Source organism: Microvirga medicaginis, from assembly GCF_052658925.1.
Genome location: NZ_JBQWEL010000011.1, coordinates 1 through 108,368, shown reverse-complemented (window position 1 = coordinate 108,368; position 108,368 = coordinate 1). Strand labels below are relative to the sequence as shown.

General features: G+C 61.7%; 123 protein-coding genes, 5 tRNA genes and 1 pseudogene (1 of these 129 running past the window's edge). 35 read left to right on the top strand and 94 right to left on the bottom strand.

The genetic code is table 11. The annotated features are described in order from the left end of the window. Together ACUXUR_RS15430 and ACUXUR_RS15425 are read left to right on the top strand one after the other, a co-directional pair. Positions 1-339, top strand: partial view of a ribonuclease activity regulator RraA gene (locus tag ACUXUR_RS15430; RefSeq protein WP_445503227.1) — the final stretch only. The gene continues 363 nt to the left of window position 1, outside the view; 339 of the gene's 702 nt are visible here — the last part of the coding sequence; its start codon lies beyond the left edge, outside the window; its stop codon occupies positions 337-339. Between the two features lie 25 nt (positions 340-364). Then, on the top strand, positions 365-1,198 hold the full coding sequence (locus ACUXUR_RS15425; RefSeq protein WP_445503226.1) for a YdcF family protein: 834 nt from the start codon (positions 365-367) through the stop codon (positions 1,196-1,198). On the opposite strand, the gene ACUXUR_RS15420 is transcribed toward ACUXUR_RS15425, so the two are convergent. Together ACUXUR_RS15420 and ACUXUR_RS15415 are read right to left on the bottom strand one after the other, a co-directional pair. Further along, positions 1,159-1,440, bottom strand: coding sequence for a DUF3253 domain-containing protein (locus ACUXUR_RS15420; protein WP_445503225.1), 282 nt, complete (start codon positions 1,438-1,440; stop codon positions 1,159-1,161). The two genes, ACUXUR_RS15425 and ACUXUR_RS15420, sit on opposite strands and share 40 nt — an antisense overlap. Continuing rightward, positions 1,433-2,125 carry a DUF599 domain-containing protein gene (locus ACUXUR_RS15415; protein ID WP_445503224.1) on the bottom strand — a complete coding sequence of 231 codons (693 nt, stop codon included), beginning with the start codon at positions 2,123-2,125 and terminating at the stop codon, positions 1,433-1,435. The genes ACUXUR_RS15420 and ACUXUR_RS15415 overlap by 8 nt, the downstream gene beginning before the upstream one ends. 69 nt (positions 2,126-2,194) lie before the next feature. Here ACUXUR_RS15415 and ACUXUR_RS15410 point away from each other — a divergent pair, with 69 nt between their 5' ends. Continuing rightward, on the top strand, positions 2,195-2,602 hold the full coding sequence (locus ACUXUR_RS15410; RefSeq protein ID WP_445503223.1) for a rhodanese-like domain-containing protein: 408 nt from the start codon (positions 2,195-2,197) through the stop codon (positions 2,600-2,602). Here the strand turns inward: ACUXUR_RS15410 and ACUXUR_RS15405 are convergent. The 5 genes and pseudogenes from ACUXUR_RS15405 to ACUXUR_RS15385 form a co-directional block, all read right to left on the bottom strand. Next, complete coding sequence (locus tag ACUXUR_RS15405) at positions 2,599-2,892, bottom strand: acylphosphatase (protein WP_445503222.1); 294 nt, start codon at positions 2,890-2,892, stop codon at positions 2,599-2,601. The two genes, ACUXUR_RS15410 and ACUXUR_RS15405, sit on opposite strands and share 4 nt — an antisense overlap. A 6-nt stretch (positions 2,893-2,898) precedes the next feature. Continuing rightward, the gene (locus ACUXUR_RS15400) at positions 2,899-3,309 is read right to left on the bottom strand and encodes a DUF6766 family protein (RefSeq protein ID WP_445503221.1); all 411 of its coding nucleotides are present in this window, start codon (positions 3,307-3,309) and stop codon (positions 2,899-2,901) included. Positions 3,310-3,493: 184 nt separating this feature from the next. Then, positions 3,494-3,907: pseudogene (locus ACUXUR_RS15395) on the bottom strand (gamma-glutamylcyclotransferase family protein); the annotation flags it as partial. Positions 3,908-3,936: 29 nt separating this feature from the next. Next, positions 3,937-5,937, bottom strand: coding sequence for an acetyl-CoA carboxylase biotin carboxylase subunit (locus ACUXUR_RS15390; protein ID WP_445503220.1), 2,001 nt, complete (start codon positions 5,935-5,937; stop codon positions 3,937-3,939). 111 nt (positions 5,938-6,048) lie between these two features. Further along, entirely contained in the window at positions 6,049-6,462 is a 414-nt protein-coding gene (locus ACUXUR_RS15385; RefSeq protein ID WP_445503219.1) for a hypothetical protein, read from the bottom strand. Between the two features lie 316 nt (positions 6,463-6,778). Between ACUXUR_RS15385 and ACUXUR_RS15380 the strand changes: the two genes are divergently transcribed. Then, positions 6,779-7,708, top strand: coding sequence for a ring-cleaving dioxygenase (locus tag ACUXUR_RS15380; protein WP_445503218.1), 930 nt, complete (start codon positions 6,779-6,781; stop codon positions 7,706-7,708). A gap of 51 nt (positions 7,709-7,759) precedes the next feature. Continuing rightward, positions 7,760-8,377: an alpha/beta hydrolase gene (locus ACUXUR_RS15375; protein WP_445503217.1), complete on the top strand. Its 618-nt coding sequence runs from the start codon at positions 7,760-7,762 to the stop codon at positions 8,375-8,377. Between the two features lie 135 nt (positions 8,378-8,512). On the opposite strand, the gene ACUXUR_RS15370 is transcribed toward ACUXUR_RS15375, so the two are convergent. The 4 genes from ACUXUR_RS15370 to ACUXUR_RS15355 all read right to left on the bottom strand — a co-directional run bounded on the left by ACUXUR_RS15370 (position 8,513) and on the right by ACUXUR_RS15355 (position 13,428). Further along, on the bottom strand, positions 8,513-9,601 hold the full coding sequence (locus ACUXUR_RS15370; protein WP_445503216.1) for a PLP-dependent cysteine synthase family protein: 1,089 nt from the start codon (positions 9,599-9,601) through the stop codon (positions 8,513-8,515). Positions 9,602-9,737: 136 nt separating this feature from the next. Continuing rightward, the gene (locus ACUXUR_RS15365; protein WP_445503215.1) at positions 9,738-10,583 is read right to left on the bottom strand and encodes an SGNH/GDSL hydrolase family protein; all 846 of its coding nucleotides are present in this window, start codon (positions 10,581-10,583) and stop codon (positions 9,738-9,740) included. Next, entirely contained in the window at positions 10,493-11,659 is a 1,167-nt protein-coding gene (locus tag ACUXUR_RS15360; RefSeq protein ID WP_445503214.1) for an OpgC family protein, read from the bottom strand. The genes ACUXUR_RS15365 and ACUXUR_RS15360 overlap by 91 nt, the downstream gene beginning before the upstream one ends. Before the next feature lie 236 nt (positions 11,660-11,895). Further along, positions 11,896-13,428 (bottom strand): acyl-CoA carboxylase subunit beta, encoded by a 1,533-nt coding sequence (locus ACUXUR_RS15355; protein ID WP_445503213.1) that lies wholly within the window; start codon positions 13,426-13,428, stop codon positions 11,896-11,898. 157 nt (positions 13,429-13,585) lie between these two features. On the opposite strand from ACUXUR_RS15355, the gene ACUXUR_RS15350 reads away from it, so the two are divergent. Continuing rightward, positions 13,586-13,774, top strand: coding sequence for a hypothetical protein (locus ACUXUR_RS15350; protein ID WP_445503212.1), 189 nt, complete (start codon positions 13,586-13,588; stop codon positions 13,772-13,774). A 53-nt stretch (positions 13,775-13,827) separates the two neighbouring features. Here the strand turns inward: ACUXUR_RS15350 and ACUXUR_RS15345 are convergent, their stop codons facing one another. From ACUXUR_RS15345 to ACUXUR_RS15335, 3 genes are read right to left on the bottom strand one after another with little or no spacing between them, the layout of a single operon-like run. Further along, on the bottom strand, positions 13,828-14,610 hold the full coding sequence (locus ACUXUR_RS15345; protein ID WP_445503211.1) for an ATP12 family chaperone protein: 783 nt from the start codon (positions 14,608-14,610) through the stop codon (positions 13,828-13,830). 18 nt (positions 14,611-14,628) lie between these two features. Further along, the gene (locus tag ACUXUR_RS15340; protein ID WP_445503210.1) at positions 14,629-15,306 is read right to left on the bottom strand and encodes an HAD-IA family hydrolase; all 678 of its coding nucleotides are present in this window, start codon (positions 15,304-15,306) and stop codon (positions 14,629-14,631) included. A gap of 19 nt (positions 15,307-15,325) precedes the next feature. Continuing rightward, positions 15,326-15,451, bottom strand: a complete 126-nt coding sequence (locus ACUXUR_RS15335; protein ID WP_256369855.1) for a hypothetical protein — start codon at positions 15,449-15,451, stop codon at positions 15,326-15,328. A 208-nt stretch (positions 15,452-15,659) separates the two neighbouring features. Between ACUXUR_RS15335 and ACUXUR_RS15330 the strand changes: the two genes are divergently transcribed. After that, positions 15,660-17,261: a sensor histidine kinase gene (locus ACUXUR_RS15330; protein WP_445503209.1), complete on the top strand. Its 1,602-nt coding sequence runs from the start codon at positions 15,660-15,662 to the stop codon at positions 17,259-17,261. A gap of 8 nt (positions 17,262-17,269) precedes the next feature. On the opposite strand, the gene ftsH is transcribed toward ACUXUR_RS15330, so the two are convergent. Both ftsH and ACUXUR_RS15320 read right to left on the bottom strand, forming a co-directional pair. After that, a complete protein-coding gene (gene ftsH, locus ACUXUR_RS15325) occupies positions 17,270-19,045 on the bottom strand; it encodes an ATP-dependent zinc metalloprotease FtsH (protein ID WP_445503208.1) in 1,776 nt (591 codons plus the stop codon). 113 nt (positions 19,046-19,158) lie between these two features. Next, complete coding sequence (locus tag ACUXUR_RS15320) at positions 19,159-19,434, bottom strand: GNAT family N-acetyltransferase (protein ID WP_445503207.1); 276 nt, start codon at positions 19,432-19,434, stop codon at positions 19,159-19,161. A 123-nt stretch (positions 19,435-19,557) separates the two neighbouring features. Here ACUXUR_RS15320 and ACUXUR_RS15315 point away from each other — a divergent pair, with 123 nt between their 5' ends. Continuing rightward, complete coding sequence (locus ACUXUR_RS15315) at positions 19,558-20,034, top strand: 5' nucleotidase, NT5C type (RefSeq protein WP_445503206.1); 477 nt, start codon at positions 19,558-19,560, stop codon at positions 20,032-20,034. A gap of 250 nt (positions 20,035-20,284) precedes the next feature. On the opposite strand, the gene ACUXUR_RS15310 is transcribed toward ACUXUR_RS15315, so the two are convergent. The 12 genes from ACUXUR_RS15310 to rpsM all read right to left on the bottom strand — a co-directional run bounded on the left by ACUXUR_RS15310 (position 20,285) and on the right by rpsM (position 29,802). Next, on the bottom strand, positions 20,285-20,872 hold the full coding sequence (locus tag ACUXUR_RS15310; protein WP_445503205.1) for a GNAT family N-acetyltransferase: 588 nt from the start codon (positions 20,870-20,872) through the stop codon (positions 20,285-20,287). Between the two features lie 132 nt (positions 20,873-21,004). Beyond that, entirely contained in the window at positions 21,005-21,466 is a 462-nt protein-coding gene (locus tag ACUXUR_RS15305) for a hypothetical protein (RefSeq protein WP_445503204.1), read from the bottom strand. Between the two features lie 116 nt (positions 21,467-21,582). After that, complete coding sequence (locus ACUXUR_RS15300) at positions 21,583-22,863, bottom strand: RluA family pseudouridine synthase (protein ID WP_445503203.1); 1,281 nt, start codon at positions 22,861-22,863, stop codon at positions 21,583-21,585. A gap of 60 nt (positions 22,864-22,923) precedes the next feature. Further along, positions 22,924-23,454, bottom strand: a complete 531-nt coding sequence (locus ACUXUR_RS15295) for an alpha/beta fold hydrolase (RefSeq protein ID WP_445503202.1) — start codon at positions 23,452-23,454, stop codon at positions 22,924-22,926. A 9-nt stretch (positions 23,455-23,463) separates the two neighbouring features. Continuing rightward, positions 23,464-23,850, bottom strand: a complete 387-nt coding sequence (gene crcB, locus ACUXUR_RS15290) for a fluoride efflux transporter CrcB (protein WP_445503201.1) — start codon at positions 23,848-23,850, stop codon at positions 23,464-23,466. A 3-nt stretch (positions 23,851-23,853) separates the two neighbouring features. Further along, on the bottom strand, positions 23,854-25,176 hold the full coding sequence (locus tag ACUXUR_RS15285; protein WP_445503200.1) for a replication-associated recombination protein A: 1,323 nt from the start codon (positions 25,174-25,176) through the stop codon (positions 23,854-23,856). Continuing rightward, positions 25,173-25,619, bottom strand: coding sequence for a GNAT family N-acetyltransferase (locus ACUXUR_RS15280; protein ID WP_445503199.1), 447 nt, complete (start codon positions 25,617-25,619; stop codon positions 25,173-25,175). The genes ACUXUR_RS15285 and ACUXUR_RS15280 overlap by 4 nt, the downstream gene beginning before the upstream one ends. Continuing rightward, entirely contained in the window at positions 25,616-27,022 is a 1,407-nt protein-coding gene (locus ACUXUR_RS15275; RefSeq protein ID WP_445503198.1) for a Do family serine endopeptidase, read from the bottom strand. The genes ACUXUR_RS15280 and ACUXUR_RS15275 overlap by 4 nt, the downstream gene beginning before the upstream one ends. A gap of 285 nt (positions 27,023-27,307) precedes the next feature. After that, positions 27,308-27,730, bottom strand: a complete 423-nt coding sequence (gene rplQ / locus ACUXUR_RS15270; protein WP_116529238.1) for a 50S ribosomal protein L17 — start codon at positions 27,728-27,730, stop codon at positions 27,308-27,310. A gap of 121 nt (positions 27,731-27,851) precedes the next feature. Beyond that, positions 27,852-28,874: a DNA-directed RNA polymerase subunit alpha gene (locus ACUXUR_RS15265; RefSeq protein ID WP_445503197.1), complete on the bottom strand. Its 1,023-nt coding sequence runs from the start codon at positions 28,872-28,874 to the stop codon at positions 27,852-27,854. Between the two features lie 91 nt (positions 28,875-28,965). Next, positions 28,966-29,355 carry a 30S ribosomal protein S11 gene (gene rpsK, locus ACUXUR_RS15260; RefSeq protein ID WP_047186967.1) on the bottom strand — a complete coding sequence of 130 codons (390 nt, stop codon included), beginning with the start codon at positions 29,353-29,355 and terminating at the stop codon, positions 28,966-28,968. A 78-nt stretch (positions 29,356-29,433) separates the two neighbouring features. Beyond that, positions 29,434-29,802 (bottom strand): 30S ribosomal protein S13, encoded by a 369-nt coding sequence (gene rpsM, locus ACUXUR_RS15255; RefSeq protein WP_047186968.1) that lies wholly within the window; start codon positions 29,800-29,802, stop codon positions 29,434-29,436. A 762-nt stretch (positions 29,803-30,564) separates the two neighbouring features. On the opposite strand from rpsM, the gene ACUXUR_RS15250 reads away from it, so the two are divergent. Beyond that, a complete protein-coding gene (locus ACUXUR_RS15250; RefSeq protein ID WP_445503196.1) occupies positions 30,565-30,903 on the top strand; it encodes a DUF6968 family protein in 339 nt (112 codons plus the stop codon). A gap of 88 nt (positions 30,904-30,991) precedes the next feature. Here the strand turns inward: ACUXUR_RS15250 and ACUXUR_RS15245 are convergent, their stop codons facing one another. The 39 genes from ACUXUR_RS15245 to ACUXUR_RS15055 all read right to left on the bottom strand — a co-directional run bounded on the left by ACUXUR_RS15245 (position 30,992) and on the right by ACUXUR_RS15055 (position 61,789). After that, complete coding sequence (locus tag ACUXUR_RS15245) at positions 30,992-31,573, bottom strand: adenylate kinase (protein WP_445503195.1); 582 nt, start codon at positions 31,571-31,573, stop codon at positions 30,992-30,994. 57 nt (positions 31,574-31,630) lie between these two features. Beyond that, positions 31,631-32,965, bottom strand: coding sequence for a preprotein translocase subunit SecY (gene secY / locus ACUXUR_RS15240; protein WP_445503194.1), 1,335 nt, complete (start codon positions 32,963-32,965; stop codon positions 31,631-31,633). A gap of 205 nt (positions 32,966-33,170) precedes the next feature. Then, a complete protein-coding gene (rplO, locus tag ACUXUR_RS15235; protein ID WP_445503193.1) occupies positions 33,171-33,644 on the bottom strand; it encodes a 50S ribosomal protein L15 in 474 nt (157 codons plus the stop codon). Between the two features lie 11 nt (positions 33,645-33,655). Then, a complete protein-coding gene (gene rpmD / locus ACUXUR_RS15230) occupies positions 33,656-33,859 on the bottom strand; it encodes a 50S ribosomal protein L30 (protein WP_445503192.1) in 204 nt (67 codons plus the stop codon). A gap of 14 nt (positions 33,860-33,873) precedes the next feature. Further along, complete coding sequence (rpsE, locus tag ACUXUR_RS15225; RefSeq protein WP_160882516.1) at positions 33,874-34,443, bottom strand: 30S ribosomal protein S5; 570 nt, start codon at positions 34,441-34,443, stop codon at positions 33,874-33,876. Positions 34,444-34,567: 124 nt separating this feature from the next. Then, positions 34,568-34,930, bottom strand: coding sequence for a 50S ribosomal protein L18 (gene rplR, locus ACUXUR_RS15220; protein ID WP_445503191.1), 363 nt, complete (start codon positions 34,928-34,930; stop codon positions 34,568-34,570). Between the two features lie 12 nt (positions 34,931-34,942). Beyond that, positions 34,943-35,476: a 50S ribosomal protein L6 gene (gene rplF, locus ACUXUR_RS15215; protein ID WP_445503190.1), complete on the bottom strand. Its 534-nt coding sequence runs from the start codon at positions 35,474-35,476 to the stop codon at positions 34,943-34,945. 37 nt (positions 35,477-35,513) lie between these two features. After that, a complete protein-coding gene (gene rpsH / locus ACUXUR_RS15210; protein ID WP_116529228.1) occupies positions 35,514-35,909 on the bottom strand; it encodes a 30S ribosomal protein S8 in 396 nt (131 codons plus the stop codon). Between the two features lie 15 nt (positions 35,910-35,924). Beyond that, positions 35,925-36,230 (bottom strand): 30S ribosomal protein S14, encoded by a 306-nt coding sequence (gene rpsN, locus ACUXUR_RS15205; RefSeq protein WP_445503189.1) that lies wholly within the window; start codon positions 36,228-36,230, stop codon positions 35,925-35,927. A gap of 39 nt (positions 36,231-36,269) precedes the next feature. After that, complete coding sequence (gene rplE / locus ACUXUR_RS15200) at positions 36,270-36,836, bottom strand: 50S ribosomal protein L5 (RefSeq protein WP_445503188.1); 567 nt, start codon at positions 36,834-36,836, stop codon at positions 36,270-36,272. Next, entirely contained in the window at positions 36,829-37,146 is a 318-nt protein-coding gene (gene rplX / locus ACUXUR_RS15195; RefSeq protein ID WP_047186981.1) for a 50S ribosomal protein L24, read from the bottom strand. The genes rplE and rplX overlap by 8 nt, the downstream gene beginning before the upstream one ends. After that, the gene (rplN, locus tag ACUXUR_RS15190) at positions 37,146-37,514 is read right to left on the bottom strand and encodes a 50S ribosomal protein L14 (RefSeq protein ID WP_009764309.1); all 369 of its coding nucleotides are present in this window, start codon (positions 37,512-37,514) and stop codon (positions 37,146-37,148) included. The genes rplX and rplN overlap by 1 nt, the downstream gene beginning before the upstream one ends. 164 nt (positions 37,515-37,678) lie before the next feature. Continuing rightward, on the bottom strand, positions 37,679-37,918 hold the full coding sequence (gene rpsQ, locus ACUXUR_RS15185; RefSeq protein WP_116529224.1) for a 30S ribosomal protein S17: 240 nt from the start codon (positions 37,916-37,918) through the stop codon (positions 37,679-37,681). Positions 37,919-37,930: 12 nt separating this feature from the next. Continuing rightward, on the bottom strand, positions 37,931-38,143 hold the full coding sequence (gene rpmC / locus ACUXUR_RS15180) for a 50S ribosomal protein L29 (protein WP_047186983.1): 213 nt from the start codon (positions 38,141-38,143) through the stop codon (positions 37,931-37,933). 12 nt (positions 38,144-38,155) lie between these two features. Continuing rightward, entirely contained in the window at positions 38,156-38,569 is a 414-nt protein-coding gene (gene rplP / locus ACUXUR_RS15175) for a 50S ribosomal protein L16 (protein WP_047186984.1), read from the bottom strand. Positions 38,570-38,593: 24 nt separating this feature from the next. Further along, entirely contained in the window at positions 38,594-39,298 is a 705-nt protein-coding gene (rpsC, locus tag ACUXUR_RS15170) for a 30S ribosomal protein S3 (protein ID WP_445503187.1), read from the bottom strand. Positions 39,299-39,309: 11 nt separating this feature from the next. Beyond that, the gene (gene rplV / locus ACUXUR_RS15165) at positions 39,310-39,690 is read right to left on the bottom strand and encodes a 50S ribosomal protein L22 (RefSeq protein WP_047186986.1); all 381 of its coding nucleotides are present in this window, start codon (positions 39,688-39,690) and stop codon (positions 39,310-39,312) included. A gap of 1 nt (position 39,691) precedes the next feature. Beyond that, entirely contained in the window at positions 39,692-39,970 is a 279-nt protein-coding gene (gene rpsS / locus ACUXUR_RS15160; protein WP_047186987.1) for a 30S ribosomal protein S19, read from the bottom strand. 15 nt (positions 39,971-39,985) lie between these two features. Continuing rightward, on the bottom strand, positions 39,986-40,822 hold the full coding sequence (gene rplB / locus ACUXUR_RS15155; protein ID WP_445503186.1) for a 50S ribosomal protein L2: 837 nt from the start codon (positions 40,820-40,822) through the stop codon (positions 39,986-39,988). A 20-nt stretch (positions 40,823-40,842) separates the two neighbouring features. Then, positions 40,843-41,139 carry a 50S ribosomal protein L23 gene (locus ACUXUR_RS15150; RefSeq protein ID WP_047186989.1) on the bottom strand — a complete coding sequence of 99 codons (297 nt, stop codon included), beginning with the start codon at positions 41,137-41,139 and terminating at the stop codon, positions 40,843-40,845. Beyond that, a complete protein-coding gene (gene rplD, locus ACUXUR_RS15145; RefSeq protein ID WP_116529219.1) occupies positions 41,136-41,756 on the bottom strand; it encodes a 50S ribosomal protein L4 in 621 nt (206 codons plus the stop codon). Before rplD ends, ACUXUR_RS15150 begins: the two co-directional genes overlap by 4 nt. Then, the gene (gene rplC / locus ACUXUR_RS15140; protein WP_445503185.1) at positions 41,756-42,484 is read right to left on the bottom strand and encodes a 50S ribosomal protein L3; all 729 of its coding nucleotides are present in this window, start codon (positions 42,482-42,484) and stop codon (positions 41,756-41,758) included. The genes rplD and rplC overlap by 1 nt, the downstream gene beginning before the upstream one ends. Before the next feature lie 47 nt (positions 42,485-42,531). Next, positions 42,532-42,840: a 30S ribosomal protein S10 gene (gene rpsJ / locus ACUXUR_RS15135; protein WP_009764298.1), complete on the bottom strand. Its 309-nt coding sequence runs from the start codon at positions 42,838-42,840 to the stop codon at positions 42,532-42,534. A 66-nt stretch (positions 42,841-42,906) separates the two neighbouring features. Beyond that, a complete protein-coding gene (gene tuf, locus ACUXUR_RS15130; protein WP_445503177.1) occupies positions 42,907-44,097 on the bottom strand; it encodes an elongation factor Tu in 1,191 nt (396 codons plus the stop codon). Positions 44,098-44,142: 45 nt separating this feature from the next. Then, complete coding sequence (gene fusA / locus ACUXUR_RS15125) at positions 44,143-46,218, bottom strand: elongation factor G (protein WP_445503184.1); 2,076 nt, start codon at positions 46,216-46,218, stop codon at positions 44,143-44,145. 18 nt (positions 46,219-46,236) lie between these two features. Beyond that, entirely contained in the window at positions 46,237-46,707 is a 471-nt protein-coding gene (gene rpsG, locus ACUXUR_RS15120; protein ID WP_445503183.1) for a 30S ribosomal protein S7, read from the bottom strand. A 32-nt stretch (positions 46,708-46,739) separates the two neighbouring features. Beyond that, on the bottom strand, positions 46,740-47,111 hold the full coding sequence (rpsL, locus tag ACUXUR_RS15115; protein WP_019400023.1) for a 30S ribosomal protein S12: 372 nt from the start codon (positions 47,109-47,111) through the stop codon (positions 46,740-46,742). Between the two features lie 568 nt (positions 47,112-47,679). Next, entirely contained in the window at positions 47,680-51,855 is a 4,176-nt protein-coding gene (gene rpoC, locus ACUXUR_RS15110) for a DNA-directed RNA polymerase subunit beta' (RefSeq protein ID WP_445503182.1), read from the bottom strand. A gap of 112 nt (positions 51,856-51,967) precedes the next feature. Then, entirely contained in the window at positions 51,968-56,128 is a 4,161-nt protein-coding gene (gene rpoB / locus ACUXUR_RS15105) for a DNA-directed RNA polymerase subunit beta (protein WP_445503181.1), read from the bottom strand. Positions 56,129-56,370: 242 nt separating this feature from the next. Then, a complete protein-coding gene (gene rplL, locus ACUXUR_RS15100) occupies positions 56,371-56,745 on the bottom strand; it encodes a 50S ribosomal protein L7/L12 (protein ID WP_047192271.1) in 375 nt (124 codons plus the stop codon). Between the two features lie 51 nt (positions 56,746-56,796). Next, on the bottom strand, positions 56,797-57,315 hold the full coding sequence (gene rplJ / locus ACUXUR_RS15095) for a 50S ribosomal protein L10 (protein WP_445503180.1): 519 nt from the start codon (positions 57,313-57,315) through the stop codon (positions 56,797-56,799). 547 nt (positions 57,316-57,862) lie between these two features. Continuing rightward, the gene (gene rplA / locus ACUXUR_RS15090; RefSeq protein WP_445503179.1) at positions 57,863-58,561 is read right to left on the bottom strand and encodes a 50S ribosomal protein L1; all 699 of its coding nucleotides are present in this window, start codon (positions 58,559-58,561) and stop codon (positions 57,863-57,865) included. Positions 58,562-58,571: 10 nt separating this feature from the next. Continuing rightward, the gene (gene rplK, locus ACUXUR_RS15085) at positions 58,572-59,000 is read right to left on the bottom strand and encodes a 50S ribosomal protein L11 (RefSeq protein ID WP_047192274.1); all 429 of its coding nucleotides are present in this window, start codon (positions 58,998-59,000) and stop codon (positions 58,572-58,574) included. A gap of 168 nt (positions 59,001-59,168) precedes the next feature. Beyond that, on the bottom strand, positions 59,169-59,702 hold the full coding sequence (nusG, locus tag ACUXUR_RS15080; RefSeq protein WP_445503178.1) for a transcription termination/antitermination protein NusG: 534 nt from the start codon (positions 59,700-59,702) through the stop codon (positions 59,169-59,171). A 12-nt stretch (positions 59,703-59,714) separates the two neighbouring features. After that, positions 59,715-59,915, bottom strand: a complete 201-nt coding sequence (gene secE / locus ACUXUR_RS15075; protein ID WP_047192276.1) for a preprotein translocase subunit SecE — start codon at positions 59,913-59,915, stop codon at positions 59,715-59,717. 159 nt (positions 59,916-60,074) lie between these two features. Beyond that, a tRNA-Trp gene (locus ACUXUR_RS15070) sits at positions 60,075-60,151 on the bottom strand. Positions 60,152-60,197: 46 nt separating this feature from the next. Then, positions 60,198-61,388 carry an elongation factor Tu gene (tuf, locus tag ACUXUR_RS15065; RefSeq protein WP_445503177.1) on the bottom strand — a complete coding sequence of 397 codons (1,191 nt, stop codon included), beginning with the start codon at positions 61,386-61,388 and terminating at the stop codon, positions 60,198-60,200. A 225-nt stretch (positions 61,389-61,613) separates the two neighbouring features. Beyond that, a tRNA-Gly gene (locus ACUXUR_RS15060) sits at positions 61,614-61,687 on the bottom strand. A gap of 17 nt (positions 61,688-61,704) precedes the next feature. Then, positions 61,705-61,789, bottom strand: a tRNA-Tyr gene (locus ACUXUR_RS15055). Positions 61,790-61,979: 190 nt separating this feature from the next. Between ACUXUR_RS15055 and ACUXUR_RS15050 the strand changes: the two genes are divergently transcribed. Both ACUXUR_RS15050 and ACUXUR_RS15045 read left to right on the top strand, forming a co-directional pair. Continuing rightward, on the top strand, positions 61,980-62,801 hold the full coding sequence (locus ACUXUR_RS15050; protein WP_445503293.1) for a TrmH family RNA methyltransferase: 822 nt from the start codon (positions 61,980-61,982) through the stop codon (positions 62,799-62,801). 238 nt (positions 62,802-63,039) lie between these two features. Next, on the top strand, positions 63,040-64,749 hold the full coding sequence (locus ACUXUR_RS15045) for an MFS transporter (protein ID WP_445503176.1): 1,710 nt from the start codon (positions 63,040-63,042) through the stop codon (positions 64,747-64,749). A gap of 78 nt (positions 64,750-64,827) precedes the next feature. Here the strand turns inward: ACUXUR_RS15045 and ACUXUR_RS15040 are convergent, their stop codons facing one another. Beyond that, a complete protein-coding gene (locus ACUXUR_RS15040; RefSeq protein ID WP_445503175.1) occupies positions 64,828-65,145 on the bottom strand; it encodes a hypothetical protein in 318 nt (105 codons plus the stop codon). 140 nt (positions 65,146-65,285) lie between these two features. On the opposite strand from ACUXUR_RS15040, the gene ACUXUR_RS15035 reads away from it, so the two are divergent. Further along, positions 65,286-65,360, top strand: a tRNA-Thr gene (locus tag ACUXUR_RS15035). 70 nt (positions 65,361-65,430) lie between these two features. On the opposite strand, the gene ACUXUR_RS15030 is transcribed toward ACUXUR_RS15035, so the two are convergent. The 3 genes from ACUXUR_RS15030 to ACUXUR_RS15020 form a co-directional block, all read right to left on the bottom strand. After that, positions 65,431-66,153: a protein tyrosine phosphatase family protein gene (locus ACUXUR_RS15030; protein WP_445503174.1), complete on the bottom strand. Its 723-nt coding sequence runs from the start codon at positions 66,151-66,153 to the stop codon at positions 65,431-65,433. Between the two features lie 27 nt (positions 66,154-66,180). After that, on the bottom strand, positions 66,181-66,939 hold the full coding sequence (locus tag ACUXUR_RS15025) for a glycosyltransferase family 2 protein (protein ID WP_445503173.1): 759 nt from the start codon (positions 66,937-66,939) through the stop codon (positions 66,181-66,183). A 395-nt stretch (positions 66,940-67,334) separates the two neighbouring features. After that, positions 67,335-67,511 carry a hypothetical protein gene (locus ACUXUR_RS15020; protein ID WP_445503172.1) on the bottom strand — a complete coding sequence of 59 codons (177 nt, stop codon included), beginning with the start codon at positions 67,509-67,511 and terminating at the stop codon, positions 67,335-67,337. 209 nt (positions 67,512-67,720) lie between these two features. On the opposite strand from ACUXUR_RS15020, the gene ACUXUR_RS15015 reads away from it, so the two are divergent. Both ACUXUR_RS15015 and ACUXUR_RS15010 read left to right on the top strand, forming a co-directional pair. Next, on the top strand, positions 67,721-68,521 hold the full coding sequence (locus tag ACUXUR_RS15015) for a TrmH family RNA methyltransferase (RefSeq protein WP_445503171.1): 801 nt from the start codon (positions 67,721-67,723) through the stop codon (positions 68,519-68,521). 95 nt (positions 68,522-68,616) lie between these two features. Next, positions 68,617-69,609, top strand: a complete 993-nt coding sequence (locus ACUXUR_RS15010) for an MBL fold metallo-hydrolase (RefSeq protein WP_445503170.1) — start codon at positions 68,617-68,619, stop codon at positions 69,607-69,609. 3 nt (positions 69,610-69,612) lie between these two features. Here the strand turns inward: ACUXUR_RS15010 and cutA are convergent, their stop codons facing one another. Next, positions 69,613-69,936 carry a divalent-cation tolerance protein CutA gene (gene cutA, locus ACUXUR_RS15005; RefSeq protein WP_445503169.1) on the bottom strand — a complete coding sequence of 108 codons (324 nt, stop codon included), beginning with the start codon at positions 69,934-69,936 and terminating at the stop codon, positions 69,613-69,615. 51 nt (positions 69,937-69,987) lie between these two features. On the opposite strand from cutA, the gene ACUXUR_RS15000 reads away from it, so the two are divergent. From ACUXUR_RS15000 to ACUXUR_RS14990, 3 genes are read left to right on the top strand one after another with little or no spacing between them, the layout of a single operon-like run. After that, a complete protein-coding gene (locus ACUXUR_RS15000; protein ID WP_445503168.1) occupies positions 69,988-70,761 on the top strand; it encodes an NAD kinase in 774 nt (257 codons plus the stop codon). 53 nt (positions 70,762-70,814) lie between these two features. Further along, positions 70,815-71,294: a MaoC family dehydratase gene (locus tag ACUXUR_RS14995; protein WP_445503167.1), complete on the top strand. Its 480-nt coding sequence runs from the start codon at positions 70,815-70,817 to the stop codon at positions 71,292-71,294. Further along, the gene (locus ACUXUR_RS14990; protein WP_445503292.1) at positions 71,294-72,160 is read left to right on the top strand and encodes an HpcH/HpaI aldolase/citrate lyase family protein; all 867 of its coding nucleotides are present in this window, start codon (positions 71,294-71,296) and stop codon (positions 72,158-72,160) included. Before ACUXUR_RS14995 ends, ACUXUR_RS14990 begins: the two co-directional genes overlap by 1 nt. Before the next feature lies 1 nt (position 72,161). Here the strand turns inward: ACUXUR_RS14990 and ACUXUR_RS14985 are convergent, their stop codons facing one another. Together ACUXUR_RS14985 and ACUXUR_RS14980 are read right to left on the bottom strand one after the other, a co-directional pair. Then, a complete protein-coding gene (locus ACUXUR_RS14985) occupies positions 72,162-72,770 on the bottom strand; it encodes a flavin reductase family protein (RefSeq protein ID WP_445503166.1) in 609 nt (202 codons plus the stop codon). Between the two features lie 60 nt (positions 72,771-72,830). Next, positions 72,831-73,394, bottom strand: a complete 564-nt coding sequence (locus ACUXUR_RS14980) for a nitroreductase family protein (RefSeq protein WP_445503165.1) — start codon at positions 73,392-73,394, stop codon at positions 72,831-72,833. Between the two features lie 305 nt (positions 73,395-73,699). Between ACUXUR_RS14980 and ACUXUR_RS14975 the strand changes: the two genes are divergently transcribed. The 3 genes from ACUXUR_RS14975 (at position 73,700) to ACUXUR_RS14965 (ending at position 78,607) form a co-directional block, all read left to right on the top strand. Then, a complete protein-coding gene (locus tag ACUXUR_RS14975) occupies positions 73,700-76,111 on the top strand; it encodes a YfhO family protein (protein ID WP_445503164.1) in 2,412 nt (803 codons plus the stop codon). Positions 76,112-76,135: 24 nt separating this feature from the next. Further along, entirely contained in the window at positions 76,136-77,074 is a 939-nt protein-coding gene (locus ACUXUR_RS14970) for a hypothetical protein (RefSeq protein ID WP_445503291.1), read from the top strand. A 159-nt stretch (positions 77,075-77,233) separates the two neighbouring features. Then, complete coding sequence (locus tag ACUXUR_RS14965) at positions 77,234-78,607, top strand: CBS domain-containing protein (protein ID WP_445503163.1); 1,374 nt, start codon at positions 77,234-77,236, stop codon at positions 78,605-78,607. A 64-nt stretch (positions 78,608-78,671) separates the two neighbouring features. On the opposite strand, the gene thrS is transcribed toward ACUXUR_RS14965, so the two are convergent. Then, a complete protein-coding gene (thrS, locus tag ACUXUR_RS14960; protein WP_445503162.1) occupies positions 78,672-80,684 on the bottom strand; it encodes a threonine--tRNA ligase in 2,013 nt (670 codons plus the stop codon). A gap of 74 nt (positions 80,685-80,758) precedes the next feature. Then, positions 80,759-81,106, bottom strand: a complete 348-nt coding sequence (gene yidD, locus ACUXUR_RS14955; protein WP_445503161.1) for a membrane protein insertion efficiency factor YidD — start codon at positions 81,104-81,106, stop codon at positions 80,759-80,761. Between the two features lie 155 nt (positions 81,107-81,261). Here yidD and ACUXUR_RS14950 point away from each other — a divergent pair, with 155 nt between their 5' ends. After that, entirely contained in the window at positions 81,262-82,296 is a 1,035-nt protein-coding gene (locus ACUXUR_RS14950; protein ID WP_445503160.1) for a radical SAM protein, read from the top strand. Positions 82,297-82,426: 130 nt separating this feature from the next. Here the strand turns inward: ACUXUR_RS14950 and ACUXUR_RS14945 are convergent, their stop codons facing one another. Beyond that, positions 82,427-82,873 (bottom strand): iron-sulfur cluster assembly scaffold protein, encoded by a 447-nt coding sequence (locus tag ACUXUR_RS14945; protein WP_445503159.1) that lies wholly within the window; start codon positions 82,871-82,873, stop codon positions 82,427-82,429. Positions 82,874-83,037: 164 nt separating this feature from the next. Between ACUXUR_RS14945 and folE the strand changes: the two genes are divergently transcribed. The 4 genes from folE (at position 83,038) to ACUXUR_RS14925 (ending at position 86,630) form a co-directional block, all read left to right on the top strand. After that, on the top strand, positions 83,038-83,670 hold the full coding sequence (folE, locus tag ACUXUR_RS14940) for a GTP cyclohydrolase I FolE (protein WP_445503158.1): 633 nt from the start codon (positions 83,038-83,040) through the stop codon (positions 83,668-83,670). Between the two features lie 193 nt (positions 83,671-83,863). Further along, entirely contained in the window at positions 83,864-84,280 is a 417-nt protein-coding gene (gene hisI, locus ACUXUR_RS14935; RefSeq protein ID WP_445503157.1) for a phosphoribosyl-AMP cyclohydrolase, read from the top strand. Positions 84,281-84,361: 81 nt separating this feature from the next. Beyond that, positions 84,362-85,537 carry an MFS transporter gene (locus tag ACUXUR_RS14930; protein WP_445503156.1) on the top strand — a complete coding sequence of 392 codons (1,176 nt, stop codon included), beginning with the start codon at positions 84,362-84,364 and terminating at the stop codon, positions 85,535-85,537. Positions 85,538-85,610: 73 nt separating this feature from the next. Next, complete coding sequence (locus ACUXUR_RS14925; protein WP_445503155.1) at positions 85,611-86,630, top strand: patatin-like phospholipase family protein; 1,020 nt, start codon at positions 85,611-85,613, stop codon at positions 86,628-86,630. Here ACUXUR_RS14925 and ACUXUR_RS14920 read toward each other — a convergent pair whose 3' ends face one another. Continuing rightward, positions 86,631-87,062, bottom strand: a complete 432-nt coding sequence (locus tag ACUXUR_RS14920; RefSeq protein ID WP_445503154.1) for a CBS domain-containing protein — start codon at positions 87,060-87,062, stop codon at positions 86,631-86,633. A 131-nt stretch (positions 87,063-87,193) separates the two neighbouring features. After that, on the bottom strand, positions 87,194-88,027 hold the full coding sequence (locus ACUXUR_RS14915; RefSeq protein ID WP_445503153.1) for a rhomboid family intramembrane serine protease: 834 nt from the start codon (positions 88,025-88,027) through the stop codon (positions 87,194-87,196). A gap of 280 nt (positions 88,028-88,307) precedes the next feature. On the opposite strand from ACUXUR_RS14915, the gene ACUXUR_RS14910 reads away from it, so the two are divergent. After that, positions 88,308-88,991 carry a transglutaminase-like cysteine peptidase gene (locus tag ACUXUR_RS14910; protein WP_445503152.1) on the top strand — a complete coding sequence of 228 codons (684 nt, stop codon included), beginning with the start codon at positions 88,308-88,310 and terminating at the stop codon, positions 88,989-88,991. Positions 88,992-89,058: 67 nt separating this feature from the next. On the opposite strand, the gene ACUXUR_RS14905 is transcribed toward ACUXUR_RS14910, so the two are convergent. From ACUXUR_RS14905 to cysE, 3 genes are all read right to left on the bottom strand, one after another. Further along, entirely contained in the window at positions 89,059-89,589 is a 531-nt protein-coding gene (locus tag ACUXUR_RS14905; protein ID WP_445503151.1) for a gamma carbonic anhydrase family protein, read from the bottom strand. A 60-nt stretch (positions 89,590-89,649) separates the two neighbouring features. Continuing rightward, positions 89,650-89,862 (bottom strand): DUF3126 family protein, encoded by a 213-nt coding sequence (locus ACUXUR_RS14900; RefSeq protein ID WP_047188392.1) that lies wholly within the window; start codon positions 89,860-89,862, stop codon positions 89,650-89,652. Positions 89,863-89,946: 84 nt separating this feature from the next. Next, positions 89,947-90,783, bottom strand: a complete 837-nt coding sequence (gene cysE, locus ACUXUR_RS14895; RefSeq protein ID WP_445503150.1) for a serine O-acetyltransferase — start codon at positions 90,781-90,783, stop codon at positions 89,947-89,949. Positions 90,784-90,964: 181 nt separating this feature from the next. Here cysE and ACUXUR_RS14890 point away from each other — a divergent pair, with 181 nt between their 5' ends. Then, positions 90,965-91,765: an enoyl-CoA hydratase gene (locus ACUXUR_RS14890; protein ID WP_445503149.1), complete on the top strand. Its 801-nt coding sequence runs from the start codon at positions 90,965-90,967 to the stop codon at positions 91,763-91,765. Between the two features lie 269 nt (positions 91,766-92,034). Here the strand turns inward: ACUXUR_RS14890 and ACUXUR_RS14885 are convergent, their stop codons facing one another. The 5 genes from ACUXUR_RS14885 to ACUXUR_RS14865 all read right to left on the bottom strand — a co-directional run bounded on the left by ACUXUR_RS14885 (position 92,035) and on the right by ACUXUR_RS14865 (position 95,710). Continuing rightward, complete coding sequence (locus ACUXUR_RS14885; protein WP_445503148.1) at positions 92,035-92,520, bottom strand: class I SAM-dependent methyltransferase; 486 nt, start codon at positions 92,518-92,520, stop codon at positions 92,035-92,037. Positions 92,521-92,576: 56 nt separating this feature from the next. Further along, positions 92,577-93,341, bottom strand: a complete 765-nt coding sequence (locus ACUXUR_RS14880; protein ID WP_445503290.1) for an alpha/beta fold hydrolase — start codon at positions 93,339-93,341, stop codon at positions 92,577-92,579. Positions 93,342-93,569: 228 nt separating this feature from the next. After that, the gene (locus ACUXUR_RS14875; protein ID WP_445503289.1) at positions 93,570-93,857 is read right to left on the bottom strand and encodes a GIY-YIG nuclease family protein; all 288 of its coding nucleotides are present in this window, start codon (positions 93,855-93,857) and stop codon (positions 93,570-93,572) included. Between the two features lie 181 nt (positions 93,858-94,038). Beyond that, positions 94,039-94,371 (bottom strand): hypothetical protein, encoded by a 333-nt coding sequence (locus ACUXUR_RS14870; RefSeq protein WP_445503147.1) that lies wholly within the window; start codon positions 94,369-94,371, stop codon positions 94,039-94,041. A gap of 748 nt (positions 94,372-95,119) precedes the next feature. Then, complete coding sequence (locus ACUXUR_RS14865; RefSeq protein ID WP_445503146.1) at positions 95,120-95,710, bottom strand: DUF6680 family protein; 591 nt, start codon at positions 95,708-95,710, stop codon at positions 95,120-95,122. 241 nt (positions 95,711-95,951) lie between these two features. On the opposite strand from ACUXUR_RS14865, the gene ACUXUR_RS14860 reads away from it, so the two are divergent. From ACUXUR_RS14860 to ACUXUR_RS14840, 5 genes are all read left to right on the top strand, one after another. Beyond that, positions 95,952-96,539, top strand: coding sequence for a hypothetical protein (locus tag ACUXUR_RS14860; protein ID WP_445503145.1), 588 nt, complete (start codon positions 95,952-95,954; stop codon positions 96,537-96,539). Between the two features lie 523 nt (positions 96,540-97,062). Then, the gene (locus ACUXUR_RS14855) at positions 97,063-97,323 is read left to right on the top strand and encodes a hypothetical protein (RefSeq protein WP_445503144.1); all 261 of its coding nucleotides are present in this window, start codon (positions 97,063-97,065) and stop codon (positions 97,321-97,323) included. Positions 97,324-97,497: 174 nt separating this feature from the next. Continuing rightward, the gene (locus tag ACUXUR_RS14850; RefSeq protein WP_445503143.1) at positions 97,498-97,761 is read left to right on the top strand and encodes a zinc-finger domain-containing protein; all 264 of its coding nucleotides are present in this window, start codon (positions 97,498-97,500) and stop codon (positions 97,759-97,761) included. Position 97,762: 1 nt separating this feature from the next. Next, the gene (locus ACUXUR_RS14845) at positions 97,763-98,950 is read left to right on the top strand and encodes an FAD-dependent oxidoreductase (RefSeq protein WP_445503142.1); all 1,188 of its coding nucleotides are present in this window, start codon (positions 97,763-97,765) and stop codon (positions 98,948-98,950) included. 62 nt (positions 98,951-99,012) lie between these two features. Continuing rightward, positions 99,013-99,098, top strand: a tRNA-Leu gene (locus ACUXUR_RS14840). 240 nt (positions 99,099-99,338) lie between these two features. Here ACUXUR_RS14840 and ACUXUR_RS14835 read toward each other — a convergent pair. The 5 genes from ACUXUR_RS14835 to ACUXUR_RS14815 all read right to left on the bottom strand — a co-directional run bounded on the left by ACUXUR_RS14835 (position 99,339) and on the right by ACUXUR_RS14815 (position 105,134). Continuing rightward, positions 99,339-99,704: a hypothetical protein gene (locus ACUXUR_RS14835; protein ID WP_445503141.1), complete on the bottom strand. Its 366-nt coding sequence runs from the start codon at positions 99,702-99,704 to the stop codon at positions 99,339-99,341. A gap of 756 nt (positions 99,705-100,460) precedes the next feature. Then, complete coding sequence (locus ACUXUR_RS14830; protein WP_445503140.1) at positions 100,461-100,709, bottom strand: DUF6894 family protein; 249 nt, start codon at positions 100,707-100,709, stop codon at positions 100,461-100,463. Positions 100,710-102,896: 2,187 nt separating this feature from the next. Next, complete coding sequence (locus tag ACUXUR_RS14825) at positions 102,897-103,898, bottom strand: sensor histidine kinase (RefSeq protein WP_445503139.1); 1,002 nt, start codon at positions 103,896-103,898, stop codon at positions 102,897-102,899. Positions 103,899-104,233: 335 nt separating this feature from the next. Continuing rightward, positions 104,234-104,818, bottom strand: coding sequence for a hypothetical protein (locus ACUXUR_RS14820; protein ID WP_445503138.1), 585 nt, complete (start codon positions 104,816-104,818; stop codon positions 104,234-104,236). A 148-nt stretch (positions 104,819-104,966) separates the two neighbouring features. Then, the gene (locus tag ACUXUR_RS14815) at positions 104,967-105,134 is read right to left on the bottom strand and encodes a hypothetical protein (RefSeq protein ID WP_445503137.1); all 168 of its coding nucleotides are present in this window, start codon (positions 105,132-105,134) and stop codon (positions 104,967-104,969) included. A 259-nt stretch (positions 105,135-105,393) separates the two neighbouring features. Here ACUXUR_RS14815 and ACUXUR_RS14810 point away from each other — a divergent pair, with 259 nt between their 5' ends. Next, complete coding sequence (locus ACUXUR_RS14810; RefSeq protein ID WP_445503136.1) at positions 105,394-105,636, top strand: NepR family anti-sigma factor; 243 nt, start codon at positions 105,394-105,396, stop codon at positions 105,634-105,636. Positions 105,637-105,921: 285 nt separating this feature from the next. Then, entirely contained in the window at positions 105,922-106,131 is a 210-nt protein-coding gene (locus ACUXUR_RS14805; protein WP_445503135.1) for a hypothetical protein, read from the top strand. 54 nt (positions 106,132-106,185) lie between these two features. Here ACUXUR_RS14805 and ACUXUR_RS14800 read toward each other — a convergent pair whose 3' ends face one another. Next, positions 106,186-106,581 carry a response regulator gene (locus tag ACUXUR_RS14800; RefSeq protein ID WP_445503134.1) on the bottom strand — a complete coding sequence of 132 codons (396 nt, stop codon included), beginning with the start codon at positions 106,579-106,581 and terminating at the stop codon, positions 106,186-106,188. A gap of 355 nt (positions 106,582-106,936) precedes the next feature. Here ACUXUR_RS14800 and ACUXUR_RS14795 point away from each other — a divergent pair, with 355 nt between their 5' ends. Next, positions 106,937-107,176: a hypothetical protein gene (locus ACUXUR_RS14795; protein ID WP_445503133.1), complete on the top strand. Its 240-nt coding sequence runs from the start codon at positions 106,937-106,939 to the stop codon at positions 107,174-107,176. 656 nt (positions 107,177-107,832) lie between these two features. Here ACUXUR_RS14795 and ACUXUR_RS14790 read toward each other — a convergent pair. Then, the gene (locus ACUXUR_RS14790) at positions 107,833-108,111 is read right to left on the bottom strand and encodes a hypothetical protein (RefSeq protein WP_445503132.1); all 279 of its coding nucleotides are present in this window, start codon (positions 108,109-108,111) and stop codon (positions 107,833-107,835) included. Between the last annotated feature and the right edge of the window lie 257 nt (positions 108,112-108,368).

The following is a 108,368-nucleotide window of genomic DNA, read 5'->3' as shown; positions in this document are numbered from 1 at the left end:
GTGCGTGATGCGGTCGGCGTCGAGGGAACGAACCTGCCGGTCTGGTGCGCAGGCGTTGCCGCTCCTCCGTCGGTCGCTGGCCTCACCTTCGTCGGCTGGCAGGAGCCCATCGGCTGCGGCGGCGTGGCAATTTTCCCGGATGACGTGCTCGTCGCTGACCGTGACGGCGTGGTCGTTATTCCGGCCGCTCTGGTCGATGATGTCGCGAGGGCCGCGGTGGAGCAGGAGCGCTATGAGCTGTGGGTGATGCGCGAGGTGGAGAAGGGCGTGCCCCTCCCCGGCCTTTACCCACCGAATGCCGAGACGAAGGCCCGCTACGAGGCCGAGTCGAAGGCTTAAATCATCCAAAGCAGAAGGATGGCTGGTGTTTTACTACGTCTCGAAAGTCGCCTGGTTCTTCGCCACGCCATCCAACCTGCTTCTGAGCCTCATTCTCTTAGGCTTTGTGCTTACCCTCTTCCGCCGGCTGCGGACATTCGGCATCGGCTTCGCCTTCGCGATGACCGTGGTGACGATCGGATTGGGCCTTCTGCCCATTGCCACCTATCTCATGGTGCCGCTGGAAGAGCGCTTTCCACCGTTCCAAGACGACGGCAAGCCGGTGGACGGGATTGTTCTGCTCGGCGGCTCAGTGGAGGCCTCGGACTCGATTTCGCAGGGCCAACTGATTGTCAATGAATCAGCTGAGCGACTACTCGAGACGATTCAACTGGCGCATCGCTATCCGAAGGCTCGGATTCTGATCTCCGGCGGCGGCGGCACCGTGTTCGGCGATGGGGCGCGAGAGGCTCCGATCATCGCTGATTACTTCAGAAGCATCGGCATAGATCCCGCCCGCATCATCGTGGAAGACCGCTCTCGGACCACATCGGAGAACGCGACTTATTCACGAGACTTGGTGCAGCCGCGCGAGGGCGAACGCTGGCTTCTCGTGACATCGGCCTGGCACATGCCCCGCGCGATCGGCGTCTTCGAGAAGGTGGGCTTTGCCGTCACGGCCTATCCGGTGGATTTCCGCACGGGCGGCGGATCGAACAACTATCACCCCTTTGCCTTCGTCTCCGATGGGCTGCGGCGGCTCGATGTCGGCACGAAGGAATGGGCCGGTCTCATCGGCTATTACCTGACAGGCCGCACGAACGAGCTTTTTCCTTCGCCTCACTCTTCGTCGGCTGCCGTGGGAAGCGCGAGCCGATAGGTGCCACGAAAGTCGTCGGGATCGACCGGCCTGCCCTTCCGCAAAATTGCGATCCGCCCCTCCTTCATCAGGCGAACGGCAACCTTTCGCACCGGCTGCATGAGAGGCCCCCAGCCGTCCGGCTGATTGCCGCCGATGGCCTGAGCCACATCCGCAGGCCCGATGGTCCTGCCAGGGCCGCGCTCGTTGAGCAGCGCGAGCATGACACTTTCAATCTCTTCGGGATTGGCGTTCCTAGGCATCGTCGCGCCCCAGCGCAGCGTCACGCGCATCCGACAGGAATTGCCGGCGCCACATGACGAACAGAATGCCTGCCGTCGCCGCAATGAAGAGATAAGAGCTGATGAACCAGCCGAGATAGGCGAGCGAGAAGAAGAAGGCTCGCTGGCCGCGATTGAAATGCTTGCCAGCCACCACGTTCATCGCGGCAGCTTGGCGGGCGACGACCAACGCTTCCTCGCGACTGCCCTCCTTCAGCACAGGAACGGAGCCGACGATGATCGCCATGTAATTGAAGAGGCGGTACGACCAGGCGAACTTGAAGAAGGCATAGACGAAGATGATCGCAAGACCGATCACCTTCACCTCCCAGGCAAGCCGCGTCGGAGGCAGGCCGAAGGGCAGCTCGGTAAAGATCGGCAGAACCTCTTCCGTCGAGCGCAGAAGGGCCAGCACACCGCCGATGGCGATGAGCGAGGTGGAGGCAAAGAAGGCCGTGCCATTCATCAGGGAAGCCATAATGGTGGTATCCACGATCCGGTTTTCGCGTACCACCAGCTGCTCCATCCAGCGGAAGCGGTACTGGTTCATCACCTTATTGAGGCTTCTCTGCCCCGGAGCGGTGAACTCAAGCGCGGCATGATAGCCGAACCACGCCAGAAGGAAGAAAGCCAGCGCCGCATAATCGAGAAAGGTGAACCCGAGCAACCTTCGCCTCCGTTGACTCTGCCGCTATCATGCCCAGTTTGGAGAAAGCCTCAACGGAGCGACTTAAGCATGCCTCAGACCATCACACGCGGCTACAAGACATTGCTCGATGAGGCCAGCGCAAAGATCCGGACCTTGCCCATACAAGAGGCGATAGCGCTGCACGGACACGAGGATGTGGTGTTCGTGGACCTGCGCGATCCGCGCGAGCTGGAGCGGGAGGGCCGCATCCCTGGTGCCGTGCATTGCCCGCGCGGCATGCTGGAATTCTGGATCGATCCGGAAAGTCCTTATCACAAGCCGGTTTTCGCCCAGGACAAGACCTTCGTGTTCTTCTGCGCCGCCGGCTGGCGGTCGGCCCTCTCGGCCGCGACCGCCCAGGATATGGGGCTGAAGCCCGTCGCCCATGTCGAAGGCGGCTTCACCGCGTGGAGGAAGGCCGGCGGGCCCGTCGAGCAGCTGGAGCCCAAAACCTAAACTGTTCTGCGAACCTCGAATCCACCTGCCTCATTGAGCTCGTGATCCGCCCCCTCCACGGGCTCGACAAGTTGTACCAAGGAGCTCGCAGGCCCCTGATGGCAAGCCTTGAGCATGACCTCGACCATCTCGCCGGGACCTGAGAACACTGCCTCGACACGGCCGTCATACCGGTTCCGCACCCAACCTTTCAGTCCGTGCAGCTCCGCCTGATGGTGGACCCAGGCACGGAAGCCTACGCCCTGGACACGTCCGTGGATCAGCACATGAGCAATTCGGTTCGTGGTCATCGTCCCTCAAGTGTGAGCATGACGGGCGTCCGTGTGGCGTCCCGAATAATCCTCATCGAGAGTCTGGATGATACGCTCCCCATTCTGCGGGTCTACCTTGCGCAGGATCTCGTCGATCTTCGCCTCCATCCGATCATCCCCCTCCTTCGACTGGGGAGAGCCCACATAGAGGAGGATGGCCAGGCCGCCGACCTGCCAGAGAAGCTGCAGGAACTCGGACTGCCAGTTCTCCAGGGTGTCTCGCATCATCACGATGAGATAATCGGACGTCACGACAGGTTGGGCATGAGCCTGCTGCTCGCTGACATAGGCAAACCAGCCGAAGAGCCAGTGGCCAACAATGGAGATCAGGAAGAATCCCAAGGTCACCCAGGCATAGCCGTAAGCCTTCCAGATCGAGTGTGTTTTCGTGTCCATCTTAAACTCCATACGCGCCGTGCGGACTCAACGCGCGCCTATGGCAAAGGTTCTGATGAAAGGGGAAAACGACGCTCGCTCTTACTTGTCGATCCTACTTGCGGATCGTGCTGGAAGGCGCAGCGAAGAGTGGGCGAACCTTGGGCTGCTGCGGAGCCGGGGCCGTGGAACTTTGCGTCTTCGGTAGCCAGACGCCGAGGCTTTGGATGTAATCCTCGGGCAAGCCGGCATGGGCAGCCGCTTCGATGACGCCTTCCATATAGCCGGGCTTTGGCGTGCCGGGCTTCGCGCTGCGTCCGATATAGACGATTGCGCGGCGAGGCCCTTTATCCGTCACGACCGGCTGAACCACCTTGGTATAGAGCCCGGTCGAAAGGCTCTCATAGCGGTCGAGCGCCGGAATGTCTGCAAGGGCCAGTTCCCACACCATGCCCCAGACCACGCGCTGGGGATCGCGCACCACGGACGCATAGCCTCCATCGAAGATGATGAAGCGATGGCGCATGAGCCGCGCGATGCCCATCGGCTTCGAGGCCGGGCAGCGCTGGAGCATGGCGGCTTGGTCCATGTTGGACCCATAGGCGAAATAGAGGGGCATGAGACCTGTTTAAAAGCGGCCGGTCACTTTCAAGCGAACTCGAGAATGATGGCATCGACGGCGAGGCTGTCGCCCTCTTTGGCATGGATTTTGGCGATTGTGCCGTCACGCTCGGCGCGCAGCACGTTTTCCATCTTCATCGCCTCGACGATGCAGAGCGGCTCGCCCGCCTTCACCTCCTGCCCCTGAACCACGCTGATCGCCTTCACCAGCCCCGGCATCGGGCACAGAAGCTGCTTACCCGTATCGGCCTCCAGTCGCTCCGGCATCAGGGCCGCCAGTTCCGCCTCGCGCCTGGTATAGACGCGCACCTCGGCCGCGGCGCCCGCATGCGAGAGAGCGACACCGTTGAGGATAGGCCGCACCTGCACCGCGACGGTCGCGCCACCCACCGAGCCGGTCCAGACCGGCTCGCCCGGCACCCAAGCGGATTCAATCGGCCAGGATTGGCCATCGATCACGACGGCGAAACCGCCCTCAATGTCCTCGACCACCACCTCATGCCGCTCGGAGCCGAGGAGCACCACGCGCTCCCGGTCGAACTTGAAGGCGGAGGCGGCGCGCATCTGGCCCAAGATATGGCGCTTGCGCTCGTTCATCAGGTGGTCGATGGCAGCCCCCACGGCGGCCATGCGCAAAGCCACCTCGCCTTCAGGCGCGGGCGCCTTGAAGCCCTGCGGGAACTCCTCCGCAATAAAGCCCGTGGAGAGCTTGCCGCTCTTCCAGCGCGGATGCTGCATCAGCGCAGAGAGGAACGGGATGTTGTGGCGGATACCGTCGATGGCGAAGGCATCAAGCGCGGTGGCTTGGGCCTCAATCGCCTGCTCGCGGGTCGGCGCATGGGTCACCAGCTTGGCGATCATCGGATCGTAATAGATCGAGATCTCGCCGCCCTCGTAGACGCCCGTATCGTTGCGCACGGTCACGCCAGCCACAGTGCCTTCCTGGGGCGGGCGGTAGGTCACGAGACGGCCCGTGGAGGGCAGGAAGTTGCGCACCGGGTCTTCCGCATAGATGCGGCTTTCCACCGACCAGCCGTTGAGCTTCACATCCGCCTGCTTGAGGCGCAGCTTCTCGCCGGCGGCCACGCGGATCATCTCCTCCACCAAATCGATGCCGGTGATCATCTCGGTCACCGGGTGCTCGACCTGCAGGCGGGTGTTCATTTCGAGGAAGTAGAACGACTTGTCCTGGCCCGCCACGAACTCCACGGTGCCGGCGGAATCGTAGCCGACCGCCTTGGCCAGCGCCACCGCCTGCTCACCCATGAGCCGGCGCGTCTCCTCGTCGAGCAGCGGCGACGGGGCCTCCTCAATGACCTTCTGGTTGCGGCGCTGGATCGAGCATTCGCGCTCGCCGAGATAGATCACGTTGCCGTGCTTGTCGCCGAGCACCTGGATCTCGATGTGGCGCGGATCGGTGATGAACTTCTCGATGAAGACGCGGTCATCGCCGAATGACGAGGCCGCTTCCGACCTGGCGCGGGCGAAGCCCTCGGCCACCTCGTCGGCGGAGGAGGCGATGCGCATGCCCTTGCCGCCGCCGCCGGCGGAGGCCTTGATCATCACCGGATAGCCGATCTCGTCGGCGATCTGCACCGCCTGTTCCGGCCCCTCGATGACGCCGAGATAGCCCGGCACCGTAGAGACTTTCGCCGCAGCGGCCGCCTTCTTCGACTCGATCTTGTCGCCCATGGCGGCAATGGCGCCGGGATTGGGGCCGATGAAGACGATGCCCGCCTCGGCCAGCGCCTTGGGGAATGCCTCGCGCTCGGAGAGGAAGCCGTAACCGGGATGGACCGCCTGAGCACCGGTCTGTTTGCAGGCTTCGACGATCTTCTCGATCACCAGATAGGATTGGGCGGCGGCCGCGGGACCGATGTGGACAGCCTCATCGGCCATGTCCACGTGGAGCGCATCCTTGTCGGCATCGGAATAGACCGCGACCGTCTTGATGCCCATGCGCCGGGCGGTCTTGATTACACGGCACGCAATCTCGCCGCGGTTCGCAATCAGGATCTTGTCGAACATGAGCCTCGGATGCTCCACCCTCAAAGAACTTAGCCCCACCTCCGTTACTGCACATCGGTGCATTCGGGAAGCAGGGCCAGCATAGCATTTAGATTAGGTGGCAGCGCTGCCTTAGGCCGCTATAAGGCTCAAGCGCGCCTGCTGGCGTCCGCGCATGATGAAGTCGAGAAGCGCCACATCCACATAGCCCGCCTCGTCCAGGATGGCATAGGCAATGTTCATGCCGTTGCGGCTCGGACCGCTGACCTCGAGCACGGTCGCCAGCCAAAGAGCATCGTCATTGCTCACCACCCCATGCGGCGCCCGCTTCCAGACCACGAAATCGACGACGAGCTTGGTCAGCGCCATGCCCCAGCTCTCCTCGGCCTCGATCATTCGGTCGAGCGCCAGGAGTGACTCCACCTCCGGTCGAGTGGTGATGCCCTCTCCCAGAATCTCACCCGTGAGCTTCTTCACGTCATCGGCAGAAATGAAGTTACGCTCGACTGCGCCATCGATGAAATCGCGAAGACTATCCTTTAACATCCCTGTGACTCCCCCCGGCTTTTACTTGCACCAGCCGGTTGATCTCTTGTGTGGGGATGACTGTCACACAGGGGCAGGCGTCAAACCGTTAACGCGTAATTCTGAATCGTTGTTGAGGTTAAGCCTTATTGAGACTTCTTGGTTGCCGGATTCTTTCTGCAGCGAATTCCCCAGCAATGCCGTGGCTTTCGCTGCGAGCGTCCTCCAGCATTGCAATCCCGCAAGGTTGCTCTTTCCGCCCTTCTTCTCACAGCGGTGATACCTATGTCGCAGGCATACGGCGCGATTGTCGCGCCCTCCGTTAAGGAACATAGCCATGCGGCACCACGGCATCCATCACGTCACCGCCATTGCGGGTCCGGCCCGTCGCAACCTCGATTTCTACACCCGGGTCCTTGGGCTTCGCCTCGTCAAGAAGACGGTGAACTTCGACGACCCGGGCACCTACCATTTCTATTTCGGCGACAGCCACGGCAGCCCGGGCTCGATCCTCACCTTCTTCCCCTGGGAGCATGTGGCGCCGGGGCGCACGGGCGTGGGCTCGACCTCCGAGACGGCCTTCCGCGTACCGGAGAGCGCCCTCGGCTATTGGACTCATCGCTTCATCGAACAGGGCGTCGAGCATGGCGCGCTGGAGAAGCGCTTCGGCCAGAGCGTTCTGACCTTCAAGGACCCGCATGGCACGAGCCTGTCTCTTGTGGGCATTGCCGATGCCGACAAAGAGGACGCCTGGACAGCAGGAGAGATCCCGACCGAGCATGCGATCCGTGGCCTGGAAGGCGTCACGCTGCTCGTCGAGAACGGCGAGCCGACGGGCGCGATCCTCACCGACGTCTTCGGCTTCAGCGAAGTGGCCCGTGACGGCTCTCTCGTGCGCTACAGGAGCGATGCCACCATCGGCAGCACGGTCGATATCCGCAGCGTCGGTGGTTTCCTGCCGGGACGCATGGGCGGCGGCTCGGTCCATCACATTGCCTTCCGCGCGGCTGACGATGCGGAGCAGGAAGAGATGGTGAAGAAGCTTGCGGAAAAGCACGGCCTCCACACCACGGAGCAGAAGGATCGCAACTACTTCCGCTCGGCCTATTTCCGCGAGCCGAACGGCATTCTCTTCGAGATCGCCACGGACGGCCCCGGCTTTGCGGCCGACGAAGCCGAGGATCGGTTGGGCAGCGAGCTGAAGCTCCCCGCCTTCCTCGAGCCGCGCCGCCCGAGCATCGAAGCCCATCTGCCTGAACTGGCCTAAAATCCTCAAGCCCTCTCCCGACTGTGGTCGGGAGAGGGAGAAAGCACGCTGATGACAGAATTCTCCTTCATCCATCGCTATGAGCCCGCGACCGATCAAGGCCGCCCGCCCCTGCTGCTGCTTCACGGTACCGGTGGCGACGAAAACGATTTGATCAACTTGGGCCGCATGGTCTCTCCCGGATCCGCCCTGCTCTCCCCGCGCGGCAAGATCCTGGAGAACGGCATGCCGCGCTTCTTCCGCCGATTGGCGGAAGGCGTGTTCGACGAAGAAGATGTGCGCTTTCGCGCCAACGAATTGGCGGATTTCGTCGCCGAGGCTCGGGACGCGTACGGCCTTGGGGCTCCGATTGCGCTGGGCTTCTCCAACGGCGCGAATATTGCAGCCGCCATGCTGATGCTGCGTCCTGAAGCCCTGGCCGGAGCAGCACTGCTGCGCGCCATGATCCCGCTCAGCGATGCTCCGAAGGTGGACCTCACCGGCAAGCGCGTGCTCATGGTGTCGGGCCAGATGGATCCGATCATTCCGACGGAGAATTCAGCGCGTCTTGCAACATCGCTCGCCGCGTCGGGCGCCGATGTTCAGCACGAAACGCTGCCGACCGGACACGGCCTGTCGCAGACGGACCTTCAGTTGCTCGTGAAGTGGTTTGCGGAAAGCCGCAAATAAGAGGCTTCCCGAGCACGAACTTCATCCCGAGGAGGGTTGCGTGAGCAATCCATCTCAAAGGAGTGTCCAGCACGCATTGGATCCTCCTTCGGGACGCAGACTTCGTCTGTTCCTCAGGATGAGGGGCTGAGAGCGTTATTGGCTGGGTTGAAGCACGCCCGTCTCGAAGAAGCGATCGATCGCTTCTTCCGCAGGCTTGATGTCGATGCCGCGCTCTTTCAGCCAGTCATCGTTGAAATGCGTGCTGCGATAGCGCTCCCCTGAATCGCACAGAAGCGTCACGACGGAGCCCTTCTCGCCGCGCTGCACCATCTCGCCGATGAGCTGCGCCACGGCCCAGAGATTGGTGCCCGTCGAGCCGCCGCAGGAACGGCCGATGCGACGCGAGAGAACGCGGGCCGCCGCGATGCTCGCCGCATCCGGCACGGCGTAAGCGCGGTCGATGAGTTCCGGGACGAAGGACGGCTCGCAGCGCGGACGACCGATGCCTTCGATCACGGAGGGCGGTTCGCAGATACTGCACAGGCTGCGGTCGGCGAGATGCCGGTGAAACACGGACGCTTCCGGATCGGCAAGACACAGCTTCGTCGGCAGGCGGCGATAGCGAATGTAGCGCCCGAGCGTCGCCGAGGTGCCGCCGGTGCCTGCCCCGACCACGATCCAGCTCGGCACCGGATATTCCTCCTGCGCCATCTGGCTGAAGATGGATTCCGCGATATTGTTGTTGCCGCGCCAATCCGTCGCCCGCTCGGCATAGGTGAACTGGTCCATGTAATGGCCGCCGAGTTCGGCTGCTAGCCGCGCGCTCTCCTCGTACATCGCAGCAGGGCTATCCACGAAATGGCTCTCGCCGCCATAGAAGGCGATCTGCGCGATCTTCTCGGCCGAGGTGGAACGCGGCATCACCGCGATGAAGCGAAGCCCCAGCATCCGCGCGAAATAGGCTTCCGACACGGCAGTCGATCCGCTCGATGCCTCGACGATCGTCGTGTTCGGCCCGATCCAGCCGTTGCACAGCCCATACAGAAACAGCGAGCGCGCCAGCCGGTGCTTGAGGCTTCCTGACGGATGGGTCGATTCATCCTTCAGATAAAGCGACACGCCCGGCACCGCCGGCAGCGGCACGCGCAAGAGATGCGTATCCGACGAGCGGTTGAAATCCGCCTCGATGATCTTGATGGCATTGGAGACCCAGGAGCGGTCGCACGAAAAGATTAAGGTCATGTCTTGATCCCGCCTCAGCAATAGTGCCCGGATCGGCTGTCCAGGCCTGGGAGATTGGAGATACGCCTTATCGAGGTCGGCGGAGCAAAGCAATGACACCAGCCGCCTGCTCTGGCTGTTCATAAAATTGCTTGATTTAACGACGAGCGGCGGCCGTGACAGCCAAATTTGGGGTGGTGTCGGTCAATGCCATCATAGAATGGAAGCCATTGGCAAGGAGGTGTGCCAAGCAGTCGTAGCCGCGATCACCCATGTGGAACCTGTCGCTCGACAGCATGGAACCCAGGATATTGCCCGAGTGCTCACTCCATTCCTTCATGAGCCTATAGCGCGAGAACACCGGCACCTGCTCGGCGGCGGCGGTCGAGCCAACGAGGTTCACGAAACGCTCATACCGCGCGGGATCCTTGATCGCTGGGTAATATTGCTGATCGACGAGAAGCACCTCGACGTCATATCCTTGTGCGGCATCGATCCCCTGCCTCAGGTAGATCGGGAACCCTGCCTCATCTGCTCCCTTGACGGCATCGTTCGTGCCGACTTGCCAGATGACCAGGTCCGGCTTGCCCGCCTTGAGGGCAGCCTCGAGGCGCCTAACCGTTTCAGGAATCGTCTCCCCGCCCCTTCCGGCATTCTCGACGGTGACCGTGCTTTTCCACATCCGAGCAAGATCAGTCTGGAGTTGAGCCGGATAAGAGAATACCGGCGAGGAAGCCCCAACACCTTGCGTTGACGAGGATCCGATGGCCAGGATCCGCACGGGTTCATGCCGCCGGAGCCTCGACGTGATCCTCTCCAGCTTCAGTGGGGCCGAAAAGATCGGTTGGGACGCACGACATGCGCCGTCATCCGCGAGCGCAGTGCTACTCGCGCCGACCAGGATGATTGTCCCTAGTGCGGAAGCTGTCCGGACGATACCGAGACGAGGCCAGATTTTCCGACCCGCTCTTGCCTGGGAGCGGTCGAGCCCTTCTTTGTCCATTCGAGGTATCGCGCCAGTAGGAGAAGACCAAGGATTCCTAAAAAGGTGAATACCATACCGACGATGTGCGGACTAGCGGACGACTTCACGGCCGCCAGTGTCATGATGACCTCTCCGAGGGCGCTCAGGATCGATCCGATCGCGAAGACCGGCAAGGAGTAGCGCCCGAGCCGCATCATCTCCGCTCCGAAGGCAGTTCCTTGCAGAGCCTGTCCCAATCGAAGCTGCGTCACCACATAGGCTAGCGCCAGGAAGTGAAGCAGGCGGCCGAGACCGAGATCGCTCTTGATGATGTCGAAATTGACGAAGGCACTCCAGAGCAGGTTCGGCGCAAGGCCGAACGCATTCGTCATGATGACCAGCGAGGCCGCGAGGAACACAACGGCTCCCAGGAACGCAGGACGCCAATAAGGCGTCCCCTTCTGAGAGAGGGATGCCCCTGTAAAAAGTCCAATCGTGAACAGAAGCTGCCACGCGAATGGATTAAAGAACCACCTTCCGGGCTCGGGCCAGCTCGGCAGAGCGAGCACGTCCACGCGAGCCAGCACGTAAATACCGATCGACACCGCGGCGGCCAGTGCCACATGGATCCTCAGGAGGATCATGGCCACCGGAGCCCAGAGCATGAGGGCGATATAGAGGGGAAGTATATTGAAGTAGCCGAGCTGATGGCCGAGCAGGAGAACACCCGTGATGCCACGTGCCGTATCCTCGAACACGGCACTTCTGCCATGAGCCTCGATCATGCCGATATCATCGCTGATCACGTAACCCACGGAGAACAACGCCATTGCGGCACCGGTCAGGATCAAGTGCATGCGATAGAGCTCGAACGAGCGACGCAGGCAGCGTCGCGCGACTCTGAGAATCCCGGTCTGCGGCAGCCGGGGATAATAGACGAGGGCAACCGACAGGCCGGAAATGAAAACAAAGGCTTCGGCCGCATCCGAGAAGCCGTAATTGCGTGGTGTCAGGTGCTCGAGAATATTGCCGGGAACGTGATTGACGAAGATGATGACGAGGACGAGCCCACGCCAGAAATCGATCACGGTGTTGCGGCCTCCCAAGGCGTGCATTCCCTGTCCTCTTTGATTTTTTGGTAACGACAAAACGCCAGAAACAGCAGCGGGATCCGGCAATCGTCATCAACTCTTCGAGACGGACACGGATCGTCAGTCGGTATTCCAGATTCACCCGGGACGAGGCAAGCGTGACAGAGAACCGCGCGCGACCAAACGGCCATGCGCGGCTCTCTTTCAGATTTCGAGAATTTTTCAGGTTCCGTCTAAGAAGAGCGCGGATTTCTTCGCTGTTACAGCGGAATGTTGTCGTGCTTCTTCCAGGGCCGCTCGGTTTCCTTGTGCCGCAGCATCGCCAGCGCCCGCGCGATCCGCCGCCTTGTCGAGTGCGGCATGATCACCTCGTCGATGTAGCCGCGCTCGGCGGCGACGAACGGCGACATGAAGCGGTCCTCGTATTCCCTGGTGCGGGCGGCGATCTTCTCCTGGTCGCCAAGGTCCTGGCGGAAGATGATTTCCACCGCGCCCTTGGCGCCCATCACGGCGATCTGCGCGGTCGGCCAGGCGTAATTGACATCGCCGCCGATATGCTTCGAGGCCATCACGTCATAGGCGCCGCCGAAGGCCTTGCGCGTGATCACCGTCACCAGCGGCACGGTCGCTTCGGAATAGGCAAACAGCAGCTTCGCGCCGTGCTTGATCAGGCCGCCATATTCCTGCGCCGTGCCCGGCAGGAAGCCCGGCACGTCCTCGAAGGTGACGATCGGGATGTTGAAGGCATCGCAGAAGCGCACGAAGCGCGCCGCCTTGCGGGAGGCATCCGCGTCGAGCACGCCCGCCAGCACCATCGGCTGGTTGGCGACAAAGCCCACCGTGCGGCCCTCGATGCGCGCAAAGCCGGTGATGATGTTCTTGGCGTAGGATTCCTGAATCTCGAAGAAGTCGCCCTCGTCCACGACCTTCAGGATCAGTTCCTTCATGTCGTAGGGCTTGTTCGGGTTATCCGGGATCAGGGTGTCGAGGCTGTCGTCCGTGCGGTTCGGATCGTCGAAGCTCGGGATCTCTGGCACGCCGTCCATGTTGTTGGCGGGCAGGAAGTCGATGAGGCGGCGCACCTGGAGGAGCGCCTCCACGTCGTTGTCGTAAGCGCCGTCCGCCACCGAGGACTTGGTGGTGTGCACCTTGGCGCCGCCGAGCTCCTCCGCGGTCACGGTCTCGTTGGTGACGGTCTTCACCACGTCCGGGCCGGTGACGAACATGTAGGAGCGGTCGCGCACCATGAAGATGAAGTCGGTCATGGCGGGCGAATAGACGTCGCCGCCGGCGCAGGGGCCCATGATCACCGAGATCTGCGGAATGACCCCTGAGGCGATCACGTTGCGCTTGAACACCTCGCCGTAGCCGCCGAGCGCCGCCACGCCCTCCTGGATGCGCGCGCCGCCGGCATCGAACAGGCCGACGATGGGGGCGCGAACTTTAAGCGCCATGTCCTGGATCTTGGTGATCTTCTGGGCGTGCGCCTCGGAGAGCGACCCGCCGAAGACGGTAAAATCCTTGGCGAAGACGAAGACCGTGCGGCCGTTCACCGTACCCCAGCCGGTGACGACGCCGTCGCCGGGGATCTTCACCTTTTCCATGCCGAAATCGGTGGAGCGGTGCTCGACGAACATGTCGAACTCCTCGAACGACCCCTTGTCCAGCAGGAGCTCGATGCGCTCACGCGCCGTGAGCTTGCCTCGGGCATGCTGCGCCTCGATGCGCTTTTCGCCGCCGCCGAGGCGGGCCTGAGCCCGCCGCTCTTCAAGCCGTTCGAGAATGTCTTTCATGGTGGTCCCTGGTGCCGGGAGGAATGGTTACGTCCCGCTTAGCACAGCCGTACGGGTCTCAAAATGCCACTAACGGAGTGTGCTCCGCAGCACCTTTCATTTTCCCTCTAGCGCCCCATTTCACGAAACAAAGTAACAATTTCATTGGAGATAACCCATGAAAACCATCTACAAGGCCGCAGTGATTGCTGCGGCCCTCTCCATCTCAGCTGCAGTCTACGCAGTCTTCTTCGCGGGCAGCGACAATGCCAAGGCCGCTGAACTGGCCAATCTGAAGGGGGAGATGCTGGCCATCGAGCAGGCCTTCATCCAGAAAAAGGGCGGCATCAGCTTCCATTGCGCTTGAAAGCCTCCAGATGCAACAAAGCCGCTGGAGCCAGGAGCGCAGCGACTTTTTCCTTAAAGGCTGACGAGACGAAAGACTTCTGAGGCAGCCCTGAAATCGGCCTCGCGTCTGCGACGGCGCTCCATGGCCTCGTAATCCTCGCCCCAGACGCTTTCCTGATAAAGCTCGTCCACATGGGCGGCCATCCAGGCCTGATCTGCATCGAGCAGCCCCGCGGCATGAGCAAGCGCGATCAGCACGGAACCGGAGAGCGTGGTCATCACGTGGAGAGCGGCGAGCGCGAAGGGAGAATCGATCCGCTCGATCACGGCGCGCACAGCGACAATCGCCTCCTCGGGCTGCGTCACATGCATGACGCCTTCGGCCAGAGTAAAGCGCGCACCGTGGCTCTCCTTGACCCAGTCGAGAATGGGATTCCAAGCCTCATCCTGCGACTGGACGAGCCGTGCCGGTTCGCTGACGCGATAGTAGATCAGATCAGACCCCGCATAGCGGACGAGATCGTCCACCACCTCAATCTTGCGAGGCGTGACGCCGTCGATAGCGGAGTTGACGATGCGGGTGATCGGCATGGTGGACGGATCGATTTCCGTCCCCTGCTCCGCCCATTCTTGGGCCATCGCCTCGGCAAGTGCGCGTGAAGGCACGGCCAGCGCATGTTTGCTTGGCGTTTTGGCGCTACGTCCGTCGAGGGTGAGATGGAACAGGCCGTCCCTCTCCTCGACGCTAGCCTCCTTGTAAAAGCGCTTAGGCAGCGTGGGCTTCATGCCGGCCTGAGCCGCCCGCATCGGGTTCGGCTCGTCCTGTGATGGGAACCAGTCGCGTGAATCTGTCATGGGAGAGGAGATAGGCGTTCAGGCCGGAAGAAGCGAGGGCTCGGACAAGAAAGCCTGTAGGACCGGCGCAAGCTCCGCATAAGAATCGACGATGTGGCGAGCCCCCGTTTCCAAAAGCAGGTCCACGGGCTGGAACCCCCAGGAGACACCGATGGGCAGAACCCCGGCAGATCGCGCCATAGCCATATCGTAGCTGGAATCACCGATCATCACCGTCTCTTCCTGCGCCACGCCAAGCTCCTCCATGGCCTGGAGGATCATGGCCGGATGAGGCTTCGAAGGCGCGTCGTCCGCCGTCTGGATGGTGGAGAATACGCCCTCCCAGCCTTGCTGCTCGATGAGACGCGCCACGCCCCTGCGGGACTTACCGGTCGCAAGGCCGAGCAGAACATCGTCACGGCTTTTCAGCCGCGCGATGCACTCGCCCGCCCCCGGAAAGAGCGGCGCATCGTTGGCCGGATCGAGGCGCAGGACGTTGAAGGCATCCTTGTAGGCCTGAGCCATGCCTTCAACCGGCGCATCTGGGCCGGCCAGAACCTTGAAAGCCTCGACGAGGGACAGGCCAACGATGGAGAGCGATTTCTCCCGACCCGGCGGCTCCATGCCATAGGCGAGATATGCCCCGCGAACGGAGGCCGCAATGATGTTCTGGCTGTCGACCAGCGTGCCATCGACATCGAAAAGGACGAGCTTCAAGGAATACTCCCGTGCGTCTTTAACCCTGCGGCCCGGAGCCGTGGCAGATCTTGGGAGTGTTGATGTTCCAGTTGCCGCACTTGTCGCAGGCCGTGGCCAGCAGCCCGACGCCGATCACGAAAGCGGCCTGAAGGATAAGCTTCATAACCCGATGCCCCTGTTTTGAGCCGGTACCTTATTCAATAAATCCGGCTCCGACCAGAAGGCCGAGCCTTCTTCGACTCGAATTTGCCACAGAGGTTCCCGCGAACCGCGCTCGGAAATGATCCTGCATTGATCTTTCCGGCCTCGTCGCTCGTTGACTGGGCTCTATCTCCTACGTCCCCAGCCAAGCTCCCAGGCATAACGACACAATGGATACGCCTGAAATCCTGAACACGGATGCTCTTCTGCAGCGGATCGAAGAACTGGAGCGGGACAACCGCGAACTCCGCGCCAAGCTGCGTGACCAGAGCGTGCAGTCCCATACGGCTACGCTCCGACACGAAGCGCAAGGCCGCGAGCATGAGCTGGAGATGTCCTCTGCCACATCCCGCATCGAGAGGCTGAAGGACTCACGCGCCTCGCTCCAGGCGAGCGAGAAGCAGTTACGAGAGAGCGAAACCAGAGCGCGTACCAGCGAGAAGAAACTTCGTCAGATCGCCGACAACCTGCCCGCCCTGATCGCCTATGTGGATGCGGATCAGCGCTATCGCTTCAATAACAGAGCCTACGAGACCTGGTTTTGCCGACCAGTAAAAGACCTGTTCGGGGTTCATCTGCAGGATGCGATTGGCGAACAGACATATAGCCGCGTGAAACCGTTCATCGAGACCGTTCTCGCCGGCAAGCGGACCGGGCACGAATGGTGGGCGCACTTTCCCAGCGGCCTTCGCTTCGTAAAATCGGAATACATTCCTGATCAACGAGAGGACGGCAGCGTCGCGGGCTTTTATGTGCTCGCCTCGGACCTCACGGACATCAAGGAATCGCAAGCCGCTCTTGCGGAAAGCGAAGCTCGGCTGCGCCTGGCCATCGATGCAGGACGCATGGCGATCTGGGAGACGGATGCAGCAACGAATACGATCACAACCTCACCGGAATTGAACCGGCTTTTCGGTTTTCCGCCCGACGTCTTTCCCTCTTCGGAGGAAATCAGGAACCGATGCGCTCCCGGCGAGCAGGAAAACCTGCAACGTGCAGCTCGGGAAGCTCTGGCCCGGGGAGATCGCTATGCGGAAACGGAGTTGAGGATCATCTTGCCCGATGGCTCACAACGCTGGCTTCTGCTGCGAGCGGAGCTGCTGGACATCGAGAACGGCGTGCCGGGCCGCGCGGTCGGAGTGGCGCTCGATATTACAGATCGCAAGAGGGCCGAGGGACATCAACAGCTGTTGATCAACGAACTCAATCATCGGGTGAAGAACACGCTCACCACCGTACAATCCATCGTCACTCAAAGTCTCCGCAACGCGCGCACGGCCATGGAAGCCCGGGACGCAGTCGAAGGGCGCCTCTTCGCCCTCTCCCGCGCTCACGACATTCTCACCCGCGAGAACTGGGACGGGGCCTCCTTACATGAAGTAGTCGCGCATGCCATCGAGCCGTTCCAGGCAAGTGGAGGCGACCGCTTCCAGGTTTCAGGTGACGACGTTCGCCTGCCGCCCCGCATCGCGCTCGCTATCGCTATGGCGTTTCAGGAGCTCGGCACGAACGCTGCCAAGTATGGCGCTCTGTCGAACGAGACCGGACGCATCGCGATTGAGTGGACCATCGAGGACACCGAGGGCGCACCGCACCTCAGGATGGTCTGGCAGGAGATGAATGGCCCATCCGTGGTCAAGCCGCAGCGCCGGGGCTTCGGAACCCGGCTTATCGAGCGCAGCCTGGCTCAGGAACTGAACGGCTCGGTGAAGATCACCTTTGCACCGTCAGGGGTTGTCTGCACGATCGACGCTCCCCTGACGGATCACTGAAAGCCCGATCAGGCGGCGGCGAGCCGCCTTTCGCTCAAGGAGATGATCCGGCGGACTTCGTCGCCCTCGATGGTCTCATGCTCCAGGAGCGCATCGACCAGGGCGTCCAGCGCCTCGCGGTTGTCCTCGATGCAGGCTTTGGCAGCCGCATACATCTCCTCGATGATGCGGCGGATTTCCTGCTCGACCTCGCGCGGGAAGCTCTCGCCCGAGCGCCCCACCTTCACCATGCCGATGGTGGGGCTCATGCCCCATTCGGTGACCATGCGGGTTGCGATGTTGGTGGCATGCGCGATGTCGCTCGCCGCACCGGTTGTAACCTTGCGGGGGCCGAAGACAACTTCTTCAGCCGCGCGTCCGCCCATGGCGACGATCAGATCGGCCTCGAGCTTCTCCACGGGGATGCAGTAGCGGTCGTTTTCCGGCAGGCGCATGACGAGGCCGAGGGCCTGGCCGTGCGGGATGATGGTGGCGCTGTGCACCTTGTCCGAACCCGGCGTCAGGCAGGCGCAGATGGCGTGCCCTGCCTCGTGAACGGCGACGAGCCTGCGTTCCTCGCTGGTGATCACGAGCGAGCGGCGCTCAAGGCCCATGATGATCTTGTTGCGTGCTGCCTCCAGGTGATCGCGGCTGATCTCAGCCACGCCATCGCGCGCGGCGAAGATCGCCGCCTCGTTCAGAAGGTTGCCCAGATCGGCGCCGGAAAAGCCCGGAGTGCCCCGAGCAATGGCAGCGAGATTGACCCCAGCCGCCAGCTTCACGTTACGGGCATGCACGGCCAGGATCGCCTCGCGGCCAGTGATGTCGGGAAGTCCGATATGCACCTGCCGGTCGAAGCGGCCGGGGCGCAGCAGCGCAGGATCGAGCACATCGACCCGGTTCGTGGCGCCGATCACGATCACACCTGAAGTGGTGTTGAACCCGTCCATCTCGACGAGGAGCTGGTTGAGCGTCGACTCGAACTCACGATCTGCCGCCGAGCCGCCGCCGCCGCGCTTGCGGCCGATGGCATCAATCTCGTCGATGAAGACCAAGCACGGCGCACGCCGACGGGCCTGCTCGAACAGCTTGGACACGCGGCTCTTGGCGATGCCGATCAGAGGAGCAGAGAAGTCGCTGCCCGACACGGCGATGAAGGACACGCCGGCTTCGCCTGCCAGCGCCTTGGCGATGAGCGTCTTGCCCGTTCCGGGCGGGCCGACCATCAGCACGCCGCGAGGGATGCGCGCGCCCACATTCTCGAAGGCCTGGGAGTTGCGCAGGAAGGCGATGACCTCCTGCAGCTCGGCCTTCGCCTCCTCCTGGCCTGCCACGTCATCGAAGCGGTCCGGAATGTTCCTGGCCGCGCGCGGCCAGCGATTGGTCGGCTTGAAATCGACCTGAACGGCCACGAGCGCCAGCACTGCGGCAACCATGATCAGCGAAATCACGAAGCTCGCCGCATGCGATGCATCGATGCCGGACGGCTTGAAATCCACCTGGGCGCCAAGGGCGGTCGCCCGGTCAATGGTCTGGGCGCTCAGCAACGAACTCGGCAGCCGCACGAAGGCTTCCTCGTTCGCGATCCAAACAGAGAGGCCTCCGTCGTGCACTTGAACCTTGCGAACTTTTCCGGCTTCCAGTTCGCGAGAGAACTCGGAATAGGCGATCTCGTGGACCTTCTCGGAGAGGACAAAAGGCGCGGATACGGCAGCAGCGACCACTGCCAGCGCCAGAACGGCAGCGGTGATGGCCACGCTTTTCCTGCGCAAGAGCTGTCTTGCTTTCTCGATCACATTGGTCACGGACGCCCCCTTGGCGAACTTCGTTTCTTATCAGCGAAGTTCGACCTCTAGTCTTTTTTGACGCAGTCCGCAGTACGGCGAAAAGGCACACCCTTGATGAAGGGGGCCGGGGATCAGTTCAGAAGATCCCGATATTCCTTGTGCCGGCGCAGCCACGCGTAAGCGTAGCCGCAGAGAGGCGTGATTTTTCTTCCCTCGGTGCGAGCAATCTCGGCAATACCGCGCATCAGCTCGTCTGCAGCCCCGGTGCCGCGCAGAGGAACAGCAGCCTCGACATATCTGATCACGAGGGACGAGTCTCGACGTTCGTAATTCGCGAAAGCGAAATGACCGTTGCGCTCAAGCTCGAAACGGTGACCGGCTGCGTTGTCGCGAATAGCGCTGCCCATCTTCAACTCCCTCAATCGACGTCACGGGGACAACGTTACGCCGCAATGCGCGTTCCGAAAACAGCCACGCTTGAGGAACAACCGAAGGCTCCTCCTGTTTCGATGAGCAGGAGGTTGTCATCCATGCCTACCGTCTTTCTCGATTGCGACGGCGTTCTCGCGGATTTCGACAAAGGAGCGACGCAAGTTTTCGGGATGCCTCCCGGCGAGTACGAGCGCCGGTTCGGCCTCAAACGGTTCTGGGCGGAGCTCGCCGTGACGGAGGGTTTCTTCAACACGCTCGATCTGCTCCCCGATGCCATGGAACTGTTCGAAGCGGTCCGCCATCTCGACCCGGTGATCCTCACCGGTCTGCCCCGGGGCAACTGGGCCGAGCCGCAGAAACTCCGCTGGGCCGAGCGGCACTTTCCGGGCGTGGAAGTCATCACCACCACGGCAGCGCTGAAGCGCGAATATTGCCAGCATGGCGATGCTCTCGTCGACGACAGGGACAAATACCGCCATCTTTGGGAAGGCGTCGGCGGCATTTTCATCCATCACAAGAACGCCGCCAGCTCAATCCGTCAGCTGCGCGAGCATGGCTTCCTGCCGAAGGCTTAGAGCATCGGACCCAAAAGTGGACCTGCACTTTTGGGTCCGATGCTCCCCTCTTTGATGAGCGCATCGTTCGGGGCGGAAAACCGGGGCCACTTTTCCGCACGATGCGCTAGAGTATCTATCCCCTCATCCTGAGAAGCCGAGAAGCGGCGTCTCGAAGGATGATCCAGTGCCCTTTGGAGACGCCTCGTCCTTCGAGACGGACCTGACGGTCCTCCTCAGGATGAGGCTTTGGACAGTTTTATAGATCTTCTTAGTCGGCCAGCTTCTGCTCCAGGCGAGCCTTCACTTGGGGCCATTCCTCCCGGAGGATGCTGTAGACGACGGTGTCGCGAATATGCCCGTCGGGCATGATCATGTGACGCCGCAGGATGCCGTCAAGCTTGGCTCCGAGGCGCTCGATGGCGGCACGCGACTGATCGTTCTGCGAGTGAGTGCGGATCTCCACCGCGATACAGCCCAGGACCTCAAAGGCATGATGGAGCATGAGATACTTCGCATGCGTGTTCACGAAGGTCCGCTGCCAGGATTTCGCGATCCAGGTCGTGCCGATCTCGACCCGGTGATTGGCGGCATCGATGTTCATGAAACGGGTCGAACCCACGACCCGATCGCCGTCCTTCACCATTGTCGCGAAAGGCAGCGCGAGGCCCGCAACCTGCAAATCCAGCGCCTTGCGCACATACTCCTCGAAGCCTTCCGGCCTCGGCACCGTGGTCGTCCTCTTCTCCCACAAGGCGCCATCGCTGGCCGCTTGGCCGAGCGCGGGAATGTCGTGGAGGCTCAAGGGACGAAGAAAAACCCGGTCGGTCGAGAGGGTCACAGGCTCGATGTGCAGCATGGTCGAAGGGCCTTTGCGCTCTTAGTGCTGAAGCTTCGCCATTCATCGTCGAGCATGCGGCCACAGTCAAACATCACCGACCGGGGAAAGTACGCCGTCCCCGGTCGTGGGAGCAAATCGGTCTTATTCGCTTTAGCTCAGCAGATAAACGATGGCCGGCAAGCCCACCGCCAAACCGGCCAGAGCCCAGGCTCCGATAGCCTGTTGCCAAGCCACGTCGCCTGTCACGTTGCGCAAGCGTCGCGCGAAGGTCCCGGATTCCGCCACCTGTCCGCTCAGGCATGAGCACAAAGCGTAATGCGCCTGCCCGTCCGAGAGCCCGAAATACCGCATGGCATCACCGAGCTTGTCGCTTGCAAGCCCATCCGTCCGCAGGATCGGATCCTCATAGGCCACTGTCAGGGGAGAGTTATCCTCCCGAACCAGAGCCCGTTCTGCCGGGGGCTTGTATTCGATTTCGCCAAGGGAGTTCAGACGCCGAGTCGGATCACGCTCGAGAAGGTTGATCCAGCGATCCAGCCGTTCCTGCCGGGTCAATGGCTTCGGCTGAACGTCGGCAACGCTACGGAGATAGTCGAGATCTTTGTGTTCCATCGATCCCCTCCTTGCCAATGTCCCGGTCATCCAGTGGGGTGACCGAGGCAAGAAATGGTGCACCTCGCCCACGGCAAAAGTGCGACAAGAAGGGCATCGAAAGAAGAAAGGCCGGATTACTCCTCAGGAGCCTCGACGATGGGGTCGTACTGACTCGTATCGAAGCCGAGAAGGTTGAAGCTCTGCTGCATGTGAGGCGGCAACGGAGCCGTCACATCGATCGGCTTTCCGGTTCGCGGGTGCGCGATCACGATGCGCCGTGCAAGCAGATGCAGCTTGTTCTGGATGCCGCCCGGAAGCTCCCAGTTCTCGATATCGAAATACTTCGGATCGCCGACGATGGGATGGCCGATATGGGCCGTGTGCGCACGCAGCTGGTGCGTGCGTCCGGTGACCGGCTTCAGCGACAGCCAGGAGAGCTTCTGCGCCGCCGTATCGATCACGGCGTAATAGGTGAGCGCATGGCTCGCCCCCTCATCGCCGTGACGCGCGACCTTCATGCGCGCATCGCCCTCCTCGCCCTCCTTGGCGAGATACGTGGAGACGCGGCCCTGGCGGACGCGCGGCACGCCGGCGACCAGTGCCCAATAGATCTTGCGCGTGGTGCGCGAGCGGAAGGACTTCGCCATCGTGGACGCGGCAAAGCGCGTCTTGGCGATGACAAGACAGCCTGCCGTATCCTTGTCGAGACGGTGCACGAGGCGCGGCTTCTGCCCTTCCTCGTCGCGCATGCATTCGAGCAGGCCATCCACGTGACGCGTCGTGCCGGAGCCGCCCTGCACGGCCAAGCCCATCGGCTTGTTGATGATGAGAACATCTTTGTCCTCATAGAGCGTGATGGACTGCAGGAACTCTAGATCACTCTGCTCCTTCGCCGCATTGCGCGAGACCGGGCGCGGCTGGTCGAGCTTCAGTGGCGGAATGCGGACCTTCTGGCCGGCGGCGAGCCGGTCGTTGGGCTGCGCGCGCTTGCCGTCGACGCGCAGCTCGCCCTTGCGGACGATGCGCTGGATATGGGTGAAGGCGAGCTGCGGGAAGCGGGCGACCAGGAAGCGGTCGACACGCATGTCCGCCTCGTCGGGCTCGACGACAAGCGTCTGCACGCCCGTCGCCAGCACTTCCTGGGCGGCGGCCTTGGCCTGAGCCCGAGTGGGCTTGTGCGGAGCCTCGGCCGCGGGCCGCGCGGCAGCCTTGGCCGATGGCGTCTTGGTCGCCGGTCTCTCGCGGTAAGGCGCCTCGGAACGGCTCGTCGCCGCAGGCTTTGCGCTACGCGGCTTGGTAGAGGCGCCCTTGGGAGGCCCTTTGCGCGCGGGCTTGTCCTCGCGGGAGCGGAAGCTCTGCCGCGCCCCGGACCGCCCGCGACGGGCCCCATTCTGTCCTGAACTGCTTTTCTTCATGAGGTTGTGGGTATCAGAGCGCCGCCTTTGCGGCAATCGAGGTTGAGCCTGCGGAGGGATTTAAACCCCAATACCGCAAGGGCGCAGAAAGTTCAGCACCGCCTCGTGGCATGTCAGCCAGTTCGCACCCTTCTCCGCATAGAAGGAATGACCTGCTCCTGGGAGAAGAAGCTTCTCCAAACGGCTCCCCTCACTCCAACAGGTCGTCGGCCGGGAGTGATCCTGATCCCCGAAGACCGTAAGGGCCGGGATCGGCATCGCATGCGGATCCTCATCCTTCAGCCGCGTGGAGGAGATGCAGACGAGCCGGTTCAGGCGAAGGCCACGCAGAACGCTTTTCCAGAGCACCGCTCCTCCGGAGCTGTAGCCCAATCCGACTTCCGCATCTCCGAAACACTCAAGCACCCTGGCCGCGGCCGCATCGAAGCCGCCTAGGACCAGAGCGCGGTAGAGTTCCTCACCGTGATGCGGAACACCAAGAAGCTCCCCTAATCCCACCCTCTTGACGGAAATCGAACCCCTCAGACCGGACAGAAAACACGTTTCCTGTGACGGCAGATCGTTGATATCGGTGAGGACGATGCACTTCATGAGGAGGCCTTAAGCCACCATAGTCCTTATGAGCGCCAGCCCAGTCGCAAGGCCTGCGATGGACAGGACGACGGATGCCGCCACATAGCCGAGCGCAAGCCCCATCTGGCCCCGTTCCCAGATCAGCATCGCATCAAGGGAGAAGGCTGAGAAGGTGGTGAAGCCGCCGAGGATTCCGGTGGTGAGGAAGAGGCGCATATGCTGGCTCCATCCCGTGCCTGCCTTGAAGGCGAGCCATCCGGCGATGGCGCCCATGAGAAATGATCCCACCACGTTCACCGTTAGCGTGCCATAGGGAAAGGCGGTCCCACAATATCGCGCGCAACCGAGATTGACCCCGTGACGGAGCGCGCCGCCGATACCGGCACCGAGGAAGACGAGAAGATAGGCTTGCATGATTTAGTCCTGGTCGTCTTCGCCGCGACGCTCACGACGAAGTTTCTCCCACCAATCGAGGCGCTTCTTCACCTCGCGCTCGAAGCCGCGATCGACGGGCTCGTAGAAATGCTGACGTCCGAGTTTCTCGGGCCAGTAATCCTGACCCGAGAAGGCATCAGGCTCGTCATGGTCATAGCGATAGGTTGCGCCATAGCCGATCTTCTTCATGAGCTTGGTCGGCGCATTGAGGATCGTCTTCGGCGGCATGAGGGAACCGTGCTCCTTCGCCACCGCCGTCGCCGCCTTGTAGGCCGTGTAAAGCGCGTTAGATTTCGGCGCCGTGGCAAGATAGACGGTGGCCTGCGCAAGCGCGAGTTCGCCCTCGGGCGAGCCGAGAAAATCGAAGGCATCCTTTGCGGCGTTCGCAATCACAAGTGCCTGCGGATCGGCAAGACCGATATCCTCCACCGCCGCCCGAACGAGGCGGCGCGCGATGAAAAGCCGATCCTCACCGGCATCGAGCATGCGCGCGAGGTAATAGAGCGCCGCATCCGGGTCAGAGCCGCGAATGGTCTTGTGGAGCGCGGAGATAAGATTGTAGTGCCCCTCCTGCCCCTTGTCGTAGATCGGCGCGCGACGCTGGATGATCTCCTGCAGCTGCTCGGCATCGAAGGTCTCGTCAGGCTTGGCCGAACGCCAGACCTCTTCGGCCAGCGTCAGAGCGGCACGGCCGTCGCCGTCGGACATACGCACGAGCGAGGCGCGGGCCTCCCCATCGAGCGGCAGCTTCTTGCCGGTGATCTCTTCGGCTCTCGAGAGGATCTTTTCAATCGCCTCTTCATCGAGCGACTTGAAGAGAAGCACGCGTGCACGAGAGAGAAGCGCCGCATTCAGCTCAAAAGATGGGTTCTCGGTCGTTGCGCCCACCAGCGTGATCGTGCCGTCTTCCATCACGGGCAGGAAGGCATCGAGCTGGGCGCGGTTGAAGCGATGGATCTCGTCGACGAAGAGCAGCGTGCCCGTGCCGAGCAGGCGGCGCTGCCGTGCAGCCTCGAACACCTTCTTCAGGTCGGCAACGCCCGAAAAGATCGCCGAGATCTGGTCGAAGTGCAGATCGGTCTCATGGGCCAAGAGCCGCGCGACCGTGGTCTTGCCGGTGCCGGGCGGCCCCCAGAAGATCAGGGAGCCGAGAGATTTCGAGGCGATGAGCCGGGTCAGGATGCCGTCCGGTCCGACCAAGTGATCCTGACCGACGACCTCGGACAGCTTCTGAGGCCGCATTCGATCCGCCAGAGGCCGAGGGGCGCTCTGATCGAGACCGGCGGATGAAAACAGGTCGCTCATGGCTCTTGCGAGCTTAGGCGCGCATAGACGTCCTGGTCCAGTCGCTGCATGAGCCTTTCAGGGTTTTCCAAGGCCGAAAAACCGTATTGGGCATACAGCCCATGCGCATCCCGCGTCGCCAGCATCCAGCGGCGCAGCTGCTGAAGTTCCGGATGTGCCATGATGGCACTCACCAGCGCCTTCCCTGCCCCCTGCCCGCGTGCGCTGGCGCAGACGAAGACATCGCAGAGATAGGCGAAGGTGGCCTTGTCGGTCACGACACGGGCAAAGCCCCGCAGCTCCCCGGCGGCGTCCCGCAGGGCAAAGCACAGGGAATTCGCCACGGAGCGTTCGAAGAACGTGCGCGGCAGCCCCTTGGCCCAGTAGCTTTCCGCCGCGATCCAGCGATAGGCCGTATCGATCTCATCCCCGGAAAGCGTGTTCGAGACGGACCATCCGCTCATCGGCCGAGGACCGTCGTGAAGACGCGACCGCCCCGATTGACCGTAATCTCCCAATAGCCGCCAGCCCGGCCGATCAGGCGCTCGGCCTCCTTCGTGGAGGGCACCCGTTCGCCATTGATCGCAACGATCAGGTCACCCTTCTCGAAACCGATGCTGCCCGCAACGCTCCGCTCATCGAGATCGGCAATCACGACGCCCTCGTCTGCCACGTCGATTTGCAGCTCGTCAGCCACTGCAGGCGAGATGTTGACGAGTGTCGCGCCCGCGAACGGGGTGCGCGCAGAGCCGCGCAGCGGATCTCGCGGCGGGACTTCCGGCGGAGGCATGAGCCTGACCTGAAGCATGCTTTGCTTGCCGCCGCGAAGAACCGTCAACGGAGCCTGCCCCTGCGTGCCTTTGAGGGTGAAGCGATAGCCAAAGGAATCCGGGTTATCGACCGGCTGACCGTCGACCGCGAGAATGACGTCGCCCCGCTTGAGGCCGGCTTCGGCGGCAGGTCCCTTTTCGTAGACGGAGGTGACGAGGACGCCTGTCGGACGCTCCAGGCCAAGGCCGGTGGCGATATCCCCGTCGACCGGCTGGAGACGCGCGCCGAGCCACGGACGCACCACGTTCTGCGCGCCCCCCTTGGCGGAATTCAGCACCACCCGCACCATGCTGGACGGCACCGCAAAGCCGATGCCGATGCTGCCGCCGGAGCGGGAATAGATGGCCGTGTTGATGCCCACGACGCGTCCATTCATGTCGATGAGGGCACCGCCCGAATTGCCGGGATTGATGGCGGCGTCGGTCTGAATGAAGAACTGATAATCAGAGATGCCGACCTGCGTCCGCGCCAGGGCGGAGACGATGCCCTGGGTCACCGTCTGCCCGACACCGAAGGGGTTGCCGATGGCAAGCACGATATCGCCGACCTGGAGGCTTTCCGAGTCGCCCAGCTCGACCGCTTGGAGATTTGTAGCCCCCTTCAGCCTGAGCACGGCGATGTCCGTGCGCGAGTCGCGCAGAACGATCTCTGCCTCGAACTCGCGCCGGTCGGCGAGCGCCACCTTCACCTCGTTCATGTTCTCGATGACATGGTTATTGGTGATCACGAGGCCTGATGGATCGACGATCACGCCGGAGCCGAGGGACCTCTGAGACCGCCCGCGCGGGACACCCGGCGCATCATCCCCGAAGAAACGGCGGAAATATTCCTCCATCGCCGTACTCTGCCGGCGCTCCGTGCGGCTGGCATAGACATTGACCACTGCACCTGCGGTCTGGCGGACGATGGGAGCGAAAGAGAGCTGCACCTGGGCCTTGCTCTCAGGCACCACCCGCTGCGTCTGCGCCGTGGCGCCCCCTACCCCCAGAGCCAGGACGACAGCGACGATCGACAGACGGAACGGAGAAAAGCGCATGGCGGCGAATCCCTTCAACAACGGCAACAACCGATAGCGCATCGTGCGGAAAAGTGGACCCGGTTTTCGCTGACGCGGACCTCCGGCTCCGCCCCGAACGATGCGCCGGTTAAAATGGGAGCACCGGCTTAACTCCGAAAGTGCAAGTCCACCTTTGGAGCCGATGCTCTGGAACGCGGCACTGAAAACACCACGTTCCAAGGATTGGAGCAGATAGCCCCTCCTACAAGCAAAAAGGGCGGCCCGAAGGACCGCCCTTGATGAAGTCTGACGAGTGCCGAGTGGTTACTCAGCGGCCTCGACGATCTCTTCCTTCTGGGTCGGACCGGAGTCCTGGCCGCGTGCATCGACGTCGCGGTCGACGAACTCGATCACAGCCATCGGGGCGTTGTCGCCGTAGCGGAAGCCGGCCTTGAGAACGCGGGTGTAGCCGCCGTTGCGGTCCTTGTAGCGAGCGCCAAGAACGTCGAACAGCTTCTTGACCATGGCCTCATCGCGCAGCTTGGACATGGCCTGACGGCGGGCGTGCAGGTCACCGCGCTTGCCGAGCGTGATCAGCTTCTCGACGACCGGACGGAGGTCCTTGGCCTTCGGCAGCGTGGTAACGATCTGCTCGTGTTTGATCAGCGCAGCCGCCATGTTGGCGAACATTGCTTTGCGGTGCTCGGTCGTGCGGTTGAAACGACGACCACGGAATCCGTGACGCATTGGCTCTCTCCTAGATCTTGCGGCCGCCGTGCCAAGGTACGGCCGTCTCTCTTATGATCCGCTTTTTCGAGCGGGGCAGGTTTGAAGCCGCCTTCCGTTGGAGAAGGCGGCTTCAGGGAACTTAGTAGTGCTCTTCGAAGCGCTTCGCGAGGTCTTCGATGTTCTCCGGCGGCCAGCCCGGCACGTCCATGCCGAGGTGCAGGCCCATGCCGGCCAGAACTTCCTTGATCTCGTTGAGGGACTTGCGACCGAAGTTCGGAGTGCGGAGCATTTCCGCCTCGGACTTCTGGATGAGGTCACCGATATAGACGATATTGTCGTTCTTCAGGCAGTTGGCCGAACGGACCGACAGCTCGAGCTCGTCGACCTTCTTGAGCAGGGCCGGATTGAACGGCAGCTGCGGGGCAGCGGCAGCCGTCTCTTCCTTGCGCGGCTCTTCGAAGTTGACGAAGACCTGGAGCTGGTCCTGCAGGATGCGGGCGGCATAGGCCACGGCATCCTCAGGCGACACGGCGCCGTTGGTCTCGACTGTCATGATGAGCTTGTCGTAGTCGAGAATCTGGCCCTCGCGGGTGTTCTCGATGCGGTACGACACCTTCTTCACCGGGCTGTAGAGGGAGTCGACCGGGATGAGGCCGATCGGAGCATCCTCGGCGCGGTTGCGCTCGGCCGGGACGTAGCCCTTGCCGGTGTCGACCGTGAACTCCATGCGGATCTCGGCGCCCTCGTCGAGGGTGCAGAGCACGAGCTCAGGATTCAGGATCTGCACGTCGCCAACCGTGTTGATGTCGCCAGCGGTGACGGCACCGGGGCCGGTCTTGCGAAGCGTCAGGCGCTTCGGGCCTTCACCCTGCATCTTGATGGCGATTGCCTTCACGTTGAGGACGATATCCGTCACATCCTCGCGGACGCCCGGGATAGACGAGAACTCATGCAGCACGCCGTCGATATGGATCGACGTCACGGCGGCGCCCTGGAGCGACGACAGGAGAACGCGACGCAGCGAGTTGCCGAGCGTCGTGCCGAAACCACGCTCGAGCGGCTCGGCCACGACCGTCGCAATGCGCTTCGGATCGTCACCGGGGGCGACTTCGAGCTTGTTCGGCTTAATCAGCTCTTGCCAGTTCTTTTGGATCACAACCACACCTCTTGAGGTACCGCTCGAAGGGCGGCTTCAACGCCGGCCCTAAACCGGAATGCGCGCGGGCCGTGGCCCACGCGCCGGATGATCTTGATTAGACGCGGCGACGCTTGCGCGGGCGGCAGCCGTTGTGCGGGATCGGCGTCACATCACGGATCGAAGTGACGGTGAAGCCTGCCGACTGAAGGGCGCGCAGCGCGGACTCACGGCCGGAGCCGGGGCCGGACACCTCGACCTCGAGGGTGCGCATGCCGTGCTCGGAAGCCTTGCGGGCGGCGTCCTCAGCTGCAACCTGCGCAGCGTACGGGGTCGACTTACGCGAGCCCTTGAAGCCCATCGCGCCGGCCGAGGACCACGAGATCGTGTTGCCCTGGGCGTCGGTGATGGTGATCATGGTGTTGTTGAACGAGGCGTTCACATGCGCCACGCCGGAGACGATGTTCTTGCGTTCGCGGCGGCGGACGCGGGTCGCTTCTTTTGCCATTCCAAAGATCCTTCAAACGCGCCCGTGATGCCAGGCGCTCGGGAGAAAAGGCCACCCTGACCGGGCAGCCATGAAAACTTACTTCTTCTTGCCGGCGATCGGCTTCGCCTTGCCCTTACGGGTGCGAGCGTTCGTGTGGGTGCGCTGACCACGAACCGGCAGGCTGCGGCGGTGGCGCAGGCCACGATAAGCACCGAGATCCATCAGGCGCTTGATGTTCATGGACACTTCACGGCGAAGGTCACCCTCAACCATGTAATCACGGTCGATGGTTTCGCGGATGGCCAGAACCTCGGCGTCGGTCAGCTGGTTCACGCGGCGCTCGGCCGGGATGTTGACCTTCTCGATGATCTCCTGAGCCTTCTTGGGCCCAATGCCGTGGATATACTGAAGCGCGATCACAACGCGCTTGGCGGTCGGGATGTTGACGCCTGCAATACGGGCCATCGTCCGTCTCCATATGGTCGAAGCCTGAGCTTCTGTTGATGTTTCGCGCGTCCGGTGGAGGCCGGCCCCTGCGCGGGTTATTTATGCAAAAGAAAACGGCCCGAGCGACCTCTTCCGAAGCCCTCAGAACCGAATAACTTCCGATGCAAGGGTTGGCACATAGCCCCTTTCTGGCGCTACGTCAACTCTTTTTGAGAACCTCAGAGGCTGGATCCCTCCGATTACGAAAGTCCCTGCTTTGAAAGTTGCGTATCAGGGTTGTGTTCTATTTTTGTTCTTGATAATATTCCTGAAACCAGCCAAGCTTAGATGGTTGATTGGGGTCTTTTTGAATGAATCAGCCCCTTCGCTCCAAAAGCAATTTGCTCTCATTGAGATGCCGCCTCGTTGCCCTCCGGCGGCAGGCCTTAGATCTTCGACTGCGGCATTTTCTTGAGCATCGATATGACCCTAACCAGCCTCGTGTCCCAGCTGGATCGTCAGGTGGGGGCGCTGGACGAGCAGTCGCGGCGGTGGCAGCAATGGTGCGTATCGAAATCGAGAGGTCGCGCCTCAAACCGAGCGCCTCAAAGTCGATGATAGAGCTGGCCGGATAACACTGGCTGCGCGACAGAAGATCGACGAGTGTGCGCTGCAGTATGAACGGGACCGCTTCCACTGTCGGCTTGTCGCTATGCGAAGCTGCTACGCTCAGGCCAAGGTCCGCCAAGTGGCGTGTGAGAATGGTTATCCAATTCCACCGCTGAACTATTAGGGATTTCGATGCTTATCTCGACACGAAAGCTTGAGTATGTGACTGAGGACGGAGTTGTCATACCCGTTCCAGTGTCATTGTATGCCCCTGAAGAGAATGAAAAGGACTGGAGCTGTCGGTATACCATAGGCTGGCCAAACGGCATTGAGGCGCGTGCAGCCTATGGAATAGACTCTGTTCAGGCACTGGTCCTGACACTTCAAAGCATCGGAATAAGCCTCTATTTCAGCGACTATCACAAGTCAGGTCGGCTGAGATGGGGCGATCCGAACGATGGGTACGGCTTCCCCGTACCAAAGAACGCACGGGACATGCTTATCGGCTATGATAAAAAGTTCGATGGCTGAATAAGCACTGATTTTATCGGACAAGCCGATCTCATGCAGGATCCGAGGCTTAGTGATTGCAGGGGCCAATTGCCCCTGCCCTCTGCTCTCACCGTCCGAGAATGTCCTTGACCGCTTCGGTCACCTCGTCGATCGGCCTCATGCCGTCGACGGTCTTCAGCATGCCCTTGCCCTGATAATAGGCGGAGAGCGGCGCCGTCTGGGCCCGGTAGGCCTCGAGACGGGTCTTGAAGACTTCCGGATTGTCGTCCTTGCGGACCGGCTCGCCGCGGGCTTCGCATTCCTGAGCACGCTTCACGATGCGGCCCACGAGCTCGTCCTCGTTGACCTTGAACTCGATGACCGCATCGAGCTTAAGGCCCTTCTGGGCCAGCATGGAATCGAACGCCTCGGCCTGCGCGACCGTCCGGGGGAATCCGTCGAGGATGAAGCCTTTCTTGGCGTCGGCTTCCTCGATCCGGTCGGCGATGATTCCCACCACGATATCGTCGGAAACCAGATCGCCCCGATCCATGACGGCCTTGGCCTTGAGACCCACTGGCGTGCCGGCAGCCACCGCTGCGCGGAGCATGTCGCCGGTCGACAGCTGGGGAATCCCCAGGCGCTCGACCAGACGTACAGCCTGGGTCCCTTTACCGGCCCCAGGCGGCCCCAGCAGGATGATCCTCATAGACGTTCCCCTCAATATTTAGGGTTTCCCGCCTTGCCCGGCGAGAAACCCAGTTCTTTACCGCCGCCGTGCGCCCTTGAGCTTCGCCTTCTTGACGAGACCCTCGTACTGGTGAGCCAGAAGGTGGCCGTGCACCTGAGCGACCGTGTCCATGGTAACCGACACGACGATCAGAAGCGAAGTACCGCCAAAGTAGAATGGCAGGGCCGCGTATGAGACCAGAAGCTCTGGAATCAGGCAGATGATGACGAGGTAAGCTGCACCGAGAACGGTGATGCGAGTCAACACCTGATCGATAAAGTCGGCCGTCCGTTCACCAGGACGAATACCCGGGATGAAGCCGCCCTGCTTCTTCAGGTTGTCTGCCGTTTCGGTGGGGTTGAACACGATCGCCGTGTAGAAGAACGCGAAAAAGACGATCAGGGCCGCATAGAGGAACATGTAGGCCGGGCGCCCATGGCCCAGATAAGCCGTCAGCATAGCGACAATGCCTGTGCCGTCAGTACTCTGGAAGCTGGCGATAGTGGCCGGCAGCAGGAGCAGGGAAGAGGCGAAGATCGGCGGAATCACGCCCGACGTGTTCAGCTTGAGCGGCAGGAACGAGGTCTGCCCCTCGTACATGCGGTTGCCGACCTGGCGCTTCGGATAATTGATGAGCAGGCGGCGCTGGGCGCGCTCCATGAACACGACGAAGTAGATGATGGCGACAGCCATCACGATCACGCCGAGGATCAGCCCCGTGGAGATCGCGCCCTGACGGCCGAGCTCGAGGGTTCCGGCGATGGCTCGCGGCAGGTTGGCGACGATGCCTGCGAAGATGATCAGCGAGGTACCGTTGCCGATGCCGCGCGAGGTGATCTGCTCGCCCAGCCACATGAGGAACATGGTGCCGCCGGTGAGCGTGATGACCGTGGAGATCAGGAAGAATGGCCCGGGCGCCAGCACGATGTTGCCGGAGCTCTGCAGACCAACCGCGATGCCCCACGACTGGAAGAGCGCAAGGAACACGGTGAGATAGCGGGTGTACTGGTTCAGGATCTTGCGACCCGCCTCGCCTTCCTTCTTCAGCGCCTCAAGCGAGGGAAGAACAGAGGTGAGGAGCTGAACGATGATCGATGCCGAGATGTAAGGCATGATGTTCAGGGCAAAAATCGCCATGCGCTCGACGGCGCCGCCCGAGAACATGTTGAACAGGCCCAGCACGCCGCCGCTGGCGTTCTGGAAGCTCTGGGCCAGAGCCTCCGGATTGACGCCCGGCAGCGGAATATAGGTGCCGAGGCGATAGATGATGAGCGCACCGAGGGTGAACCAAATGCGCTTCTTCAATTCTTCGGCTTTGGCGATCGAACCGAAATTGATGTTTGCGGCGAGTTGCTCGGCTGCTGAAGCCATTTTTCGTCCCCGAAATACCCAAGCATGATCGACGTTGAAGCGGAGACGTCTCCGCACGGATCATGCAAATCTTAAGGCAGGAGCTTGATCGCGCCTTCATCGGGCGCAGTCAAACTGAAACTTACGTAACTCACATCACACAAACGGCGGCCACGCGATCAGACGCGGGCCGCCGCTTGGATCTTCAGCTAATGTGGGCTCAGGCTCACGCCTGTGCAACGGCGCCCAGGAGGGTCACCGAGCCGCCCGCCTTCTCGATCGCCTCGACGGCCGACTTGGACGCGCCATGGACCTGGAAGGACAGCTTGGCCTTGAGTTCGCCGACGCCGAGGATCTTCACGCCGTCGCGCGGCTTGGAGACCACACCGGCGGCAACCAGCGTCTCGACGGTGACCGGAGCGGCCTGGTCGAGCTTGCCGGCCTCGACCGCTTGCTGAATGCGGCCGACATTGACCTCGTTCAGCTCGATGGCGTTCGGCTTGTTGAAGCCGCGCTTCGGCAGACGACGGTGCAGAGGCATCTGACCGCCTTCGAAGCCCTTGATCGCCACGCCGGTACGGGCCTTCTGACCCTTCACGCCGCGACCACCGGTCTTGCCCTTGCCCGAGCCGATACCACGGCCGACGCGCATGCGGTTCTTGGTGGAACCTTCGTTGTCACGAATTTCGTTAAGTTTCATGACCGCTCTCCTCACTGCCCGTCGACAACGCGCACGAGGTGCTTGACCTTCTCGATCATGCCGCGCACAGCCGGCGTGTCTTCCAAGGTCGAGGTGCGATGAAGCTTGTTGAGCTTGAGGCCGATCAGCGTCTGGCGCTGCTTGGCCTCGCGGCGGATCGGCGAACCGACCTGCTCAACGGTGATGGTTGCTGCTGCAGCAGGCTTCTTTGCCATTGTCGAAGCCTCCCTTACGCTTCAGCGCCAGCATCGGCGCTGGCATCAGCATCGCGACGGCGAGCCTGCAGCGTCGAGACCTTCAGGCCACGGCGAGCAGCCACGGCGCGCGGGCTGTCCTCGTTCTTGAGCGCATCGAAGGTTGCACGAACGAGGTTGTAGGGGTTCGACGAGCCGAGCGACTTCGACACGACGTCCTGCATGCCGACCGCCTCGAAGACAGCGCGCATCGGACCGCCGGCGATGATGCCGGTACCCTGGGGAGCAGCACGCAGCACGACCTTGCCGGCGCCGTGGCGGCCGTTCACGTCGTGGTGCAGGGTGCGGCCCTCGCGGAGGGACACGCGGATCATCGAACGCTTTGCAGCGTCGGTGGCCTTGCGGATCGCTTCCGGAACCTCACGAGCCTTGCCATGGCCGAAGCCGACGCGGCCCTTCTGGTCGCCAACGACGACGAGAGCAGCGAAGCCGAAGCGACGGCCGCCCTTCACGACTTTGGCAACGCGGTTGATGTGGACCAGACGATCCACGAATTCGCTGTCGCGCTCTTCGCGATCAGCACGTTCTCTCGGTTCTCTTGCCATGAGACCTCTCACTTGCGCGGGCGGCGGGCCCGCTCGCTAAGGGTTGTATACGATACCCGCCGTAAAGCACGATCAGGGCGGGAGGTAAACCACTCCCCGCCCCGCTCATGAATTTTCGAAAGAATTAGAAGTCCAGACCGCCTTCACGGGCAGCGTCGGCCAGAGCCTTGACGCGGCCATGATAAAGGTAGCCCGAGCGATCGAAGATCACCTGCGTCACGCCAGCCTTGGCTGCGCGCTCGGCAACGAGCTTGCCCACTTCCTTTGCCGCCTCGACGGTGGCGCCGGTCTTGAGCTTGCCGCGCATGTCCTTCTCAAGGGTCGAAGCCGAAGCGACGGTCACGCCGCGCTCGTCATCGATGACCTGGGCATAGATCTGCTTGGACGAACGGAACACCGACAAACGCGGGCGGCCGTTCGCAGCCTTCTTGATCGCACGGCGTACCCGAGCCTTGCGGCGATCTTCAGCGCCTTTCTTCTCAGCCATGATACGTCGTCCTTACTTCTTCTTGCCTTCCTTGCGGAAGATGAACTCGTCGGAATACTTGACGCCCTTGCCCTTGTAGGGCTCCGGACCGCGATATTCGCGGATCTCGGCGGCAGTCTGGCCGACCTTCTGCTTGTCGATGCCGGCGACGACGACTTCAGTCGGCTTAGGCGTCGTGATCGTGATGCCGGCCGGAATTTCGAAGTCGATGTCATGGCTGTAGCCGAGCGACAGCTTCAGCACCTTGCCAGCGACAGCGGCCTTGTAGCCGACGCCGTTGATCTCAAGGCGCTTCTCGAAGCCGTTGGACACGCCCTGCACCAGGTTGGCAACCTGAGCGCGGGAGAGGCCCCACTTGGCGCGAGCATCCTTGGACTGGTCGCGCGGGGTCACCGACACGGCACCATTCTCAAGAGCAACCGACACTTCATCGGGAACAAGGAACGAGAGTTCGCCCTTCGAGCCCTTCATCTTCACCATCTGACCGTCAACGGTCGCCGTCACACCCGACGGAACCGGAACCGGCTTTTTGCCTACTCGTGACATTCTGGAATCTCCGTGGTTCTGTGCTGTTGCTTAGGCCTTAGAAGACCTTGCAGAGCACTTCGCCGCCCACGTTCTTCTCACGGGCCTCATGATCGGCCATCACGCCCTGAGGCGTCGAGAGAATGGTGATGCCGAGGCCGTCAGCCACGCGAGGCATGGTGTCGACGGAAGCATACACGCGGCGGCCCGGCTTGGAGACGCGCTCGATGGAGCGGATCACCGGCTGACCGTCATAGTACTTCAGCTCGATCGAGAACTCGGTACGGCCATTGCCGAACTCGGTCTGCGAGTAGTCGCGAATGTAGCCTTCGTTCTTGAGAACCTCGAGAACACGGGCACGGAGCTTCGAGCCAGGGGTGCTGACAGTGCCGCGACGACGCATCTGCGCGTTGCGGATACGGGTGAGCATATCGCCCAACGGATCGTTGATCATATAACGCCCCCCCTCTTACCAGCTGGACTTCACGAGGCCCGGGATCAGGCCCTTGTTGCCGAGCTCGCGCAGAGCGATGCGCGACATGCCGAGCTTGCGGTAGTAAGCGCGCGGACGGCCCGTGATCTCGCAACGGTTGCGGATCCGGGTCGGGCTCGCATTGCGCGGCAGCTCAGCGAGCTTGAGGCGCGCCTCGAAGCGCTCCTCCATACTCTTCGACTCATCGTTGGCGATCGCCAGCAGGCGCTCGCGACGGCCGGCGAACTTCTTCACCAGCTGACGACGATGCTTGTTCTTCTCAATAGCGCTTTTCTTAGCCATTCTTTTATCTCCAGTGTCCGCGTCTGAGGACAGCTATCCTCACTGCCGGAACGGGAAGTTGAAGTGACGCAGCAGAGCGCGGGCTTCTTCGTCGGTCTTGGCCGTCGTCGTGATGATGACGTCCATACCCCAAACCTGCTCCACCTTGTCGTAATTGATCTCAGGGAACACCAGGTGCTCCTTGATGCCCATCGCGTAGTTGCCGCGACCGTCGAACGACCGGGGGTTCAGACCACGGAAGTCGCGAACGCGGGGAAGCGCGATGGTGACGAGACGATCGAGGAACTCGTACATACGCACCTTGCGGAGCGTAACCTTGGCGCCGATCGGCATGTTCTCGCGGACCTTGAACTGCGAGATAGCCTTGCGGGCTTTCGTGATCACCGGCTTCTGACCGGCGATGAGCGCGAGATCGGCAGCGGCGACCGAAGCCTTCTTGGAATCAGCGGTCGACTCGCCAACGCCCATGTTGAGCACGATCTTGTCGATCTGCGGCACTTCCATGGGGTTCTTGTAGCCGAATTCTTCAATGAGCTTCGGACGCACCACTTCCTCGTAGTGCTTCTTAAGCCGCGGCGTGTAACCGTCCACCTGAGCCTTAGCCATCGATCAGGTCCCCCGAACGCTTGGCGAAGCGGACCTTGCGGCCGTCTTCGAGAACTTTGAAACCAACCCGGGTCGGCTTGCCGTCCTTCGGGTCCGCATAGGCCAGGTTCGACAGATGGATCGGGGCTTCCTTGGTAATGATGCCGCTCTCCTGACTTGCCGTCTGGCGCTGGTGGCGCTTCACCAGGTTCACGCCACGGACGACCGCGCGCTCTTCCTTCGGGAGCACCTGCACGACTTCACCGGTCTTGCCCTTGTCGCGACCGGTCAGGACGACGACCTTGTCGCCCTTCTTGATCTTCGCGGCCATTAGAGCACCTCCGGCGCAAGCGAAATGATCTTCATGTGGTTCTTGGCACGCAGTTCACGCGGAACGGGGCCGAAGATACGAGTGCCGACCGGCTCTTTCTGATTGTTGATCAGAACGGCGGCATTGCGGTCAAAACGGATGACCGAGCCGTCAGCGCGACGGATGTCCTTGGCGGTGCGCACGACGACCGCCTTCATGACGTCGCCCTTCTTCACGCGGCCGCGCGGAATAGCCTCTTTCACGGATACGACGATGATATCGCCCACGGAAGCGTACTTACGCTTCGAACCGCCGAGAACCTTGATGCACATCACGCGACGGGCGCCGGAGTTATCGGCGACGTCAAGATTCGTCTGCATCTGGATCATGGCTTTGATCCTTTCCTTTGTTTCAGACAGGTTTCCGGGTCAAGGCACGATTGCCCCCCGGACTACGCCTGACGGGGATCTGATGTCCCCTGCCCTTCAAATGTCGAGAGAGGCGGTCGTATACACGAACCGCCCCTGCTAGACAACCCCAAGAAAAAGGCTTTTTAGGCCTTCGCTTGGTCGACGAGCACCCAGGTCTTTAGTTTGGAGAACGGCTTGGTCTCTTCGATGAAGACCGTGTCGCCCACCTTGGCAGTGTTGTTCTCGTCATGAGCGTGGTAGTTCTTCGTCTTACGCACGGTCTTCTTCAGAACCGGGTGCGTGAAACGACGCTCCACCTTCACAACGACCGTCTTGTCCTGCTTATCGCTGACAACGACGCCCTGCAAAACGCGCTTCGGCATCTTGATTTCCTCTTAAGCCTTAGCCGCAACGGCCTTCTGGCGCTGCAGCGTCTTGACGCGGGCGATGTCCCGACGGACTTCACGGACGCGTCCGGTGTTCTCGAGCTGGCCCGTGGCGCGCTGGAAGCGGAGGTTGAACTGCTCTTTCTTCAGGTTGAGCAGCTCGTCCGACAGCTGGTCAGCGGACATGGCCTTGAGGTTAGAGAATCGCTCTTTGGACTTCATGATTCCCTCTCCTTACTCGGCAATGCGCTGGATGAAGCGCGTCTTGATCGGGAGCTTGGCAGCGCCGAGACGGAGCGCCTCGCGGGCGATATCCTCCGGCACGCCGTCGATCTCGAACATGATACGGCCGGGCTTTACCTTGGCCGCCCAGTATTCGGGAGCGCCCTTGCCCTTACCCATACGCACTTCGGTCGGCTTCGTCGAAACCGGCACGTCCGGGAAGATCCGGATCCACACACGGCCCGCGCGTTTCATGGCGCGGGTGATGGCGCGGCGTGCCGCCTCGATCTGACGAGCGTTGATACGCTCGGGTTCCATCGCCTTCAGGCCGAACTGGCCGAAGTTGAGGTCCGTACCGCCCTTCGCAGTGCCGGAAATGCGGCCCTTGAACTGCTTACGGAACTTCGTTTTCTTCGGTTGCAACATGGCAAACCTCTCCTGACCTCTCCGTTACGCCGCCTGCTCGCGGCGGCCACCAGAGCGGCCTCCTTCGTCACTCATCCGCTTGTCCTGGGCCATCGGATCGTGCTCAAGGATTTCGCCCTTGAAGATCCAGACCTTGATGCCGCAGGTGCCATAGGTGGTGTACGCGGTGGACACGCCGTAATCGACATCCGCACGCAGCGTATGCAGCGGAACGCGGCCCTCGCGGTACCATTCCAGGCGGGCGATTTCAGCGCCACCCAGACGGCCCGAGCAGTTGATACGGATGCCTTCGGCGCCCAGACGCATCGCCGACTGAACGGCGCGCTTCATGGCGCGGCGGAACGCGACGCGACGCTCGAGCTGCTGAGCGATCGAATCGGCCACCAGGGTGGCATCGACTTCCGGCTTGCGGACTTCGACGATGTTGATCGACACATCCGCGTCCGTCATCTTGGCGACGGTCTTGCGGAGCTTCTCGATGTCGGCACCTTTTTTGCCGATCACCACGCCCGGACGACCGGAGTGAATGGTGACGCGGCACTTCTTGTGCGGACGCTCGATGACGATCTTCGAGACGGCGGCCTGCTTCAGCTGCTTCATGAGAGCTTCGCGGATCGCCATGTCCTCGTGCATCAGCTTGGCGTACTCGCCCTTGCCGGCGAACCAGCGCGAGTCCCAGGTCCGGTTGATGCCGAGCCGAAGACCGATCGGGTTAACTTTCTGACCCATCTGGTTCTCCTTTATGCCTGTTCGGCAACTTCCCGAACCACGATCGTGAGGTTCGAGAACGGCTTTTCGATACGAGCACCCCGGCCACGGGCCCGGGCGTGGAAGCGCTTCATGACGAGCGCCTTGCCGACGTATGCTTGGCTGACGACGAGATCGTCCACATCAAGGTTGTGGTTGTTCTCGGCGTTAGCAATGGCGCTCTCGAGGCACTTCTTCACGTCGCGAGCGATGCGCTTGCGGGAGAACTCGAGATCGGCGAGAGCCGCAGAAACCTTCTTGCCGCGGATAAGGGCCGCAACAAGATTGAGCTTCTGGGGGCTGACGCGCAGCATGCGAGCGACGGCTTGAGCCTCGTTGTCGCTCAATGCGCGAGGAGTCGCGGCCTTACCCATCTTACTTCCTCTTCGCCTTCTTGTCCGCCGCGTGGCCGTGGAAAGTGCGGGTCGGCGAGAACTCGCCGAACTTGTGACCCACCATTTCCTCGCTCACGAGAACGGGAATGTGCTTCTGACCATTGTAGACCCCGAACGTGAGGCCCACGAATTGCGGGAGGATCGTGGAGCGGCGGCTCCAGATCTTGATGACCTCGTTGCGGCCCGAAGAACGGGCAGCCTCGGCCTTCTTGAGGAGGTAGCCGTCGACGAACGGACCCTTCCAAAGCGAACGTGCCATGACGTGCCTCTATCCTTACTTCTTCCGAGCGTGGCGGCTCGACACAATGAACTTGTCGGTCCGCTTGTTCGAACGGGTTTTCTTGCCCTTGGTGGGAACGCCCCACGGGGACACCGGATGGCGGCCACCGGAGGTACGACCTTCACCACCACCGTGCGGGTGGTCGATCGGGTTCATGGCGACGCCGCGGTTGTGCGGACGCTTGCCCAGCCAGCGGTTACGGCCGGCCTTACCGATCGAGGTGTTCATGTGGTCCGGGTTCGACACCGCGCCGACGCTGGCGAAGCACTGGCCATGGACCATGCGCTGCTCGCCGGAGTTCAGGCGGACCGTCACGTAGCCCTGGTCACGACCCACGATCTGAGCATAGGTACCGGCAGAGCGGGCCAGAGCGCCGCCACGGCCGATCTTCAGCTCGACGTTGTGGATAATCGTTCCCACCGGCATGTTGCCGATCGGCATCGCGTTGCCCGGCTTAATGTCGACCTGCTCGCCAGCCGCTACCTGATCGCCGACAGCCAGACGCTGCGGGGCCAGGATGTAGGAGAGCTCGCCGTCGGCGTAACGGATGAGTGCGATGAAGGCGGTGCGGTTCGGATCGTACTCGATCCGCTCCACGCTCGCCACATCGCCCATACGGCCGCGACGCTTGAAGTCGACAAGGCGCAGGGTACGCTTATGACCACCGCCACGGAAGCGGACGGTCACACGACCCAGATTGTTACGGCCGCCGGAGGAGCTCTTGCCCTCCGTCAGCTTCTTGACCGGCTTGCCCTTATAGAGCTCGCTGCGGTCGACGATCACCAGCTGGCGCAGGCCGGGGGTGATTGGTTTGAACGTTTTCAAAGCCATCGGATCACTCTCTCAACCGATCAGAGGCCCGTCGTGACGTCGATGGTCTGGCCCTCTTCGAGGGTCACAACCGCCTTCTTCACGTCCGACCGCTGGCCGCGGGTGCCGCGGAACAACTTCACTTTGCCCTTGGTGACGAGCGTGTTGACGCTCTTCACCTTGACATCGAACAGCTTCTCAACCGCTTCCTTGATCTGCGGCTTCGTCGCATCCGGGCGCACCTTGAACACGACCTTGTTCTGCTCGGAAAGAGCGGTCGCCTTCTCGGTGATGACCGGGCTTACGATCACATCGTAATGGCGCGGGTCCAGGCTCATTTGAAGCGCGCCTCCAGCGCATCGACAGCTGCCTTCGTGAGAACGAGCTTCTCGCGACGCAGGATGTCATAGACGTTGATGCCCTGCACCGGCAGGACGTCGATGTTCGGGATGTTGCGAGCAGCCCGCTGGAAGTTCGTCTCGATCTCAGCGCCGCCGATGATCAGGGCATTGCCGAGGCCGAGCTTGCCGAAGCGCTCGACGAGAGCCTTCGTCTTGGGCTCGGAGAGCGTCACATCGTCGAGAACGACGAGCGAAGCGTCCTTGGCCTTGGACGAGAGCGCATGCTTCAGAGCAAGAGCGCGGACCTTCTTCGGCAGGTCGTGAGCATGGCTACGAACCTGCGGGCCGAAGGCACGACCGCCGCCCCGGAACTGGGGAGCGCTCGCAGCACCATGACGGGCGCTGCCGGTGCCCTTCTGCTTGTAGACCTTCTTCGTCGTCCGGTCGATGTCCGAACGATTCTTGACGGCGTGCGTGCCGGCCTGGCGCTTCGCGAGCTGCCAGCGGACGCAACGGGCCAGCAGATCGGCGCGCGGCTCGAGACCGAAGATGGCCTCGTTCAGCTCGACGGAGCCGGACTTGTTGCCCTCAAGCGTGGTGACATCAAGCTTCATCACGCATTCTCCTCTTGGGCCAGCTCAGCCTGGGGGGCCGGTGCAGCATCGTTGGCCGAGCGGAACGCGCCGGGCATCGGCACTTCCTTCGGCAGCTTCCGCTTCACCGCATCGCGGACGAAGATCCAGCCGCCGGCGACGCCAGGAACGGCGCCTTCGACGAGGATCAGACCGCGCTCGACGTCGGTCGACACGACACGCAGGTTCTGCGTGGTGACGCGCTCGACACCCAGGTGACCCGGCATCTTCTTGTTCTTGAACGTCTTGCCCGGATCCTGGCGGCCACCGGTCGAACCGATCGAGCGGTGGGAGACCGACACGCCGTGAGTGGCGCGCAGACCGCCGAAGTTCCAGCGCTTCATACCGCCCGCGAAGCCCTTACCGGTGGTGATGCCCGTGACGTCCACGAACTGACCGGCAATGAAGTGATCAGCGGTGATTTCGGCGCCGACCGGGATGATGGCATCCTCGGAGACGCGGAATTCCGCGAGCTTGCGCTTCGGCTCGACCTGAGCGACGGCGAAACGTCCGCGCTCGGCCTTCGAAACGTTCTTTACCTTGGCCTTGCCGACGCCGACCTGCAGCGCGGTGTAGCCGTTCTTTTCCTTGGTCCGGTGGGCGACGACCTGGCAGTTGTCGACCTTCAGAACCGTGACCGGGACATGCTCACCGGCATCCGTGAAGATGCGGGTCATCCCGACTTTCTGTGCAATGACGCCTGAGCGCATGTGCGTATCCTCTCGGCGTGTCTACCGAAAGCTCCAAGCCCAACGGCTTAGAGCTTGATTTCCACGTCCACACCAGCAGCGAGATCGAGCTTCATCAGAGCATCAACCGTCTGCGGGGTGGGGTCCACGATATCGAGAACACGCTTATGAGTGCGCATCTCGAACTGCTCGCGCGACTTCTTGTCGATGTGCGGCGAGCGAAGAACCGTAAAGCGCTCGATGCGCGTCGGCAGCGGGATGGGCCCGCGAACCTGGGCGCCGGTCCGCTTCGCAGTCGACACGATTTCCCGTGTCGAAGCGTCGAGGATCCGGTGGTCGAACGCCTTAAGGCGAATACGAATGTTTTGACCGTTCATGGCTTATCCATTCAACAAGGGAAGCGGCCGAGCCGGAGCCGGCCGCTGTCCTTTGATCCTCTCTTGTTAATCCATCACGGCGGCGACGACGCCGGCGCCGACGGTGCGGCCGCCCTCACGGATGGCGAAGCGCAGCTTCTCCTCCATGGCGATCGGCGCAATCAGCTCGACTTCCATCGTGATGTTGTCGCCCGGCATCACCATCTCGGTGCCCTCGGGCAGCTTCACCACGCCGGTCACGTCGGTCGTGCGGAAGTAGAACTGCGGCCGGTAGTTGCCGAAGAACGGCGTATGACGGCCGCCCTCCTCCTTGGTCAGGATGTAGGCCTCGGCCTTGAACTTGGTGTGCGGCTTAATCGAGCCGGGCTTGCACAGCACCTGGCCGCGCTCCACGTCCTCGCGCTTCGTGCCGCGCAACAGCACGCCGACATTGTCGCCGGCCTGGCCCTGGTCGAGCAGCTTGCGGAACATCTCGACGCCGGTCACCGTCGTCTTCTGCGTGTCGCGCAGACCCACGATCTCGACCTCCTCGCCGACCTTGATCACGCCGCGCTCGACGCGCCCCGTCACCACCGTGCCGCGGCCCGAAATCGAGAACACGTCCTCGATCGGCATCAGGAACGGCTGGTCGATCGGACGCTCCGGCTGCGGGATGTAGCGGTCAACCTCGGCCATCAGCTTCAGAACCGCGTCACGGCCGATCTCCGGCTGGCGGTCTTCGAGCGCGCACAGCGCCGAGCCCTTGACGATCGGAATGTCGTCGCCGGGGAAGTCGTACTTCGACAACAGCTCGCGCACCTCGAGCTCGACCAGATCCAGAAGCTCCGGATCGTCGACCATGTCGACCTTGTTCATGAACACCACCAGCGCCGGCACGCCGACCTGACGCGCCAGCAGGATGTGCTCGCGGGTCTGCGGCATCGGGCCGTCCGCCGACGACACCACCAGGATCGCGCCGTCCATCTGCGCCGCGCCGGTGATCATGTTCTTCACGTAGTCGGCGTGGCCGGGGCAGTCGACGTGGGCATAGTGCCGGTTCGTGGTCTCGTACTCCACGTGCGCGGTCGAGATCGTGATGCCGCGCGCCTTCTCCTCCGGCGCCTTGTCGATCTGGTCGTAGGCGGTGAACGTCGCACCGCCCGACTCGGCCAGAACCTTCGTGATCGCCGCCGTCAGAGACGTCTTGCCATGGTCGACGTGACCAATCGTCCCGATGTTGCAGTGCGGCTTCGTCCGCTCAAACTTTTCCTTCGCCATCGTGGCACCCGTTCCTTTGATATTCCAATATTCGCTTTAGTGGGTTCAGGCGTATTTCGCCTGAACCTCGGCAGCCACGTTCGACGGCACCTGTTCGTAGTGGTCGAACTGCATGGTGTAGTTGGCCCGGCCCTGGCTCATCGAGCGCAGGGTGTTCACGTAGCCGAACATGTTGGCGAGCGGGACCATCGCATTGATGACCACGGCATTGCCGCGCATGTCCTGACCCTGGATCTGGCCACGACGGGAGTTCAGGTCACCGATGACCGAACCCGTGTAGTCCTCAGGGGTCACAACCTCGACCTTCATCACCGGCTCGAGCAGAACCGAGGCGCCCTTCTGGAGAGCTTCACGGAGAGCTGCGCGAGAGGCGATTTCGAAGGCCAGGGCCGACGAGTCGACTTCGTGGAAGGCGCCGTCGATGAGCTCGACCTTGAGATCGACCACCGGGAAGCCGGCGATGACACCAGCCCCCACGACCGACTGCAGGCCCTTTTCGACGCCCGGGATGTATTCCTTCGGGACAGCACCGCCGACGATCTTCGACTCGAACGAGAAGCCGGCACCCGGCTCGTTCGGCTGAACGACCAGTTTCACGCGAGCGAACTGACCCGTACCGCCGGTCTGCTTCTTGTGGGTGTAGTCCACTTCGGTCTTCTTCGTGATCGTCTCACGATAAGCCACCTGCGGAGCACCGATGTTCGCATCGACCTTGTAGGTACGACGGAGAATGTCGACCTTAATGTCGAGGTGCAGTTCGCCCATGCCCTTCAGGATCGTCTGGCCCGACTCGGAGTCGGTGGAGACGCGGAAGGACGGGTCCTCAGCGGCGAGCTTGGCGAGAGCCAGACCCAGCTTCTCCTGGTCGGCCTTCGACTTCGGCTCGATGGCGATCTCGATGACGGGCTCAGGGAACTCCATCTTCTCGAGGATCACGGCCTTGATAGGATCGCAGAGCGTGTCACCGGTGCGGACTTCCTTGAGGCCGGCCAGAGCGACGATGTCGCCGGCAAAGGCTTCCTTGATGTCTTCACGGTTGTTCGCATGCATAAGGAGCATGCGGCCGACGCGCTCCTTCTTGTCGCGGGTCGAGTTCAGGATCGAAGCGCCAGCATCGACCTTGCCCGAGTACACGCGGCAGAAGGTGATCGTGCCCACGAAGGGGTCGTCCATGATCTTGAAGGCGAGCATGGAGAACGGCTCTTCGTCGGAAGGCCGACGAACCGTCTCTTCCTCGGTCTTGAAGTCGATGCCCTTGATCTCGCCGCGATCGACGGGAGACGGCAGGAAGTCGACGACGGCGTCGAGGAGCGGCTGAACGCCCTTGTTCTTGAACGCCGAACCGCAGAGAACCGGGTGGAAGGCGCGACGCTGTACGGCGGTGCGAACCAGGCGGCGCAGGGTCGCCTCGTCCGGCTCCTGGCCGTCCAGGTAGGCCATCATGGCCTCGTCGTCCATCTCAACCGCAGCCTCGATGAGCTTGCCGCGATATTCCTGAGCCTGATCGACGAGGTCAGCCGGAATGTCCTGCTCGCTGTAGGCAGCGCCCAGAGCTTCGCCGGACCAGACGATGGCCTTCATCTTGATCAGGTCGATCACGCCCTTGAAGTCGCTTTCAGCGCCGATCGGGAGCTGGAGGCAGACGGGCTTGCCGGCCACGCGGTCGATGATGTCGGCCACGCACTTGAAGAAGTTCGCGCCGGTCTTGTCCATCTTGTTGACGAACACGATACGCGGAACGTCATACTTGTCGGCCTGGCGCCAGACGGTTTCAGTCTGAGGCTCGACGCCCTGGTTGCCGTCGAGCACGCAGACGGCGCCGTCGAGGACGCGCAAGCTGCGCTCCACTTCGATGGTGAAGTCGACGTGGCCGGGAGTGTCGATGATGTTCAGACGCTTGCCGTTCCAGAAGCAGGTGGTCGCAGCGGACGTGATCGTGATGCCACGCTCCTGCTCCTGCTCCATCCAGTCCATGGTAGCGGCACCCTCGTGCACTTCACCGATCTTGTGGGACTTACCGGTGTAGTACAGGATGCGCTCAGTCGTCGTCGTCTTGCCGGCATCGATGTGAGCCATGATGCCGAAGTTACGGTAGTCCTCAATCGCGTGCGTGCGGGGCATCGCTTAAGCTCCTTACCGTTACCAGCGGTAGTGCGAGAACGCACGGTTGGCTTCAGCCATACGGTGGGTATCTTCGCGCTTCTTCACGGCGTTGCCGCGGTTGTTCGAGGCGTCGAGCAGCTCAGCGGAGAGACGCTCGACCATGGTCTTGTCGTTGCGGCCGCGGGCAGCCTGGATGATCCAGCGGATCGCGAGGGCCTGACGGCGCTCGGCGCGGACTTCGACCGGAACCTGGTACGTCGCACCGCCAACGCGGCGGGAACGGACTTCGATCGCCGGAGCGACGTTGTCGAGGGCCTGCTTGAAGACCTCGAGCGGGTTGGCCTTGGCACGGCTTTCGACGACGTCGAGTGCACCGTAAACGATACGCTCGGCGGCGGACTTCTTGCCGTCGTACATGATGGAGTTCATGAACTTCGTGACGACGACATCACCGAACTTCGGATCCGGGATGATCTCACGCTTTTCGGCGCTATGGCGGCGGGACATGAGCGAGCTCCGACCTAATTGATGTTGACGGCTTACTTCGGCCGCTTCGCGCCGTACTTCGAACGACGCTGCTTACGATTCTTCACGCCCTGGGTGTCAAGGACACCGCGGAGAACGTGGTAGCGAACACCCGGAAGGTCCTTCACGCGGCCGCCGCGGATCATGACCACGGAGTGCTCTTGAAGGTTGTGGCCCTCGCCCGGGATGTAACCGATGACTTCGAAGCCATTGGTCAGACGAACCTTTGCGACCTTACGAAGAGCCGAGTTCGGCTTCTTCGGGGTCGTGGTGTAGACGCGCGTGCACACGCCGCGCTTCTGCGGGCAGGCCTCAAGCGCGGGAACCTTATTCCGGCTCTTTTGCGCCGTCCGCGGCTTGCGGATCAGCTGAGAGATCGTTGGCATCCTGTGCCCTCTTTCACCAGCCACCGAAGTGGCCTTTGTGTGTCTCAAACGGTTTAACGCCGCACCAACGTTTCTGCGGACCGATAGGGTTGCACAAAACGAAGCCACGCCATTGGCCCGGAAAGGCCCTTGGCGCGGTGCGATTGCAGAGGACCACGATGATCTGGCATCGCGGTCGTGCCCTAAATCTGACATGTGTCAGTCAAGGTTGAGTTCGGCAGCGTTTAGGTGGCATCGGTCGAAGCTAGGCGCTTCAACTGGCGAAAACCTACGGCCAGCCGGAAAGTCCGGTCTCTCTAGCGCTCGAGTCGGGGAAAGTCAACAGATTTCCGCTAACCAAGCGGAAAGGTTTCGCCACGAACGGTCTCGTGCCCGGGACAGGCCCTTTTTTGGGATTCTTTGTCGTATTCGCAAGACGGCGAAGGTGACTTCCCAGAACCGATGCCCTTGGTCGGCGATCCGATCATACCGCAATGTCAGCCGGCGCCGTCAAGCTTCCCCTGCCCGGCGCCCAGAAACGAAAGGGCCGCCCGGAGGCGGCCCTTCCAATCTCAATGGAGCCTAGCGCTTACTCGGCTGCCGGGGGCAGCTCGCCGACCTGGGCAGCGGACTCCGAGCGCTTCTGCTGAAGGATCAGCTCGTCGCGGTGGGAGGCCACGGCCTTGATCTGGGCCGTCAGAGCACCTGTGCCAGCCGGGATGAGGCTGCCGACGATGACGTTCTCCTTAAGGCCCTCGAGGGTATCGACCTTGCCGTTGACCGCCGCCTCGGTGAGGACGCGAGTGGTCTCCTGGAAGGACGCCGCCGAGATGAAGGAGCGGGTCTGCAGCGAGGCCTTGGTGATACCGAGCAGAACCGGCACGCCTTCGGCTGGCTTCTTCTTCTCGGCCGCGAGACGCTCGTTGGCCTCCTCGAACTCGAGACGGTCCACCTGCTCGCCGGCGAGGAACTCGCTGTCGCCCCCGTCGGTGATCTCAACCTTCTGCAGCATCTGGCGAACGATCACCTCGATGTGCTTGTCGTTGATGAGCACGCCCTGGAGACGATAGACCTCCTGGATCTCGTTCACGAGGTAAGCTGCCAGCTCCTCGACGCCCTTGATCGCAAGGATGTCGTGCGGGGCCGGGTTGCCGTCCACGATGAAGTCGCCGATTTCGACCACGTCGCCGTCCTGCAGGTGGATGTGCTTGCCCTTCGGGATCAAGTACTCCACAGGCTCCGAACCATCGTGCGGGTTCAGCGTCAGGCGACGCTTGCTCTTGTAGTCGCGGCCGAACTGAATCGTACCGGACTTCTCCGCAATGATGGCCGCATCCTTCGGACGACGAGCCTCGAACAGCTCCGCCACGCGCGGCAGACCGCCCGTGATGTCGCGGGTCTTGGCGCTCTCGGTCGAGACACGGGCCAGAACGTCACCGGCCTTCACCTTCGAGCCGGGATCGACCGCGAGGATCGCGTCCACGGGCAGGAGGTAACGGGCGTCACCGCCGCGGGCGAGCTTGGCAACCTTGCCGCCCTTGCCCTCGATGATCACGGCCGGGCGGAGGTCGGCCGTACGGGCCGAACCGCGCCAGTCGATGACCACACGCTTGGCGATGCCGGTGGACTCGTCCATGGACTCGATCATCGACGCGCCGTCCACGAGATCCTCGTAACCCACGGTGCCTTCGACCTCGGTCAGGATCGGACGCGAGTAAGGATCCCACTCCGCGATACGCTGACCGCGCTTGATCGTGTCGCCCTCGTCCACCTTCAGACGCGAACCGTACTGCAGGCGGTGGACCGCACGCTCGGTGCCGTCGGGACCGGTGATCACAACAGCTACGTTGCGGCCCATGACGACGAGATCGCCGTCGGAGTTGCGCGCAATGTTCTTGTTGCGGAAGCCGATCGTGCCCTCGAAGCTCGACTCGATGAAGGACGAGTCGGCGATCTGAGCCGCGCCACCGATGTGGAAGGTCCGCATCGTGAGCTGGGTGCCCGGCTCGCCGATAGACTGAGCGGCGATCACACCGACAGCCTCGCCGTGGTTGACCGGAGTACCGCGAGCCAGGTCGCGACCGTAGCAGGTGGCGCAGACGCCGTTCTTCGACTCGCAGACGAGCACCGAACGGATCTTCACTTCCTGGATGCCGGCAGCGCCGATGGCTTCGAGGTGATGCTCCTCGATCATCGTGCCTTTGGGCACGATCACGGTGCCATCCTGAGCGACCAGATCCTCGGCCGTGGAACGGCCCAGGATGCGGGAGGCCAGCGACGCGACCACCTGGCCGGCGTCGATGATGGCGCGCATCTTGATGCCCTTGTCGGTGCCGCAATCCGGCTCACGAATGACCGCATCCTGCGCAACGTCCACGAGACGGCGGGTCAGATAACCCGAGTTCGCGGTCTTGAGCGCAGTGTCGGCCAAGCCCTTACGGGCGCCGTGGGTCGAGTTGAAGTACTCGAGAACGTCCAGGCCTTCCTTGAAGTTCGAGATGATCGGCGTCTCGATGATCTCACCCGACGGCTTGGCCATGAGGCCGCGCATCGCGGCGAGCTGCTTCATCTGAGCCGGCGAACCACGAGCGCCCGAGTGGGACATCATGTAGATCGAGTTGACCTGCTTGTCGCGGCCCAGTTCGTCCTTCTGGACGGTCGAGATGCGGTTCATCATCTCGGCAGCCAGACGATCCGAGCACTTCGCCCAGGCGTCGACGACCTTGTTGTACTTCTCACCCTGGGTGATGAGGCCGTCCTGGTACTGCTGCTCGTAATCCTTGGCGAGAGCGCGGGTCTCCTCGACGATCTCCCACTTGTTCTCCGGAATCACCATGTCGTCCTTGCCGAACGAGATGCCGGCGCGGAACGCATTGTAGAAGCCGAGGCCCATGATGCGATCGCAGAAGATGACCGATTCCTTCTGACCGCAATGGCGGTAGACGGCATCGATCATGCCCGAGATCTCCTTCTTCGTCATGAGCTTGTTCACGACGTCGAAGGACAGGGCCGGATGCTTCGGCAGGAGGCGCGAGAGCATGACGCGACCAGGGGTCGTGTCGACGATCTTGGTGTAGGGCTTGCCGTCCTCACCCATGCCTTCCCAGCGGTAGCGGATCTTGGTGTGGAGCGTGATGACCTTCTCGTTCAGAGCATGCTCGATCTCCCCCATGTCGGCGAAGGCCTTGCCCTGGCCGGGCTGGCCATCGGAGACAATGGAGAGATAGTAGAGCCCCAGAACGATGTCCTGCGACGGCACGATGATCGGCTGACCGTTGGCCGGGTGCAGGATGTTGTTGGTGGACATCATCAGCACGCGGGCTTCGAGCTGAGCCTCGAGTGAGAGCGGCACGTGGACGGCCATCTGGTCGCCGTCGAAGTCCGCGTTGAACGCGGCGCAGACGAGCGGGTGCAGCTGGATCGCCTTGCCCTCGATGAGGGTGGGCTCGAAGGCCTGGATGCCGAGGCGGTGGAGCGTCGGAGCGCGGTTGAGCAGCACCGGATGCTCGCGGATGACCTCGTCCAGGATATCCCAGACCTCGGGCTTCTCCTTCTCGACGAGCTTCTTCGCCTGCTTGACGGTGGCGGACAGGCCGCGTGCGTCGAGCTTGGCGTAGATGAACGGCTTGAACAGCTCGAGAGCCATCTTCTTCGGCAGGCCGCACTGATGCAGCTTGAGCTCCGGGCCCACCACGATGACCGAGCGGCCCGAGTAGTCGACACGCTTGCCGAGGAGGTTCTGACGGAAGCGACCCTGCTTGCCCTTCAGCATGTCGGCGAGCGACTTCAGCGGACGCTTGTTGGCGCCGGTGATGACGCGGCCGCGGCGGCCGTTGTCGAACAGGGCGTCGACCGCCTCCTGCAGCATGCGCTTCTCGTTGCGGACGATGATGTCCGGAGCGCGCAGCTCCATGAGCCGCTTCAGGCGGTTGTTGCGGTTGATGACGCGGCGGTACAGGTCGTTCAGATCCGAGGTCGCAAAGCGGCCGCCATCGAGCGGCACGAGCGGACGCAGGTCCGGCGGAATCACCGGAACGACGGTCATGATCATCCACTCGGGCTTGTTGCCCGACTGGATGAACGCCTCGATGATCTTGAGGCGCTTCATGAGCTTCTTCGGCTTCAGCTCCGACGTGGTGACCGCGATTTCCTCACGGATGTCCTGGGCGGTCTTCTCGAGGTCGAGTTCCTGCAGGATGCGGCGGATGGCTTCCGCGCCGATCATGGCGGTGAAGCTGTCCTCGCCGTACTCGTCCTGGGCGCGGATATACTCTTCCTCGGTCAGCAGCTGACGGTCCTTCATGGGCGTCAGGCCGGCATCGACGACGATGTAGGATTCGAAATAGAGGATGCGCTCCAGATCCTTCAGGGTCATGTCGAGCAGCAGACCGATGCGGCTCGGCAGGGACTTGAGGAACCAGATATGCGCGACGGGAGCCGCGAGCTCGATATGGCCCATGCGATCGCGACGGACGCGGGCGAGCGTGACTTCCACGCCGCACTTCTCGCAGATCACGCCCTTGTACTTCATGCGCTTGTACTTGCCGCACAGGCACTCGTAATCCTTGATCGGGCCGAAGATGCGCGCGCAGAACAAGCCGTCGCGCTCGGGCTTGAACGTGCGGTAGTTGATGGTCTCGGGCTTTTTGATTTCGCCGTAGGACCAGGACAGAATCTTCTCAGGGCTCGCGATCGAGATCTTGATCTGATCGAAGCTCTGCGGCTGAGCCGTCTGGTTGAAGAGATTCATGACCTCTTGATTCATCGCCGTCTCCTGGGCTGAAGGGCGCTCACATAAGCACCCTCACCGGCAATTGCATGGGGCCGCGGCTCAAATGCCGCGGCCTTAACCTCAAATCGATAAGCGCTTTCGCACCTTACTCGGCGGCCTCGGACGGAGGCAGTTGCTCCGCCTCGTTGGCAGCCTTCTTGGAGTTGGTCAGTTCGACGTTCAGGCCGAGCGAACGCATTTCCTTCACGAGAACGTTGAAGCTCTCCGGAATGCCCGACTCGAAGGTGTCGTCGCCACGAACGATGGCTTCGTAGACCTTGGTACGGCCGGCCACGTCGTCCGACTTGACCGTGAGCATTTCCTGAAGGGTGTAGGCGGCGCCGTAAGCCTCGAGCGCCCAGACCTCCATTTCGCCGAAGCGTTGGCCGCCGAACTGGGCCTTGCCGCCCAGCGGCTGCTGGGTAACGAGGCTGTAGGGGCCGATGGAGCGGGCGTGGATCTTGTCGTCCACGAGGTGATGGAGCTTCAGCATGTAGATGTAGCCCACCGTGACCTTGCGGTCGAAAGGCTCGCCGGTCTTGCCGTCATACAACGTGACCTGACCCGACGGGTCGAGGCCGGCCTTCTGGAGCATGGCTTCGATGTCCGCCTCCTTCGCACCGTCGAAGACGGGGGTGGCGAAGGGAACGCCGCGGCGCAGCTTGTTGCCGAGTTCCACAAGTTCGTCGTCGGACGCCTGCTCGATTTCCGGCAGGTTGCCGTAGATCGAGACCAGCTGATCGCGCAGCCCCTTTGACTGACCGGACTTCATGTAGGCATCGACCGCCTGAGCGACCTGCTTGCCGAGACCGGCAGCAGCCCAGCCGAGGTGCGTCTCGAGGATCTGCCCCACGTTCATGCGGCTCGGCACGCCGAGCGGGTTGAGCACGATATCCGCATGGGTACCGTCCTCGAGGAACGGCATGTCCTCGATCGGAACGATGCGCGACACGACACCCTTGTTGCCGTGACGGCCAGCCATCTTGTCGCCGGGCTGGATCTTGCGCTTCACGGCCACGAAGACCTTGACCATCTTCATGACGCCGGGCGGAAGCTCGTCGCCGCGCTGCAGCTTCTCGACCTTGTCGAGGAAGCGCTGTTCAAGACGCTTCTTCGACTCGTCGTACTGCTTCTGCATGGCCTCGATCTCGGTCATCAGAGCATCGTCCTCGACCGCGAACTGCCACCACTGCGACCGCGGATACTCGTTGAGGAGCTCGCGGTTGATCGGAGTGTCCTTCTTGTAGCCTTTCGGCCCGGCCACGCCCTTCTTGCCGGTCAGGATCTCAGCCAGACGCGCATAGGTATTGCGGTCCAGGATCGCCTGCTCGTCGTCGCGGTCCTTGGCGAGACGCTCGATCTCCTCGCGCTCGATGGCCTGGGCACGCTCGTCCTTGTCGACACCGTGACGGTTGAAGACACGGACTTCGACGATGGTGCCGGTCACGCCCGGAGGCACGCGCAGCGAGGTGTCGCGAACGTCGGAAGCCTTCTCACCGAAGATGGCGCGCAGGAGCTTCTCTTCCGGCGTCATCGGGCTTTCGCCCTTCGGCGTGATCTTGCCGACGAGGATATCGCCCGCATGGACTTCGGCGCCGATATACACGATGCCGGCTTCGTCGAGATTCTTCAGCGCCTCTTCCGATACGTTCGGAATGTCGCGCGTGATTTCCTCAGGACCCAGCTTCGTGTCGCGGGCCATCACCTCGAACTCCTCGATATGGATCGAGGTGAACACGTCTTCCTTCACGATGCGCTCGGAGAGGAGGATCGAGTCTTCGAAGTTGTAGCCGTTCCACGGCATGAACGCGACGAGCACGTTGCGGCCGAGAGCCAGCTCGCCGTACTCCGTCGACGGTCCGTCGGCGATGATGTCGCCCTTGCGGACCATGTCGCCGGCGCGCACCAGCGGCTTCTGCGTGATGCAGGTCGACTGGTTGGAGCGCTGGAACTTCTGCAGGCGGTAGATGTCGACGCCGGGACGGGTCGGATCCGTGTTTTCCGTCGCGCGGATAACGATACGGGTCGCGTCCACCTGGTCGACGATGCCGGTGCGGCGGGCCGCAATCGCAGCGCCGGAGTCACGGGCCACGACCGCTTCCATGCCGGTGCCGACGAACGGAGCGTCCGCCTGAACCAGAGGCACGGCCTGACGCTGCATGTTCGAGCCCATGAGAGCGCGGTTCGCGTCGTCGTTCTCGAGGAACGGAATGAGAGCGGCCGCAACCGACACGAGCTGCTTCGGCGACACCTCCATCAGGTCCACGCGATCGGGCGCGACCACGATGTTTTCACCGGCGCGACGGCAGATCACCAGCTCTTCGGTGAGCGTGCCCTTGGCATCCAGCGGCGAGTTGGCCTGGGCGATGTTGTACTTCGCCTCTTCCATTGCGGAGAGGTACACGACCTCGTCCGTGACGCGGCTGTCGCGCACGCGGCGGAACGGCGTCTCGATGAAGCCGTACTTGTTGACGCGGGCGAAGGTGGCCAGCGAGTTGATCAGACCGATGTTCGGGCCTTCCGGCGTCTCGATCGGGCAGATACGGCCGTAGTGCGTCGGGTGCACATCGCGCACCTCGAAGCCGGCGCGCTCGCGGGTCAGACCGCCCGGGCCAAGCGCCGAGAGACGACGCTTGTGCGTGACCTCGGAGAGCGGGTTGGTCTGGTCCATGAACTGCGAGAGCTGCGAGGAGCCGAAGAATTCGCGCACGGCGGCGGCGGCAGGCTTCGCGTTGATCAGGTCCTGCGGCATGACGGTGTCGATATCGACGGACGACATGCGCTCCTTGATCGCGCGCTCCATGCGCAGCAGGCCGAGGCGGTACTGGTTCTCCATGAGCTCGCCGACCGAACGCACACGGCGGTTGCCGAGGTGGTCGATGTCGTCGATCTCGCCCTTGCCGTCGCGCAGGTCCACGAGCGCCTTCGTCACCGCGAGGATGTCCTCGCGGCGGAGCGTGCGCACGGTGTCCTCGGCATCGAGGTCGAGGCGCATGTTCATCTTCACGCGGCCGACAGCCGAGAGGTCATAGCGCTCGGCGTCGAAGAACAGCGAGTTGAACATGGCTTCCGCCGTCTCGAGGATCGGCGGCTCGCCCGGACGCATGACGCGGTAGATGTCGAACAGAGCGTCCTCGCGGGAGGAAGCCTTGTCCACGGCCAGCGTGTTGCGGATGTAGGGACCGACAGTGACGTGGTCGATGTCGAGAACCGGGATTTCCGTGTAGCCCAGATCGATGAGATCAACCAGGTTGCCCTTGCGGTCGCCAGTCTTGGCGTCCACGGCCATGGTCAGCTCGTCGCCGGCCTCGGCATAGATCTCACCCGTCTGCGGGTTGACGAGATCCTCGGCGATGTACTGGCCGACGAGATCCTCGTCCGTAACGCGCAGGTTCTTGAGGCCCTTCTCGGCGAGCTGGCGGGCGGCACGAGCGGTCAGCTTCTTGCCGGCCTCGAGCACGACCTCGCCGGTCTTCGCGTCGATGAGGTCGACGGAAGCCTTGAAGCCCTTCATGCGCTCCGCATCGTAAGGAATGGTCCAGCCATCCTTCGTCTTGGTGTAGATGATGCGGTTGTAGAAGGTGTTGAGGATTTCCTCGCCGTCGAGGCCCAGGGCGTAGAGCAGCGACGTAACCGGGATCTTACGCTTACGGTCGATGCGGGCGTACACGATGTCCTTGGCGTCGAACTCGATGTCGAGCCAGGAACCGCGATACGGGATGATGCGCGCAGCAAACAGCAGCTTGCCGGAGGAGTGCGTCTTGCCCTTGTCGTGGTCGAAGAACACGCCCGGCGAACGGTGCATCTGCGAGACGATGACGCGCTCGGTGCCGTTGACGATGAAGGTGCCGTTGTCGGTCATGAGCGGCATGTCGCCCATGTAGACGTCCTGCTCCTTGATGTCCTTCACGGAGCGGGCGCCGGTATCCGGGTCCACATCGAACACGATGAGACGCAGCGTCACCTTCAGCGGAGCGGCAAAGGTCATGCCGCGCTGACGGCACTCGTCAACGTCGTATTTCGGGGGCTCGAACGTGTATTTCACGAATTCGAGCAGAGCAGTGTTCGAAAAGTCCGAAATCGGAAAAACCGATTTGAAGACGGCTTGCAAGCCCTCTTCCGGCCGGCCGCCCTTTGGTTCTTCGACCATCAGGAACTGGTCGTAGGATGCCTTCTGAACCTCGATGAGGTTCGGCATCTCCGCCACTTCCTTGATTTTCCCGAAGAACTTGCGAATGCGCTTCCGGCCGATCAGTGTATTGGCCATCTGGACCTCGTTCCTCATACACGCCTAATCGAGAACCCCGGGGATCGGGACCCTGGATTAGCCGCCCGGCGAATAGCACCGGTTTTCCGAACAAACCCGGGCTCATTGCGAGCCCTTCATCATGCCGCCGCAGAAGCCCTGCCTCTTTGACGACACAACGGCCCCAAGCAAAACTGCCTGGGACCGTGTGTTTCTGAGCCCCGATTTCTCGGGGGTAACCCTGCAGCCTTAAGGCCGCAAAATTACTTAAGCTCGACCTTGGCGCCGACCTTCTCGAGGGTCGCCTTGATCTTCTCGGCTTCGTCCTTGGAAGCGCCTTCCTTGACAGGCTTCGGCGCGCCTTCGACGAGGTCCTTAGCTTCCTTGAGGCCGAGGCCCGTGATGCCACGGACTTCCTTGATGACCTCGATCTTCTTGTCGCCGGCCGAAGCGAGAACGACCGTGAACTCGGTCTTCTCTTCAACCGGAGCGGCAGCAGCAGCGCCAGGAGCAGCAGCAACGGCCACAGCAGCGGCAGCGGAAACGCCCCACTTCTCTTCGAGCATCTTCGAGAGCTCAGCGGCCTCGAGAACGGTCAGCGACGACAGATCGTCAACGAGCTTGGCAAGATCAGCCATTTTTGGATCCTTAAGTTCGGTTCGAACGGGTTAGTGATTGAGGGTACGGCCTCACGCCGCTTCGCCTGTCTTGGCATAGGCTCCGAACACACGGGCGAGCTTTGCCGCCGGCGCCGTGCTGAGCTGAGCGATCTTCGTGGCCGGGGCCTGAACGAGGCCGACCAGCTTAGCGCGCAGTTCATCGAGGGACGGCAGAGTGGCAAGCGCCTTCACTCCGTCCACGTTCAGAGCGGTCGTGCCCATCGCGCCACCGAGGATGACGAGCTTGTCGTTACCCTTGGCGAAATCGACAGCGACCTTGGGAGCCGCGACCGGATCGCTCGAGTAAGCGATCAGGGTCGGACCTTTCATAAGGCCCGAGATGGACGCGACGTCCGTGCCTTCGAGAGCGATCTTGGCGAGGCGGTTCTTCGCGACCTTCACGGTGGCGCCGGCCTGCTTCATCTGCGTGCGCAGCTTCTGCATGTCGGCGACCGTCAGGCCAGCATAGTGGGCCACGACGACGACGCTCGTGTTGGAAAACACGTCGCCGAGAGTCGAGACGAGCTCGCTTTTTGCTGCTCTATCCACTGGGCTCTCTCCGGTTGGCGGAATATGTCCGCCGGTTGCACCTGCCGTTCAAGGCCCAGGCTTGCACCTGAGGCACCCGAACGGCGCTCTCGCAAGCCCTGTCCCCCTGTCACGCCTGGCGGCGCAAAGGGTGAGATGGTTCGAACCGATACTCGCTGCCTGCATTGAACAGACATGAAACTCGGCTTCCCCGTCTATGCAGGCCCTCACGAATTAAGCCGGACAAGCCGGCACCTGCAGTCTCGGACAGGACATAGCCGGAACGCGCCAAAGGTTGCCCTTTGACCCGCCGGCTTGTCACCACTCCGTCTCCGGAGTGGATTGGCAGCCAGAAGCACGCGCAAAAGCGCAGCCTCGGCATATGTTGGAAACTCAACGCGTTCTAATAAGCCTTCTCAGGCTGATTGCCAAGAGGCATTAGCGGGCTTTTGATGCTTTATTTACGCAACTTAGTATCACCGCCCTGCCCTTTTCAACCGAAACGGGAGGCTAACGAAAAAGCCCGGCGACAGGCGCCGGGCTTCTCCTGTTCGATTCGAACGGTCGATTAGCCGTTGAGGACCGACGAAGGGTCGACCTTCACGCCCGGGCCCATCGTCGAGGAGACGGCGATGCGCTGGATGTAGGTGCCCTTGGCGCCCGTAGGCTTCGCCTTGGAGACGGCATCGGCGAAAGCCTTGATGTTCTCCACGAGCTTGCCCTCGTCGAAGGAGGCCTTGCCGATACCGGCATGGACGATACCAGCCTTCTCGACGCGGAATTCGACGGCGCCGCCCTTGGCAGCCTCGACGGCACTCTTGACGTCCATGGTGACCGTGCCGACGCGCGGATTCGGCATCAGGCCGCGCGGGCCGAGCACCTTACCGAGGCGGCCGACGAGGCCCATCATGTCCGGGGTGGCAATGCAGCGATCGAAGTCGATCGTGCCGCCGTTGACGGTCTCGAAGAGGTCCTCGGCGCCCACGATGTCGGCACCGGCAGCCTTGGCCTCTTCGGCCTTCGGACCACGGGCAAACACGGCCACGCGCACCGTACGGCCAGAGCCGTTCGGCAGGTTGCAGACGCCACGAACCATCTGGTCGGCGTGACGGGGATCGACGCCCAGGTTCATCGAGATCTCGATGGTCTCGTCGAACTTCGCCTTGGCGCGGTCCTTGATCAGCTTCACTGCATCCTGAAGCGGATACAGCTTGGCGGCATCGATGCCCTCACGGGCTGCGCGGATGCGCTTACCTTCCTTAGCCATCGTGCCCTCCTTACGCCACTTCCATGCCCATCGAGCGCGCGGAGCCCTCGATCATGGCCATGGCGGATTCAACGGTGTCGCAGTTGAGATCGGCCATCTTCTTCTCGGCGATCTCGCGGATCTGGTCGCGGGTGACGCGGCCGACGGTGCCGCCCTTGCCGGGAGTCTGCGACCCCTTGTCGATCTTCGCGGCCTTCTTGAGGAAGTACGAGACCGGGGGCTGCTTCATCTCGAAGGTGAAGGAACGATCCTGATAGGCGGTGATGATCACCGGGATCGGGGTGCCCTTCTCCATCTGCGCGGTCTTCGCGTTGAAGGCCTTGCAGAACTCCATGATGTTCAGACCGCGCTGACCCAGCGCAGGACCGATCGGCGGCGACGGGTTGGCCGCGCCGGCGGGCACTTGCAGCTTAACATAGCCCGAAATTTTCTTTGCCATAGGACTGCTCCCAATGGACCACCCGCCCGGAGCCAACCGAACCAAGTGGTAGTTGCAGATCGCGGTACAGCCTGTTGTCCCCGGCTGGCGACCGGGCAGACCTCCCGCGGATGAAGGCTCTCAAGAGAGCCGAAAGGCGGCACCTTTGGGGCGCCGGCCTTAACCGGATCAGATCTTTTCGACCTGTCCGTATTCGAGTTCGACCGGCGTCGCGCGACCGAAGATGGACACTGCGACCTTGAGGCGGGCGCGGGTATGGTCGACTTCCTCGACGACGCCGTTGAAGGATGCGAACGGGCCGTCGGAGACGCGCACCTGCTCGCCAACCTCGAAGCTGACGGAAGGCTTGGGGTGATCGACACCTTCTGCCACCTGACCCTTGATGCGCTCGGCCTCGCGGTCCGGAATCGGAACCGGCTTGGCCTTGTCGGCGCCCAGGAAGCCCGTCACCTTCGGCGTATTCTTGATGAGGTGGTAGACCTCGTCGGTCAGGTCGCACTTCACCAGGACGTAACCCGGGAAGAACTTGCGCTCGGTATCGACCTTACGGCCGCGGCGCACCTCGACGACCTTCTCGGTCGGCACCATGACCTCGTCGAACTTGTCCTCCAGGCCGCGCTGCGCTGCCTGGTCCTTGATCGACTGAGCCACCTTGTTTTCGAAATTCGAGTAGGCGTGGACGATATACCAACGCTTCGTCATGCCATCCACCCCTTAACCGCCAAGCCCAAGGATCACCGAGCGGACGCCCCAACCGATCGCCTGATCGACGACCAGAAAGAATACGCTCGCCACCACGACCATCACGAACACCATGGCAGTGGTGATCATGGTCTCCTTGCGCGTCGGCCAGGTCACCTTCGCGGCTTCCGAGCGGACCTGCTGTATGAAATCGAACGGGTTCGTCTTCGCCATTTCGCTTGCGTCCACAGGCTTTTGAGAGGCTGCGAACGTCCCTAAGGGCACGCTTGAGCCCAAATTGAAGGGGCGCGAGGCTGTTCTTAGCCTCGCGCCACCTGTTCAAACCATCTTGAGGACGCCTCTTAATCGAAAACGTCCGCTTTGTCGACCCGCTGGCAGGAGTGGAGGGACTCGAACCCCCAACCCCCGGTTTTGGAGACCGGTGCTCTAGCCGATTGAGCTACACTCCTGCGAGCGGGTCGGCGGGTGGCGGCTTATCCGCCACCCGGTTTCGTCTTAATCCATCACGGCGGCGACGACGCCGGCGCCGACGGTGCGGCCGCCCTCACGGATGGCGAAGCGCAGCTTCTCCTCCATGGCGATCGGCGCAATCAGCTCGACTTCCATCGTGATGTTGTCGCCCGGCATCACCATCTCGGTGCCCTCGGGCAGCTTCACCACGCCGGTCACGTCGGTCGTGCGGAAGTAGAACTGCGGCCGGTAGTTGCCGAAGAACGGCGTATGACGGCCGCCCTCCTCCTTGGTCAGGATGTAGGCCTCGGCCTTGAACTTGGTGTGCGGCTTAATCGAGCCGGGCTTGCACAGCACCTGGCCGCGCTCCACGTCCTCGCGCTTCGTGCCGCGCAACAGCACGCCGACATTGTCGCCGGCCTGGCCCTGGTCGAGCAGCTTGCGGAACATCTCGACGCCGGTCACCGTCGTCTTCTGCGTGTCGCGCAGACCCACGATCTCGACCTCCTCGCCGACCTTGATCACGCCGCGCTCGACGCGCCCCGTCACCACCGTGCCGCGGCCCGAAATCGAGAACACGTCCTCGATCGGCATCAGGAACGGCTGGTCGATCGGACGCTCCGGCTGCGGGATGTAGCGGTCAACCTCGGCCATCAGCTTCAGAACCGCGTCACGGCCGATCTCCGGCTGGCGGTCTTCGAGCGCGCACAGCGCCGAGCCCTTGACGATCGGAATGTCGTCGCCGGGGAAGTCGTACTTCGACAACAGCTCGCGCACCTCGAGCTCGACCAGATCCAGAAGCTCCGGATCGTCGACCATGTCGACCTTGTTCATGAACACCACCAGCGCCGGCACGCCGACCTGACGCGCCAGCAGGATGTGCTCGCGGGTCTGCGGCATCGGGCCGTCCGCCGACGACACCACCAGGATCGCGCCGTCCATCTGCGCCGCGCCGGTGATCATGTTCTTCACGTAGTCGGCGTGGCCGGGGCAGTCGACGTGGGCATAGTGCCGGTTCGTGGTCTCGTACTCCACGTGCGCGGTCGAGATCGTGATGCCGCGCGCCTTCTCCTCCGGCGCCTTGTCGATCTGGTCGTAGGCGGTGAACGTCGCACCGCCCGACTCGGCCAGAACCTTCGTGATCGCCGCCGTCAGAGACGTCTTGCCATGGTCGACGTGACCAATCGTCCCGATGTTGCAGTGCGGCTTCGTCCGCTCAAACTTTTCCTTCGCCATTGATTTCTACCTTACATAGGCCAGGAACAAAAAACCCGAGGCGTCCCGATATTGCGGTTACGCCAAATGCGCAAGTGCCAATTTCAATCTTGCAGAAGGTAATTATCGAAGAAGCCGTCCCAAAGCCCCGCTATCGAGGTTTTTTAACGCGTCCATCACCCAGCCAAAGCAAAGCTTAGGCTGAAAAGAGGGCAATCGTACAGGAATGGAATTGAGAGGAAGAGCTGGAGCGGGTGAAGGGAATCGAACCCTCGTATTCAGCTTGGAAGGCTGCTGCTCTACCATTGAGCTACACCCGCTTGCCCTGCTGGTTGGATGGTGGGGGAAGTAGGACTCGAACCTACGAAGGCATAGCCAGCGGATTTACAGTCCGCCCCCTTTGCCGCTCGGGACATTCCCCCTTGCCAACCAAGACGCAGTGCGCCGAGGTCTTCACCCGAAGCGTCCCACCATGGTGCGGCCGCTCGGTGGCGCTCTTATGGTGACCCTCATGCCCGGTGTCAACAGCAAAGCGCAATGTTTCTATGATAGATCGTGAATGCGCGTTCCCTGTGCTATGGGCGTGCCTTCATCACACGAGACCAGAGCATCATGAGCGAGCGCCCCTTCCATCCCCGCAAGCCCCGTTTCCAGCGCCCGCAGGGCAAGAGACAGGGCCGCCGCGATTCCCAGCCCTGGCGCCCGCCGCACGAGATCGACACCACAATTCTCTATGGCTGGCACCCGGTGGTGGAGGCGCTTCGCAATGGGAAGCGGACGATCCGCCGCCTGCTCGCCACCGAGAATTCCCTGCGCCGCCTCCAGGAGGAGAATGTTCCACTCCCCCTGGAGCCCGAGCTGGTGCGACCGGACGATATCAACCGTCTCCTGGAGCCTGACGCTGTCCATCAGGGACTTTACGTTGAAGCCGATCCCCTGCCCTCGCCGTCTGTGGATGCCTTGAGCGGCACGCGCGTGGTTCTGGCCCTCGATCAGATCACGGATCCACACAATGTGGGCGCCATCGTACGCACGGCGGCGGCTTTCGACGTAGAGGCGATCATCACTACCGCCCGCCACAGCCCGGCAGCGACAGGCGTGCTGGCAAAATCCGCCTCGGGAGGCCTGGAGCACGTTCCCTTCATGATCGTGAAGAACCTGGGCGATACCCTCACCGCCCTGGGCGAGCGTGGCTTCCAGCGCATCGGCCTTGATTCGGAAGCCGAGGCGAATATCGATGAACTGCAGCTGAGACTGCCCCTCGTCCTGGTGCTTGGCTCGGAAGGCAAAGGATTGCGGCAGCGGACCCGTGAGTGCTGCGACGTGATCGGCCGTCTCGACATGCCCGGCGAGATCAAGAGCCTCAACGTCTCCAATGCGGCAGCGATCTCGCTTTTTGCTGTGACCAAGGCCGTCGCCAAGCCAGGCGCCTAGCAAAGCCTTTCTGTATAAGCGTTTGGCAGGAAAAACGTTTTTCTTGCCTCAAGCGTCCTTAGACGGAAGTCGCAAATACGAATTGGCAATTGTGGAGAGTACCGGCAGCGTTAGCCTCACCTTCCATGGGATTCTTGGCCACTCCCTGTGGCCACGATGCCTCAGCTCAAGCGAGCGACAGCAAGCTTGGCACTTCAAGACCCGGACCACCGGGCTTACCAATATGGAAGGGAACGCTATGGCAACAGCAGCCACTACAGCGCGTTCGGCCGGCGCAGCACGGCCTATGACGCGCGAGGAGAAGAAGGTCATTCTGGCCTCCTCTCTCGGTACCGTGTTCGAATGGTACGACTTTTATCTGTACGGATCTCTCGCCACGATCATCGGCGCGCAGTTCTTCTCCGCATTCGACGTGACGACCCGCAACGTCTTTGCGCTCCTCGCCTTCGCGGCAGGCTTCCTGGTGCGCCCCTTCGGCGCCCTCGTGTTCGGCCGAATCGGCGACCTCGTCGGCCGCAAGTACACCTTCCTGGTTACCATTCTGATCATGGGCAGCTCGACCTTCCTCGTCGGCCTCCTGCCCAGCTACAACCAGATCGGATGGATTGCCCCTGTGGTCCTGATCGTGTTGCGCATGCTCCAGGGTCTTGCTCTTGGCGGCGAATACGGCGGCGCTGCCGTGTACGTGGCCGAGCACGCCCCCGTCGGGCGCCGCGGCTTCTACACCAGCTTCATCCAGATCACGGCCACCTTCGGCCTGCTCCTGTCCCTCGTCGTCATCCTGCTGCTCCGCACCTGGATGGGCGAGAAGGGCTTCCAGACGGGCGAAGGCTACGCCATCGCCGGCTGGCGCCTTCCGTTCCTTCTCTCCGTAGTGCTTCTCGGCATCTCGGTCTGGATTCGTATGCAGATGCAGGAATCCCCGGCCTTCAAGAAGATGAAGGACGAAGGCACCCAGTCGAAGGCCCCGCTGAAGGAGGCTTTCGGCCAGTGGCGCAACGTGAAGATGGTGCTCATCGCCCTCATCGGTCTCGCCATCGGTCAGGCCGTGGTGTGGTACACGGGCCAGTTCTACGCCCTGTTCTTCATCCAGAGCATCCTCAAGGTCGATCTGCTCACCTCGAACGTGCTCATCGCCTGGTCGCTGATCATCGGCACGGCGGGTTTCGTGATCTTCGGCGCCCTGTCCGACAGGATCGGCCGCAAGCCGGTTATCCTCGGCGGCTGCCTGCTCGCGGCGATCACCTACTTCCCACTCTTCCATGCCCTCACCAACGTCGTCAGCCCGCGCCTGACCCAGGCTCTGGAAACGGCGAAGGTCCAGGTCGTAGCCGATCCCGCCAGCTGCGGCTCGGTGTTCGACCCGGTCGGCATCCGCTCCTTCACCGCTCCGTGCGACGTCGCCCGCGTGGCCCTGGCCCGCGCCGCGATCAAGTACGAACTGGTTCCGGCCGCCGCTGGGACCCCGACGAAGGTGACCTTCAACGGCAAGGACGCCACGTTGGCTCCGGACGTTCCGACCAATATCACGGGCCTCACCAATGCCGCCGTGGAAGCCGGCTATCCGAAGGCTGGCGATCCGAGCATCCTGAAGGTTGACGGCTTCTTCTCCGCTCTCGGCAATGCCCAGGCTCTGAAGGCGATCGCGATCCTCACGCTCTTCGTGATCTACGTCACGATGGTGTACGGCCCGATCGCCGCGGCTCTGGTCGAGTTCTTCCCGACCCGCATCCGCTATACCGCGATGTCGCTGCCCTACCACATCGCCAACGGCTGGTTCGGCGGTCTGCTGCCGCCCACCGCCTTCGCGATGGTGGCGGCCACCGGCGACATCTACTACGGCCTCTGGTATCCGATCGTGATCGCTCTCGTGACCTTCGTGGTCGGCCTCCTCCTGGTGCCGGAGACGAAGGATCGCGATATCATGACCTATGAGGGTGCGCGTTAAGCGCCTTGCATAAGCCGACAACGGAAAGCCCCGCCAATACGGCGGGGCTTTTCATTTCTGCGTCCGGCCGTCAGCCGGTCAGTAGCAGGTCGTGACCTTGCGAACGATCCAGCCCTCGCCCTCGACAAACAGCCGCTTGCGGGACCGATCGCAGGTCGAGGTGTCCGGCGTATCCGTCTGAATGGCGCCCGTTTCCTCCACATCCTTGGCGGCAACTTCCGTCGGGTTCTGCTTCAGTGTCTTTGCAGCAAGACGCTCCAGGGGAGCGGCATGAGCTGCCTCTGTCGGAAGCGGCACGGTGATCAGACCAGCCGCGAATCCGAGGGTCGCGACGAAAATAATCCGGCTCGCAAAGAGCGGATTCAGCTTTCTGCTTGAAGCACTTAAGTCACGCACTGCAGCGTCTCCGTAACCATCGTTTCCCTGACAATCCCACAACGGGAGGATGGTTTCGGTGCGCTGGAGCACTTAATTTTTCTGTTTTAATGGAACTTGCATCCCATGCGGGGTGCTGCTACCTCAGCATCCACGCGAGGGCCGGTGTAGCACAGCGGTAGTGCAGCGGTTTTGTAAACCGAAGGTCGGGAGTTCGATCCTCTCCACCGGCACCATTCCTTCTTCAGCGAACGATCAGACATTCAGCCTGCACAAGGTGGCTGCGCTTGCCATTAGGCCTATGGTCTACTCGCGCCGCAGGACCTTATCCAGCAGCAGATCCGCCAAGGCATAGGGGCGGAAATCGCGCTCCAGCTTTTCCGGCGAATATTTCTGTTCGACCCATTCGAGGAATGGCATGCCGACAGCCTCGCCCTCTTCCTGGTACTGGTCAAAGAAAGCGTCGAGGATGCCGGTCTTGCCAAATCGGATATGCCCATAGCGAAGGGAAAGCTGCTTTCGGGCATCGGCAACGGACGCCCCTTCCTGAAGGATGAGATAGAGGGTTGCCGCAAATCCCGCGCGATCGGCACCTGACTTGCAGTGTATGAGCGCCGGATACTGCAGGCTGTCGAAGAGCTTCTTGGCTTCTCGAATGGTCTCGATCGAAGGCGCGGCTCTCGAGCGGATCGTGAGCTCGACAAGATCCAGGCCATGCCGGTCGCATGCCTCTCTTTGCAGCTGCCAGGAGCCATGCTCGCGCTGACCGCGCAGATTCACGATGGTTCGCACCCCCGCCTTGGCCAATCGAGCAAGTTGATGCGGGGCAGGCTGCGCGGAGCGCCAGACCTTGTCTGAGACAAGATGCCGGTTGGAATTGATAAGCCGAAATACCCCGTGATCGACAAAGAGCATGTTGACCCAAGCAGCGATCCGGTCACGGGTGCCGCTAATGGGACGATCCCAACGCACGACGCGCGCCATACGACGGGCATTGCGCGTTTCGATAGATTGAAAATACTTCAGCAATCCAGTTTTCCGTGTCGTCAGGCAGTGTCAACGACTGCTTTCGCTTTTTTCACCAAATCCAAGGATCAGCAACCGATATGTCCTCAGGTAAGCGATCGTGGAAGCCAAGGCAAAGCCATATATGCCACCGGTGAAGTGACGCCTGATGAAATAATACTTGAACAGCGTCAATATATACTCGAACGGAAGCCTGATGAGCACCAAAGCAGGGTTCTTCGGGATCTCTCTCTTCTGGAGCTTGAAATATCGAAGATTCTTCTCGACGAGATGAGAGATGGACCGGATCGTCTCATGATAGATGGGCTTGCGGACCTGTACCCTGTTGGGCCTCGCAAGCTTGACCTCATCATGAACGAGGCTGTCCGGAAAGCGGCAGGCACGCTTGTCGTAAAGGCGGACATAATTGTGCTCGTCAGCCCAGAGGCGGGGCTTGGCGGCTCCGGGATAGACCGTTTTGATGTGGAAGCGGAAGCCATGCACGTCCGGCGAGATCGGTTGGCTGAGAATCGAAATCAGCTCGGCACGGACTCCATCATTCAGCCATTCATCGGCGTCGAGGTTGAAGATCCAGTCATGAGAGGCGGCATCCTCGGCAAAACGCTTCTGCGGACCATATCCCGGCCACGGATTATGAATGACGCGAGCGCCCAAGGATCGGCAGACTTCCTGTGTTCCGTCCGTGCTGCCCGAGTCAACCACGATGATCTCGCTGACAATGCCGCGAACGGATTCGATGCAGCGCCGGATCCGGTCTGCTTCATTGAAGGTGATGACCGTGCAACTCACATCATGCCGTATGCGAGCATCTCTAAGCTGCCGGATATTGAGAGGCGCAGTCTGATCCATAGGAATATAGGCCGAGAGATGAGGCAAAAACCAAGCGCGGAGACGGCGAAAAGTGGGCCGTCTATGGCATTTTGCGCTTACCAAGGCAATCTCAGCGCCATGACCAGGGACTCTTTGCCACGGCGCTGGCGATAAATCCCCTTAAATTTCAAAGCCTTAGTCCTCAATCATTTCTCGACGCAGCATGTCTGAGATTCAGAGGGTAAGACTGATAAGGCGCATGGGTCTCTCCCATCCGCAGTCCGAGTGGCGAACGGAACGGGTCAAAGTCCGAGCCCCTCTCGCTCAGCATTGCATCATGCCAAAGCCGTCTCGCGCGACGGGCCAAACGAGCCCTAATGAATTCGCTCCTTGCCCCAATTCTCGTGCGCGCCCTTCTCTGAAACCTCCCGCTCGACCCGGTTCAGCCGGTTGCGGCGGCCGCTGAAGACATACATGAAAAGCCCCAGCAGGAGCGGTCCGCCGACGATCACGAGGGCCCACACCCATCCGTCTGCTATATCCCATTCCATCGTCAATCTCCCTGCGGCGGACCATACCGAACGGCCCTGCCAATGCTGGAAGGCTAACCGGGAGCCATAGCCGTTGTTCCCCCGGCTGCAGACGATGCGCATTTGCATAAAGAGAGCATCGGATCGATCCCAAAAGTGGTTTCCACGTTAGGTCCGAAGCCCTAGGAAGAGGTGCACCACGTCGTTTCTGCCAGGGACAAGCACAGCTGATGCCGATTGCCATTACCGAACCTGACGATCCTCGGATCGAGCCCTATCGCGCGGTGCGCGAGCGGGATCTGGTCGGGCGACAGCATCGCTTCATCGCCGAGGGCGAAGTCGTTCTGCGTGTCCTGCTGAAGCAGCCGCGCTTCGCCATCGAGTCCCTGCTGCTGGCCGAGAATCGCGTCGACAGCTTGAGCGATGTCCTCGAGAGCCTGCCGCCGGATGTGCCCGTCTACACGGCCAACCGGCAGGTGATGGACGCCATTGTGGGCTTTCCAATCCATCGCGGCATCCTGGCCGTGGCCCGGCGTGCACCGCAGCCTCCGGTCGAAGACTTTCTGGCAAGTCTTCCGCAAGAGGCGCTGATCGTCGGCCTGGTGGGATTGGCGAACCACGACAATGTCGGGGGCATCTTCCGCAACGCCGCCGCCTTCGGCGTGCAGGGCGTTCTGCTCGATCAGGAAAGCTGCGATCCGCTTTATCGGAAAGCGGTGCGCGTGTCGGTGGGAGGAACCCTCGTCGTGCCCTTCACGCGGATGGCCTCCGCAGACGCAATGGTGAAGGCCTTGCAGGCTGCGTCCTTCGAAATCCTGGCGCTCTCTCCTGCTGGCCAAGAGATCCTTTCACAGGTGAAGCCTGCGCGCCGGACGGCATTGCTGTTGGGAGCGGAAGGACCGGGACTGCCGCCTGAGCTGCTCGCCCGGACCCGCACCGTGTCCATCCCAATGAGCGGCGGGTTCGATTCCCTCAACGTCGCCACCACGAGCGGCATCGCCCTGCACCATCTGACCTCTCGACGCTCCTGAGGAACAGCAGGCTCCTCTCCGAGTTGTGAAGGGCCATTCTCTTGCTTCGAAGCTAGGCCGTTCTAGGCTCCTGCGTCGATGTCGAGAGGAAACAGATGACAATCACACGCCGTACCGTTCTTGCGGGCACCGCTCTTGCCACCGCTCCCATCGGAGGATCCGCCGCCTTGGCCCAGACCAGCCCAGCTACGCCGAGCACCGCCGCTTCTAACTCTCCATCCCAACAGGCTCCCGGCTTCTACCGCTACAAGGTCGGGGAGATCGAAGTGACGGCCATCAATGATGGCTTCGCCCGCCGCCCCGTCGAAGGCTTCATCAAGAACGCAGAGCTTAAAGACGTACAAGCCGCGTTGCAGGAGGCCTTCCTGCCGACGGACGCCTTCCCCATCACCTTCAACACCCTCGTGCTGAATCAGGGCGGCAAGATCACCCTGATCGACACCGGCAACGGCGACATGGGCGCACCGACCTCCGGCCGCTGGATGGCGAATTTCCGCGCCGCCGGCTTCGATCCTGTCCAGGTGAGCACGGTTGTCATCAGCCATTTTCACGGCGACCACATCAATGGCCTTCGCCTGAAGGACGGAACGGCGGTATTCCCGAATGCCGAGGTGATGGTGCCTGCCCCTGAATGGGCGTTCTGGATGGACGATGCCCGCATGAATCAGGCACCCGAGGCCATGAAGGGCGCCTTCCAAGGCGTACTCCGGGTGTTCGGCCCCATCGCTGAAGATGTCAAACGCTACGAAATGGACAAGGAGGTCGTGCCCGGCCTCACGAGCATCGCCGCTCCTGGCCACACGCCCGGCCACACGGCCTACATGCTCTCGTCCGGCTCCGCCAAGCTGATGATCATGTCGGACGTCACGAACCATCCGGCCCTGTTCGTACGCAATCCCGATTGGTCGGCCGTCTTCGACATGGACGCGGAGCAGGCCCGCGCCACCCGCCGTCGCATGCTCGACATGGCGGCCACGGAGCGGGCGCAGGTGGCATTCTATCATGCCCCCTTCCCGGCCACGGGACATATCGCGAAGGAGGGCAATGGCTTCCGGTTCGTGCCGGTGCAGTGGAGCTCCGCAGTTTGAGGATCAACCGCCCGGCGTCTCTCCGATCAGCCAGTCCAGGGTGGCGGCATCCGCTCCCGAGGGCTCGATGAACAGGATGACCGGCGTCTCGTAGGGATGCCGGTCCTTCAAGGCCTGATGGATCTTGTCCTGCAGGCCCCTGCGGGTTTTGAGGATACCGACCGCCTCCTCCCCGCGCTCGACGGCTCCCTTCCAGGCATAGACGGACCGCATCCCCGGCAGCACATTGATGCAGGCGATCAGGCCGTCGCGGACAAGGCTTTCCCCAATCGAAAGGGCGGTATCCACATCGGGAAAGGTCGTATAGACGAGAAGTGGGCGATCCATGCTATGCCTGTGCTTCGTAGCCTCTTTGAGACGCAGCGAGGGTATCTGGGCATGGCCCGTCGTTTCAACAAGATTGCATTGGTGGCCAGTGAAGCGCCTGATGCGCAGAGCGCGCTTCACACCCTGATGAGCCGCTACGAGAATGTCCCTCCGGAGGAGGCGGACGTGATCGTGGCGCTCGGCGGCGACGGCCTGATGCTGCAGACCCTGCATGCCACCATGGGCACGGCAAAGCCGATCTACGGCATGAACAAGGGCACGGTCGGCTTCCTGATGAACGAGTTCCGGGAAGACGAGTTGTTCGAACGCCTGGAGAATGCGGAGCGCAGCGTCGTGCACCCTCTCCTCATGGTGACCTGGGACGTGCACGGCGTGGCGCATACGGCCCGTGCCATCAACGAAGTCTCCATGCTGCGCCAGACCTACCAGGCCGGCAAACTTCGCGTGAGCATCGACAGCAAGGTGCGCATTCCCGAACTCATTGCGGACGGCATTCTCGTCGCCACGCCGGCCGGATCGACGGCTTATAATCTCTCGGTCGGCGGCCCGATCCTGCCGCTGAACTCGCCTCTTCTCGCGCTCACGCCGATCTCCGCCTTTCGCCCGCGCCGCTGGCGCGGTGCGCTGCTGCCGGATTACGCCAGGATCGAGGTCGAGGTGCTCGAAGCGGACAACCGACCGGTGAGCGCGGTGGCGGACCACACGGAGTTCCGCAACGTGTCCCGCGTGCAGGTTTCCATGGACAGAAGCGTCGACCTCGTGATGCTGCACGATCCCGGCCACAGCCTGGACGAGCGGATTCTGCGGGAGCAGTTCGGTTATTGATTTCGAGGAGGCGTGAACAACATGCCCTTTCCGCCACAAGAAGGACTGATGTCATGAACGATGAGAACAGGCACCCGCGCGGCGGCCTCTATTTCGAGGATTTCGTGGTGGGCACCACCATCAGGCACCGCCTGACAAGAACGGTGACGCAGATGGACAACATGCTGTTCTCCAACATGACCCTAAACCCGCAGCCGCTCCATATCGACGCGCATTTCTGCGCGACCGAGACAGAATGGGGCAAGCCGCTCATGAACTCGCTGTTCACGCTGGGCCTCATGATCGGCATCTCCGTCAACGACACGACGGTCGGCACGACCATCGCCAATCTCGGCATGACGGACGTGAAATTTCCTGCTCCCCTCTTCGAGGGCGACACCGTCAACGTGACGACGGAGATCGCCGAAAAGCGTGAATCGAAGTCGCGCCCGAATGCGGGCATCGTCGAGTTCATCCATCGCGCCTACAAGCAGGATGGCACGCTCGTCGCCGAGTGCCGCCGTCAGGCTTTCATGCGCAAGAGGAATGCGTGATGCGCTCTCTGCTATTCGTCCCCGGCGACAGCCAGAAGAAGCTCGAAAAGGCCCTCACCTCAGGAGCCGATGCTCTCCTCATCGACCTGGAAGATTCCGTCGATCTGAACGCCAAGGAGGAAGCGCGGCGCATCACGTCGGAATTCGTCGCCGAGCATCGCTCCAAGTCTGAGCGCCCGCGCCTCTATGTGCGCGTGAACGGCCTCACCACGGGGATGATCGATGCGGATCTCGACGGCATCATGAAAGCCGCGCCGGACGGCATCGTTCTGCCCAAGACCATCGGCGGCGCGGATGTCGCGCATCTCGGCGCGAAGCTCGCCGTGCGCGAAGCGGAATTCGGATTGGAGGATGGCGGAACGCGCATTCTCGCCATCGCGACGGAAAATGCAGCGGGCGTCTTCGCGCTCGGCACCTTCGCGGGTGCGAGCCACCGCCTCATGGGCCTCGCTTGGGGCGGCGAGGATCTATCCGCGGACCTCGGCGCAGAAACCAATCGCGACGAGAACGGTGTCTATACCGATCCGTACCGCCTCGTCCGCTCGCTGACGCTCCTTGGCGCAGCAGCAGCCGGTGTCGACGCCATCGACACCGTGTTCACGAATTTCCGCGACATGGAAGGTCTCGCTGCCGAGTGCCGCGCTGCGCGCCGCGACGGCTTCGTGGCGAAGATGGCGATCCACCCGGCACAAGTCCCTGTGATCAACGAGGCCTTCACACCCTCGGTTGAAGCGATCGAGCGCGCGAGGGCGGTGATCGAAGCCTTCAAGGCCAACCCGGGCGCGGGTGTCGTCGGCGTCGATGGCGAGATGCTCGACCGCCCGCATCTGCTGCGCGCCGAGAGGCTGTTGAAGCGGGCTGGCTGACCTAACCACCCGGCCGCGTAATTGAAAACTTCGTCTCCGGTGTCGCGACGAAATAATCGCGATAGCCTGAGCGCGCGATGGGGCGCATGGCGGCGGTATCCACCAAGCCGTTCACGATGTAGCGGTCGTCGATATGGACGCCGACCACCTGCCCGATCACGAGATGATAGGACGGCTCGCCGCCCTCCAACGGCATGAGCGGGACGGTCTGAAGCCATTTGCATTCGAGAGCAGCGAGAGCATCCGCCACACGCGGCGGCTTCACCAGCCGAGATGGAGCGGCCTTGAGGCCCGCATGCTCCATCTCGTTCATGCCGCGCGGCAGAACGGCGGAGGTGGCGTTCATCTGCTCGCGCAGATCGTAGGTCGCGAGGTTGCAGACGAATTCCTTCGTCTCCTCGATGAAGGTGAGCGCATCCTTCTTGCCTGCCGACGAGAATGCCACCATGGGCGGGCGCTCACCGATCGCGTTGAAGAAGGAATAGGGAGAGAGATTGATTTCTCCCTTCTCGCTCATGGCCGTGATCCAGCCGATGGGACGGGGCGTCACGATGGCCTTGAAGGGATCGTGCGGCAGGCCGTGGGCGTTCGTCGATGTCTCGTAGAACATGGAGTATTTTCCGGCGAAGTGGGCACCGGTTCGCCGCAAGAAAATGCGACGAACAAAATCTTAGAACCGCGTGACGATGTCGGCGAGGTTGGGACGGTCGCGATCGGTGGGCTTTTCCTTCGCCGTGCCGATATGGACATAGCCTGCGATACGCTCGTTCGGGGCGAGACCCAGCGCATCGAGCACCCGGCGGTCGAAGGCTGCCCAGCCCGTGAGCCAGGACGCGCCGTAACCCAGGGCATTGGCCGCATTCAGAAGGTTCATGCAGACGGCACCGGCGGAGAGCATCTGCTCCCATTCCGGGATCTTCACATGCGGCACGACACGGGAGACCACCGCCACCACGAGCGGAGCTTGGGAGAAACGCTCCCGCTCGGCGGCGATCGCCGCAGCATCGGCGCCGGGGTTATCGGCCTGAAAGGCCTTGGCGAGAACCTCTCCCAGCCGCTGCCGGGCTTCGCCTTCGATCAGGATGAAGCGCCAGGGCACCAGCTTGCCATGATCCGGCACCCGGGCCGCGGCGGTGAGCATGGTCTCGATGTCTTGAGCGCTCGGACCCGGCTCTCCCAGCCAGCGCGGCGGCACGGAGCGGCGGCTCAAAAGGCGGGAAAGACTTTCATTCATGGGGTCTTCATCCAACTCGGATAATGTGGAACAATGAACGTGAATACCCGTAAGGGCGCAGGCGGGAGCTCAGGCATTGCCTTGGTCTCGCCGTCTTGCTGCTGTTGAGAAACACGGGCGTTCCAAGACGTCAGGCCGTTGCACAGTCAACAAACGGCAACGGATGTATAGGGGGAGTGCGGTGATCCGCCAAGCAGGTTTCCTGGCCGAGGCGAGCGAGAGGCTGGCTGAGGAAGAGGGGACCGGTTTGCGTAGCGCCGTTTGTTAAACACATGCAGTCATCCTTGCTCGGATCCGACGGTCCCATGCCCAGCCTGGAATGGTCCAGACGCCAGACCTTTCTGGCCCTTGGCCTCATCCTGGCGGCCTGGGCCGCAGCAGCCGCCATCTGGCCCCTGACCGGCTCCGTCGTCCCCTGGGATTCCAAAAATCAGTTCTACCCCACCCTGCGCTATCTCGGCGCGGCCCTCGCCCATGGCGAACTGCCCCTCTGGAACCCCTATCATTTCGGCGGCCACCCCTCCGCCGCCGATCCGCAATCGCTTCTGTTCACGCCCACCATGCTCCTGTTCGGCTGGCTCAAGCCCGATCCCTCCATGGAGCTCTTCGACCTGGTGGTCTTCGCTCATTTCCTGCCGGGCGCCCTGGCTTTCCTGCCGATCTTCCGCCGTCGCGGCTGGCATTGGTCGGGAGCCGTGGTGGCGGCGATCGTGTTCATGCTCGGCGGCTCGGCAACTGCCCGTCTGCAGCACACGGGAATGATCCTCAGCTACGGCTTCTTTCCGCTCGCCTTCTGGCTGCTCGAAGAGGCCCTGGACCGGCGCTCCTATCGCTACGGCGTGCTTTTCGCCGTCAGCGCCGCCCTGATGGTGATCGGGCGCGATCAGGTGGCCTTTCTCTGCGCCCTGACTCTGATCGGCGTCGCCGCGCACCGCATCTGGACCGCCCGGAAGCCGTTCGCCTATCTTCGCTCGCGTCTGGGCCTTCTGGCGACGATGGCCCTGATCGGCGGCGCGCTGCTGGCGGTGCCGGTTATTCTGACCATGCAGTTCCTCGCCACCTCGACCCGCCCCTCCTTCGGGTTCGGCGTGGCGGCCATGGGCTCCCTGCCCCCGGAGAGCCTGGCGACGATCCTCTTCGGCAACATCTTCGGGTCGCTGCGCTGGACCTACGATTATTGGGGACCCGACTGGCACAGCCTGTCCGAAGGTACCTGGACCGACCGGGCCACCAATTACCTCTTCATCGGCACGATCCCGGCCCTCTTCATCCTCTGGCACGGCATCGCGGGCGGGCGGCTCTTCGCGCGCGAATTCCGGTTCTTCCTCGTGGTCGGCCTGCTCGCGATCCTCTATGCGCTCGGGCGCTACACCCCCGGCTTCGAGATCATCTTCGATCATCTGCCGGGCGTGAACCTCTACCGCCGTCCGGCGGACGCCACCTTCCTGATCAACATCGCGCTCGCCTTCTCATCCGGTTACCTCGTCCATCGCTATGCGACAGAAGGGCTGCCGAGCTGGAGCAAGGCGGCCCTCGGCCAGCTCCGCATCGCGCTGCCCGTCCTGGCGGTGGCTCTCGTCGTTGCCGCCCTGGCGAGCGCCCTTGCCTTCGCCGTCAAAGGCGGGCAAGTCCCCTCGACCCTGACCGAGGCTGGCGGCGGCCTCTTGGCAGCCGTTCTCGTCATGGGACTTGTAGCCAAGCTGAGCGGCTCGGCCTACAGGCGCGAGGCCGTTGCGCTCGCACTCGTGGCTCTGACCGGGGCCGAGCTCATCAGCCGCCATGCCGCCTCGGCTCTCAATGCCGAGCCTGCGGGACGCTATACGGTCTTCACCCAATTGCCGCCCGAACAACTGCAGGGCCTGCAGATCCTCAAGCGCGAGCTAGCGGAGCGCCACAAACAGGGCGAATACCCCCGCGTTGAGATCCTAGGCCTGAAAGGCTCGTGGCAGAACGCCTCCATGGTCCTCGAGATCGAGGACATCATCGGCTACAACCCCCTGCGTCTGGCCGATTACGAACGGGCCATCGGCCCTGGCGAGAATGCCGAGGATCCGAACCTGCGCCAGTTCCCGACCTCGTTCCGGGGCTATGAATGCGAGCTCGCGGGCCTGCTCGGCCTCGATTATCTCGTCCTTGACCGACCTGTCCAAAAGCTGCCCCGCCATTTCCCGCGCCTCGCGGATGCGGAGGTCGTCTACGGCACGGGCAAGATGTGGATTTATCGTCTCAACACATCCGGCCGACGTGCCTACATGGCCCATCATGTGCAGGCCGTGGATTCGGAAGCCGTGCTCGGCCAGGACGAGTTGCCTGAATTCAACCGCGAGACGGAAGCGCTGATCGATCAGGCAAGCATGCCTCTGCTCAAGGCTCATTATGCCCCCGTTCGCCCCACCGCCGACAAGGCTGAGAGCACGGTCAAGATCGTCAGCTACAGGCGTAACTCCGTCAGCCTGGAGGTGGAGAGCAGCGAGCACGGTGTGCTCGTGCTGCACGATATCTATTATCCGGGCTGGGAGGCGAGCGTCGACGGTCAGCGCCGCCCGGTGCTGCGCGCCAACCTGCTGTTCCGCGGGGTGGAAGTGCCTGCGGGCAAGCACCGGGTCGAGTTCGAGTTCCGGCCCCTGTCCCTCGAGAATTTGGTTGCGGCGGCTTCCGATCTCGTGGACACGGAGGACAAGCCGATCCAGACCGCCGTCGCCACGCCTGTGCGATAATAGATATTTATCCTCATTTTGATGATGACTTTCCTGACCCTCCGCTTCTCCACATTGAGCCTGCTGCTTTGGCTGACGGCTTCCGCCGCCTCGGCACAGACGCTCACGCAACCGCTCGGAGGAGCTCCCCAGCCCTTCGGCCCACCGCCCCCTCCCGGCGTGCCCTCTCTCTCGCAGAGCCCTCCCCCTCCCGTGGCTCTCAAGCAGGTGGTGGTCAATGCGGGCGCAGTCTTTGCCGAAAGCAACGAGCCGATCCGCTCCGGGCTCGTCTGGCGTGTCTTCGAGGACAAGGGCGACACGTCCCAGCCGAACATCGTCGCCCGCTCCAGCAGCCCGACGCCGAGCTTCACCCTGGCACCGGGCAACTACATCGTGCATGTGGCCTATGGCTTCGCCAGCGCGTCGAAGCGCATCACCGTGCAGACCGGAAACCTCAATGAGCGCCTCGTCGTCAGCGCAGGAGCGCTCAGGCTGAAAGGCGCGGTCGGCGAAAGCCCGATTGCCCAGAACCGTGTGACCTTCTCCGTCTATGTGCCCGAGGCCCAGAACTCGGAAGGACGGCTCGTCATTTCCAATGCCAAGCCGAATGAGGTGATCCGCCTCCCCGAGGGTACCTATCACGTGGTCTCCACCTACGGAGATGCCAACGCCATCATGCGCAGCGACCTCAAGGTGGAATCCGGCAAGGTCACGGAAGCGACCCTGAACCACCGCGCGGCGACCGTCACTCTCAAGCTCGTGGCTTCCGAGGGCGGCGAGGCTTTCGCAGGCACGGCCTTCAGCGTGCTGACCCCCGGCGGCGACGTGATCCGCGAAGCCATCGGCGCCTTCCCGTCCGTGACTCTGGCGGAAGGCGAATATGTTCTGATAGCCCGTCACGAGGGCAAGGTCTACACGAAGGAATTCAAGGTCGAGAGCGGCCTCGATCGCGATATCGAAGTGCTCGCCAAGGCCGCTCCCTGAACCTTTTCCGCCCCCGCCGCATTGACCGAAGGCAAAGCATTTTCAGGAAAAGCGGGAACCGGTTTTCCGCCCGAAAATGCGTCACTTGCATAAGTCATCGGTCGCGCCGGGCACATGCGCTCAAACCTTCGAGGCGTGACCTTGAGAGGGATGAAGCTCATGAGAATTTCGGACATCATGACCCGCAACGTGCGCGTGGTCTCGCCTGACAGAACCGTCCAGGAAGCCGCGCGGCTGATGGACGAAATGAATGTCGGCGTGCTGCCGGTCTGTGACGGACGACGCCTGCGCGGCATGATCACGGACAGGGACATCACCGTTCGCGCCACGGCCGCAGGCCTTCCGCCCGACACCACCCGCGTGCGCGATGTCATGTCCGAGGAGGTCTGGTGGTGCTTCGACGACGACGATGTGGGCCACATCGTGCAGCTGATGAGCGATCACCAGATCCGCCGCCTGCCCGTCGTCGATCACGACAAGCACCTCGTCGGCATTGTCGCGCTCGGAGATCTCGCGACCGACGACGAGCAGGATGCCTCCCGCGCCCTGCGCCGCATCTCCACACCCTCCGAACCCGATCGCACCGGAACGCCGAGCGAGGCGCGTGCGGATCAAACGCGCCGCGGTGGACAGGCGCGGCTGACCGGCGACGAGCGGCGGGATCTGGATCGCCGTCTGGGCCAGGAGGATGACGATTGGCGCCATCGTCCGCACGATTATCGTGAACGCGGCCGCAGATACGTAGCGCGCGACGAAAGGCGTGGCGGCGTCGAGTTCCGCTTCCGCGACGAGGACGATGTGCGCGCGGCCTTCGGCAGCTTCGGCTATCCCGGAGAGGAAAGAGCACGCAATGCCCCCATGCGCGGCGGCTTCGGCGGCGAGGGCTATCAGAGCTACGGCGATCCCTACGCCGAGCGGGATTCCTCCGGGCGCGGCTATCGGCCGAGGCATTACGGCGTCTCGACCGTCACCGGCGAGTCTGCACGTCCCGGCGACGACAGCAGCGAGGGTGATCGCCTCATGCAGGATCGCGAGCGCACCTGGTCTTTGGTGAACGAGCGGCGCGATCACAGCAATTACGGCATGGGTCCCGGCAACACGCGCTTCGGCAACGATGCCACGGCCAGCCGTGGCGAGGTGCGTCGAGAGGATCATCGCGGACGTGGCCCGCGCAACTATCAGCGCTCCGACGATCGCATTCGTGAGGATGTGAGCGAACGGCTCAGCGACGATGCGCGCGTCGACGCCTCGGAGATCGAGGTCACGGTGCAGAACCGCGAGGTGACGCTCACCGGCACGGTGCGCGACCGAAACGAGAAGCGCTGGGCCGAGGACATCGCGGAGTCCGTTTCGGGCGTTTCTCATGTGCAGAACAATCTGCGCGTCGGCCAGCGGCAGGGTCATCACCACACCGGCACCGAGGCCGGCGATGCAGTCGCCGCAAGTGGCAATCCGGGCAGCGGCCCGGCGGGAACGACGGCCGGCACGGCTCCTGGCGGGCGCACGAGCGGACGGCAGAGGCAGACGACCTGACGATAAGAAAGAGGCGGCGCCTCCTTCTCGGAAGCGCCGCCGCCTTCTTTTGTGCGATGAGTTCTTACGCGACCGTGCGCTCAATCACGTGATGGCCGTCGAGCGTGGCATGCGCCTCGGGCTCCGCCACGGCCTTCGCGGCGCGCCGGCGATCCGGCGTGATCGCCTCGGCGGCGAGAGCCCTCAGAGCCTCGTCGAGCGACATGGTCTTCTGGTCGGGGCTGCCGAGACGGCGGATCGACACCGTACGCTCGGCGGCCTCTTTCTTGCCCACCACGAGCAGCACCGGCACCTTCACCAGCGAATGCTCGCGGACCTTGTAGTTGATCTTCTCGTTGCGAAGATCGGCCTCGACGCGCAGGCCCATCGCTTCAGCCGCTTTCACGACTTCCATGGCGTATTCGTCACCCTCCGAGGTGATGGTGGCGACAACCGCCTGCACCGGCGCGAGCCAGAGCGGGAAGTGACCCGCGAAGTGCTCGATCAGGATGCCGGTGAAGCGCTCCATGGAGCCGCAGATCGCGCGGTGCACCATGACGGGCGTCTTCTTCTGGCCATCATGGTCGACATAGAACGCGCCGAAACGCTCCGGCAGGTTGAAGTCCACCTGCGTGGTGCCGCACTGCCAGTCGCGGCCGATGGCATCGCGCAGCACGTATTCGAACTTGGGCCCGTAGAACGCGCCCTCGCCCGGGTTGATCGCGGTCTTGATGCGTCCGCCGGACTGGTCCTCGATCTGCTTGAGCACGCGGGTCATCACCTCCTCGGCGTGATCCCACATCTCGTCGGTGCCGACGCGCTTCTCAGGGCGTGTCGAGAGCTTCACGACGATCTCGTCGAATCCGAAATCGGCGTAAGTGGAGAGGATCAGGTCGTTGATCTTCAGGCACTCGGCGGCCAGTTGCTCTTCCGTGCAGAAGATATGCGCGTCGTCCTGCGTGAAGCCGCGCACGCGCATGAGGCCGTGCAGTGCGCCCGACGGCTCGTAGCGATGCACGTTGCCGAACTCGGCGAGGCGCAGCGGCAGGTCGCGGTAGGACTTCAGGCCATGCTTGAAGATCTGCACGTGGCCCGGGCAGTTCATCGGCTTGATCGCGAAGATGCGGTCGTCCTCGGTCTGGGTCGCGAACATGTTCTCGCGGTACCAGCCCCAGTGACCGGAGGTCTCCCACAGGGCCTTGTCGAGGATCTGCGGCGCGTTGACCTCCTTGTAGTCGCCCTTCAGGCGGCGACGCATATAGGAAATCAGCTCCTGGAACACCGTCCAGCCCTTCGGGTGCCAGAAGACGACGCCCGGCCCTTCCTCCTGGAAGTGGAACAGGTCCATCTCGCGGCCCAGGCGGCGGTGATCGCGCTTCTCGGCTTCCTCGAGCTGCCTGATGTAGTTGTCGAGGTCTTCCTGAGAGGTCCAGGCGGTCGCGTAGATGCGGGTGAGCATCGCGTTGTTCGAGTCGCCGCGCCAATAGGCGCCCGCCACCTTCATGAGCTTGAAGGCGTCGCCGATCTTGCCCGTGGAAGTCATGTGCGGACCGCGGCAGAGATCGAACCAGTCGCCCTGGAAGTAGATCTTGAGATCCTGGCCTTCCGGGATCGCGTCGACGAGCTCGACCTTGTAGGTTTCGCCCTTCTCGGCGAACACCTTCTTGGCCTTGTCGCGGCTCCAGACTTCCTTCGTGAAAGGCTTATCGCGGGCGATGATCTCGCGCATCTTCGCCTCGATGGCCGGGAAGTCCTCCGGGGTGAAGGGCTCGTTGCGGGCGAAGTCGTAGTAGAAGCCGTTCTCGATCACGGGACCGATGGTCACCTGCGTTCCCGGGAAAAGCTCCTGCACCGCTTCCGCGAGCACGTGCGCGCAATCGTGCCGGATCAGCTCCAGCGCGCGCGGATCCTCGCGGTTGAGAAACTCGATCTTGGCGTCCTTCGTGATCGGATCGGCGAGATCGGTGACCGTGCCGTCGAGAGCCATGGCGACGGTGCGCTTGGCGAGCGACTTGGCAATGCCCTCCACGATCTCGCGGCCGGTGGTGCCGGGGGCATATTGGCGCTGGGCGCCATCGGGGAATGTCAGGGTAATCATCAAAATGTCTCCTGGCTCACTCCTGCCAACGGAGCAGGTAAGCGGGGGCCGACGGTTTTTAGGACAAGGCGAACTCAGCCGCCGTCAGGTTCGACTGAATCGCAGGTGATCGCAGAGGCGTTTTCTGGCGCGTTCACGCCCCGCCAGCGACCATAGGTCCACGGCTTATACCAGCCTGAGCCTTCGGGCAATGTTTCAGGAACGAGGTCGATGCCGTGGGTGCCGAAGGGCCCGCAGCGGCAGATGCGGGCAAAGCCCATCCAGCCCCCCGCCCAGAAGCCGTGCCGCTGGATTGCCTCGTCCGTGTATTCGGAACAGGACGGCAGATGCCGACACTGGCGGCCGACCAGACCCGAAAGCGTGAGCTGGTAAGAGCGGATCGCCATGTGAGCGACCCAGCGGGGGAGATGCCTCAATGTCATCGCCTGTGGTCCTTTTCTCACGTTAAATCCTCGGTCTGGCAGAGACTGCAACTTTACTGCTCAATTCGTCAGCACTTTCAACCAGTGCTTCGTGGCATGCCCCAACATTAGCTGAGATACGTTATTTCATTTAAAGTTCATCAGTTAGAGCAGGAATGATGGCCGTCAAAATTGGAAAATTCATTTGGGATATTACTTATGCCTGCCCACTGAGATGCATTCATTGCTATACGGAATCGGGGCGGCGGCCCGCTCGCACGCTGAATCGGGACGCGGCCATGCGCGTCATCGACGTAATCATTGCGGCGCAGGCGCAAAAGGTGTCGATCAGCGGCGGCGAGCCCTTGTCGGTCCGCTGGGCTCCCGAGGCGATGAAGCGCCTGCATGACGCAGGCATTGCCGTCACGGTGTTCACGAGCGGTTGGTCGATGCCGGAGAAGACTGCCACTGCGCTCGCGGACACGGTCTCGAGCGTGGCGGTGAGCATCGACGGCGCCGACGCCTCCATCCATGACGCCATCCGCGCGCGCGCCGGCGCGTTCGAGCGCGGGATGAAGGCACTGGATGTCCTGCATCGGGTGAAAGTGGACCGTCAGGCAGCGGGACAGAACTGCTTTACTCTCGGGATCGACTACACCCTGACCCGCTCGGGCGCGAATGAAGCGGACCTGGAGCGGTTTGTGGAGGCCGCCATCAAACGGTTCCCAAAACTCGATTACATTCGCTTCGGGGCGGTCATTCCATCCGGCTTGGCTGCGGAGCCGCAATTCGAGGCAAGCGAGCTTCTATCCATTCAGGAACTGGTTGATCTGATCGAGATCGGTCGGCACCTGGCCGCCCGTGAAGGTAACGTCATCGACATTTCCGTGACCGACGTGAGATATTTCCTGCCTCAGCCTGGAGCGAGCGCAGTCGATCTGGACATCCTCCACATCGAGCCCGATGGAGCGCTCCGCGCCTATCCGATCTACGAAGCAAAGGTCGGAAACGTTCTCGATGAGTCCCTCGACGTTCTGTGGCCGAAGGTACGGGCATGGCGCTCCGACCCATTCGTGGCCAAGCGGATGGAAACGATTCAGACCATGGCCGACTGGGCAAACACGACCCGGACCCTGGACAGGCGCTACGGTTCCCCTGACGACCAGGAGCGGATTGGTCGGCGCGGACTGCCTCTTCAGATTCCTGCCTAGAGCATTTTTCGGTGAAGTGGATCCGGTTTACCGTCAAGAAATGCGGCTGAGCCAAGGATGATAGCTGTTCCCATGCCCATGGAAACAGCCCTAGAGGCCGCTCAGGAAGCGCCGATGGAAGGGGTCCGTGTTATGAACCTCCCCTCGCCCGCCGCGCCTCGATCTGGTCGAGGGCATCCACCACCGCATCGAAGGTGAGAAGGATCGACGCATGGCGGGCCTTGTAGTCCCGCAGCGGCTCCAGGACCTTCAGGTCCTCCCACTTCCCTTCGGGCGCCTCGGCATTGGCCTTGAGCACGCGGGCTGCCGTCTCCCTCACCTCACGAAGCTCCTCGGCCGTCGAGCCGATCACATGCAGCCCCATGATGGCGGAGGAGGCCTGGCCAAGGGCACAGGCCTTCACGTCATGGGCGAAAGCCGTCACGACATTGCCATCAAGTTTTATATCAACCGTCACCGTAGAGCCGCAAAGCTTCGAATGAGCCGTCGCCGACGCATCCGGCTCGGGCAGCCGCCCGAGATGGGGGATATTGGCCGCAAGCTCGAGGATGCGGCGGCTATAGATATCGTTCAGCATTCAGGTCTAGACATCACGAATGGGAATGTGCTCCACATCTCTTATATAGACATCATGACCGAACTCCGCGACAGGGCTGCGTGTTGGCTTAACGGAAGACGGGAGTGGAAACGCCGGAAGTATCCCCGCTTCCGCACAGTGTTAGTTCAAGAAAGAGGCTCCACATGAACGATGTGGTTAAGTCCTTGTCCCCGCGTCTGATTCCAGCCGCCGACAAGCCTACCGACTGCCCGACCCGGGAGGAAGCCGAAGCGGCTGTTCGTACCCTGATCCGTTGGGCGGGCGACAATCCGCAGCGCGAAGGCCTGCAGGATACCCCGAAGCGCGTTGCGAAGGCGTTCAAGGAATTCTATTCGGGCTATCAGGACGATCCGAAAGATGTCCTGAATAAAATCTTCGCCGAGGTGGAGGGCTACGACGATATCGTGCTCGTGCGCGATATCCCCTTCTACTCCCATTGCGAGCACCACATGGTGCCCTTCTACGGCATGGCGCATATCGCCTATTACCCGACGAAGGGCGTCGTGGGGCTGTCCAAGCTCGCCCGCCTCGTGGAGGTCTATGCCCGCCGTCTCCAGACCCAGGAGACCATGACGGCGCAGATCGCTTCAGCCATCGAGCAGTATCTTGAGCCCCGGGGCGTGGCGGTAATGATCGAGGCCGAGCACATGTGCATGTCCATGCGCGGCGTGCAGAAGGCAGGCGCGATGACCCTCACGACGCAGTTCACGGGTGCCTTCAACGATGCGGCCGAGCAGGTGCGCTTCCTCACGCTCGTGAGACACAGTAAGGCTTAAGGCAGGCCTTAGATTCTTTGAAGCACTTGACTTACTTCCGGCCCTCATCCTGAGGAGGATTGCGTAGCAATCCGTCTCGAAGGAGGATCCAGTGCTCTCTGGATCCTCCTTCTAGACGCAGCCTCACGGCTGCTCCTCAGGATGAGGTTTTTGTAAACTAACGGCTTTCACGCCCACCGTTTCGAGGCAACTCATGTGCGCGTCCTGCTCCAGCTCCTTTCCCGCACCCGGCTCGAAGACCGATCTTGAGGAAGGAACGGCTCTCACGCCGCGCTTCAACGCGGATGGGCTCGTCACCTGCGTCACGACGGATGCGACGACCGGCGAGCTGTTGATGGTCGCGCACATGAATGCCGAAGCTCTCGCCAAGACCCTTGAGACCGGCGAGGCCTGGTACTGGTCCCGCTCGCGCGGCGAGCTCTGGCACAAAGGCGCGACCAGCGGCCAGATCCAGACCATCGTCGAGATGCGGATCGATTGCGACCAGGACGCCCTGTGGCTCAAGGTGAATGTCGCTGGTGACGGCGGCTGCTGCCACACGGGCCGCCGCTCCTGCTTCTACCGAAAGATCGAAACCGCAGACGCAACGCCGAGTCTCGTCAAGGCCTGAAGGCTAGCCTCTCACGCATGAGGGGCTCCCTCCCATCCTCAGTGGGTTTCAAATCAGGCACGGCCCGCTAAAAGCCTTTGCATGACACGACGCGATCTTCTCCCGGCCCGCGCGGCCGTCAGCGCCACCTTCTTCGGCAACGGCTTCGGCATCGGCGTCTGGGCGGCGCAATTGCCCCGCTTCAAGGCCGAGCTAGGCCTGTCTGACGGACAGCTCAGCCTCGGCCTTCTGGCCTTCTCGATTGGGGCAGTGTTGCTCATGCCAATCATCGGCTGGGTGATCACGATCAGCGGCAGCAGGCTCGCGACCCTCGCGGCGGCTCTTGCCTTCACAATCGGCCTCTTGCTGATCGGACTTGCGCCTTCTTTGAGCTTCTTCGCCGCCACGTCCTTCCTGGCGGGGGCATTCAACGGCTCCCTCGACATCTCCATGAACACCAACGCCACGGTTGTGGAGAAAGCCTGGGGCAAGGCGATCATGTCGTCATTCCACGCCTTTTTCAGCCTCGGCGGCTTGGCAGGCGCAGCCTTGTCAGGCGTGCTGATTGCCCTCGAACTCTCGATCTTCTCGACCCTGCTCGTCGCCTGTCTCGGCATGGGCGCCCTCTTCCTCGCCGCAGCCTTCGGCATGATAGCCGAGAGCGAACCGGCGGGAGACAACGAGGGCCATGGCTTTGCCTGGCCTCGTGGGTCCGTCGTGATTGTTGCCGTGCTCGCCATGTTCTGCTTCGTCGTGGAAGGTGCCATGGTCGATTGGACGGCGATTTACCTGCAGACCGTCGCGGGCGCGGACCTGCAGGCTGCGGTGAGCGGCTTCGCCGCCTTCTCGCTCGCCATGACCATCTGCCGTTTCCTGGGCGATTCCGTCGTGCGCAGACTGGGCCGCACCCGCACGGTGCAGCTTGGCGGTTTGCTGGCAGCGTCCGGCCTGCTCCTGGCCATTCTCCTGCCGCAGCCGATCCCCGCCACTCTCGGTTTCGCACTGGTCGGGTTCGGGCTCGCCAATCTGGTGCCAGTCCTCTTCAGCACGGCAGGACAGATGCCGGGCATCGCCCCAAGCGTGGGCGTCGCGATGGTGGCAACGCTGGGTTATGGCGGATACCTCATGGGGCCGCCGCTCATCGGCTTCGGCGGCGACATCTTCGGCCTGCGTGCCATGCTGGTCGTGCTGATCCTCTTCTCCCTCACCATCAGCATTTTGTCGCAACGGGCCCTGCGCGCCTCCACTGTTCAGTTTTCCGAAACGCGACCTAAGTGAAGTTTAAGGGCACCATTCATACGGTCTTCACCTGCTGGGCGCATGAATGAGACGAACGGCCTTGGAGTGAGCGATGTTGTGGGACGGGATTGCCCGGCGCAGCGCCGGGTCAGGAGGCGGCGGCGGGAGCATTGAAGAGATCAAGCAACCCGTCGAACATAGCCCGCGCGCAAAGGTGAGGATCGGCTTGGCCCTTGGCGGCGGCGCAGCGAGGGGCTGGTCCCATATCGGCGTGCTGCGCGTTCTCGAGGAGGCAGGCATCGTTCCGGATGTGATCGCGGGCTGCTCCATCGGCGCGGTGGTGGGCGGCTGCTATGCGGCCGGCAAACTCGATGAACTTGAAGCCTTCGCCCTGTCCCTCACGAAACGGCGGGTCATGGGCCTGCTCGACTTCCATTTCAGCGGCGCGGGTCTCATCGCCGGCGGACGCCTGCAGCGCCTCCTCGACCAGGATCTCACGGACCGTCGTGTCGAGACGCTGCCCATCAAGTTCTGCACCATCGCCACCGAACTCACGAGCGGTCACGAGATCTGGCTGACCCGTGGCCCGCTCGTGCAGGCAATGCGGGCTTCCTATGCCCTGCCCGGTGTATTCGATCCCGTTCTGATCAAGGGGCGGTGGCTTATGGACGGCGCGCTCGTGAATCCGATCCCGATCACCGCTGCCCGCGCTCTCGGCGCAGATCTCGTGATCTGTGTGAACCTCAACGGTGAAGTGCGCGTGCGGGGGACGGTGATTCAGTCCTACGACGCGGAGCCGACCACCGACGAGCAGGAGATCGAGGAGGTCATCGAGGACGCGCCGCGCAAATGGAGCCTCTTCTCGGCTTCGCGTGCCGAAAAGCAGCGCAAGCCCCCCAATGCGCCGGGCATGGCGACCGTGATGGTCGATGCCTTCAACATCACGCAGGACCGCATCGCCCGCTCACGATTGGCCGGCGACCCGCCGGACATCATGGTTGCACCCAAGCTCGCGAAGATGGGGCTGTTCGAGTTCCATCGCGCGCAGGAATGCATCGCGCTGGGGCGGCAGGCCACGGAACGCGCCCTGCCGGATATTCGGGAGCTGATTCAGGAATCGCAGGAAACGTGATCAGGCAGTCGCAATGTATTCCTTGATCGCCTGACTTTCGGCCTCGATCTCCTCGACGCGCTGCTTCACTACGTCGCCGATGGAGATGATGCCGACAAGCTGTCCTCCCTCGACAACGGGCACGTGCCGGAACTTTTGCTGCGTCATCAGCTCCATCAGATCGTTGACGGAACTCCGGCTCGTGCAGGTGACGACCTGTCCCGTCATGAAGCGGGAGACGGGCTCGTCGAGGGCCCGAGCCCCGTGAGCGGCAACAGCTTTGACGATATCGCGCTCGGAGAGAATGCCGGACACGGGCTGCTTACCATCCACCACGACAACGGCACCGATCCTGCGCTCCGACAAAAGCCGCACTGCTTCGCTCAGAGAGCGGTCGGCCTCGATAGAGACGACATTGCGTCCTTTCACCGAAAGGATTCGATCGACGTTCATGCTTTTCCTCCCGTTGTGCGGGGCGAAGAACCGTCAGCCTTCGCAACCGCTCGGCTTTCAGAGGGGCTCTCCCATGAACGAGGGATAACCCTGCGTCAGTCATAGGATGATTGAGCGAAACCCGAGCACTTTCAAGCCGAGATACGCCTCCCACGTGCAGGGATGGGGTCGAGCCAAGGGAAAATGAGAAGCCCCACCAGGAAGCCGCCCACATGCGCCTCCCAGGCAACGCTTCCTTCGGCGAGGCCGATCGGCTGAACGAAAGCAAAAAGATAATTGGTGCCGAACCAGACGGCGAGGAAGATCAGGAACGGCCTGGTGCGGATCAGGTCGACCAAGGCTTGGCGCGGCCGCTCATGCGGTTCGGCGAGCCGTCCCTCCCAATGCCAGCTCGCGGGCGCGAAGATGAACCAGGAGGCGGCAGCCATCAGGCCGGAGACAGCCCCCGAGGCCCCGATCATCGGGATGACCTGCACCGGGTTCATCACGGCGTAAAGCACCGCACCGCCGATCGCGGAGAGCGCCGAGAGAAGAAGGAACCGCCCTGTCCCGCAGCGCCGTGCGATAGGCGTGCCGAAGGCCGCAAGCCAGATGCTGTTGAGGAGCACATGCGCCCAGGAGCCGTGCAGGAATGCATAGGTCAGCGCCGTCCAGGGGCGTCCCTCGCCATCGCCCAGGATGTACTGGGCAAGACCGGCCAGCGGCTCCAGAGCGTCTTCTGATGCTCCCTCCTGCATCAGCCGCACGATCTCCTGGCTCTCCACGCCTCCATAGGCGACTGCCCAGCGGGCGGGGATCACGGACCAGTCGATGACCGTCTGGAAATCGGTTTCCTCGGAAAAGAAGAACATGCGTACGGCATGAATTGCCACCAGAGCGAGGATACTGAAGGTCACGACCGACGGCAGATTGAAGATCGGCTCGCGGGTACGGAACTGACGCATGGGCATGGACAACTTTTTCATGGGCTGTCAGCATAAGGGAATCGGGACTGACAGCGGGCGGCGATCTTTCTACCTTAAGCCTTCTATGTGGTCCGCGGTGCAAGCAAAACCATATGCTTAGCAGCATCCTCCGATAACCTAGAGGAATGCTTTCCTTATCTTGGCTGGCGGTTCGACTTTTTGTTAACCATAAAGGAACCGTTTCTGAGCGCGACGCGTTAACTCACCTTTTACTTTCTGCTTGAGCCTGAAATGCAACCATGTCAGTTTGGTTAAAAGAACATTAACCGGCTGGTGGGGCATGCGGCAGGATTCTTTCAAAAACGGCTTTTTCAGCGGCCTGACTGAGAAGTTTTCCTTCTCGACCAATTTCATCAAAGCAGCATTCGTTTCGGCTTTCGTTGTTTTCGCAGGTGGCGCAGCCCAGGCTCAGACCCTCGCCTCCCTGCCCGCTTCCAGCAATTCGATCGCAAGCATGGGTGCGGCCAAGCCTCTCGTGGCGTGGTTGAAGTTCTGCGACAGCAATCCCGAGGAATGTGCCGTCGATGTGACGGAGCCGGAAGTTATCGAGCTCACTCCGCAGGTCTGGAAGACCATCGTGTCCGTGAACCAGCGCGTGAACTCCAGCATCAAGGCCGTGACTGATGCGGACCACTGGGGCACCGTCGATATCTGGGGCTTCCCGGATGACGGCCGTGGCGACTGCGAGGACTTTCAGCTCCTGAAGCGCAAGATCCTCGCCGATAACGGCCTTCCCCGCCGAGCCATGCGCATGACCGTCGTGATCGACGAACTCGGCGAAGGCCATGCGGTGCTGGTGATTCGCACCAATCGCGGCGATTACGTGCTCGACAACAAGACCTCTTCGGTCCTTCCCTGGAGCCGCACGGGCTACGTCTACATCAAGCGCGAGAGCCAGGACACGGTTGGCTGGGTTTCGCTGGGCGGCATCGCCACCTCGCCGACCACCACCGCGAACCGCTAAAACAAAACCGGCGCCTGAGCGCCGGTTGCCATTTTCCGAATTCTCCGAGTTCAAAGCATGAGGCGGGTCAGTCGATCCGCCTCATTCCTTTTGCGAAGCGCTTCCAGTTCGAGACATAGTTCTGCGCCGACCAGCGCAGCTTCTCGATCGCGGCCTCGTCCAGCACACGGACCGCCTTGGCCGGTGCGCCGACAATCAGGGAATTGTCGGGGAACTCTTTGCCCTCGGTGACGAGCGCATTGGCGCCCACGAGGCAGTTCGCGCCGATCCGCGCATAGTTGAGCACGGTCGCTCCCATGCCGACCAGGGAATTCTCGCCAATGGTGCAGCCGTGGAGGATCGCCTTGTGCCCGATGGTGCAACCGGCACCGACGCTGAGCGGCGCGCCCATATCCGTGTGCAGCAAGGCCCCTTCCTGGATGTTGGTGCCCTCGCCGATATCGATGAGCTCGTTGTCTCCGCGCAGCACGGCTCCGAACCAGATGCCCACGTCCAGCCCAAGCTGCACCTTGCCGATCACATGGGCATCGGGAGCGATCCAGAAGCGGTCCGCTTCGGGCAGGATCGGAGAAACATCGTCGAGGCTGTAGACCGGCATGGCTCACCTTAAAAATGAAAACGGCAGAACCCGGGGAGGCTCTGCCGTGAATGGTGCCGCTTAGTCCTCGAGATCCGTATCGAGGATCGCCATGGTGAAGTTGTAGGAGCGGTCCCCGTCCTCGTCATCAACGAAGAGCACGCCGACGAATTCCTCACCGATATAAACTTCCGCCGAGTCGGTCTTCTTGGGGCGACCGACAACTCGGATCGAGTGGTTCGCAAAGGTCTGGCGCAGGTAGCGCTCGACTTTCGCCATCTCCGTTTTATCCACTACAGGTCCTTTCTCATCAATTCCGGCCTCAGCCATTGCCATGCCGGGCCAACGCGGGCAAGCGGGGTTGGGTCCTTCTCCCCGTCAGATGCCGTCCGCCTCCGAGAGAAGGTGGTTCATGGCGCGGGCGGGCTCGTCGCATCCGGCCGTGCCGACGACCTTGGCCGGCACGCCCGCCACCGTCGCATTATGGGGCACGGGCTTCAGAACCACGGAGCCGGCGGCGATTCTCGCGCAGTGGCCGACTTCGATATTGCCGAGGATCTTGGCCCCGGCCCCGATCAGCACGCCGTGCCGGATCTTGGGATGGCGGTCGCCCCGCTCCTTGCCGGTGCCGCCGAGTGTTACGTTCTGGAGCATGGAGACGTTGTCCTCGATGACGGCGGTGGCGCCGACCACGAGGCCGGTGGCGTGGTCGAGGAAGATGCCATGCCCGATCCGGGCCGCCGGATGGATATCGGTCTGAAAGGTGTCAGACGAGCGGCTTTGGAGATAGAGCGCGAAATCCTCCCGCCCTCTGGTCCAGAGCCAATGGGCCAGACGGTACGTCTGAATGGCGTGAAAGCCCTTGAAATAGAGCACGGGCTCGATGGCCCGGGTGACGACCGGGTCGCGGTCGAGCACGGCGCTGATATCCGCGCGGAAGGCCTGGCCGATGCTCCGGTCCTGCTCTACGGCCTCCAGGAAGACCTGCTCGATGATGTCCGAAGGCAAGGCCGCATGCCCCAAGCGCGATGCGACGCGGTGGATCACCGCCGCCTCAAGGCTCGGCTGATGAAGAATGGCGCTCAGGACGAAACCAGCCAAAGCGGGCTCGCTCTGAACGACGGCATCGGCCTCGGTGCGGAGACGATTCCAGATCGGATCGACTTTGCCGGCGAGAAAATCCGGGTTTCCGGACTTCAAGCGGGTCTGCGTCATGATAATCTCCCTGCCGGCTTTGGCGCATCGTGCGGAAAGGTGGTCCGCTCCAAACGATGCGCTTCTCTCAAGAAGGAACATCGGATCCCAAAGCTGCATGCCCACTTTGGGATCCGATGCTCTAGCATTCAAACCGCATACATAAGAAGCCCCTGCCCCTTACCATAGATCCCCTTACATCATGAACGCCTCTTTTTCGCCTGCCGTACCTAAGCTCGCCACCTCCATCGAGGGGCCCGTCGCGACGCTCGCCATCAACAATCCGACCAAGCACAATGCCGTCGACCTCGGCATGTGGCAGGCCCTCCCGGGAATCATCGCGCGTCTGGACGAAGATGAGCGTGTGCGGGTGATCATCCTGCGCGGAGCAGGAATGGAGTCCTTTGCCTCGGGGGCCGATATCGCGGAGTTCGAGACCGTGCGGGCCGATGTCGAGGGAGGACGGGCTTATGAGGCCATCAACGAGGCGGCCTTCTGGGCCGTTGCCCATTGCTCGAAGCCGGTGCTTGCCATGATCCGCGGCTTCTGCCTCGGCGGCGGCTTCGGACTCGCGCTCTCCTGCGATCTTCGCATCGCTTCCGAGAATGCGGCCTTCGGCATTCCCGCCGCGCGCCTCGGTGTCGGCTATCCGCCAGGGGCGATGAAGCTGATCACGGCCACGGTCGGCGCGGCGGCGGCCAAGGACCTGTTCTACACGGCCCGCCGCATCGGCGCGGACGAGGCACAGCGCCTTGGTGCCATCCAGCGCGTGGTGCCCGACGACAGCCTGGAGGATGCCGTTCTCGCTCTTGCGCATGACATTGCGAAGAACGCACCGCTCACGATCCGCGCCGCGAAAGCCGCCATCGACGCCTCCATGGGAATCGGGCATCCGAACACTGATCCCGTCGCCTTGGCCGATCAATGCTTCGACAGTGCCGATGCCGTCGAGGGACGCACGGCGTTTCTCGACAAGCGCGAGCCCGTTTTCAACGGGCGCTAAAACATCGGATATGAGAAGTGGATTTGCACTTTTGAGATCTCATCGCTCCCCGTCATGGCCGGACTTGATCCGGCCATCCACGTCTTAAAGTATCGGACGTGAAATCGTCCCCACATCCGATGCTTTAAGTTTCTGGTTTTGAGCATCTTTTCGCGCAAAACCGGTGCCCACTTTTGCGCTCAATGCTCTAGGAACCGCCGCGGCAGAAGACGTGGATCCCCGGCACGAGGCCGGGGATGACGAAGAAGGTCCGCACGGTGCGTCGATCTTCAGCGCTGATAGACGAAATAGCGGCCCTCGGCGACGCCTGTCTCAGATGAGATGTCCTTGCAGCAGGCGAGGTCGAAGGCACGGTCGGCGAGAAGAAGACCGCCCGGCTGCAGCAGGTTTTCGAACAATGGCGAGAGTCGCTGAGCAAGTTGGCGATTGGCCTCCTCATCACCTGTACCGATATCAACGTGAACGAGCGCAGCGGAGCCTGGGCCGAAGCGCTCGATGAAGCGCGGCAGGGTCTCGAACACGTCGCCGACGAGCAGATAGGGATCGGGCGGAATGCAGTCGGGATGAGCCGCGGGCGAACGCTCGAACACATAAATCTCGCGCCCCGGCAGACGATTGCGCAGGTGATCGTAGGTGCGCCCGTTGCCAAGGCCGAGTTCGAGCACGAGTCCCTGAGGGCCGATCTTGCTCGTTGCCCAATCCAAAAGATCGCGCTGAGCCGTCAGTCGCCGGATGGCGCTATCGAGTCTGGTCATCCACCTCTCCTTCGTGAGAAGGTGGGAGAACGAGACCTCAAATCAACGGCTCACCCTCAGGGGCGCTTGGCTAAGAACTCCAGCACGCCCTGCTTGTGCACCTTGTCGCCGACGGCGAGGTTGTGATCGCGGCCCGGGATGTCGAGCGCGGTTGCATTCGGCAGGAGCGCCACGAGTTCGGGCCCGGAGCCCGCTACGTCATCGTTGGTGCCGACAGCCACCAGCGTCGGAAGCGTGATGGAGGCCACTTCCTCCTTGGTCAGCGCCTGGCGCGAGCCGCGAATGCAGGCCGCGAGCGCCTTCAGGTCGCTGCCGGTCTGCTCCGCGAAGGCGCGGAACATGCGCTGCATGGGGTCGGTCAGATCATCGAGCGAGCGTACCTCCATGGCATCGGCGATGCCGAGCGGCAGGCCAACGCCGTCGATCAAGTGAATACCGAGACCGCCGAGAAGGGCGGAGCGCATCCGCTCGGGCGATGCCAGCGCCATATGCGCCGTGATGCGCGCTCCCATGGAATAGCCCATCACATCCGCGCGCTCGATCTGGAGATGATCGAGCAGGCGACGTGCATCCTCCGCCATGCGGTAGGAATGGTAGGCGTCTGGATCGTAGAGCTTCTCGCTCTGGCCGTGCCCGCGATTGTCGAGGGCGATCACGCGATAGCCCTCGCGCGTCAAGGTCTTCACCCACAGCGTGTTGACCCAGTTCACCACATGGTTCGATGCGAAGCCGTGAATGAGCAGGATCGGATCGCCCTGCCCCTCATGGGGAGGAACGTCGATATAGGCAATGCTGACGCCGTCGGAATTGAAATAGCGCATGGGACGAAAAGAAGAGCTGGTGTCGGTTGCGGCGCAACCTAAGCGCATGCTCCCGCAAAGACAATCGTTTTGCCGATCATGAGCCCAACTCACCGTCATCCCCGCGCAGGCGGGGATCCAGAACCACAACGGTGGAGGGAATACGCATTGGCCAGACTTCGCTTCATTCTAAAACGTCGGCGGTTATGGATTCCGGGCTCTGCTACGCAGCCCCGGAATGACGGCACTCTACGGGTTGAGCACCAGGGACAAATCCTCCCATTCGGGATTCATCTCCTCGATCAGCCGGATCTTCCAATCCCGCCGCCACTTCTTGAGCGCCTTCTCACGCGCAATTGCCTCATCGATGCGCTCATAGCTCTCGTACCAGACGAGGCGCGTCACATCGTATTGCGCCGTGAAGCCGGAGATGGCTTTGGACTGATGCTGCCCCACGCGACGCGCCAGATCATTCGTGACGCCGATGTACAGCGTGCCGTGACGGCGGCTGGCAAGCATGTAGACGAAATAGGTCATGCGCATGCGCTTATCGCGAGAGAAGAGATGACGGCACAGCCTCCCCTGTACCTGCCCGGACGATACCAAGAACCGTCATCCCCGCGAAAGCGGGGATCCATACCCGCGACGCTCGGAAGAAAAGCACACCGACGTCCGCACGTTTCATTCTGCACCGTCAGCGTTTTTGGATTTCCACGCCTCACTCCTCCGGCTGCCTGAACCCGGCTTGCATCACGCGCCCTCGCCCGATCAGCTCCGGCGGCGGGTTGGTCCGGTCGATCGCCTCGGGCTTGCGGTCTTGCCGGTCAATCATCCAGCGGCCCTGGTCGTCCTGGTAGACGCCATAGATCAGCTGGCCGCGCCAGTGGCGGCATGAGGTGATCGAAAGGATCTGGGTCAGGCCGCGCATCACGATCCAGGTGACGCCGAGTGCGGTCGCGGACAGGGCCATCAGCCAGAGGGCCTGGATGAGTTCCGGTGCGGTATGGAATTTATTGAGCAGATCGGCCCAGAAGGAATACGGCTGGTCCATCGCTTTCAACTCCCTTGCGTGAAGCGACCACCAGCACCGCTGGTGGTCGGGGAGTTGAGAAGCCGCACAAGGACGACCGCGATGACCTTTAGGCTTTCGCCCTGGACATGCGCCATCGCCTCCCCGACCGTGAGGTTGGGAAGGCATCGAGTAGCGGCGGATGCTTGCGCCGCCCCGGGTCGGGGTTATGAAGCCCCAGAACCGGGTGCGCCCGGTTCCGGCAATGAGATAACACGCAAGAGTGGTGAGGGGTCAATGGGGAAGCCGGCCCCAAGGCTGACAAGCTCTCTCCTGTCATCCCCGCGCAGGCGGGGATCCAGACCCGCGACGGCTCAGGAACAGGCAAGCAGCGTCACGCCTCATCCTGCATCGTCAGCGGTTATGGATCCCGGGCTCTGCTTCGCAGCCCCGGGATGACAGCGAACCCGGTTCCCGTCGTCCCCGCGCAGGCAGGGATCCAGACCCACGGCGCTCGGGGAAAAAGCACACCGGCTCACGATCAGCCTCATTCTGCGCCGTTGGCCGATATGGATTTCCACGCCTCCGGCGCGGCCCTTCGGGCCCGCCATCGCGGGAATGACAATGTTGAAGTTCTTGCGCTTCAGACCTGCGCAACTCCTGCATCGATCCTGTGTAGCTTCTGTCGAGTTTTGTTGTCGCGGTGGGAGAACGGCAACGGGAGAAAAGGATCAACTTATTTCAATCACTTATCGACGATGCTGTAGGCAAGCCCTGTAGGCAGCAGCGCCTATTGGTCAGGGATAGAACGTCTTAGGTTCTCACTACCAGGTTTGCTTTCATCCTCATCCGCCGATGGCGCTGGTTGCGGAGGCGCGGGGAACGCAAGCACCGGGAGGAACCGCTTCCCTGCTAGTACCTCACGGATCGACGAACGAAGCTCTTGGTTTAACTGCTCCTCATCGGCCCAACCTTTTGGGGCATAGCCACCCCGCAAGATGGCCAACTGCTCGATCGGAACCTTCAAGACCACAGACATAGCCGAGAGTAGATAGGCGATTGCAAGGTCGGCCTTCTCGTTAAGTTGCTGGATTGCCTGCTGATCTTGGGAGCGCCATGCACTGTCCCCAAAGACCGCCATGAGGTCGGCATAACGAGCGATCACCAAGCGATCCGCATGGAAGTGAACGGGGACCAAGTTGAGAGACCCCACGAACTCTATCGACAGCGGATTGCGCCGCGAGCGCATCATGTTCGAGAACAACTCCATCCGGTTTCGATTGCGGTTGTCCCGAGCTTGAGCCCAGAGAGTGATACCAACAGCGACGATGGGGCTGACGAATGTGGCGAGGACAACGGCCCAATCAACATTGCCGAACATGGGGAACACTTCTCGACTGAACACCAACAGAGTTGCAGGAACTTAATAGCCTCTTAACGGTGTCTTTGCCTCAGTGATCGTCTGGTATGGTTAAGTCCGAATGACAGCTCTTTAAATTCCCCAGCCTAGGAAGCGACTCCCGGCTTATTTTCCCGCAAAAATGTGAAAGCCTGTATGTCCAGAGCGCGGGGTCAGTTTCCCCCCGTGGCCCCTAACCCGTATCACCGAAGGACCATCGACTGTGAGGATCAAGCTCAGGGCACCAACACTCGCGGAAACTCTGACGATCCTCAGCATGATCGGCGGGGCGATAGCCTTCCTCTACCTCCAGCGGGCGGAAATCAAAGCAACACTCGACTGGTGGCGCGATGATGCGGCAATCATCGGCACTTGGACAAACACTGGGGAGGGTTCGGTCAACGCCGAGGAGTTCGCAGCGAAGACACCGGAGGACGTTGTCTGGCTGAGCATCGAGGTTGAGAATGGAACGATCTCGGGGATGATCCACACGCCGCGCCTCTGCAATGTCGTCCCTTGGAACTACGTCATGGTGGACGGGAGCAACAGCCTATGGCGGACTATAGGATCAGCCTTCGATTACGTCGGAGGCAGGCAAGCAGTTATCGGAGGGTTTAGCCTCGAACGGGACAACAGCTATCTAGTCCTTACTCCTGCGTCTCCGACGGCTGCTCTCCCAAAAGCGGTCCGCCTTGTGCGTTCCAGCGAAAAGGCTGAGGAACAACGCGAGGGCGTCCCACCCCATTGCGAAAACAGCATCCTTGAGAAGCTCGTGAAGCAGCGGAGAAGCCCCAGTTCTGCGGCCAAGTAGGGAATACCGTAGGAGGGGTACTCGCACTGTGTCGATCCACCCTACCCTGCTACACGCCTCGCCTGTGACAAGCACAACGTCCTTTGACGTTTGATACAGACCTACCTAGCCTCTCCTGACGAGGTGTTGCATGCAGTCGAGGAGCTGAAAGAACGGTACAAAGTTCTGTCTTTGTTCTTGACAATCCTCCTAACCTTGGCTATAACATCACCCATCCCGGCCCGACGAGGGGCGCGCTCGCGAGGCGTCGCAGATGTGGGGCGGGGAACGGTCCTGCGGCAGGTCTCGCAAGCCTGTCGGCGGGAGGCCCTGCGTGCCCGGGTGGCTGCGCAGTCCGCCTAAAAGAACCGTGCGCGAGAGGCCGGTCGGTTCTCTCACACATTCATAGACATCGAGCCGGCCCGCCTCTCGCGCCCTCCCTCGATTGCCCGTCCAGGCTCCGGCTCCTTTAGCCCGGAGCCCGAAGGCGCATGCCCATTGCCCCAACACTTCACTGCCAATGCCGATTGCCGAAAGGTTCCCGATGAGCCGCATTCATCCCATGCTCCATGCGCTTCCCGATTGCGACGACGTCCTGCGCCGCCTCGCCGACGTGCTGCAGATTCCGCTCACCTGCCGCAATGCCCGCTGCCGGCGCAAAGGCCTGTGCCAGGGCGGCTACGGACCGCCCTGCTATTTCGAGTCCCGTCAGGATTTCGTGAAAGGCGTGGGCGAGCAGATGCAGGAGTATCGCGCGTTCTGGCACGAGCGGCGGGAGACTCTGAAGGCGTCCCTGCGGCGGTGAAAGGCTGATGCGCCCCTGCCCTGTCCGAGAGGCTCCCCCGGCTTTCACGCGGGAACCTCCCCCGGTCCATACTGCGAAAACCGAATGGCCGCACGGGCTCAATTTTTGCTCTAGGCGCATGGCCCTTCGGCCATTATGGTGCCCGCAAATTTCACCGCTTTACGAGCAACGGCAATGGCTGACAAAGGCACACCCCACTTCCACAACGATCCGGGCGTTCCCGTCATTCATGTGGGCTCGAAGGAGTTCATGTGCATCGGAGCCACGCCTCCTTTCGATCATCCCCATATCTTCATCGACATGGGCTATGACACCGAGACGATCTGCTCCTATTGCTCGACTCTCTTCAAGTACGATCCGTCCCTGAAGCCCGATGAAGCTCGCCCGGCGGAATGCGTCTGGGAGCCCGACTTCGCCACCGACGCCTCCTCGCGCTAAGGTGTCCGGCCTCACCATCGCCATTGTCGGCGCCGGGATCGGGGGGCTGACGGCGGCTTTGAGCTTTGCCCGCCAAGGTCATTCCGTGACGCTCATCGAGCGCCGCACGGGTTTCAGCGAAGTGGGCGCGGGTCTTCAGCTCTCGCCCAATGCCAGCCGCATCCTGGTCAAGCTGGGCTTAAGTCCCGCCCTGCGTCGGGTCGCAACGGTGCCGGACCGTGTGGTCGTGCGCGGTCTCTCATCCGGCAAGCGCATCGGAGAGGTAGCGCTCGGCGCCTACATGCAGCAGCGCTACGGCGCGCCCTACTGGGTCGTTCACCGGGCCGATCTGCAGACCATCCTCCTGGACGCCGTTCGCTCCGAGCCCTCGATCCGCATCATCACAGGGCGCAAGGTCGAAGAGGTGCGTGACGGGCCCGACCACGCCGAACTCATCTGGACGTCTTCCAATGGCTCGCGCGATCGCATGACGGCCGACGTGGTGATCGGCGCCGACGGCGTCTGGTCGAAGGTCCGGCAGGCCGTCGGCGACAAGGATCTCCCGACATTTCATGGCTATGTCGCCTGGCGCTCCACGTTCGATCGCAGGATCGCGCCGCCGGAGCTGGCCGGCAACGAGACCGGTCTCTGGCTCGGCGCCAAAGGCCATGTCGTGCATTATCCGATCTTCAGCGGCCACCTCATCAATGTGGTCGCAATCGTGAAGACCAAGGCGCCTGTCGAGGGCTGGGCCGCGCCCGGCCGCGCCGAGGATCTTCTCGCCTATTACAGCGCAGCAACCCCTGCCTTGCGCGAGCTTCTGAAGAAGCCCCAGGACTGGCTGCGATGGTCGCTGTTCCGCCATCCCATCAAGCGCCTCTCCCAGGGCCGCATTGCGCTCATGGGCGACGCCGCCCATCCGGTTCTGCCTTTCCTGGCGCAAGGCGCGGCGCTGGCCATCGAGGATGCGGCAACCCTCAGCGCTCTTCTGGCCCGGAATCCGGAAAACGTCGGACAGGCCCTGTCGGCCTATCAGGAGCATCGCTTAGAGCGCGTCACCCGCATCCAGGCCGAAGGGCGGCGGAACGGGCGCATCTATCATTCAGGCTCTCTCATGGCCTTTGGCCGCGACAAGATCATGCAGATGATCGGGCCTGAGAGCATGTCCAGCCGGTACGACTGGATTTACGGCTTCCGCACACCGGAGTGACGTTTTGGGGAGCGCAGCAGACTTGCGCTCCTCGCGAGAGCCCGATAACCCTCATCCTCAATGCGGACGTGGCGAAACCGGTAGACGCAAGGGACTTAAAATCCCTCGGGCACTGCCCGTGCGGGTTCGACCCCCGCCGTCCGCACCAACCTCCTTGAAAATGCTTGCCCGTGAGATTGTGCTTCAAGGGGTTCGGTCGCCCTGACGCTGCCAAGAACGCGACAGGTGACAATTTCAATGTCTCCCCCTCAGACGAAGGCTCGGAAAACGCTCAGGATCGGGAAGACCTCATTACCGCCCACTCAGACGGCGATCACAGCGACTGAGGCTTGCTGATTTGTGCATTTGTTGGGGTATTTCGATCCAGTCCTTATGCCTTTGCTGAAGCTCAAGCCGACTCGGCATTGATCCCGCGCCCCTGGTCGATCAGCGGGGCGACTGTTCCCGCAAGAACGATGGCTCGGGGATCCTTGCTGCCGACCTGAAGGAAAGAGACGTACTGCCGCATGAGCTCGACAGTCACATAGTGAAAGGCTGCATCTGACCCCCGTGCGGCTTTCATGCGACTGGCCGCTGTATCAAGCCTTTTCGCAAATGCTTGTTGCTCGATGAGTGAGGCCGTCTGAAATGCACTTACACCACCAAACAAATCTATGAAGGCGTCCCACAGCAACGCCAGACTCTTTGCGACCTTGTCCTGCTGATCCCGAGTGAGGTTCTCAAGCTCACTTAACACCAGTCCGACGTCATCCACCTCCTCAATCTCGCTTGCCTCAGGGCTCGACAGCCACGGGAGAGAGGGAGGCAGTTTACGAACCTGCGAGTGAAAGATGGGTAAGGTCTTCTCCCACGCATTCTGGAGCCTGGGAGCAAATTCTCGTGTGAACAGAATAGCCCGACCCGTCAAACGGGTGACACTATGCTTTACCAGGGAGGCGCCTCCCCTGTTCCAGACGCATGCAACATATCCCCGCGCTATAGTATAGAAATATCTCGACCAAGCTTCCTGGGGTCTTCGGCGCAATTTGTCGGCGCTTAGAGCGTAAATATCAGTAGGCTGTACCGAGCTAGCCATCAGTGAATTGCCCCGTCAGTAGCTTTATTTTGTTGCAATAGTTGCAATAATTGCGATTGACCCGGCCGAGCCGAACCGTTTGTTGATCTAGTTGAAATACGGCTTGGGTATATGGCGATTTGGGGGCATCGCCCCTACCTCAAAGGTGGTAGTGGATGTCGTGTCTTGTGCTTGAACTGACCCGGAGCGTCATTCGGCCTCGGAAGAGAATGGGCCTTAAGCTGTAGGCTCAGAACTGGTTTTCATGGCTGTGTTTTAGCAGCCTGTGACGGATCCAATCCAATTCCTGGTGCCGTCGACAGGGCCTGTATGCCGTCCGTGGGCTGAACCAGCTCATAGGCCGATCGCTTCAACTCCCCGGCCTCGCCATGCCCAAGCCGACACGCTGCCAGGATCCGGCAATTGGATTGCCCGAGGAGCGATCCCGTCGAAGCCTCAATGGGGTGGCTGCGTGAACTGGAGAGCCTCTAAGAATGGAAACTCAAGGACGACCTCATCCAGATCATCCCTTACCTCTATATGGGCGATGGCCCAATTGATTGGCTGCTTGAACTTGGTGTTCATCAGGTTCTGAGCCATGGCTCGAGCCACATTCCAAGCCTGATCAACGTCACGGAGATCTTGCCCCTCAGGATCCGTGAGTGCGTCCTCGCCAATGATCACATTGAAGAAATAACGCGGCATAAATTTTCCTTTGGCCCGAGCCCAGGAAGGCCAATCAAGCTGAAAGTGACCAGATCCATCCGCGGAGCATACGATGACCCTGCCTAGCGACACGATCGGATGATGAGAAGCCGAATCTCCGACGCACATTGCCTTTAGCTCTATAAATCTCCTGAGAGCCTCCGGCACGAAGCGTACCGAGAATCTAAAGGCTTTTTTCCTTGATGTGGAAATGAGAGCGGGAGATCTCTCTCATCCGAACCTCGCCCCTATGTGCCTTAAGCTGATCGCAGAGTTGCTTGAGTTGCTTCTCCAGAAGCCGCGTCCGCGACAGCAGTTCGGCATCTGACAATCCGGACAGCGTCGGTATTCCGACCTTTCGGCGCATTCCTCTCGTCACGGAGCGCAACCGCGCAAGTGATGTGTGGCCCATGTTGGGAACGGAGAGCCAATGAGAGTCAGGTGTGCTGACCACTTCCAGAATTGTGGGGCACCGTCCTTTGAACTCACTGAGAACAGCGCTTTTGATCCTTGGCGGCAACTGATCTATAGGAAATAGATCGCATTTATTCATCTTACTTCCTACCTTTATTACTAGAAGGAAGCAAATGCCGAACTGAAAACATGGCGAGGATTAGGCAGAGCGCTCGAATTCAGCCTTCAGGGGTAAGAATTAGCAGCGGATATTCGTTAATTTCCGACTTTTATCCTCTGCGCCTGCACCGTCTCCCAGGGAGACAACCTGAAAGAAAAAGCGCCCGGGAGGGCGCTCTCAAGTGTTCGGCCCGTAGGGGCAAATCCAAGGCCGTGAAGCAACAGTAAACAAATAATTAACATGTTGGCACAGCCCTAAAGTAGTAATCCATCCGAGCATCTGTTCACCCGAGAACCAAATCAGATACCGCTAGGCAGTCCATAGGGGCATTACGGACCTAGGGCCGCAGACTTGGACCAGATCAGAGTTCAGGCGCGGCCCTTTGAACTTTATCGTCATCGCTTTGTGGCGTGCGAGATTCGTAAGGTCGTCCTCAAGACAACGTCCTTGATCGCCTCACGCTGGCAGTGCCAGTTGAAATTGGTAGCGTTCACCACCCTCTCACGTCCAACACCACCAACAAGACCTTCAGCCCTGCTTTTGGAAGCATCCTGCTGCCCAAGGGGCCTGGGGATCAGTTTTGGTGCGTGGGACTCCTGAGTGCCCCTGGCAAAAGAAAACCCCAAGACAAGCTCGGGGCTCAAGTTCTTCCAGAGGACCATCACGGTGGGAGGAAGCGTGAAGGTGCGGACAAACAATCTGGCGAGAGCAATGTTCCACGAATGCGCTGAAAGAGTGCCCGGGATGAGCGCCCATCCTGATCTTGACGGGGGTCGGGCAGGATTGCAGGCGACTAGGTCACCGCATTCGGGATCTGGGTTGACCGGTGCCCCGGCCCGTTGTGGCGGTCGCGTTCCAACCGCACCGGTCTCGCAATGTCCTCTGACACCAGCAAGGCGACTGCGTATATTCGGTGAGGCAAGCCGTTGATGCCTCTGCTTCTCAGCACCGGCAGGTACCAATTTGAGAGCTGCCTTCGGCGGGCACGTGAGCTTTTGGGCCCAATCGACGCAGAGCGGGATCAGGCACTAACATCTCCACCAGGTCGAAGACACCGATTGCGCGGCCTGAACACTTCTTGGAGATGGCAGCTTCGTAAATAGATCATCTGGCCTAATTGCCCCCTCCAGCAATAGAGCTCTCAACAGATTCCATTCGTGAGGCAATTGTTGTTTCCATCATAGACTCATTGTTCGACGGGACCTCCCGTGTCAGAAGCAATACACGGCTGAAGTCGGGATCAAATCCAAGATGACTTCGGCTTTTTTTAACAGCGGCCACGATTTGAAGCGACCAATCTCGCCGCAAACGAATACTTGAAAAAGGGGGGCTGCGCCTGTGTTTTCTTATGGTCCAGACCGCAGTCCCTCCAGCCTATAGTGTCTCCATGCAAAACTTAGCAGTATCTGACCCGCCCCTCTGCGATCAACTTTGAAACATAATCCAAATACCCGAAAGAGGTTGAACTTTGGTGGTAATACTACTGACGTCAAAGTATCCCGTAGCTATTCGTCCCTCGAATTATTACTTACAAGGTCCGATCCAAATTTTGCCCCTACGGATCGCAACTTGAGCGCCCTTTCAACAGGGCGCTTTTTTTCTTGAGGGACGGCTTACTGTAGCGGCGCATCGATCGAACAGATCACCCCGTCTGGCTCGAAGGCGATCGTCACCCGGCCTTCGAGTTCCTGAGCCAAGCTGCGCTCGATCAAACGTGTCCCGAAGCCACGTCTGGATGGCGGCACGACAGGCGGACCTCCCTTCTCCTGCCAGGAGAAATGAAGGCACGGGACGCTTGGTGTCCCCTCGATTCTCCACGACAGAATGATCTGTCCCGAGGTATTGGAAAGAGAGCCATACTTCGTTGCATTTGTCGCCAGCTCCTGCAGCGCCATCGCCATTGCGAGAGCCTTGCCGGGAGCAAGCCGCACTTCGGGACCCGCGGCGTGAAACCTGGCAAGGGCAAAAGGCTCGACGGCTTGCGCTACGATGTCATGCAGGTCCGCACCGTCCCAACGCTCACGAGTGAGTACATCGTGCGCGCGCGACAAAGCCGTCAGGCGCACGTCGATTGCTACCCGAGCCGCCGAACTGGACGGTGATGTGCGCAGCGTTTGGGCGACAAGCGCCTGAACGGTCGCCAGTGTATTCTTCACCCGGTGATTAAGCTCATGCATCAGGAGCCGCCGATGCTCCTCGGCGCGTTTGCGCTCCGTGATGTCGATCGCAATCAGCACGGCTCCGACCATTTCGCCGTTCAGCATCACGGGAGCATTGGAGCAGGCGACATGAACGGGTGAGCCGTCCCGATGGAAGAAGACGTCCTCATGCTTCTTCACAATCCGGCGCGACTCGAAGACATGTCCAAGCGGGCACTCCGACATGGGGAAAGGCTGTCCGTCCGGATATCGGTGATGCACGACATCGTGCAGAACCTTCCTGAACAATTCTTCCTTCGCCCAGCCGAAGGTCTGCTCGGCTGCGGCATTGGCCAGCACCGTGCGCCCTTCGAGATCCATCACGAAGATAGAATCTGCGGCATTCTCGATAATCAGGCTGGCGAGATCGACCGGATGAGAGTTCCCATCAATCCCGAGAGGCAGAATTATTGACATAACGTCATCATCCACCTGAGGACAGGGCATTGTCTACGGTTACATTCTTCACAAGCCAGAGGAGCACGACTTTCATCCTCAAGAGCCTTTCTCATCCAGGATCCGCCTGACCCGCTCCACGAGGCTAACCGCCTAGGACAGGCTGACCATCGATCGTGAAACCTCTCGATGTTCCGGCAGGACCAGTGGTGTTTTCTTGCAGGTCACGCGTTGCCGGCCTGCCGACGAACTCTTCATGCCGTGTGTTGCGTGCCAGAATGCGGCCTCCGCGGTCGACGAAGGCAACCGTCCATCCCTCTGGAACACCTTCCCGTCTGGTGAGCTTCTGAAGCCGCTCAACGGAGTCGCTGACCGAGAGCAGATAAATGATCTGGTCGTTGCGGATCACCGGCATCGAGATGGCATAAAGAGGTGTCTCCGACACGCTCCCGGTGAACAAGTCCGTCACGACAGGTTTCTTGAGATCGATGGCAGCCTGATCGCTGGGCAGGATGGTTCTGGGCAAGGGCTCGTCGCGTGGCGCGCGTGTTCACCAATTGCTGCCCATCTGGCGCTCGCAATACGATGTTGACGCCATTCGACAGGTTGGCTCGCGTTACCTGGTGATTAAAGTTGTCGACGTCGCCGTTTTGCAGGAACTGCGAATTGACGAGAACGCTCAAAGCCGAATGCAGACTGGTCAGCTCTCGGTCGGCATTTGCGGCGATGACATGGGCCATATCAAGAGCATACTCCTCCAACCGCACCCGTTCAGCACTGGCAAATTGCCAGAGAATGTAGCCGACGAAGACGAGAATCGGCAGCGCCAAGCCCACACACATGAGAGCCAGATGGGAGCGCAGAGATAGGCGCTTTCGTCGCCCTCGTAATTGGCTTGATGCGAGGGATTTTCCTTCAGGCACCGGCGCGGTGCTATTCATGGAACCCCTGTTGAGGCCGTCCTGCTTGCAGGTCTCCGCAAGCTCCCTCTCGCCGCGAGCCAATGTCCGGTGGCGAGTTATAGAGAGCGTTCTCCCCTTGGAAAAGAGGCTTAAGGAGCGAGGGTCCCTGCAAGCAACCCTCAGGAGATCAGCGGTTGTTCCAGGCCTTCAGTGCAAGAATCGGTGTGAAGACAGGCCATCCGAACGCAGCAATCATGATGTGGTCGAACCCGACCTCTTCCTCGCTGTCGATGGTGGTGGACACGGCCAGAAGCAGGATGACCCCGCACAGATAGACCATCAATACTTCGCGCACCCTTCGAGCCCCCCGCCCTTGTTGTTAAAGCCGAGCTTGTGAACCAAGGGCGAGATGAAACCAATGCGACCGGCGGTCGCCTCACCCTACCTCGGGAGGCATCACGCTACCCTCGACCCTTGCAGGGGCTTTCAACCTGAGACAATCCGACTACCTCCGAGTAGTCAAAAATAGCATTTTTTCCAAAAACTTAGCTGCAACTCCTGACGTCTTCGACCGTTCTTTGGCTCAAGACGCATCAACAAAATGGGAGGCAAGAATGCCAAAGCGGTTCCAACAGGCTGATGGACCGCCCTATCCCGTGGATCGACATTCCGGTTGGAGCATCGGCGCCAACGGCTTGACTGCGGCTGGCCAGAACGAACTGCTCAAGCAGATCGGCCGGCAGCTCCAATCCGACTATCAGGATATTCTGAAAGAGCCCGCCCCTGATCGGATCAGGGAATTGCTGGAAAGGCTCGAAGCACGCAGCAATCACGTCGACGGTCAAGAAGATCTGTAGGGAAGATCTGTAAACTCTCGCCCGTACGCGCCTATCCTGACCTACCCCAATCTCCCCTCAGCAATCTTAGCGACGGCGCGCACGCTTCGACCGGTGTCCGGAGCGTCCCTGCGAATTCCGGCGCGCCTGTTCCTGCGAGGGTCGAGGGATCAGATTGTAGATCACAAATCCTGCGAGGAGACCTGCGCCGAGCAGTATGAGGGGATGAGACCGAGTTGTCTGAACTGCACTCGATGCCATTTGGCCCATATTTCGCATGCTCATTGCAGATATCGGGGACGACGCATGGATAAGGCGCTGAGCTCGCCTGACGTTCTCGGCGCGGGTGCGGATCTCCAGATCGTAGCCCTCGTCTTCATCATGGCGATGAAGCTCGATGCTATTGCGGGCGAAGCCGCTGGAAACGAGCCGTTGGACAGCCTGATCAGCGGCCTTGCGGGACGAGAATGTTCCGGAAGCGACGGTCGTCTGCGGCATCGGCAAAATCCTCCTTGATCTGCTGACGGCAATTCTCGACGAGCGCCAAGGTTCCGAGGAATTGAGCGCCCCTTAATTTCGTCGGGGCGCCTGCACCGCTCTTTCGGCCTCTATCAACACCTCGAGGGCTCTCCATGGCTTAGGCATGAAGCGCACATCCCGCGGCACGTCTCTGAGTTCGTCTTCCGGAGGAAGTCCTGAGGTCAGAACCGTGCGAACCCAAGGCCATTTGACACGAACGGTCCGGGCAAGGTCGACGCCATTCATGAGGCAGGGCAGCCGAACATCAGCAAAGAGAAAAGCGACATCCTCCGCATGGCTGCGCAGGTAATCCAAGGCCTCTTCGGCACTGGCTGTCTCGACCACCCGCAGATCCGTTTCCTCCAGGAGGGCGGCCGCCAAGCCCCTTACCTCGAAGTCATCTTCGACGATCAATGCGATGCGACGCGGCTCGATCTTTTGTCCCATGCGGCGTCTCCTCTGTCCGCTCTGTTTTCAGCACCCACAGCAACTCAGCCTTTTGCAAAGCCACAATTCCATTCAGCTCTGCCCAGCGGACAGCGCATTTGGAACAGGCAAGTTTGCTAGTCGATTGCCGCTTCTCCCCTTACGCATCCCTGGCGGAGGCAGCACGAAAGATCCTCAGGCAAAACGATGCGTCGCCTACACTGAGGACCCTTGTTGCAGAACGAGGAGGAGTACGGACTGTTTCAGCTTGGCCGTTGATAAAATTGCTATCTCGCCTAATTTCTACCTGGAGGAACCGGTTGATAGCCTGTAGCCTAAACTGACTATTGTCTGCTTCGCATGCAGGGGCCCTGCCGTGTTCAAGGAGAGCCAGTTACATCAGGAGTTCCTGGATCTGGAGAAGGCCATGCGGATCCTGGACATGCAGCTGGCCGATGCTCTGCACCGGATCCGCCACGGTTCCTCTGCCGATCTCGTGGAAAAGGCCAGGCAGGATGAGAAGCTCCTTCTCGGCGAGCTTGATCGCTTAATGACGAGAATGCGTGCGATCGAAGGTCAGCTTCTCCAAATTCAGAAGACCGCTACACGGCATTAAATGGCTGAAAATAAGGGCTTCGAAGGCGTGATGTGCGAAAGCGCACCTCCCCTTGAGGCTTTTAAGTCCATGGTTCAGCCATTCTCGAAAGACCTACTAAGGAGTAGAGCAATGGTCGCCCGGCGCTCTCACTTTCGATTGCATGGCAAGAATTTCCGAGACGACGATTGGCATCCCCGCCTGCACCTGCCCCTCATCCCAGCTTTGGTCGGTGCACTGGCTCTACTGAATGTCGCATCCGCCGTTATGGACCTGATCCAATAGGATGCGGTGATCGGGTCTCAATCAATGACGGGAATGGCTGGAGAGTGGAAAGGCTGCAGGGCAGTATCGAACTGCCCTGCAAGCGCAAGAAGCCCGTCTTAGCGAAGACCCAGGAAAGACAGAATCGCAAGGACGACGACAATAGCGCCGATCAGCCAGATGATGTTGTTCATAACGATGTTCTCCTGACGAAGCATTCACGCTATGGCAACCGTCACGGTGGGCGTTCGTTCCCTTGCGCTGTGATCGGCCTCGTAGGAGCGGCAGCGCATGTTGTTCTAGAGCATCGCCCCCCAAAGCAGACCTGAACTTTTGGGATGCGTCCGATGCTCATTCTTGAGGAGCGCATCGTTGAAAGCGGAAAACCGGACCCGCTTTCGCAGCACGGTGCGCTAGTCGCAAACCGTCTCCTCTACGGAAGAATCTCGCCCATAGGGATCCACTTCCCTCCTGAGAACCGTCCGGCAGTTCTCGCTTCCGAAGCCTTGTTGCGTATCGCCGTAGACGCGGTTCTCATAGACGCGCCCAGCTTCGTAGCCGGGGCCGAAGCTATATTCGCCATAAGACACGTCAGCCGAGGTCGCGCACCCGGCAAGTCCGGCACTCAATCCGAGCCCCAGAACCGCGATCGGCAGACCAGATTTCGATAGACGGGCAAGACACTTGGGCATCGCTCAGCTCCGGGTGATGACGGTTTCCAGGGCAACGCCCCGATATATCTGAAAGATAGGCCGATCAGCTTGGCAATTTGACGGCATGCCTTCCAAGGAGCCTTCATCAAGCTGGGGATGATGTGCCTGACAACGGATCAGGCAAAAAGAAACCCCGGTGTTTCCACCGGGGTTTCCTCTAACACTCGGGAGGAGCCGATTAGAAGTCGCGCTGAACGCGCAGACGGCCTTCCCAGCGGTCGTCGTTGTCGGTGCCA

Excerpts from the sequence above, each read along its gene's own strand:
- ACUXUR_RS15420 (WP_445503225.1), bottom strand. The coding sequence starts at position 1,440 with ATGCCTAGGAACGCCAATCCCGAAGAGATTGAAAGTGTCATGCTCGCG.
- ACUXUR_RS15410 (WP_445503223.1), top strand. The coding sequence starts at position 2,195 with ATGCCTCAGACCATCACACGCGGCTACAAGACATTGCTCGATGAGGCC.
- ACUXUR_RS15405 (WP_445503222.1), bottom strand. The coding sequence starts at position 2,892 with ATGACCACGAACCGAATTGCTCATGTGCTGATCCACGGACGTGTCCAG.
- ACUXUR_RS15400 (WP_445503221.1), bottom strand. The coding sequence starts at position 3,309 with ATGGACACGAAAACACACTCGATCTGGAAGGCTTACGGCTATGCCTGG.
- ACUXUR_RS15390 (WP_445503220.1), bottom strand. The coding sequence starts at position 5,937 with ATGTTCGACAAGATCCTGATTGCGAACCGCGGCGAGATTGCGTGCCGT.
- ACUXUR_RS15385 (WP_445503219.1), bottom strand. The coding sequence starts at position 6,462 with ATGTTAAAGGATAGTCTTCGCGATTTCATCGATGGCGCAGTCGAGCGT.
- ACUXUR_RS15380 (WP_445503218.1), top strand. The coding sequence starts at position 6,779 with ATGCGGCACCACGGCATCCATCACGTCACCGCCATTGCGGGTCCGGCC.
- ACUXUR_RS15375 (WP_445503217.1), top strand. The coding sequence starts at position 7,760 with ATGACAGAATTCTCCTTCATCCATCGCTATGAGCCCGCGACCGATCAA.
- ACUXUR_RS15370 (WP_445503216.1), bottom strand. The coding sequence starts at position 9,601 with ATGACCTTAATCTTTTCGTGCGACCGCTCCTGGGTCTCCAATGCCATC.
- ACUXUR_RS15365 (WP_445503215.1), bottom strand. The coding sequence starts at position 10,583 with ATGGACAAAGAAGGGCTCGACCGCTCCCAGGCAAGAGCGGGTCGGAAA.
- ACUXUR_RS15360 (WP_445503214.1), bottom strand. The coding sequence starts at position 11,659 with ATGCACGCCTTGGGAGGCCGCAACACCGTGATCGATTTCTGGCGTGGG.
- ACUXUR_RS15355 (WP_445503213.1), bottom strand. The coding sequence starts at position 13,428 with ATGAAAGACATTCTCGAACGGCTTGAAGAGCGGCGGGCTCAGGCCCGC.
- ACUXUR_RS15350 (WP_445503212.1), top strand. The coding sequence starts at position 13,586 with ATGAAAACCATCTACAAGGCCGCAGTGATTGCTGCGGCCCTCTCCATC.
- ACUXUR_RS15345 (WP_445503211.1), bottom strand. The coding sequence starts at position 14,610 with ATGACAGATTCACGCGACTGGTTCCCATCACAGGACGAGCCGAACCCG.
- ACUXUR_RS15335 (WP_256369855.1), bottom strand. The coding sequence starts at position 15,451 with ATGAAGCTTATCCTTCAGGCCGCTTTCGTGATCGGCGTCGGGCTGCTG.
- ACUXUR_RS15330 (WP_445503209.1), top strand. The coding sequence starts at position 15,660 with ATGGATACGCCTGAAATCCTGAACACGGATGCTCTTCTGCAGCGGATC.
- ACUXUR_RS15320 (WP_445503207.1), bottom strand. The coding sequence starts at position 19,434 with ATGGGCAGCGCTATTCGCGACAACGCAGCCGGTCACCGTTTCGAGCTT.
- ACUXUR_RS15315 (WP_445503206.1), top strand. The coding sequence starts at position 19,558 with ATGCCTACCGTCTTTCTCGATTGCGACGGCGTTCTCGCGGATTTCGAC.
- ACUXUR_RS15310 (WP_445503205.1), bottom strand. The coding sequence starts at position 20,872 with ATGCTGCACATCGAGCCTGTGACCCTCTCGACCGACCGGGTTTTTCTT.
- ACUXUR_RS15305 (WP_445503204.1), bottom strand. The coding sequence starts at position 21,466 with ATGGAACACAAAGATCTCGACTATCTCCGTAGCGTTGCCGACGTTCAG.
- ACUXUR_RS15300 (WP_445503203.1), bottom strand. The coding sequence starts at position 22,863 with ATGAAGAAAAGCAGTTCAGGACAGAATGGGGCCCGTCGCGGGCGGTCC.
- ACUXUR_RS15295 (WP_445503202.1), bottom strand. The coding sequence starts at position 23,454 with ATGAAGTGCATCGTCCTCACCGATATCAACGATCTGCCGTCACAGGAA.
- crcB (WP_445503201.1), bottom strand. The coding sequence starts at position 23,850 with ATGCAAGCCTATCTTCTCGTCTTCCTCGGTGCCGGTATCGGCGGCGCG.
- ACUXUR_RS15285 (WP_445503200.1), bottom strand. The coding sequence starts at position 25,176 with ATGAGCGACCTGTTTTCATCCGCCGGTCTCGATCAGAGCGCCCCTCGG.
- ACUXUR_RS15280 (WP_445503199.1), bottom strand. The coding sequence starts at position 25,619 with ATGAGCGGATGGTCCGTCTCGAACACGCTTTCCGGGGATGAGATCGAT.
- ACUXUR_RS15275 (WP_445503198.1), bottom strand. The coding sequence starts at position 27,022 with ATGCGCTTTTCTCCGTTCCGTCTGTCGATCGTCGCTGTCGTCCTGGCT.
- rplQ (WP_116529238.1), bottom strand. The coding sequence starts at position 27,730 with ATGCGTCACGGATTCCGTGGTCGTCGTTTCAACCGCACGACCGAGCAC.
- rpsK (WP_047186967.1), bottom strand. The coding sequence starts at position 29,355 with ATGGCAAAAGAAGCGACCCGCGTCCGCCGCCGCGAACGCAAGAACATC.
- rpsM (WP_047186968.1), bottom strand. The coding sequence starts at position 29,802 with ATGGCCCGTATTGCAGGCGTCAACATCCCGACCGCCAAGCGCGTTGTG.
- ACUXUR_RS15250 (WP_445503196.1), top strand. The coding sequence starts at position 30,565 with ATGCTTATCTCGACACGAAAGCTTGAGTATGTGACTGAGGACGGAGTT.
- ACUXUR_RS15245 (WP_445503195.1), bottom strand. The coding sequence starts at position 31,573 with ATGAGGATCATCCTGCTGGGGCCGCCTGGGGCCGGTAAAGGGACCCAG.
- secY (WP_445503194.1), bottom strand. The coding sequence starts at position 32,965 with ATGGCTTCAGCAGCCGAGCAACTCGCCGCAAACATCAATTTCGGTTCG.
- rplO (WP_445503193.1), bottom strand. The coding sequence starts at position 33,644 with ATGAAACTTAACGAAATTCGTGACAACGAAGGTTCCACCAAGAACCGC.
- rpmD (WP_445503192.1), bottom strand. The coding sequence starts at position 33,859 with ATGGCAAAGAAGCCTGCTGCAGCAGCAACCATCACCGTTGAGCAGGTC.
- rpsE (WP_160882516.1), bottom strand. The coding sequence starts at position 34,443 with ATGGCAAGAGAACCGAGAGAACGTGCTGATCGCGAAGAGCGCGACAGC.
- rplR (WP_445503191.1), bottom strand. The coding sequence starts at position 34,930 with ATGGCTGAGAAGAAAGGCGCTGAAGATCGCCGCAAGGCTCGGGTACGC.
- rplF (WP_445503190.1), bottom strand. The coding sequence starts at position 35,476 with ATGTCACGAGTAGGCAAAAAGCCGGTTCCGGTTCCGTCGGGTGTGACG.
- rpsH (WP_116529228.1), bottom strand. The coding sequence starts at position 35,909 with ATGATCAACGATCCGTTGGGCGATATGCTCACCCGTATCCGCAACGCG.
- rpsN (WP_445503189.1), bottom strand. The coding sequence starts at position 36,230 with ATGGCTAAGAAAAGCGCTATTGAGAAGAACAAGCATCGTCGTCAGCTG.
- rplE (WP_445503188.1), bottom strand. The coding sequence starts at position 36,836 with ATGGCTAAGGCTCAGGTGGACGGTTACACGCCGCGGCTTAAGAAGCAC.
- rplX (WP_047186981.1), bottom strand. The coding sequence starts at position 37,146 with ATGGCCGCGAAGATCAAGAAGGGCGACAAGGTCGTCGTCCTGACCGGT.
- rplN (WP_009764309.1), bottom strand. The coding sequence starts at position 37,514 with ATGATCCAGATGCAGACGAATCTTGACGTCGCCGATAACTCCGGCGCC.
- rpsQ (WP_116529224.1), bottom strand. The coding sequence starts at position 37,918 with ATGCCGAAGCGCGTTTTGCAGGGCGTCGTTGTCAGCGATAAGCAGGAC.
- rpmC (WP_047186983.1), bottom strand. The coding sequence starts at position 38,143 with ATGAAGTCCAAAGAGCGATTCTCTAACCTCAAGGCCATGTCCGCTGAC.
- rplP (WP_047186984.1), bottom strand. The coding sequence starts at position 38,569 with ATGTTGCAACCGAAGAAAACGAAGTTCCGTAAGCAGTTCAAGGGCCGC.
- rpsC (WP_445503187.1), bottom strand. The coding sequence starts at position 39,298 with ATGGGTCAGAAAGTTAACCCGATCGGTCTTCGGCTCGGCATCAACCGG.
- rplV (WP_047186986.1), bottom strand. The coding sequence starts at position 39,690 with ATGGGTAAGGCCGCGACTCCTCGCGCATTGAGCGACAACGAGGCTCAA.
- rpsS (WP_047186987.1), bottom strand. The coding sequence starts at position 39,970 with ATGGCACGTTCGCTTTGGAAGGGTCCGTTCGTCGACGGCTACCTCCTC.
- rplB (WP_445503186.1), bottom strand. The coding sequence starts at position 40,822 with ATGGCTTTGAAAACGTTCAAACCAATCACCCCCGGCCTGCGCCAGCTG.
- ACUXUR_RS15150 (WP_047186989.1), bottom strand. The coding sequence starts at position 41,139 with ATGAGCCTGGACCCGCGCCATTACGATGTGATCGTAAGCCCGGTCATC.
- rplD (WP_116529219.1), bottom strand. The coding sequence starts at position 41,756 with ATGAAGCTTGATGTCACCACGCTTGAGGGCAACAAGTCCGGCTCCGTC.
- rplC (WP_445503185.1), bottom strand. The coding sequence starts at position 42,484 with ATGCGCTCAGGCGTCATTGCACAGAAAGTCGGGATGACCCGCATCTTC.
- rpsJ (WP_009764298.1), bottom strand. The coding sequence starts at position 42,840 with ATGAACGGTCAAAACATTCGTATTCGCCTTAAGGCGTTCGACCACCGG.
- tuf (WP_445503177.1), bottom strand. The coding sequence starts at position 44,097 with ATGGCGAAGGAAAAGTTTGAGCGGACGAAGCCGCACTGCAACATCGGG.
- fusA (WP_445503184.1), bottom strand. The coding sequence starts at position 46,218 with ATGCCCCGCACGCACGCGATTGAGGACTACCGTAACTTCGGCATCATG.
- rpsG (WP_445503183.1), bottom strand. The coding sequence starts at position 46,707 with ATGTCCCGCCGCCATAGCGCCGAAAAGCGTGAGATCATCCCGGATCCG.
- rpsL (WP_019400023.1), bottom strand. The coding sequence starts at position 47,111 with ATGCCAACGATCTCTCAGCTGATCCGCAAGCCGCGGACGGCGCAAAAG.
- rpoC (WP_445503182.1), bottom strand. The coding sequence starts at position 51,855 with ATGAATCAAGAGGTCATGAATCTCTTCAACCAGACGGCTCAGCCGCAG.
- rpoB (WP_445503181.1), bottom strand. The coding sequence starts at position 56,128 with ATGGCCAATACACTGATCGGCCGGAAGCGCATTCGCAAGTTCTTCGGG.
- rplL (WP_047192271.1), bottom strand. The coding sequence starts at position 56,745 with ATGGCTGATCTTGCCAAGCTCGTTGACGATCTGTCGTCGCTGACCGTT.
- rplA (WP_445503179.1), bottom strand. The coding sequence starts at position 58,561 with ATGGCTAAGGAAGGTAAGCGCATCCGCGCAGCCCGTGAGGGCATCGAT.
- rplK (WP_047192274.1), bottom strand. The coding sequence starts at position 59,000 with ATGGCAAAGAAAATTTCGGGCTATGTTAAGCTGCAAGTGCCCGCCGGC.
- nusG (WP_445503178.1), bottom strand. The coding sequence starts at position 59,702 with ATGACGAAGCGTTGGTATATCGTCCACGCCTACTCGAATTTCGAAAAC.
- secE (WP_047192276.1), bottom strand. The coding sequence starts at position 59,915 with ATGGCGAAGACGAACCCGTTCGATTTCATACAGCAGGTCCGCTCGGAA.
- tuf (WP_445503177.1), bottom strand. The coding sequence starts at position 61,388 with ATGGCGAAGGAAAAGTTTGAGCGGACGAAGCCGCACTGCAACATCGGG.
- ACUXUR_RS15050 (WP_445503293.1), top strand. The coding sequence starts at position 61,980 with ATGAGCGAGCGCCCCTTCCATCCCCGCAAGCCCCGTTTCCAGCGCCCG.
- ACUXUR_RS15045 (WP_445503176.1), top strand. The coding sequence starts at position 63,040 with ATGGCAACAGCAGCCACTACAGCGCGTTCGGCCGGCGCAGCACGGCCT.
- ACUXUR_RS15020 (WP_445503172.1), bottom strand. The coding sequence starts at position 67,511 with ATGGAATGGGATATAGCAGACGGATGGGTGTGGGCCCTCGTGATCGTC.
- ACUXUR_RS15015 (WP_445503171.1), top strand. The coding sequence starts at position 67,721 with ATGCCGATTGCCATTACCGAACCTGACGATCCTCGGATCGAGCCCTAT.
- ACUXUR_RS15010 (WP_445503170.1), top strand. The coding sequence starts at position 68,617 with ATGACAATCACACGCCGTACCGTTCTTGCGGGCACCGCTCTTGCCACC.
- cutA (WP_445503169.1), bottom strand. The coding sequence starts at position 69,936 with ATGGATCGCCCACTTCTCGTCTATACGACCTTTCCCGATGTGGATACC.
- ACUXUR_RS15000 (WP_445503168.1), top strand. The coding sequence starts at position 69,988 with ATGGCCCGTCGTTTCAACAAGATTGCATTGGTGGCCAGTGAAGCGCCT.
- ACUXUR_RS14995 (WP_445503167.1), top strand. The coding sequence starts at position 70,815 with ATGAACGATGAGAACAGGCACCCGCGCGGCGGCCTCTATTTCGAGGAT.
- ACUXUR_RS14990 (WP_445503292.1), top strand. The coding sequence starts at position 71,294 with ATGCGCTCTCTGCTATTCGTCCCCGGCGACAGCCAGAAGAAGCTCGAA.
- ACUXUR_RS14985 (WP_445503166.1), bottom strand. The coding sequence starts at position 72,770 with ATGTTCTACGAGACATCGACGAACGCCCACGGCCTGCCGCACGATCCC.
- ACUXUR_RS14980 (WP_445503165.1), bottom strand. The coding sequence starts at position 73,394 with ATGAATGAAAGTCTTTCCCGCCTTTTGAGCCGCCGCTCCGTGCCGCCG.
- ACUXUR_RS14975 (WP_445503164.1), top strand. The coding sequence starts at position 73,700 with ATGCCCAGCCTGGAATGGTCCAGACGCCAGACCTTTCTGGCCCTTGGC.
- ACUXUR_RS14970 (WP_445503291.1), top strand. The coding sequence starts at position 76,136 with ATGACTTTCCTGACCCTCCGCTTCTCCACATTGAGCCTGCTGCTTTGG.
- ACUXUR_RS14965 (WP_445503163.1), top strand. The coding sequence starts at position 77,234 with ATGAGAATTTCGGACATCATGACCCGCAACGTGCGCGTGGTCTCGCCT.
- thrS (WP_445503162.1), bottom strand. The coding sequence starts at position 80,684 with ATGATTACCCTGACATTCCCCGATGGCGCCCAGCGCCAATATGCCCCC.
- yidD (WP_445503161.1), bottom strand. The coding sequence starts at position 81,106 with ATGACATTGAGGCATCTCCCCCGCTGGGTCGCTCACATGGCGATCCGC.
- ACUXUR_RS14950 (WP_445503160.1), top strand. The coding sequence starts at position 81,262 with ATGATGGCCGTCAAAATTGGAAAATTCATTTGGGATATTACTTATGCC.
- ACUXUR_RS14945 (WP_445503159.1), bottom strand. The coding sequence starts at position 82,873 with ATGCTGAACGATATCTATAGCCGCCGCATCCTCGAGCTTGCGGCCAAT.
- folE (WP_445503158.1), top strand. The coding sequence starts at position 83,038 with ATGAACGATGTGGTTAAGTCCTTGTCCCCGCGTCTGATTCCAGCCGCC.
- hisI (WP_445503157.1), top strand. The coding sequence starts at position 83,864 with ATGTGCGCGTCCTGCTCCAGCTCCTTTCCCGCACCCGGCTCGAAGACC.
- ACUXUR_RS14930 (WP_445503156.1), top strand. The coding sequence starts at position 84,362 with ATGACACGACGCGATCTTCTCCCGGCCCGCGCGGCCGTCAGCGCCACC.
- ACUXUR_RS14925 (WP_445503155.1), top strand. The coding sequence starts at position 85,611 with ATGTTGTGGGACGGGATTGCCCGGCGCAGCGCCGGGTCAGGAGGCGGC.
- ACUXUR_RS14920 (WP_445503154.1), bottom strand. The coding sequence starts at position 87,062 with ATGAACGTCGATCGAATCCTTTCGGTGAAAGGACGCAATGTCGTCTCT.
- ACUXUR_RS14915 (WP_445503153.1), bottom strand. The coding sequence starts at position 88,027 with ATGAAAAAGTTGTCCATGCCCATGCGTCAGTTCCGTACCCGCGAGCCG.
- ACUXUR_RS14910 (WP_445503152.1), top strand. The coding sequence starts at position 88,308 with ATGCGGCAGGATTCTTTCAAAAACGGCTTTTTCAGCGGCCTGACTGAG.
- ACUXUR_RS14905 (WP_445503151.1), bottom strand. The coding sequence starts at position 89,589 with ATGCCGGTCTACAGCCTCGACGATGTTTCTCCGATCCTGCCCGAAGCG.
- cysE (WP_445503150.1), bottom strand. The coding sequence starts at position 90,783 with ATGACGCAGACCCGCTTGAAGTCCGGAAACCCGGATTTTCTCGCCGGC.
- ACUXUR_RS14890 (WP_445503149.1), top strand. The coding sequence starts at position 90,965 with ATGAACGCCTCTTTTTCGCCTGCCGTACCTAAGCTCGCCACCTCCATC.
- ACUXUR_RS14885 (WP_445503148.1), bottom strand. The coding sequence starts at position 92,520 with ATGACCAGACTCGATAGCGCCATCCGGCGACTGACGGCTCAGCGCGAT.
- ACUXUR_RS14880 (WP_445503290.1), bottom strand. The coding sequence starts at position 93,341 with ATGCGCTATTTCAATTCCGACGGCGTCAGCATTGCCTATATCGACGTT.
- ACUXUR_RS14875 (WP_445503289.1), bottom strand. The coding sequence starts at position 93,857 with ATGACCTATTTCGTCTACATGCTTGCCAGCCGCCGTCACGGCACGCTG.
- ACUXUR_RS14870 (WP_445503147.1), bottom strand. The coding sequence starts at position 94,371 with ATGGACCAGCCGTATTCCTTCTGGGCCGATCTGCTCAATAAATTCCAT.
- ACUXUR_RS14865 (WP_445503146.1), bottom strand. The coding sequence starts at position 95,710 with ATGTTCGGCAATGTTGATTGGGCCGTTGTCCTCGCCACATTCGTCAGC.
- ACUXUR_RS14855 (WP_445503144.1), top strand. The coding sequence starts at position 97,063 with ATGAGCCGCATTCATCCCATGCTCCATGCGCTTCCCGATTGCGACGAC.
- ACUXUR_RS14850 (WP_445503143.1), top strand. The coding sequence starts at position 97,498 with ATGGCTGACAAAGGCACACCCCACTTCCACAACGATCCGGGCGTTCCC.
- ACUXUR_RS14830 (WP_445503140.1), bottom strand. The coding sequence starts at position 100,709 with ATGCCGCGTTATTTCTTCAATGTGATCATTGGCGAGGACGCACTCACG.
- ACUXUR_RS14825 (WP_445503139.1), bottom strand. The coding sequence starts at position 103,898 with ATGTCAATAATTCTGCCTCTCGGGATTGATGGGAACTCTCATCCGGTC.
- ACUXUR_RS14820 (WP_445503138.1), bottom strand. The coding sequence starts at position 104,818 with ATGAATAGCACCGCGCCGGTGCCTGAAGGAAAATCCCTCGCATCAAGC.
- ACUXUR_RS14810 (WP_445503136.1), top strand. The coding sequence starts at position 105,394 with ATGCCAAAGCGGTTCCAACAGGCTGATGGACCGCCCTATCCCGTGGAT.
- ACUXUR_RS14805 (WP_445503135.1), top strand. The coding sequence starts at position 105,922 with ATGGATAAGGCGCTGAGCTCGCCTGACGTTCTCGGCGCGGGTGCGGAT.
- ACUXUR_RS14800 (WP_445503134.1), bottom strand. The coding sequence starts at position 106,581 with ATGGGACAAAAGATCGAGCCGCGTCGCATCGCATTGATCGTCGAAGAT.
- ACUXUR_RS14790 (WP_445503132.1), bottom strand. The coding sequence starts at position 108,111 with ATGCCCAAGTGTCTTGCCCGTCTATCGAAATCTGGTCTGCCGATCGCG.